Consider the following 83954-nt stretch of genomic DNA (forward strand, 5'->3'; position numbering starts at 1 on the left):
TTTCAAAAACTTAAAATGATCCACAAAGGGATGCGTAGAGAAATCGACCTTACCTACAACTCGAATTCCGCCCTTGCGAGTCTGCATGTTATGGAATTGAGGTCCATCAATTTCCTCATACAGCTCTACACCGTCCAAACCACCCAGAAAATCAAAGTGCCACCAGCTTCTGCGAAACTCACCATCCGTAATAGCGAGTACGCCATTTTCTTTTTGTTTTTCAATCAATCGGATAATCTCTTGATCTTCCACATCTCTTAGTTCTTCATATGTAATCGTGCCAGCTTTATATTGTTCACGCGCCTGACTTAAGTTCGCAGGACGTAGGAAGCTTCCAACATGGTCGTTACGGAATGGTATCATAGAAAAATCTCCTTCTAACTTTTAGTTTCCTGAGTATAGCATGATCAAAATGATTACCTGTAATATGAAAAAAGCATGACTGGTCATAGCTTTTAGCAATACCAAAAAGCCCTCAACAAGCAAAAAATCCACAACCTCATCGGGTAGTGGATTTATAGAGTGGAGTGCCAGCATGGATGATTATAGCTGCTTAATGATGCCTTCCAGCTCATCGACCAAGCCTTTTGCACGTTCAAAATCGGTATCTTTCAAAGCCAATTCAATCTGCATTTCAACGGCCTTTTTATTTTGTTCATTTTGCAAATAATCTTTATTGAAATGGCTAGCGTATATCATCTGTCTAAACTTGCGCATGCTCATTTTTCTGATCGTCTTGTTCTCAATGATGAGTACATAATCCATACCGTTAACGACCGAATAGAAATCATGCGAAACCATGAGGATCGCGCCTTGATATTCTTCGATGGCTTTCTCCAGTGCGATCTGCGAATAGATATCCAGATGGCTTGTCGGTTCGTCAAGAAGCAACAGGTCAGCTTGCACCCCGGCAGCTTTAGCCAGTTGAAGCATGTTTTTTTCGCCGCCGGACAGTGATCCGATCTTTTGATCCAGGATTTCACCTTCAAAGCCATAGTTTACAAGATAGGTCCTGATCTCATCATACGTCTCAAACCCGGCATCAATAAATTCATGGAGGATCGTATTCGAATCTTTGAGCGTTTCGCCTTGAAGCTGTGATAAATACGCCAATTTGAGATCCTCATTGATTTCGATGGATGGCTGATTGTTTTTGAAAATATCCCGAAGCAACGTTGTTTTTCCGGTACCATTGGGCCCGATAATAGCCACTTTATCTGTCGATTTGATCTCAAAGCTCACATCTTGCAGAACTAGCTCATCAAAGGAAACGCTATAGTTATCGACCTTGATCGCGATGCTGTCTTCGACTTGATGATCCAGGCCAAACTGAATATTCGGCTGCTTGATGTCGACAAACGGTGCTTTGATTCTACGCGCTTCCAACCGTTCTTGAAATTTCACTCTCGCCTTTAACGCTCTTCCTCTGGAAGCTTCCGAATTAATCGTTGCGATGGCCCTGAGATTTTCGATGACACCATCGTATCTTTCGATCTCTTCCGCTTCAGCAACTGCGATTTCCTGCAGTTCAATCTTCGTCTGAAGCAGGGAGAAATTGTACTCGATATATCGTCCGTCGAACTCCTGAAGCTCCATGTTCTCAAGGTGGATGATTTTGTTGAAACAATGATTCAACAGATAGCGGTTATGCGTAACGACCAGTAACATGCCTTTATGGGAATTAATCAATTTTTTAAGCGCATTGAGGTTTTCGAAGTCTAGAAATACATCCGGCTCATCCATAATCATCAGATCCGGACTGCCGAGCATTTCCTTCATGACTTGAATGAGCTTGAACTCCCCACCGCTTAAGGACGATAGGCTTGCATCCCTTAGCTTCATAAGGTTAGCCAGATTCAACTGTTTATCAATGGTGTTTTCGTAGTCATCTCCGCCCATGGCCTCCAGTGCGTCCAAAGCCGATTGCACTTTTTCCATCAGTGAATCCATATCCGATGTGTTGGCCATTTCCGCATAAATCGCTGTGATCTCATCCTGAAGCTTGATAAATTCTTCTGCGATATATTCAAAAACCGTCATTTCTGTCATTGGGTCTACCTGCGAGAACTGACTCATATACCCGATGGTGCAATCCGGATCGATCTCCAGCTTCCCCTCGAACAAATGTCTTTCCGGGTCCATCAAGATTTCAATCAACGTACTTTTGCCACTACCGCTTGTGCCGATAAAAGCGCAGTGTTGGCCCTCTTCGAGGGTAAATGAAATGTCTTTATAAAGTTCTTTCTGTGGAAAAGAAAAAGATAAGTTTTGGGCTTTGATCATGGTGTTACCTTTCTTGGTATCTAAAATAGTGTAATTATTGTGTGGGGTTGTTGCAAAACGTAAGAATAAGCCTGCAGTTGTCGATTCTCAGCGTAACACCGATTGAGGGCAAGTACAATTGATTTGTATTTATAGGCTCGAACCAAAGTTTGGCTGTGTCGATTAGGTATTTGATCAAAGAAACAATATCTTAAAGAAAATGGTCCTTCCGATTGCTTTATTTCAAAAAAATGTTACTTTTACAGGGACCCAAAGCTCTAACATCGGGCCCCTCAGAGTAATTCATAAAGAACCTTACTAACTTTTTTTAAGTAATTTCGCATAACTTAATTGATTGTATCCAGGTTTCCGATCTTAGCTATGCATTCATCATGTATTTTTAGACTTTTAATTATCTCAAAAATAAAGTGAACTCTAGTTATGCATTCTTTCATTGAATGCGAATTTTTACGTTCTGTGCATCCCTTATGGACTGGTAAATGGCTCTTTTAAACTTGTTCATTGGATTGAACTGATCCTCTTCTGAAGGTAGTACTCCAAAAATCCGTTCCATTAGTTCCTCTCTTTCGAACCCTACATTCCTCATCACTGAAGGATTCGCTTCATCCGCAGAAAAGAGATTTTCTACACTATCGATAAATGTTTGATTATATTTTTGTGCCTTTTCTATCATATCTTCAATGATAGGATAATGCTCTCTATATATATCTTGGAGCCGGAAGACTTCAATAGACTCCTTTGTGTACTTACAACCATTTTCGTCCAATTCAACATCCCATTCGTCCCGTTCATTAAACACATTGTTAACTTCAACATATTTAATTCCATTTAGACGGAAATCCAGTTTTGTTTCATCGAAATAGGGGTGATGATGCATTTGTATATGGTTTGTCCCACTCCCCTTTAGTTTATTACAAATACTGCAACTAGGAATTAGATTGTTGAAAGAGAGTCCGAATAAGGGATATTTGGACTTTGGAAAATAATGATCCAGTTCAGGTCTAGTCACATAGTTAATAAAATTTTTATTTTTCACAGCTTGGCAGATCACAGTTAGCGTATACATTCTGTTACAATATGGGCATGAAGTGATTCTTAGATTTTGATTCAGTGTATATGCGCTGTACTTAGACTCGGCTTTTTTCGAGAATTTATTGTAATTGAATATTTTTTCAAATATTCTTTCGAGGTCCTGTTTAGTAATGTTTTGAATCTGATATTTATGTTTGTTGATAAGTGTAATTAATGTTTCCCGATCAGCTCCCAATATTTGATCTACATCTGCCTCAATTTCATTCAGCATATCCAATAATTCTCTAGCCCTGCGCCGATAACAGAGCTTAATACATTTGAGTGCAGGGTCAATACCTTGTCTATTCTTTACATTTGAGATGCTTAGGATCACTCTTATTTCGTTACTCTTGTTCACATCATACAATTGTGTGTTACCCGCTTGATTTTTTAGCAAAAATTTAAAAATTTTTTGGTATTTTCGAAGTTGCTGTAATACTTCTTTTTTAATCTCTCTAACATGGTGCGCCTTGGCAGTCATAATATGGTGGCTTTTTATTCCTATCATCTTTGGATGTCCTCTTTTTTCTTTAGTCTCTCCAACTCCTCCTCCAACTGTTTGATTCTTTCTTCAGTTTGAATCAAATTGGAAAATTTCTTTTTGTACATTGACTCTAGCTTAAATCGAATCATCGGCTCACCTATCATGTTAATTGATTTTCTAATATAATGCCTTTCTTCTTCTGAAGCATCTTCCTTCTGTAAACGCACTATCAATTCCTTAATATGATTTTGGGCTATTTCTCCTAACGTTCCATTATGCATAAAGAAAGATGATTTCAGGATATCGTGTATATTTTGAGCGTATGTCTGCTCGATTCTATATTCGTTACCTAGTACGATTGTGTGCTCTATTGGAATATCTGACATAATGAATGGTGAATTGGATGTAATCAGCAATTGGATGGTCTTGACGATTTCGTGACCAGCAAATGCGTAATTCATTAGACTCTTTACATTACTGATGAAACTCTTCTGCCATTCTGGATGGAAATACATATCTCCCTCATCTAATAAGATCATAAGGTTTTCATTCTGATTGGGATTCACATATAAAGACGATATTTCTTGGTGTTTATAGTTTTTTACATATGAACGAGCACGTGCTACAACTGCTCGTATATCTCTTACCTTTTTATGATCGCTTTCAAAAAACAATCTGGAAAACAAAGTTAACTTCGCAGATTGACCTGAAGAAAGCCCTAAAAAGTCTAACATGCAGATCATTTTATAGCTATCTGACTCTATCTTTACAAAGTCATACAAAAAAGAAAAATCTTCAGTTTCTTTAATTGTAATTTTATATATTAGATCACATCGAGTCTCTTCATTTCCTTTTTTAACCATTTGTTCAAAATATCTGCCATTAAACTTACTCCTTATACGTTCTTGAATTTCAGCAACATGATGCATTTCTCCAGAATCCTCTACATTGTAAAACTCAATATGCAACAATACTTCATGAGGTAGAGGAATCTCTCCTGTGATTATAGTATTTAATACTTCACCTTCACTAAGAAAAGTCAACTTTTTGTAATTATCCTCAGCAACCAGTTGTCGTTTGACCCCTTCTCTTTCTAACACATCCTTAATTCTCTCGAGAATCCTAAAATCGTTATGTGTAGACAAATCTTCATGATTACCTTGCACTTCTCTGTCATGTTCATTCCCAACGAAGGATGATAATTCTAAAAAACTTGTATAGCTTAGTATTCTTGTATTAGACAAAATACCTGCATTCTTCTCACTCAACGGCATTATTCTAAGTGGCTCACCATTTGCTCTTATAAAAGAAACCTCATTTGGATCAAAATTATGTGTAAGAGTGAGATGATCACCATCTTCATAAAGAATAAAAAATTCACCAAATATGTTCTCATCGCTCTGATTATTAAAATAATATTTAAGTGAATCTAACAACGTTGTTTTTCCTGCGCCATTCTTCCCCACTATTGCATTGATCATCTTGACCTTATCTTGCTTCTCTACATAGAGCACAGAGTCCAGTTCGTTAGGATTTTGCTCGATTCTCCATTGCTTATTTTGATATACCACATGATATTTATCACTGAATCTAAGAGCCATATTCTCTAACATTTTATGTTTCCCAAACCAGAAATAGATAAGCTTTAACCCACTTTCTCCCCCTATCCAAAGATCTTCAAACTCTCTTTTGAGGTTTTCTTGGAAAAACTCCCCTAGATTATTTAAGTTATTGTAACTAAATGTCTTAACATCATGCTCCCATCGAATTTGGAATTGTCGTTCATTAATCTCCCTGATTGAAAACAATTTTTTTTTATGATCTGGTTTGTTCTTTTGAATAAAGTTTACATCTTTCTCATCAAGCCCTTCTTCATAACCACTTACTTCAAATGAATATTCATCGTTATTAAGAGAAAGTAACTTTGGAAGATTTACAATGCTCATGAATTCAATATCATCGTCGTTGTCAATCTCGAAATTTTTGGGTAGCAGTTTATAAACTGCTCTTTTGAAAAAACCATCTATTATTTGAGCGGTAATATAGATAAATTCATATTTCTTCTTTAACCCTTTATCGATATTTGCAGTGCTAATTATAGCATTTATTTGTTCTACTGTTATTTCTCTGCGATATGTAAGCTTGCTTGCTATACGAGTCAAAATCTCCTCTATAAATTCCACATTTTGTACCAATCCAAAGACATTCTTAATCGTTCTAATTCCCATATAGTCATATCCTATATTTCCATATGTTCCTGCATATCCAATAGACATCACTAGATTCTCAATTCTAGCCTCTGTAAAATTTATATCACACAGGTATCCTATTATTAGGGTGTCTTTTATACAATCAGAGTAGTCACTAAAATTTTTAAATTCATGATTTTCATAGTATTGCTGAAACATCAAATATAATCTTTTCTTTGATTGTTCAGACAGGCATGATTTCAACGTGTCTAACTGTTTTTTTAGCTCTGAATTCCCTTCGTACTTATTTTCATCAATCTTCCAATAAATAGGCATCATTTGCGAATTTTTAAACCTGAGAAAATAATTTATATTTTCATTATCTCTGGCAATTCTATCGATAAGCTCATTAATATTTTTACTATAGGCTAATAAAAGACCTTGTTTTTCTTCCAACACATCTAAAAATGTATCTATTAATTTAAAATAGGAATCTTTAATTAATCCTATATTGGGCATATCCAATTGATCCATTATATAATTGTATTTCTCCATAATTTTTTTATTTGAAAATTTCTCATTATGCTCGGAGATCATAATGAGAAATTTATCAATTACTATTCTGAGTTTTCCAAGATCAACAAACTCTTCATTACTCATTGACTTCCCTTCCCTTCACTTCACTAAAATTTTGTACTAACTAATTTTACAACAAACTGTATCCAATTCAACGCCTTAAATACGGACACTGGTTATATCATTGAATAGCTATTGTTGTAATATGCACTCAAAACTATATTTTTTACAGTCAACGGTTTTCGTATTCACCTGTACGAATCCCTTATATATTCAGCTATCATTTTAGAGCATAGTTTTAGGAATGTTTTTAGTTAGTTTCCTAAGTATCATATAAGTTATTGTATCGTGCTGAACCCTTGTTAAACAAAAACCAAAACTCTCCACCGTGTGAGATTACTGTTTGTTTGGAAAGATTCCTTAGAGCACACTTCTCACTCTACGTTAAAGTCCTGACAATTATTATAGGTCTGGGTTTCATTTCTACCTGCAACGTTTCATTCACTAGGCCATATTTTGAAAATGAAATGTGTTAAACTTAAATGAGCATTGCCCATCTATTCTAATGAATGCTACATACCCGAATGTAGGCCGTTTATCCAACAAATATAGTTAGAAAGGAACTGCCATGAAGCGTGCTCTGAAGCAACCAATGAAGTCATTATTATTGCCTGTGATTCCCGGTGGAATCATGACGATTCTTATATTTTATTTGAATTACTTCCAATTCCAGCTTGTTGAGAAATTCATACTGTTTGCGGCTTTCGTCATTGTTCCTCTTGTCATTTTACTTTTGAGATATGATGCACAGAATAAACAGCAACGAATGATGTATGTCCTTATGCAATGGCTTCAATATCCGGCCGCGCTTCTTACCCTATTTTCCGTCATGAGCAATAAGATGTGGGGTTTCGAAGGCACGGCAATACCAGGCATGCTCTCCCTGGGTTGGCTACTGTTCACACTACTGCTGGGCATCTATGGCTTGACCACGATTATGATGGCTAAAGGAAGAGCAGCGGAAATCGCGATTGGCGCGGGACTTGTTTACTTTTTTATTGGGGGAATATGGTTTACGTTATATCAATATCAAGTGGAGCTCTTCAATGCCAATGTTACTACGCATGCCTTAAGCTCGGTTCACTTTCATTTCTCATCTGCGATCGTTCCGATTTTCATTGGTGCACTGGGACGGATTATGACGAAAAAAAGCTGGTATCCCTGGGTGGTTGCCATCGATATCATCGGACCGCTATTGATTGCTTTTGGGATGATTTTCTCCAAGCCGATCGAATACATCGGTGTTGCTTTATTCGCCTGTAATATTGTCGTTTATACCGCTTATCTCCTGGCTTACTTGAGGAAAAACGCTTTGAATATGCAGGCATCCTTCTTCCTAGGCCTTTCTTGTCTAGCCTTTTACACAGTTGTTGTCATCTCCATCTTCTATCCGTTACTGAAAAATAGGTACTCCTTAACCATTCTCGACTTTATTCCTATTTACGGAGCTCTACACGCATTTGGTTTTGTCTTATGTGGACTGATTGGTTGGGTGTATATGGTAAACGCTACGACTAACCAATCGGCTTCATAGGAGTAGTTTAGTCAGGTTCGTGCTATAATAGGGATCACGTAAATAACATTCATCATTTGCCGAGACGGCGATGATTAAGGAGATTGAATTTTGACGAACAACCATGATATTGAAGCAGTTAACGGACTACCAGAGAACTTTGAAGAGCTCAAACGAGCGGCTAATCGGACTTCAAGCTGGAGAGACAGACTGAACGCGGTGAACGAATTGGGGAACTGGGACACAGAACCTACCATTAAGTTACTGCAGAATGTTTTGAAAAATGATCAAGTGTTTCAAGTGCGCGAAGCTGCATACCTCAAGCTCAAACAGTTGGGTGAAGATGTACAAATGCCTGCCAAAAACAAAGGCGAGCTGTTTAAAGGTACGAACAAAATTTTGCTACGGATCAAAAAAAGCCTTCCCGAAGGTCACACATTCGAGGAATTCAAGGAAAAACTGCAAAAGACACGTCTGGATCTCTATGATACTTACGAGGGGGACAAGGATGCTGAGTTCGACTCCTGGCTCCATGGTATTTGGGAGACACTAGGTAGAAGATAAGATGGCCGCCGTTCACCATATGAATCGCCAAGTGCAACATAACAGCCAAGTAAGAAGCCACTTCAAAAAATGGAGTGGCTTCTTTATTTCTTCTGGGTCATCTCCATGAGGTCAATGTCACCAGAGTACCTGTTCATAAAACATCCATCTTCCTGTATATCCCATTACATTTATTTACTAGTATAATAGTGGAAACCAACAAACATTTTGAAATAGAAGGAGAGCTGTTATGGAATATCATGTATCCATACATGGGAATGATCAAGGAAAAGGAACCGCAGATCAACCCCTTCGAACCATATCACGCGCTGCGGCTCATGCCATGGCTGGTGATACCGTTATTGTTCATGCGGGAGTATACAGGGAATGGGTTAACCCGGCGAATGGAGGAACAGCCGAGCATCGAATCGTGTATCGTTCCGCAGGAGACGGCGAAGTCGTGATTACAGGAGCTGAGCGGGTTACCGACTGGAAATCCGAAGGAGAGAACGTTTGGAGCACCGAAGTGCTGAATTCCATCTTTTCCGTTCGTAATCCCTTTGAAGTGGAGCTTAGTGGAGATTGGTTGTTCGACGGGCCCTTCCCGGTTCATCTTGGCGATGTATATTTGGATGGAAAATCATTGTATGAATGCCCAAGTGTTGAAAGCGTTCACAATCCAGAGGTTTGGCCCGAAGCGAAATATCCCGAGGATTCACTATTAAAATGGTATGCCGCAGTCGGTTCTACCACGACGAAGATCTGGGCTAATTTTGGCGGAAAAGATCCTCGTAATGAAAATGTAGAAATCAATGTGCGTCCTTATTGCTTCTGGCCTGAGAAGCCAGGATTGAACTATATCACCGTGAGTGGGTTCACATTGTGTCAAGCTTCGCCTCAATGGGCACCGCCTACGGACTACCAGGAAGGTTTGATCGGACCCCACTGGAGCAAGGGCTGGATTATTGAAAACAATATAATCAGTGAATCCAAATGTGTTGGTATTAGTCTGGGTACCGAAATGGGTACAGGTCACACCAACGCTTTGGAAAAGCGTAGTAAAGGCGGGACTCAACGGGAGCAGGAGGTTATTTTACGCGCATTACGTTCCGGCTGGCATAAGGATCGAGTCGGCAGTCACATCGTGCGAGGTAATGTAATTCATGATTGTGAGCAGGCAGGTGTTGTCGGTCATATGGGAGTAGCTTTCAGCCACATTTACCAGAACCGGATTTACAACATTCATCACAAACGGCTCAGACACGGTGCTGAAGTCGCGGGGATTAAACTGCATGCTGCACTAGATACTCAAATTAACGAAAATATCATCTATAGCTGTTACCGTGCGCTTTGGCTTGACTGGCAGGCACAGGGCACCCGGATTAGTCGTAATGTATTTTTTGACAACATTTCAGAAGACCTCTTCGTTGAGGTGTGCCACGGTCCATATATGGTCGATCACAATCTATTTCTCTCACCCATGAATTTCAGAAATATGGCCCAGGGCGGAGCGTTTGCCCATAATTTATTCGCAGGTCGATTTGTCGTTCGTTCCGAAATTACCCGGATTACGCCATATCACTTCCCTCACGAGACGGCCATGGCGGGATACTCCAATATCACGGGGGGCGACGACAGGTACTACAACAATATCTTTTTAGGTGATAACGACGCCGATGCCAATAAGGAACCTGTTCCCATCACCTTTTTTGAACATCTTCCCCTCAAACCAAGGGATGCAGTTGGAGAGAACGGAAAGACGGTCATGGACGGTGTGCCGGACGATTCCATCTGTTATCTGCATGCTGTCGGACTTGGTGGCTACGACAAACACCCGAATGTCAAAGATAAGAAATGGTGGGAATACACCAAAGAGGAGCTTATGGAGCTTGGAGATGCCGCGAAGGATTTCTTTATAGGCAACGCCGTTCTTCCGGTAGCTATGGGTGGCAATGTATATCTCAATCATGCGGTTCCAAGTACTCACGAATCCGATACGAAAATACATTCACAGAAGGGCATAAGTATTGAAATTGATCCTGCGCAAGGTAAGGTGCTGGTGCAGATCAATGAACCCGAATTGCTTCGGGGCACCTCTGCGATGGTGATTACCACCGACCTGCTCGGAAAAACGTATCACGCCGATATGAAGTACGAGGAACCCGACAGCACTCCCTATCGCTTGGACTCCGACTTTCTCGGCACAAAGAGACCCGATGCAGATGTCACGCCAGGTCCGTTTGAGTTAAGCGAGAAGGGTAATGTTGAGTTTGAGATTTAGTTTGTTATTGAAGGTCCAGTCACTTTAGGTGACTGGATCTTTTTTATGCGAAGAGCCTCTATTCCGCTGATTGGAATAGAGGCTTTGGTTCGTAGGCGATGTTCTGTTTTCTTTGGGTAGGCTTTTTCATCAAAAAACTTTCGATGTTACTTGTGGTACGGTTCACCGTATCCTCTGTAGAGCGAAACTTAAAGATTTTGATATAAACATAAAGTGTTTTTTTAAGAAGCTAATAACCATTCACGCTACAACCCACAAGGCGACAGCTATTAGGGGATCAATCTGACATCTGATATTCAATTCGCTACCTTGATCGAGACCAACGCCCTCCCTAAAGACTGAATTACATTCATTCAGAATTACAGCAACAGTTCGATAACGCTCACGAAGATAAGCCTTCTCCTCCTCCCGGCCAATGATTCTCCATCCTGGAAACCAATAATGATCTTACTACTATTAAACATAATGAAACTGCATCCTCATGCTAGATAACGAGTTCAGCATGAAAATGATGGAACACTAGTATATATTTTAAATTTAAATGTTTATATTTACATCAGCATCCTTTTAGTGTAATATGACACAAATATACAAAATGCAACAAGAGAGGGTGTTATTGTGTTGAAAAATGTAAAAAAAGTAACTGCCATTGCTACGGCAGTAGTTTTAGCCACAATAAGTATTAGTAGCATTGTGAGTGCTGACTATTGGCCTAAAGGTCGTTCATCAGCAAAATTTAATGCTTATTATGATTCATCCGTTTCTAGTTATGGGTATACCTCGGCTTTCGATGCTGGTCGGGAAGGATGGAATGGCATTTCTTCTAATGTTGCGATTGGAAAAACTAGTTCTACGAGCGGACTAAATGATAAGTATTATGTTGGAACAACTACCAATAGCAGATTAGTTGGTCAAGCCAGTTACTATAGTCCTTCAGGGACTCCAGTAGATAGAGAGGCTTTAAGAGCCTATTCTACTGTAGCGCTATACCATAATACTCTTGACGATAAATTTCCGGGAGTGGAATATAGAACAAGCGCAGCTACACACGAGATAGGCCACACCCTATCTTTAGGAGAAACTACTCCAAATGTGAATTCAGTTATGCAACCCCTATTACAAAAAATTGGGGTACAAACGTATGATAAAAATGAATTAAAAGCTAAATGGGGAAATTAATACTCTGCTAAGGAGGAAGATATAATGATTAATAGAAAATTTAAACTTTGGAGCATGATAGTTATAGGCGGGGCACTGATTACTTCTCTCAGTTGGTTGGCTTTGTCTGATTCTAATGTCGAAGCAGAGATTGTACACACCACTCAAAAGAATGGTTATGAAACTGCTCCAAAAGAGAAAATCATCCACACAGATGCCCTCTACCTGGGTTTCGATAATGTAGAAGAGTTGGATCGTAATGCAGACTTGATTATCATTGGTTCTACTGCAGAAGAATTTCAAGACAGAAAGCACATAACGACCACCTTTGATGACGGTGTTATTCAGGATTTTTATACTTTAACCAATCTAAATATAGACTCTGTTATTAAAAAACCAGATGATTCTGATATTTCCACAGGTCAAACGTTGGAAGCCATTGAACCAATAGGATATACAGACCCAGCAATTAAAGATACCAAAATCACACTTAACGATTATACTGAACTTGAAAAGGATATCACCTATATCATGTTCTTAGAAAAGAATGATCAGGGCAACTATGTGTTGATCAATTTAAATCTAGGGAAATTTAATCTTGAGGAACCTGAAATTACTACTAATGCTATGAGATCTCTGAATAATTCGTCAGAAAATACTGATCAAAAGTATAATGAGTTTTGGGAATCGGTAAAAGAAAAATATAACTTGAATATCGAAGATACTCAGTTGTAATTAAGGTTATATTCATCATAAATTTTTCGCATTAACGAGCATATTTGAAGAAAGACACTTATCGTTGTTCTTAACTTTACTAGAGCATTCTCCATTACAGAGAATGCTCTTTTTAATTGGTTAGGATATTTCTTCTTCTGTTTTCTCAATAATTTGTAATAGACCAAGTTTCATTTTTATATCATACCTTTGAATAATAATATGGAGGTAACTATAGATGAAAACATTACACAGAAAACTCTTATCAGTCTTGGATTCAACTCTCAACCCTAAAGTGCGATACTCTTAAATCAAATGGTATCTCAAGTAAATCGTGGAATTGCGTCCGTGTTGACATAAATAACCTGCATTTATTGCGAATAACTTACTAGTTATGGTGTTCTATCCTTGCATTCTTCTACTCTTTCGGAGCTCATACGTAATCGTTATTATTGGAGGACTTAGAAAAATTCCAGAAGAATATGTCCCAGACATTTTTGTAAAAAACAGGTATATAGTTATACTCCAAGCTAAATTGGTAATTAGTTGACCCCTGAATTTATTAGGGATCATTATTTTTAGTATCCACTGGCAACACTTCGCCCTACTTGTGATACGGTTCACCCCGATTTATCTTCACTGCACGATAAATCTGCTCCACCAGCACCAGCCGCATAAGCTGATGCGGCAAGGTCATGCGCCCGAAGCTTAAGCGCTGCTTCGCGCGGCGCAACACCTCATCGGAGAGCCCATGGCTTCCTCCGATGACAAACACGACATGGCTCGTCCCATACGTGCCGAGCTTGTCGATCTCTACAGCCAGCTCCTCTGAACTCCAGAGCTGGCCATCCAGTGCGAGCGCGACGACGTGCGCCTCGCTCTTCACATGCGCGAGGATGCGTTCGCCCTCGCGCTCTTTTACCGCCCGCACCTCGGCTTCGCTCAGGGTATCGGGCGCTTTCTCGTCTGCGACCTCGATCATCTGAAACTTGATGTACGGGGCGAGCCGCTTGGCATATTCCTGAATGCCCAGCGTTAAATATTTTTCCTTCAATTTGCCTACGCCAATAATTTGAATCAACATATGATCATTCCTCCTGAATCGTCGTCTTGCCATCCATCTATATGTTAGATGCTTCAATCGCATTGTTCATGCACACCAAGTTCATTCCAAAACTCTAACGATCACCACAAACCTTATTCAGCCCGAATCGCCCACTTTTGAAATCTCCCACGCCACAGCCGCTCTCTCCCACAAATGCAAAAAGAGCGCTCAACACGCTCCCTCTGCACCTTGCTGTGATGTTCATACCGGATCGAACCAAGTCTAACGCTAGAAGCACTACCGCTACGCTGCTACGCCATGCACAACGACATCTCATAGCAACATCCAATAGCACCCCTGGCGGCCTGCTCTACAGTACGCTAAACGACAAGAAATTCCGCGTGCTGATCGCACTCAGCGCATTTGGCAGGCGGGTCCCAGTCGGCAAATTCCGTCTCCTTCAGATCCACGATATCCGGAGCGTCCTCATATTCATCCACAAACATGTCGATGGCAATGTCCACGTGTTCTTTGCATACAACGTACATCCGTCAAGCATCCTTTCTGTCACCAGCTATGTTCCCGATTCACAACCGCTTATCCCATTACAGGATAGCCACTTCTCAGTTCTATCACACCTGCCGCGGAAAAGAAACCCCCACCTCGCTGATCCATGCAAAAACTTGCCACTCTTGCACCGAAAAAGCCTTCCGCTTTGCATGAGCAGGTATATCTTTCCCTTTCCTGTCTTATCAAACACAAAAACCTGGAGTTTAACCTACTAGCACCCAATATACCAAAGCACATGAACACACTTAAGAATGTTACTCCGGGGGCTTCTCCGATCCTTGCTATTCTTGCTCTACTTCACTCACGTTCTCCCGTTGCCTTCAGCCTAGCCTTTAATCAAATCCTGCTCGCCCACTTTACCAAGGCAAACCATCGCATATCAAAAAGCACTCCCTCAACGATCCCCCACCTCAGTCAGGTATCCTTGCTGGAATGCTTCAAATATAATTTTAAAATTAAGCTATTTTTTACACTTTTACTCTATCCTAGCCTTGTCCCTGATCCTTACACTAAGTGTTTTACCCACCACTCTTCGTACGTGTCCATCCTTATCTGCTTTGCCTAGCGCGCGGTGTAATGAGTGTGATGCATCAAGATGCTCAGCCCGCCATGTGACCATGCCTATCCTTAACTTGCTTCTTACCCTCAGCTCACAACCTACTCCAATCCCGACTGCGCCTTCGTGAGCAATTTCCCGCCTTGAAAAGCAATTACCGCGTTGCCGCCGTTGCCAGCTGTGCCTTTATAGTTGTACACGACCATGTTCTCGGCTTCACTTAGTGCTTCACCTTCACCGCCTAGAATGCTGATGACCTCTTCCACGGTCATGCCAACCTCCAGCTTCTCATACTGGGCAAACGTAATCAGTACCCCGTCTCCTTTTCCAGCAGACCCGTTGTTTCCTCCAGCCGTCGGTGTTTTGCCACCCGTCCCTTGTCCAGCAACGCCAGCTGTACCAAATTCATTCAGCTTTTTCTCAAGTGCCGCAATTTTCTGCGCCTGCTCATCGCTTTTGATTCCCTGCTCGGTCAGCTTTTTCTCCAGGCCAGCGATCTTCTCCTGCAACGCGCTCGTATCTACTGATGCAGCTGGTGTGCTCTCCGATCCACATGCAGATAACAACAGCATCGATAGTACCAATCCTGTTCCGCCAAGTACCTTTTTCTTCAATAGATTCATCTCCGAATCCCTCCATTTTCAGATTAGCTAGCCAGATCACACGTTATCCAGCTGTTATTTGCAACAACGATCTATGTAAACACATTAAGAACAGTTTACCATACAGGCGAACAAATGTATCTGCGCCTTTCGCTCCAAGTCTTTCTGTCTATATAAATTGAACTAAAGATTTTACACAGTCCACTCCGATGACAGAATAACCTGGAGAGTAGTGGTTATCCCCAGATTTTTTTTAATTCCCTTTTTCAAAGGGAAAAACCGGTGATAAGCGTATGCTTCCGATGTAGCTTTCTTGCAGAAAGCTTTCAGGCGAGCGCTTCGCTTTTCCAGGTTTTTTCTGTCCTCTTCGTTAACGTGTAAAGAATAGTTCAACTTACTATAGTTGTGTCCTGCCCTACCCTTAGGTTCTACCTCATACCTCACACCCCATGAACATAAAAAGAGTGGTCAGATATTCTGATCACTCTCTCTACTCTCATCTTGACCCATGATCACCTTATCAGTATGACCATGTTCCATGACATATGATCATTTCAGTGAAACAACCTGCACATCATGCTCCACTGTCACAGCCCCACAAACTTCATAAACTCCACAAGCCTTACTCCGGCTTATCCGTCAGCTTCACGGACACTTTCTCCGCTTTGCCGTCCCGATAGAACGAAACCTCTAGCGTATCGCCGATCTTTTTCTTATCGTACAGAAATTTGCGCAGATCCAGCGTGGAGGTAATTTTTTGCCCATCGAATTCCGTAATCACATCGTTCAGCTTCATGCCTGCCTCCGATGCCGGGCCGGAAGCCTCAAGTACAACCACACCGCTATCCACATGCGATGGCAGCTTGAGGTCTTTGCGCTGATCATCATCCAGTGGAGCATACGGATTGCTCAGATCAACGGTGTACACGCCCAGATAAGGACGGGATACTTTGCCGTTCAGCAAAAGGGAATCCACTGTTTTCATCACTTCGTTCATCGGAATCGCAAAGCCAAGCCCCTCAACGCCGGTATCCGAGATTTTCATCGTATTAATGCCCACGACTTTGCCGTTCAGATCAACCAGTGCTCCGCCGCTGTTGCCTTCGTTAATGGCTGCATCCGTCTGAATGACGTTTTGCTCCCAGTCGTACACCCCGTCCTGATTAATCGATACAGGCAAAATCCGATCCGTGTAACTAACGATCCCCGATGTCAGCGTACCGCCAAGACCCAGAGGATTACCGATCGCCAGTACCGTCTGGCCGCGTTGCAACTTGCTGGAATCACCGATTTCTGCCGCTGCTCCGAGTCCTTTATCGTCCGTTGACAATACCGCGATGTCGCTCACCCGGTCCTTGCCCACCAGTTTAGCTTTATGTGTTTCCCCGTCCACGGTCACGATCTCCAGATCACTGGCACCTTCCACGACGTGGTGATTGGTCATAATGTAGGCTTTGCCATCTTCTTTTTTGAAAATAACCCCGGACCCCAGCGCGGAATCTTCCATCGACACGCTACTGCCTGTTTTATGATTCACGATGCTGACAACAGAAGGACGTACTTCTGCCGCTGCATTGATGATGCGGTCATACGGATCAGCGACCTGTGCGGTCTGTGCAGTTCCACCACCTTGACCAGCCGCATTCGCCAGAGGCAACTGCGTTGCAGGCTGGCTGATGAAGCTGAACAGCGTAACCGTCACGATGGAGCTGATCACCGAACTGATCACAGCTACCTTGACGGTAGAACTGAATTCCGAGCGTGATCTACGCGGATTGCTCCAGCGATCACGTGCGCGTTTTCCGCCTCCCGGGCGGATGATCTGAAGTTTGCCTTTCTGTTCAGGTTCGGCGCGTCTTGATACCTTGGTTGAATAAAAATCGTCTCCAAACAATCCCATCGTGATCCTCTCCCCTTCGTTGTCACGCATCAAGACCCTGACTGCCGCCCAAGTTATTACATGGTAAAACGAGAGTAGTCCACGTTTCCCCATGCCTTTTTTGCATTTTCACAAAATGGTCTTGCACATCGCCGCATCCCGGAACCAGACCGGGAACAACGTATATATACAACAGGATGGCACTGCATCCGTGTGCTCTATCAATTATGCTCTCGCCTATTGCGAGATTCGAGATTCCATTTCATACGCAAAAACAGCCAAAATCATAATACTCCTTATATACTAAACACTTTATATCCCAAAAAGTTGCATAATTACGTAAATAAACGTAAATTTTCGTGATAACTCCCTTAACAATAGAGGTTCATACTATCTATCACCACAAAATGGGATACGCTAAGCGCTATTCTTTCGAATTTATTAAACTTTTTCAATCACATTTCATTCCAAATTCAAAGCGGTACAGCTACAGTTTCAGCATACACATCCCGCCCGGAGAATGTTAGCGGCAAAAAGAGGAATGTTTTCCACCCAGCCTGACTACAATAATAGTAAAAGAACAATTCAAAGCTTCATAGAATGAAGGAGGATTCCACAATGGAACGCACGCGAACACTCACAGCTATGGACGAAGTTCATATGGCGGCCAAGCTGGCTGATCTCAAAGAAGAACATTATCGTAACACACTCGCGCTCAGCACCATCATTGAACTGCTTATTGATAAAGGCATCCTCACACGCGAGGAAGTGGAGCGCAAAGCCGCCGAACTGGACAGCTTTATGGCTCACCCACCCTATCCCATGGTGTAGGACGATCATAATACGTATCACAGAGCTTGAACTCATGGTCCCGATAAAAACAGCCACGGCTTTCCATCGCATCACGCACCGACATTTTAGCCAAATCCATCATATTATGATCCCGGCTGAGATGTGCCAGATACGTACGTTTGATGCGTCCGTTCATCAGTTCACTAAGCGCCGCACCTGCGGCTTCGTTCGACAAATGCCCGATGTCACTAAGAATCCGGCGCTTGGTGTTCCACGGATACCGCCCCATGCGCAGCAATTCGACATCATGATTCGCCTCCAGCACGAGCACATCCGAGTCCGAGATCGCATCGCGAACCTTGTCGCTCATATAGCCGAGGTCTGTCGCCACGGACAATTTCTCGCTGCCATCGTCGAATGTATAACCTACCGGTTCAGCCGCATCATGCGAAATGCCGAAAGATTCTACGCGCAGCGAGCCAAAATCATGCTTTTCACCCGTTTCAAAAATCCGCCGGTTCTCCTCCGGAATCGCTCCGACCGACTTCTCCAAAGCCGCCCACGTATTCGTATTTGCATAGATCGGTAAATTATATTTCCGAGACATCGCGCCTAGTCCTTTAATATGATCCGAATGTTCATGTGTCACCAGAATGCCATCCAGTTCCGTGCCTGAAATCTCCCGTTCCAGAAACAATGCCTCCAGCCGCTTCGCGCTAAGACCTGCATCAATCATGAGTGAAGTGCCCCCATGCTGAATGACTGTGGCATTACCTGTCGAACCACTGGATAACACCGTAAAATATATCCCCATAACGCATTACTCCCCTGGTTTATCTGACTTGGGACTGAATACATCCCCGCTGATGCCCTGCACGTACAACACTTCGCCACTTTCCAGCACGAACCGCCATGCCGGCATCGCTACCTGTATATCTGAATTGAACAACTGGCCGTAGTAGCCCAGCTGTATGTCTTTCACAATTGCATTGTTTGGCAAAAAGTTTTCGATCAGCGTTCCTAGCGCCTTAGGCGCCGGAAGTACCTGCTGATCGCTCTCCTCGGCGGTGGTAATCCGCACGGGAGTCTGATGATAACCCGTGATTTTCTGATCGCTGTAGAACAGCTCCAGACTCACGTTAAAGAGCGGCCATTTGCCGTCCACCAGCGGGTGGAGCACAAAAGCCCCATCTTCCGCCATCAGCTGATCCAGCCGGTACGTGCCGATTTGCGGAATCTCCGCCTGCAGCGCGTCCGCTAGCTCGCTTGGCGAGAAAATCAGTTTGCTGTCCACCGGCTCCTCCAGCTCCACTTCAATCCCCGACTTGTCCTCTTCGGTAAACTCATAGGACAACTTCGGCAGCTTCGGCGTCTCATTCGGAATCGGCGCCAGCACCTGAATGCCCTTCTCTTCCATCGCCTGCTGTGTATTATCTGCGAGCGAGGTGAAGTCCAGATTGGCTCCGGCCGTCTCGCGCGCATCCATCCAGATCTGATAACCCAATACCAGATTCAGCAGCAGAAATGCATAGATTAATACATTTTTCGCCCGTCCCCAATCCAGACCATTCACCTCCTTATTTACGTAATCATCTAATATAACCTTGCTTTCACAGTCCCAACACAGCCTCGTATCTTAATCTTAATAACCCGTGGACAGTCACAAGTTTTGCCTTCTTGTTCAGGTGCTTAGCGCATGTTTCCCACACCTAGTCTTGTTTCAGCTTGTTTAACTTGTGTTTGGCCTTGTTCACTGCTATGCCGCTCGTGGCCTCTTCAGGCTAACGATCACCACGGAGCTTATTCGCCCCATTTCAGGCTCATTTTAATTCTAACGATCATGAGAAACCTTATTTCGTGTAAATTCAGGCTTTTCAGCCAGGATTAGCCCAATTCCACTAAAATAGCGTCTGTGGTGATCGTTAGATTTTGAAAACGTCATAAATCTAGCATTTAACGTCTCTGGTGATCGTTAGAATTTTATCCGCACCACTAGCTCTGGTTATCCCAGTTAGCATTACACTGAACTTCGCAAATCCTGTTGAGAGAAGGTTACTCAAATTCGAGAAAGCTTGCGACACCAGATTGGACGCTCCCGACATTTCCAGCCGAGGATATCAATCCACCGTTAACCACAAGCTTTAATGATACCAATGCTGCTTTCAGATATTGCTATCACCTAGACATTGCTTCAGCATTTAACGTCAATGATAATCGTTAGAGTTTCACTCGCTCCTTTAGCGTCTCCACTACTACGTAAACGTCCCTACTATTAAGACACCGTCGTTTCCTCACCGTTGCCAAAGCGAATCACCCAAACCGGGATCAGCCGCAACCCATCCTCCATCGCAGACGGACGATATGCCGGGTATACATCCACGACTTTGCGGTTTTCACCCGCCACTTTGCGGATCAGATTTTTCAGTTTATCCCCGCCGGGCAGCTTGATGGGCTTCTTCGTCTCCGCACCTTCGTTCAGATATTCTAAAGATCGTTCATAACTAGATACCGTCTCCTGCTGCATTTCCATGTTGATCGTGCCGAAACGGAATTGCATCGAATCCAAGATTGGGTAACTGCCGTAATACTGCTGGAACTGCAACTTCGTTTTGTTGTCAGCTGATTTGAGCATCATGCGTGAGCGCCCTTTCCAGCCACCATGCTGATTGACAAAGTCAACCGCAAACAGTGCGTCCTTGGACGCATCACTCTGTCCAGCTGGCGGTGCCGCCGGGTCTGTATAGCTGATCCAGCGTTGCTCCTGCTTCACTTGCAGACTACGTTTGCTATCCGTATAAATCTCTGATCCATCTTTTTCCCGAATATTCCGGGTCATGCTTGGATCAGTGAACAGACTGCGCTGCATCTGCTCTACCGTGAACTGCCCTGTCGGCACATCTGCCTCAATCGTATCCAGTGCCTGCGTCGGAATATAATATCCGCCTTCCATTAGCGTGTACGGTGTCCAGCTCGTCCCAAAATCGACATGCTGCTGCACATCCTGCACCGTCAAGTCGGCCTGTGTGGCCTCATAGACCACATCCCCCTTGGCACTGAAAAAAAGCGCATGAGCCTTTGTCTCATCTGGAGTTGTATATATAGCAATACGGTTGATTGTCTCTCCTTGAAAAAGAGAATCTGTTCCTAAGCGCATCACTCGCTGTAACAAGGCCACTGGCATGCCTTCCTTAAACGACAACTCAAAGCCGGGACTCTGCTTACGAATCTGATCCCAATTCACCGACTGCACATTGCGACGCTGGAAATCCTCGAACGTCCGGCCTTTCAGCCTGGAATAGATCAATTGATAGAACGTGTTGCCAGGGTAAAACACCGTATGTTTATCCTGACCCAGATGAATAATCATCTGATTCGGGAAAATTAACTCCTCAATATTACGCTCTTGACCCATATTTTCGGTCTTCACGTAGTTTGTCTCCGAGGTCACCACAGAGTCACCGCCCCCAGGAAGACGATAGATCAGGAAATAACTCTGGATCAGACTGGCTGCAACCAGTGAAGCGAGCACCAGAGATTTAATCCGTTCCTTCAAGGTGCTCACCTCCCTTATCACGCATTGGCAATGTGAACGTTACCGTTGTGCCAACGTCTACCTCAGACTCAAGAGAGATGCTTCCATCGTGAGCTTTTACAATTTCCCGGGCAATGGACAATCCAAGCCCTGTGCCCCCCATACTGCGAGAGCGAGCTTTATCAACGCGGTAAAAACGCTCAAATATCCGATCCAGATCACGCTGCGGAATACCCATACCTGTGTCAGATACGGAGATAGCTAACGTATGCTCATCGCTGCGTCGGGCGGCGATCGTAATGGTGCCGCCCTCCAATGTATATTTCAATGCATTGGACACTACATTATCCAGAACCTGATCAATCTGATCCCGATCGAGTGGAACTGCTGGAATATCATTTTCCACAGACAGGACAGACTGAATGTCCTTCTGGTGCATCTGGAAGGAGAATCGATCCGTGACTTCCTCCAGCATCTCCAAAATATCGATAGGTTGCTTGCGTAGCAATGCTTCCTTGGAATCCAGTCTGGACAGGTGCAATAGGTCCGTCACCAAACGGATCATGCGCTCGGTCTCATTCTGAATTACACCGACAAAACGTCCCGCCAGCTGCGGGTCTTCCAATGCTCCATCATCCAGCGCTTCGGCGTAACTTTTAATCGTGGTGAGCGGTGTACGCAGCTCATGCGATACATTCGCTACAAACTCACGCCGGGAGTTTTCCAGTTCTTCCTGCTCCGTTACATCCTGAAGTACAGCAATTGTGCCGGTGATTCCCAGCTCACGCCGGTGTACAGGAGTGAACGTCATGCGAATCACGACCGGCTCTTCCTGACCTGCCGGAGCAATCTGAAGCAATGTTGAGCCGGTGAAACCACTTGCCAGTGCTTCCGCGTCCTCCGGATCAATACCCAGCAGGACAGCAAAGTGCCTGCCTTCAATATCCGATGGGCGCATGCCGAGAATGTTGCTGGCACGGCGGTTGACGAGAATGACTTTGCCATGCTCATCCGTCGCAACAACACCATCACTCATATTGGTCAGGATCGAGGTCAGTTTCTCTTTCTCCTCTTCGTTCTGGGAAAGAGCATCTCGCAGCCTGCTGGTCATATAGTTAAATGCCTGGCTAAGCTGACCAATCTCATCTGTGCCAAATACCGGTGTCTGCTGATCGAAGTTCCCTTCTGCAACCGCGGTTGCCCGCCTTGTCACTTCCTTAATCGGCTGGGTGATCGTATGTGACAGAATGACACCGAGTACCGCTGTTAATACCAAGGCGATCAGAATACCGGATATGAAAATCTTGTTAATGCCTTCCATCGTCGCGTACAGCTCGTTCATCGAAGCGGCGATGTAGACCGCACCAATAATTTTGCCGCCGGTTAAAACCGGCTTAGCCACGACTTTTTTGCGGACATTATCCTCGTCTACGATATATTCCTCATTATCCCGAATGCCTTGCAATGCACGGCTGACAACGGTCTGGGTATTTTTTCGCCCAATATAATCGGAATGTGAACTTAGCGAAGTCGTAAGCACCTTGCCGCTGGCATCCAGCACCTGAATCTCGGCACCGTTGATGTTGAACAGATTGTTTACCAGCACACGCAGGTTCTCCGTTTTGTCCTCTCCACCCTCCGCTTCTCCACCAGCCATCGTCTGACCGACTAACACCGACAGCATCTCTGCCCGTGCCTGCAAATCTTCTGTAAAGTTGCTAGTGAGCGAGTTCTTCATCGCACTTACAAAATAAACGCCGATCAACTGCATCGCAATTAGAATCAGCAGCACATATATAATAATTAATTTCGCCTGAATCGTTCGGAAGAACGAAAATTGCGAGAATCGGCCCATTATATCCCCACGCTTTTGGCACTACGCACGAGATAACCAAGCCCCCGGCGAGTCAGAATCGTTTCCGGCTTGCTCGGATTTTCTTCAATCTTCTCCCGTAACCTGCGAATCGTCACATCCACTGTACGCACATCCCCAAAATACTCGTATCCCCATACAGCTTGCAACAGATGCTCTCGTGTCATGACTTTGCCCGAATGCTTAGCCATATAATAGAGTAGCTCATATTCCCGATGCGTCAGATCAAGCGGTTCTCCGCCCTTGTACGCCGTATACATGTCCATATCAAAAGCCAGATCAAACAGCCGCAGGATCTGCTTCCCTTCTTCCTCTGGCGCTTCTACAATCGCTGTAGGTTTCTGTTGTCTGCGCATCTGAGCCTTGACCCGTGCGAGCAACTCCCGTGTGCTAAAAGGTTTGGTTACATAATCATCTGCGCCTAGTTCCAGACCGAGTACTTTGTCGATCTCTCCGTCTTTGGCTGTCAGCATAATAATCGGGACCTCCAGATGAGCACGCACCTCGCGGCACACATCCATCCCGTCCTTGCCCGGAAGCATCAGATCCAGAAGCATCAGATCCGGTTTCTCGGATAACGCCAGTTCGACCGCACGAATACCATCAAACGCACAGATGACCTCGTATCCCTCTTTTTCCAAATTAAACTTCAGAATATCTGCGATGGGCTGCTCGTCGTCCACCACCAAAATCTTTCCCTGCATCGGCTGAATTCACCCCTATATCCTGCTTAATCCGCCACTGGCGCTGTCTCTCTAATCTATTGTATTGCTTATAGTCCATATCATGTTGTGTGTTGAATATAGTCAACGACTTATACTCTCTAGTTTAACATACCTGAGGCACCGTCACATCCCGAACCCCCTCTTGGAAGCCGTTTCCTGTGAAAATATTTCACAACAAAAAAACAAGGCCAGCTATAGAGCGGGCCTTGTCCTCATCTCAGCATCGTGAAGCGATGCCTTGTGTACTATACTCAATATCGTGATATATCCTTAATTCAGATAAGTCATCGGATTTTCTGCTGTACCATTTTTCAAAATCTCAAAATGCAGATGTGTTCCTGTGGAACGTCCGGTATTTCCCATCACGCCGATACTGTCGCCCTTTTCTACCACTTGGCCAACATCAACATTGATGCTATTCAAGTGACCGTAAAGTGTTTCATATCCGTTGCGATGGTTAATAATGATAACATTCCCATAACCGCTTTTTTGTCCTGCAAAAGTAACTACACCTTCATCTGCAGATTTCACATCACGATTACCGACCAGATCGACACCTTTGTGCTGACGTCCCCAACGTTGACCGAAGCTGCTGCTCATCGTCGCATTGGATACAGGCCATGCAAACTGTCCTGTGCCTTCGCCAACCACTTTGGTTCCGCTCAGTACTACCTCAGTCACCGCAGTTTTGAGAACTTCCTGACCCAGCCATTCTTCACGAACGACTTCGCCGTTTTCTTTGGTGATACGATACTGCATATTTTTCAGCCCGCTTTGGCCTGGACGAACCACTTTCGTCGTACCTGCCTTCAGCTCAGCACTTTTGCGCACCTCAACCTGTGGTTTCACTTCAATCTGTTCTACCACTTGCTCCACCGATTTAACCGTGATTGCCGGCTTTGGTACGGTCAGAGTCAACTCCTGTCCAATCTGGAGGGATGTCTCCTTGATGCCCGGGTTATGTTTGCGAATCTCGCTTTGTGTAATCTCATATTTAGCTGCGATCGAAGAGATCGTATCCCCTTCTCGCACTACATAGGTTACAGGCGCGTCTTTACCAACGGTTAAAGCTTTAACCGCCTCGGACTCATCCCATATTTTATTCGGGTCCGCCTTCACCGTATCCGTTGTCACTTCTTCTTTGATGTCTACGGATTTTAACGTTGTACTTGGCCCGTTATCTTTTTTAGAAGAATTCGCCGATACCGACTTGGTTTTCAGTGAGCTTCGCACAGCCGATGCCGGTATGTATTTGCTCTGTACTTGTTGCAGGATCTTGTCTGCCGTTTCCTGATCCTTCACAATGCCGACGACTTCACCGTTCACTTTAAGCTCTACGCCTTTGGCATATGCCGTCAACATATTCCCCAGCTTGTCCAGCGTTTGCTCGCTGTTCACTTCCGGTTTATATGCCCTTACCGTTTCCGTTGTAATTCCGTCTGTGTTCAGCACCATCTCTGCATCCGGATACTTCTCTCGGTATTCTTCGGTTTTTTTCGCAAACAATTGCTGCAGTTGTGCCTCGTTGGCAATGGTTCCAACTTCAGTGCCTTTGACTATAACCTTATAATAAGGAACCGTATTGGAAGCCACATATTGCTTAACTCCGAATCCAACCGATGCTGCAATCAGAATGCCACAAGTTGCGGTAATGATCCATTTGCGCGATGACAAAATTCTTTTCTTATTTGAACTGAAGTTGGACATGCTCATGCTGTTTTTGTCTTCGGCCGTCCGGTGTTCTCCGGATTGTTCGTGTACCCGGTGTTGATCCGGTTGGCGTTTGCCTCTGAAACCTTTCATGATTCTCTCCTTTTCAGTACTTCTTAATCCGCATTTGAATCGGACTTCACCTCATGGTGAGTCTTATGCAAGTAAGTTCATTGTTATGATTATTTAAAAAAGCAGGACTTTAGCTGTGCTCTTAAAAGTGTCAAAATTTTAACCTTTTATCACACCCGTATACTTTAACACAGGTTTTACAGTCATTTCAACTCTTATCCTCACAAGAAAAATCCGCGTCCTATCTGGTTTCCCTGATATATCCATTGGTTAGAGCGTCTGTTCCATCACCCATTATGCCTCAACTCCAGTTATACTATGTACTTTTTATCTCAATCTAGGACTAGGTTCTAAGACCTACTAAATTGCATTCAATTTTTCATGTAAATACAAAAAAATCCCCCATCAGAGTAACTCTGATGAAGGATTATGATTATTGCTTATACTGTTTATATACTCTGGCAGGCTCATCACGCCCAACTCGAGATTCATTGTCACTTATTCTTGGTTGCACCTATAATAAACCGCTTTTGTTGCACTTCCCAGAATCCATGCCGCTCCATCTCCAGATGAATCTCCCATAATGGTTCACGGAATCGTTCTACTGTAAAATCTGGTACTTGCCACGGGATGGTGTTTAGATAATAAACCAGAGCCCCGATATCATAGAAACGCTGTACAGGCGTAGCTTCACGCTGATCCCAGATGTGAAAACCGTTTCTCACCAACTGATCTACGGCGAAATCGAGCTCCCATCCAGCATAATCAGATGGCATTGGGATGCCTAATCGATCATTGATCTCACGGCAATCCGACCAACCTACCTGCTGAGTCAGAAACACTCCACCTTCTGAAAGCACGCGCCAGACTTCCCGTGGATTATACGATTCATGCCGATTGAGAATTAGATCAAATTCCCCATCTGCAAAAGGAAGCTGAGAATCATCCGTTACAGGATACACATTTACGCCTAACGGGCTAAGACGATCCTTCGCAATCGCTATATTTGGGGCGTATCCTTCCGTTGCACAAGTGTATGGCGGTAACGGATGCAGACTCGACAGCAGCTCACCACCGCCTGTGCCCATATCCAGCATTCGCTTCGCATCCTTCATACAACTCCGTGCCATCTCGTCGTAAGACCAGCACAACACACCACTCTGCATCCGCCCACTATCCGTAATATATCCAAAATCCCAACCATGGAAGGGCTGTTCTGCTTCCTTTAATCCTTGCTCAAATCGTTCCTTCATTGCAGCAAGTTGTTCAGCCGGCATCATTGATGATGTATTTATCGTATTTTTAACACCTGTATTATTCGATGTATTCATAGTTATTAGGCCTCCAATAGTCCATTTTCATGCTTTTCTCCGGTATCGGTACAACGTACCTCTGGTACAAAGGCATGAACGGAGGGCCACGACTCCTCGGCCTGAGAGCAGGTGTTAAGGAGAAGTCCTGTTGTTATATATCGTGTTCTTTACGGTTCATTCTCATATACTCTTCCTCCTGGGTAGGTACGTTTCTCTACTAATTCATTCAATTATATGGGAAAAGCGTCGTGAATTTCAATATGGATGTAACATTTATCCAGTTTAACTGGTCGTTCTAGTTGGAGGATGCGGGGCTAAGAAGTTGCAGCATGCCTACTTATTCCGCTTGCAATACTTGCATCAAATCATCGTATTCTTCACTCGTGAGATACTTCGAGATCACCTGTTCAATCTCTCGCAGCTCCTGCTCGGTCAGTCCACCCTCCATCGCTCCTGAGATCTGTTGCATTTCCTTCTGGGGTAGCTTGTTCATCAGCAACGTGAAAATGCGTTCTTTTTCCTCCGTCGGCAGTTTGTTTTTGGCGCCTGTAATGTCATCTGGTGTAATAACGATTTCATCATTGCCCGTTGCCTGGTTACTGTTCGCTCCTTGACCACTTGATGTGTCACTTCCAGCCGCTGTTCCGTTGCCGTCTACTGTTCCATTTCCAGAATTCCCGCTTGCCCCTGCTCCGCCCGTTTCATCGTTGCCCGGGGTTCCGAGGTTCGTCGTTCCGTTGCCCATCACCGAAATTGAATTCTCCGGAGCTTTTTCCTCTTTCGTTCCCGCTCGCTGATCCGTAGACGTATCCTCTGACTTTTCCCCCTCACTGGACTGCTTGCCGCCCAAGGCCCCTTGGAACATGCCCATCAGACCCATAGGCTGACCTTCCCACTGTATATTAAAACTGGCTAGCAATGACTTGGCATACGATTGCACGATTAAACCTGTCGTAAGCAACGTCAGTGAACTGACCAGCAGCACGATAAGTACCATTTTGACAAACCACATCAGCAACTTCATCTCTGTTTCTCTCCCTCCATATACATATCATTCGTTCAACGTATCCTGTTAGCCAGTATTGACGGAAATCTCGGGATTATATCCGAAACAGACACAAAAAACCTCCAGTCGCCGCTAAGTAGCAACAACTGGAGGTTTATCTATCATTCAAATATCATGTTATACGTAGATTGGCAGAACTTGATTTGTTTGCTCACGGTTACGACCTACAGAGAAGATCGCGATCGGAATGCCTGTCAGTTCAGATACACGCTTCACGTAGTTCTGTGTGTTTACAGGCAGATCTTCCAGCTTCTTCGCTCCTGTGATATCCTCGCTCCAACCTGGCATTTCTTCGTATACGGCTTCACATTCAGCCAGCATTTTGAGGCTTGCCGGATAGTGAGTGATTACTTCACCACGGAATTTGTAACCTGTGCAGATTTTTACGGTATCCAGACCTGTCATAACGTCCAATGAGTTCAAGGACAGCCCTGTAATGCCGCTTACACGACGGGCGTGACGAACAACCACACTGTCAAACCAGCCCACACGGCGCGGACGCCCGGTTACTGTTCCGTACTCATGACCTGTCTCACGGATCTGGTCGCCAATCGCATCATGCAATTCGGTCGGGAATGGGCCATCGCCTACACGAGTTGTGTATGCTTTCGCTACACCAATAACTTGCTGAATGCGTGCTGGACCAACACCGGAACCGATACACACACCGCCTGCAGACGGATTGGAAGAAGTCACATATGGATACGTACCTTGATCCAGATCCAGCATCACACCTTGCGCGCCTTCAAACAGTACTTTTTTATTCTCATCAATGAAATCATTCAGCACAACCGATGTATCCTTCACATAAGGACGGAGAATTTCCGCATAACCGAGGTAATCCCTCAGAATCTCTTCCACATCAACCGGCGTACCGTTGTATACTTGCTCGATAACACGATTTTTCTCTTTAACCAGATGACGCAGCTTCAATTCAAAATCTTCTGCATCCAGCAGATCCACCATGCGGATACCGATCCGGGCAGATTTGTCCATGTAACAAGGGCCGATCCCTTTACCTGTTGTACCGATTTTGTTCGGGCCTTTGCTCTCTTCCTCCAGTGCATCCAGAACCATATGATAAGGCAGGATGATATGTGCACGCTCACTGATGGACAGGTTTTTCGTTGTAAATCCGTTATCATGAATATAATTAATTTCTTCGATAAGTGCCTTCGGGTTGATAACCATACCGTTACCAATCACACAAGCTTTGTCTGTGTAAAAGATACCCGATGGAATCATCGTCAATTTATATTTTTTGTTGTCGATCAGGATCGTATGGCCAGCATTGTTACCTCCTTGGTAACGAGCCACCACATCAGCGCTCTCCGCCAAATAATCCGTGATTTTACCTTTTCCTTCGTCTCCCCATTGCGTTCCCACTACAACTACCGTTGACATAGTTAACATACCTCCGTGGGTGCCTTGCGCACCTTTGTATTGGTCTGTCCGTCCTCTATCCCGGCAGGCATGTTACGCAATAAACCGACTGAGAAGCGTGCTAACGGACAGTAAAAATGTCCTCCCGTTACATTCAAGGGAAGGTTTTCGCCGCTTTAACGCAGCAATATTAGTGTACCAGTCCCCTTTTTCAAAGTCAAATGAAATGGCGAACAATTATATATGGCACTTGGTTAATGTTCGGAATTATGACCGAATTTCACCGTAAAAAACCGGTGATCTCAGTCTTGTTTACCTTGACTGCATTCTCACCGGTACTTTTACATTTGCGATGGATCGACGCTATATATGGTATATACTGATATTCAACCAGACATTCTCCTGTTACTGGTTGTACGGATAGCCTGTGCACCCCTGTTCAGAGTAGTCGCAGTCTATCCGCTACATCGCGAAGGCATCACTATGTGCCCTCTCGTAATTGACGAATTTATTAAAGTTTTTCAAGAAGACTAATTCTACGGTTCCTACCGGACCGTTACGCTGTTTAGCAATAATGATCTCGATAATATTTTTCTTCTCGGTTTCCTGGTTGTAGTAGTCATCCCGGTACAGGAAGGCTACGATATCAGCATCTTGCTCGATCGAACCCGATTCCCGCAAGTCACTCATCATCGGACGTTTATCCTGACGTTGCTCTACACCCCGGCTAAGCTGAGACAAGGCAATAACCGGAACTTCCAGTTCCCGGCCAATCTGTTTCAGCGTACGTGAAATCTCGGATACCTCTTGTTGACGGTTCTCCCCGGCTTTACCACGTCCACTAATCAATTGAAGGTAGTCGATCAGAATCATACCGAGACCCTTCTCTTTTTTCAGACGACGGCATTTCGCACGAATATCAGCTACCGTGATCCCTGGCGTATCGTCGATATAGATGTTGGCTTCGTTGAGAGCGGCAATCCCCATGGTTAGCTTCTGCCAGTCTTCATCGCCTTTGAACTCCCCTGTACGAAGAACTCCCGCGTCCAGATTGGCCTCGGCGCAGATCATCCGTTGTACAAGCTGTGCCGCGGACATCTCCAGACTGAAGATGGCTACCGTTTCTTGTGCCCTGATGCCTACATTCTGAGCGATGTTCAAGGCAAAGGCGGTCTTACCTACGGATGGACGCGCCGCTACAATGATCAAGTCACTACGCTGGAATCCAGCGGTCATCTTGTCCAAATCGATGAAGCCGGAAGGGATCCCTGTTGTCGTTCCCCGGTTCTGATGCAACGTTTCGACCTTGTCGAACACTTCCATGAGTACATCCTGGATGGCGATAAAACCACTGCTGGAGCGTCTGTTGGAAATCTCCAAGATGCGTCGCTCTGCTTCCCCGAGCATACCTGCAACATCTTCTCCGCCTGTGTAGCCTTCGCTTACGATCTGCGTAGCTGTACGAATCAGACGACGAAGCATCGATTTCTCTTCGATAATCTGCGCATAATAATCCACGTTGGCCGCTGTCGGCACACCGTGAGCAAGCTTGGCAAGGTAGCTAACGCCACCGATGTCCTCCAGCTCACCTTTATCCTTCAGGCGCGAAGTCAGCGTAACAAGGTCAATCGGTTGATTTTCCTCACCCAGCTGAATCATCGCTTCATAGATCAATTGATGGGGCTTATCGTAGAAATCCTCGGTTTGCACCCGTTCCATCGCTGTAATCAGTGCTTCGCCCTGCAACAGGATCGCACCCAGCACAGCCTGTTCGGCCTCCAGGTTCTGCGGGGGGACCCGGTCGAATAACATTTCGCCGCCCATCTTACTCCTCCGTTACCTGTACCTTCAAGGTTGCTTTCACTTCAGGGTGAACCTTAACGATCACTTGCGTTACACCGAGCGTACGGATCGGATCATCCAGCTCGATTTTGCGCTTATCTATTTTCAGGCCCTTTTTGGACAAGGCTTCCGCGATCTGTTTGCTCGTAATGGCACCGAACAGACGGCCACCCTCACCCGCTTTTGCCTTGAGTTCCGTAACTTCTGCCTCCAGCTTCTTCGCAAGTGCTTCTGCTTCAGCTTTCTCTTCCTGTTTAAGTCTTTCTTCTGCCGCCTTCTGATTGTCCAGTGTCTTCATGTTACCCTCCGTTGCCGGACGCACAATTCCACGCGGCAACAGGAAATTCTGTGCATAACCCTCAGATACTTCCTTCACTTGTCCCTTCTTGCCTTGACCCTTCATATCTTTTATAAAAATGACTTTCATTCGAATACCCCCTCTTCCTTTTCGATTTCAGCCAGGACGTTCATCAGCCGTTTCTCCGCTTCTCCCAGCGTTCCTTCAAGCTGCACCGCAGCGTTAGTTAAGTGACCGCCGCCACCTAATCGTTCCATAACGACCTGAACATTCATACGACCCAGTGATCTTGCACTGATGCCAATTAATCCATCCGTACGCTCACTGATGACAAATGAAGCGACCACGTCGGTCATGTTCAGCAATGTGTCCGCCACCTGGGCGATCATCATCTGTGAGATCTTGTTGCCAGGGCCAGTGACCGCCAGCGCAATGTTCCCATATACCATTTTAGCATGCTTTATGATTTCTGCCTTAGCAATATATTCTGACAGATCCTCTTTCATCAGCTTCTGGACCATAATGGTATCCGCACCACTGCGACGAAGGAAGCCCGCAGCTTCAAATGTCCTCGAACCCGTATGCAATGCAAAATGTTTCGTATCCAGCGTGATGCCGGCGAGAAGTGACGTTGCTTCAAGTGGGGTAAACTGCACCTTTTCATGAATATATTGCAGAAGCTCCGTGACAAGCTCAGCGGCAGATGAAGCGTACGGTTCCAGATAGATCAGTACTGCATCATTAATAAATTCCTCACCGCGGCGATGATGATCCACTACCACTACACGCGTTGCAGATTGCACCAGTTTAGGTTCCATCGTCATCGAAGCCTTATGGGTATCCACAACAACCAGCAGCGTATGCTCTGTCATCATCTGTGTAGCTTGCTCCGGCGATACCAGAGCTTTGGACAACTTCTCGTCCTTGTTTACCTGTTCCATCAGCCGTTCAATCGAAGGATTTACCCCGTCCAGCACAATCCGAGCCTCAACATTGTACAGACTCGCTGCCTTCCATACCCCAATCGAAGCACCGATGGCATCCATATCCGGCATTTTATGCCCCATAACGATTACCCGGTCACTTTCTTGCATCAAGTCCCGCAGGGCATGAGCAATAACCCGCGCTCTGACGCGTGTGCGTTTCTCCACTGCATTGGACTTACCACCGTAAAACGATAAACGCTGACCCGACTTCACAGCCGCTTGATCCCCGCCTCGTCCAAGTGCCATATCCAGACTGGACTGTGCCAATTCTCCCATCTCGCTGATGCTGTCTGAACCCGATGCAAGGCCAACGCTTAGCGTCATCGGTACTTTCAGATCGGCTGTCATCTCCCGGACTTCATCGAGAATAACAAACCGGCTCTGTTCAAGCTCCTGCAGAGACTTATGATTCAGCATCATCAAGTAACGATCCGATGAAAGACGACGGAGATAGACGCCATATTGCTTCGCCCAGGCTGTAATCTCACTGGCTACTCGTGCGATCAGCGCTGTACGTTGTTGGTCATCCATGCCTTGAGCAGCCTCGTCCAGATTGTCCAGAACGAGAATGCCCAGTGCAATACGTTCATTCTCATATTTATCCCGCAGTATAGCTAACTCGGTGATCTCGTACACATATACGTACCGCTCCTGCGGGTTGTGAATTACACCGTAATACCGGTCATCCAGTTGGAACTCATCATGGAATTCCTTGGGGGAAGATTCTTTCGATCCATCCTTATCCTTCTTCTCCTTCGGTTGGGGAAGATGTGGGAACAAGTTAAGCAGTGAACTGCCGACGACCGTCTTCTCATGGAACATCTCTGCAACGAAGCGGTTATGCCATTCTATTGTACGATCCTCGCTATACAGCACAATTCCGAAGGGAAGCATGCTAACCGCCTCACCCTCCATACGTTTAATACGAATGGTAAGGCCATTAATATAGTCATTAAGCTCCCGACGGAATGCAAGTTCAGCCTTGATCATGACGATTCCCAGCGCCGAAGCCAGTATCAGACTAATCAAACCAAGCGTCCAGTTATAGATAGTAACTAACATCACTAGTAGCAACAGCAGTATGAACGCCCATACGGTATAATAGCCGTGCCAGCGTTTCTTTAGAAATTTAGGCATGACTCATCACCCTATCGTTTTGATTTCGATATTGCCTCACGGATCGGGAACGCCAAGTCGATAATTCCGACAATGCGGAGCGGACCAATAAAGAACACTGCCGCACCCAATAAAAATGGAATAACCGGATTCCATCTTCTAGTATGTGAGAGGAAGAAGAAGAAACCGATGGCCTGAATCATGAAACCAAGGTTAATTAATGGCGACAAGTTCATTGCAATCATCTTCCAATACGATCCGTCATTTTGTCTGGATACGACCTCAATAATCAATGCGAGGAAATAATACCAGATCAATGCACGTGGCATACGCCATTCTCTTGCAGGTGGTAGTTTGGATACGTTCAAGCCCATAACACTCAGAATCGGACGAGCAATGATATGTGTAATGAATGCCATGACCATGGATGTAACGACCAGTGCAAAAGGAATCATTAACTGCGTTTGTTTAGCAACATCTTCGGTCATTTCCGGCGTCCAAACGAAGCCATTGATCATCTGACTCGAAGAATTCGTGAGTGGTTCAATCGTCAGTTGCACCACATCCCTGATATAACTGGACAGATCGAATTGGAAAATGAGACTGCCCACTAAAAGTAACAAAAGGTATTCCGCAAGCATGGTTCCGGCACCTGTCATTAGAGCAAATAACGCCGATTTTTGATTTTTATAGGCGTGACCCATAGCGATGGCCGGCAAAATTAAGATCACCATGAACAACAGATATATCGGATGGACCATGACCAAAATAATAGCAACCGGAACAAGATGCAAAATAAAGGATTTTATAGATAGCGAGGCATACAAAATAACTCCCGGAATCATCATAAAAAATATAGAGAGCACCGATAAAGGAGTTAATAGCGAAAGCAGCAAAAGTAAAAGCACTGCACTCCAGACAGCTGATTTAAAGCTAAATTTCAACAAATTCACCTCTTACGCATATGATCTTCTAGCGCGGAAATATCCTGGTACCAGTCTTCCAGCTGGTGACCTTCCTGTTTATGCTTTTTTAATTTCTCCACAAGCAGAGCATCGAGATCCTTAAACGGAATACCGAGCCGACGGCCCAATATGTAACTGCTCATCATTAAACTGGCAAGACTATCTCCGATTCGAATCGTGCTGCCTTCCCACAATGCTTTGAATAATCGGGATACTTGATCAAGTACTTCGGTTTTCAGCCATTCAATCACTTTAGCCCGCTTGGCTACATCCAGTTCTTTAGGCATTTGGCGAAAGTCACTCTCCCCCGAAAAAGCTTTATTCTCGATTATAGCATAAAACAGGGGCCTGCAAAATTACCCCAAAAAACGAAGAAAGTCTTCGAAACTCCATGTCAGGTGCGATGCCAGGCCCCGTATGTCTTATTCATATATATATATTCGTAATAATCACTGTGATTATCCCTGCAAGTGCCATCATCTTAAAAAGAATTCATTTCTTTAGCCTTCATGGACTCCTTGGCAACAATTCCTTCGCAGTATTCGATGATCTGACTGCGTCTCACAATGCCGATAAAACGTTCCATATCATCCACGACCGGGACAAAGTTCTGCACCTTGGCTAGATTAATTAAATCCTCCATATTGGCATCGATGGATACCGGCTTGATATCAAGCCTTAATGGAACGTCCTTGAGAAGGAATTTTGAAGCGTTTTCAAATGATATCTTCCCCTCTGCATTTTTCATATACCACAACAGATCGCCTTCCGTAACCGTACCAATATATTTGCCTTCCTTATTCAAAATAGGCACTGCTGTAAACCGATGATATTCCATCCGTTCCAGCGTTTGCCGCAGTGTAGAGTCCGACGTCACACATGTAACCTCTTGTTTGGGTAGCAAAAAAAACGCGATGTTCATACCCTCATATATCCTCCTTGTCTATTTCTCGTTCAACTAGATCGCTCAACTTATATTATACGTTATAGAACGAAGGATGTTCCAAAAGGATGAAGTTCTTACACGATGAAAAGCCTCACACAAAGAAAAAAAACAGCAGCCCGCTTAAACGTACTGCTGATTGTTGTGTAAGACAAACCATCTGTATGGAGTTAACTATTCAATCTTCTGCCGGTCAGGAATCATGACTTCACCGGCTGGGGTCGATTGATCCATCCAGTTTTTAATCAGCTCTTTAGCATATTGAACATCTTTCTCATCGGCACGCCCATAATAAATGCCGTTTTTACGCATACCTTCGCTCAAAATCGTAAAGCTGGAAACCTGTGGTTTTTCCTGTGTCAGCACTTGTTTCGCCAGATCAATGATAAAGTTAGGCTGCATGTCGGTCTGAAAATTATCACCCATGATCTGAAATAACTCAGGGATCTTCGCGATCTGATTCAGATTCAACATCTTGTTTGCAAAAGCATTCAGGAAAATTTGTTGCCGATTCGTGCGGTTAAAGTCACTATCTTCCCGATATCTCACGTAATAGAGTGCTTCCTGCCCGTCATAAATCGGTTTACCGCCCTTAATCGTGAACTGCTCATGATTTGGATCTTTGTTCACGATATCCTTATCAATCGGTAGCGATATGCCCCCGAGGGCGTCAACTACCTTTTTGATCCCCTGAAAGTTAATCGTTGCGTAATAACCTACGTCCGCATTAAGGAACTTTTCCACCGTATTGATGGACATATTCTCCCCGCCGAAGGCGTAAGCATGCGCGATTTTGTCATAATCATCCGTCCCGTCCTTGTCCGCGTCTCTTCCTACGATCTGCACATACGTGTCACGCGGAATAGATACCAGAAGCACCCGAGATTCCTTTGGACGTACCACAGCATAGATGACTGCATCCGAACGTCCGCGGGACTTCTCGTAATCTCGTTTATCGGAGCCCAGGAGCAACACAGAAAATGGTTCCTTGCGGTATACCGTTGGATCAGGCGTTTTATTGCCTTCCTGCGGCACGTAAGAATGTGTTAGCTGTGCTTCTACCGTATCCGCCAGAAACAGGTCAAAAGCGGCCACAGCCAATTGCTGACGGAAAATATAACCGCCAATGAGCAAAACGACGAGGGATATAAGTGTTATATAGAGGCCTTTGCGACTTTTTTTCTTCTTTTCTTTAGTTCTGCTTTTCATCCGTCGATTCCTTCTTCACTCTCAAAATTGAAATTCATTACTACCCATTAAACGTGAGCAACGTCTGATGACACGCCGTTCTCCAAACTTTTATTTCTCTTTGAGCCGGAATACCGCTAATGCTCGTTCTATTGTAATCATTCCTGCATCATGAAAAGTTACAATCGGGTTAAATTGAAAAGAACAGCGACCCCTTTTCGGTTACAAAAGGTTCACTGTTCCTCCGTATCTTCTCATTTTACTTCTACATATTATGTGGAACCCAGCGATCTATCTGGTTGCTGCCCCTGTTTCTCTCTTTGACGAAGACGCCCCGTTATTAGAGCCACAATCAAGGTTAACACGCTAAAAATAACTGCTGACCAGAAAAGTCCATTGTACCCCTGGCCTGTCGTTTGATGTACAGCCTGAAGCAACGTCTCCCGTATATTGGCATCCGGAATCTTGGACAACCCCGCCATGAGACTGGAGACGTCATTGCCGGATGCTCCACCAGAAGCATATTGCTCCAGTGTAGCTGGTGGTATTTCGATTCCACGACTCGCTAAACCTGACTGGATGTTCGAACCCAGGTTAGAAAAGGAACGTGCCAGGAATCCGGCGAAGATCGTCGGTGCAATAGCCATCGCCATTTGACGGAACAAAGAGCTGGTTGCTACCGCAATACCTTTATTGTTCTCGCCTGCCTGTTCCGTCACCAGAACGTTGACTGGCGCACCCAGCATCATGCCAAAACCAATGCCGACAAGGGTACTCGCAATAACAAACTGCCAGATATGCTCTACCCACAGCGGAAATAATAGGAAACCAATGGCGGAGAGCAAGCCAGCTACCGATAATGTCCAGATTGGTCCTTTGCGGTCAACGAGGTATCCTCCTCCTCCTGCTCCAATCCCTGAGGCCAGAGCGAGCGGTGTAAACCAGTAACCCGAAGCTGTGCTCGATACGCCTAGATATTGCTCTACAAAGCCCGGAATGAAGATAACAGAGGCCAGAATGGCTCCTGAGAAAAAGGCAATGAGCAACGTCCAGCGGAAGGACGCGATGCCAAGCAGTTTTATGGAAACGACCGGTTCACGGTCGGACCCTTCCAACCTTTTTTCCATAAAATAAAAGATCACCAGCACAGCTACACCCACTAGAAAGAAGCTATAAAACATGGGAGAGGCCAGGCTTTGAAGCATGTTCACACCGTCGAGATTACTGAAGCTGTACATCAGACTCAGTACGCCTAATGTTAGGACCGCTATGCCGCTCCAATCGACAGCTGCTCGGCTTAACTCCTGTTCTTCCTGGATATAACGAATTCCGGCAATGAACAGCAGGATTGCAATCGGTACGTTGATGAGAAACAACCAGTGCCAGTTGCCTGTAATATCAAGGATGAAAGCGCCGATGTTAGGGCCAAGAATAGCTGCGATGCCGTTCATGCCTCCCAGAAGTCCCAGAGCTGTACCCTGCCGCTGAGCAGGAAACTTGCTAAGCACATAAGAGCTTGCAATGATAAATATCCCGCCTCCACCAAGCGCCTGAATGACCCGGGCGATCAGGAAAAATGTAAACGAAGTACTTAAGGCAACAAGGAGCGATCCGATTCCGAATAAAGCAACCTCAATGAGGAACAGTTTTTTGCGTCCAAATCGATCTGACAGCTTACCCGCAATGGGTACACTGATTGCAAGCCCAAGCGTATATAGCGTAATCGTCCAAGCACCCCATGTTGGCGAAACACCAAACGAGGCATTTAATGTGGTCAGCGACGATGTAATTATTCCGTTATCGAGTGCGGCCATAAATACACCCACGGCAAAGAGAATCAATGGCCATTTCATTTCTTTTTGCATCCCCGGATTCCTCCTTCATCTGAACTTGTACGTTCTTGTAACAACTCTTAATACGATCTATATAAACCTGAATGAATAATAATGACTCACTGGTCATTTTAAAATAAAGCGAGGATATATGTCAATTTATGAATATGGATTAGCTAAATTATGTAATACCTCCATTCTACTTCAATGATGTGTTTCTCTATCCCACGATTCAAAAAAAGAGGCTGTTCCCTAATCCCTTATCGGATCAGAGAACAACCTTAGCTCTTGTTTTTGTTACTGCATCAGATGACGGTTCAGGAATTTCTCTATAGCGCGGTAGAGATCCAGTTGATTCTCTACATTGGCGAAGCCATGCCCTTCATTCATTTTCAACATATAAGGCACATCAACTCCACGTTTACGCAGTGCTTCGACAATCTGATCAGACTCTGCCTGTTTGACACGCGGATCATTGGCACCCTGAACAACAAATAACGGTGCTTTCATCTGATCGACATGGAAGAGCGGTGAGATTGCGGTAAGAAGCTCTTTATCCTTCACAGGATCACCTACACGCTCATAAAACAGATTGCGCCCTGATTCCCAATATGGCGGTAGCGAGTTAAGCAACGTAAAGATATTGGATGGACCGACATAGCTAACACCAGCAGCATATACATCCGGCGTGAAGGCCAGGCCAGCGAGAGCTGCATAACCCCCGTATGATCCACCATAAATTGCGACTCGCTTCGGATCAACTGTACCTTCTTTTACCAGCCAGTTCACACCGTCGGTGAGATCATCCTGCATGGCTTTACCCCACTGTTTATTGCCTGCCTCTAGAAACTTCTTACCATAACCTGTTGATCCACGGAAGTTCACTTGCAGCACTGCATATCCGCGGCTCGCCAAGAACTGAACATCCGGACTATATCCCCATGAATCCCGGGCCCAAGGTCCACCATGGGGAAGAACAACCAACGGAAGATTCGATGTCGTCGCACCCTGTGGCAGTGTCAGGTATCCATGAAGATCCAGGCCATCCCGGGACTTGAACGTGATTGGTTCCATATCTGCCATTTTGGTCTCATCAATCCATGGAGCCGTATCCGCCAGCTTGTCTAACTTTCCTGTTTTGGAATTATAGAAATAATACGTGCCCATCGATTTGTCGCTGTAAGATATAAAGAGTACCTGCCCATCATCACTTGTGCTTATAATACCAACCTCTTTGCCAGGCACCTTGGCTTTGATGTCCTGCATGAGTGTCTTGAACTCATTGTCAAAATACTCATAGTTGACCTTATCTGTCTCATAGACTGCTGCAAGGATCTTTCCTTTTTCTTTGGAAGGAATAACATTGCTGACATCCACATCTTTGTTTTCAAAGAGAGTTCTGGTTACCTTCTTTGTTGCCAGGCTGTACTCCACCACAGCCATCTTGTCCTGCTCCAGATTGGATACTGCGTACAGGTTTTTGTTGTCGCTTGTGAACATGACAGGAACAAACGTATCTCCCAGATCTGTTGTGAGCAGTGGCTGGAACGGTTGATTTTCCGCATCACGATACAATAAGGAAGATACATTACCATCACTGGATATGGCCACACGAATTTTTCCTTCATGGTCTGTCATCCAGCCTGTAATGTTACCCGGATTCTCCGCAGCAATAACTGCCTCTCCTGTCTTGATATTAATACGGTATACGTCAAAAACTCTAGCGTCACGCTTGTTCATACTTACCAAAATTTCATCTGGAATATTCTCCAAAGGATCGACAAGCATAGCTCTTGTATTTGGATAAGGCGTCAGATCTTTGCTATTTTTGCCATCGATATCTGTAATATACAGGTGGTAGTTCTCATCTCCAGCCGCATCCTTTGCATATAACAGCTTGTCATTCGTTGCCCATGCAAAACTAGCAATACTGCGATCTGTTTCACTTGTAACACGTACAGGCTTATCTTGACCATTTGCCGTAACTACGATGTTCATTCGATTGTTCCACGGCTCCATGTATGCCAGATGTTTGCCGTCCGGGGACATTTGGAAACCTGCCTGAGCAGGCTGTTTGAAGAAGTCCTCGAGTGGTGTGACCCCTGCTTTCTTCACATCAAGCCCTAGGGCAAGGTACAGTGCACTCGCAAATTCCCCATGCGTTACTGCTTGTTTTGCATGAAATGCATTACCTTCGATAATGAAATGTTGTTTAACTCGGACAGCATCATTCGCATGTACGGCCGGGATTTGGTCAGCATCACTGTAGATCACCTGTATCCCGTTATCCTTCAATTCGAAAGCTCGTGTGAACAAAGAGGCCATCTGAGCACGTGTGAGCGGAGCATCCGGTGCATACCCTTTGGTATTACCTTGAATGAGATCACCTTGTTTCAGCGCATAAATGGCTGGTGCTGCTGCATGATCGGACAAAACGTCTGCAAAGCCTGTAAGGGTTGCCGGAGCATCCAGTTCAAGCACACGCTGCAGAATAATCGCAGCTTCTGCACGTGTAATAGGTGTTGCCGTTTCTTTCATTCCATCTGTGGTGCCATCTATGTATCCCAGTTGTTGCAGTGTCTGTGTTGCCTTGGAAACGATAGATTCCGAGACTGCCGCCGTAGGTTTGACTGCTTCGGCCGCCTGTACGGCAGGCTGAATCAAGGCAATCGACATGGCCATGGACAGCGTGAGTGCATACACTTTTTTGCTAATCGAGTTCAAATGTTTTCCCCCTTATAAGTGAATTACAGGATAATATGGAACTATACGTATCCTATTTTACTATGATTATCCATTTTGGAACAGCGGCAACTCTCCTTGACACGGGTGGTATGTTTAGTTTATTTTTGTGTTCGAAAAACCGTAATTCAACAGCTTGCGCGTCTCAACGAACCGCCCTTCCCTCGTATCTGATCCAAATACAACCGAAATTAGCCGTTTGCCATCTCGCTCAGCCGTTCCAACGAAATGATACCCCGTATCCTCATCATATCCAGTCTTTAATCCATCATTACCTTCATAAGCGTATGGGCCTCCGATTGAAGATAACATCCAGTTTGTATTACTCATATAGATCCCCTTTTGGTGCAAGGAGACTTGCATTTGATTGGAAACTTTAAGGATCTCGGGGTGATGGTTAAGCAAGTAACGGGCAAGCTTGCAGGCATCCATCGCAGTCATTAACGTTTGACCCTGGATATCCTTAGGACGATAAGGGCCAAGCAAGGTCTCACCTAGACCTGTAGAGTTGGTAAAGTGAGTATCCCCTGACAGACCAATCTCAGCAGCCTTTTGATTCATCCTTTGTACAAATTGATGTTCTGAACCACTGATATGTTCCGCCAAAGCAACAGCAGCATCATTGGCAGAATATACTGCCACCACTTGGAACAGCTCCTGAACAGTGAATCGATCCCCCTGTTTGAGTGCAAGCTGATTCCCGCCAACAGAACTGGCATAACGGCTTACATTAACAGGATCATCCCAACGAATATCTCCTCTCATGGCAGCTTCCATTACAAGTAGCTCGGTCATTAGCTTGCTGATACCTGCAGGAGCAATCTCTTCGGAGCCATTGTAATCCATCAGCACCTGTTCCGAATTCATATCCATCAAAACAGCCGACTCTGCCTTGATGCCTGGTTTACCAACCAGCATGTCCGGTTTTACGCCCAAATATATAATAACTAGTAAAGTGAACAGCATCCCTGCGCGTTTCCACCATATTTTCATCGATTCATCACCTCTTACCTATATAGACGTAGCAAAGAGGCATTTTGTCTGCATTTTTTTGAGAAAAAATTAATTTTTTTTTATTTTTTGGTTACAAAAAAAACATGGATTCCTTCCACCCCATGCCAGAGTGTTGGAATCCATGTTTATTAATAATTACTGAGCAACAACCGGTTTATCTGCATTTACAGCCAAATCGCTCAAGTATATGCCAGTTCCATCACCAATCGCATAGTTCATTACACGTTTGTTAACAGGAGCTACCACAGCACGGTACAATGTTGGGAATACTGGAACTTCATCTACCATGTATTGTTGCCATTCATTGTAGATCTCTTTACGTTTCTCTACGTCAAATGCTTCAGCAGAGATACCACGTGCCAGCAATTTGTCGTTCTCTTCACTGGAGAAACGAGGGAAGTTATAGAGTGCATCGCGTCCATACAGACCTGATGGGTCAACGTCAATACCAACGCCCCATGCCGCTTGGTACACATCGACATTAGGATCATCTTTACCTGTGTTACCTACACGGTCGTAGAAGTTGTTAAACTCGATCATTTCCAAGTTTACTTTCAGACCGATCGCTGCCCAAGATTGAACATAGTAACGTGCGAGTGGCTCAGCAGTGTCGCCACCAGTCATGGAGATAAAATTGATCTCAAGTGGTGAACCATCTGGCTTCGTACGGAATTCTCCATCCAGTTTGTAGCCAGCCTCGTCAAGCAATTTCTTTGCAGCTTCCGGATCATATTTCACACCCGGATTGTTGGAATCATGGAATTCAGGGTGAGAAGGTGGAATCAGTGTTGTTGCATTCCAGCGAAGACCGTTGTAGAAACGTTTACCTACTTGGTCATTATCTACAGCCATCCACATCGCTTTACGCAGGTTTTTATCTGCCATTTTTGCGTCAGGATTCGATTTAACTTTATTGTTCTCAGCATCCCACGTTCCCAGTTTGAAACCGATGTACGTATACGCACGGTCGATTGCACCCAGGAATTCAACGTTGGATAGATTAGCATTATCTTTATACTGATCTGTCGGGAAAGCATCTACCAAATCTACACCGCCAGATTTCAGCTCTTGAACAACCGTTGTCGGGTTGATTACTTTCAATGTTACTTTGTCCAGTTTTGGAGCTCCACGCCAGTAGTCATCGTTTTTAACAAACGTTACAGACTCACCTGGTGTGATCGTTTCTACTTTAAACGGACCAAAACCGATTGGCTTCTCACGTACTTCTTTGGAAGAAGACATTTTCGCTATGTCCATACCACCAAAAATATGTTTCGCCAATGGATATGTCCACACGCCACCTGTCAGCAGGGATGGTGTTGCTTCTTTATACGTAATGCTGATTTGTTTGTCGCTCAGCACTTTAATACCAGAAATTGTTTTTGCTTTTCCGGCATGGTATTCTTCCATACCTACAACACTCGTGAAGTTGGAATCATAACGAGGGCCATCATAACCTTTGCCACCGATAACTTCATAAGCGAATTGCAAATCTTCTGCCGTTACCGGCTTGCCATCATGCCAGTTTACATTGTCACGAATCGTGAGCGTAAACGTTTTGCCGTCTTCGGAAGTTTCATATGTCGCAGCACCATCGTTGGTGTACACATAGTCTTTATCCCAAGTCAGCAAACCTTCGTCAAACCACTGCAACACTTGCGAATCCGGGTTACCGGAGTAGAAGTTATAGTTCAATGTGCCTTCAAAAGCAGTATCGGATACGAGACCAAAAGTAAGTGATCCACCCTCGATGGCTGTACCTTCATTCTTTTTAACATTACTGAAATCTTCAATGGAGTAAACACCCTCTTCTTTCGCAGGCTTCTCCTCCGTCTTTCCTTCTTCTGTTTTGGCTCCCGGTGCAGGAGTTGCTGCTTCTTTCTCGGAGCACGCCGCAAGCGCCAATACAAAGACCAGCATCATCGTGAAAAATAGTCCTCGTGAAAATAATCCCTTTTTCATGAACCTTTCCTCCCTTTTTTTAACCTCTTCTTTGTCTTGCATCCGTCGCACGTTTCAAGGCCTGTCCGACATTATTTATACTCAACATCAATACCAGGATCAGCAGTGATGCAGGTAGCCAAATCCACCATCTGTATTCCAAGGTTTGCGGATTACGTGCATAACTTACGAGTGTTCCAAGACTTGGTGTGCTTTCCGGGAATCCAAATCCTAGGAAAGACAACCCGGATTCAAGACCAATATTAGCTGCCAGGTTCAATGTCATCGTTACAATGATAATTGAACTTAGGTTAGGAAGAAGCTGCGATACAATAATTTTAAAGTGAGAAGATCCAAGTGTTTTGGATGCTTTAATATACTCAAGTTCACCCTCCTGAAGAGCCTTGGATCGAATCAATCTGGCGATTCCCATCCATAGGAAGGCGGTCATAATGAGTGAGAATGAAACAATATTATATTTCGGTACAGCCGTTACAAAGGCGATAACCATCATCAGGAATGGCAAGATCATGAAAAAGTCCACCACACGCATGAACATATTATCAATCATTCCGCCAAAGTATCCCGAGAGCACACCAACCAGAATGCCAATAAATCCAGTCATTAAGGTTACCAGAATACCGATAGTTAGAGAGTTTCTTGTCCCAATAACAAGCTGACCGAATACATCTCGTCCACCATAGTCTGTTCCCAGCCAGTATTGTGCGGAAGGCGGCTCATACAGTGCAAACAAATCAACTTTAACAATATCGTCCTGATTCAGAATCATAGAGGTTCCATATACAAGAAGGATGACAAGCCCCAGGAATATGAGCGAAACGAGAGCCACTTTGTCCCTGACCAACTCTCGCCACACAATGCTTAAGCCGGAAGGGCTTTTATCAACCTTCTGTGAAGTTACAACAACATCATTGGTCTTGCTCATCTGTTTTCACCCCGAAATCTTCAAGTTCTTACTTAATGCGAATACGCGGATCGACCAATCCCAAAATAATATCAGACAGCAGTGAGCCTAGAATCGTAGCAATCCCATATAATAATACGAGTGCTGTGACTACACTGAAATCCCGTAATGAGATGGAATTCAGGAACAACTGTCCCATACCCGGGTAGCTGAATATACTTTCAATAAAGATGGTTCCGCCGATCAGCCCCGTAATCTCATACCCGAAGAATGCAGCAATCGGCAACAGGGAGTTTCGCAAAATATGTCTGTTGTAGATTCGGGATTCCGAAGCACCTTTGGCTCGCGCCGTGAGTACGAATTCTTTGTGTTTGATATCAATAATCTCACTGCGTAAATACTGTACCGTGGATACAGTGGAGATTAGTGCCATTGATAACGCTGGTAAAAGCAAATGCTGAATCTTGCTTATAATGTATTCGAATGTTCCTGGTGTAAGCCCTGGTGCTACACTTCCCCCGGTCGGGAACCAGCCAAAACGGAAACCAAAAATCCAGACCATGACCAGAGCGAATATAAAGAGCGGTGCTGCAAAACCCAGGTACGTATATCCTGTAATCAAACGGTCAGACCAGGTGTCATTATAACGACCACTGATGATACCGAGTGGGATAGCGATAAGATATGTGAGAATCAGTGTTGCCAAAGCAAGCCAGAATGTGTTGGCAATCCGTTGACCAATAAGATCTGTTACTGGCATTTTAAAACGGAAGGATTGTCCAAAATCACCCATAGCCGCATGTCTGATCCAGTCCCAATACTGTATATACCATGGATTGTTCAATCCTAGCCGTTCACGCTGTTCTTCTAGCGCTTTGGGATCGATACTCGGATCAAGCAGTCCCGTCAACGCGTCACCTGGCATGGCTTTGGCCATCAGGAAGACCAGAATACTGAGCAAAATTATTTGAGGAATCATAATAAATATTCGGCGTACAATAGTTTTCCACATATGGCTTTCAACCTTTCTGAGGTAAAGCTACCCGGTGAGTATCGGAAATGGATTGGAGCGAATAAGCAAGCCCTTCCTCATCGAAGAAATTGCGGTATGAATTTTCATACTCGGATTTGATCTGCTGTCGGAAAGCTATCATTTCCTCACGTTTGGTTGGGTCCATATCCGGAATCGCTGCAATAAGACGTTTGGTATAGATATGTTGGGGATTTTCAAAAATATCATCTGTTGTCCCTTGTTCCACATATCGACCTTTATACATAATTCCAATCTGGTCGCACATATGACGAATAATGCCCAGATCGTGGCTGATAAACAAATAGGTCAGATTCAGTTCCTTCTGGATCTCCTGCATGAAGTTAAGCACCTGGGCTTGTACGGATACATCCAGTGCAGATACGGGTTCATCAGCGATAATCAGTTTGGGCTTGAGTGCAATCGCACGAGCAATCCCGATCCGTTGACGTTGTCCCCCTGAGAATTCATGCGGATACTTGTAGATAGACTCCGGACTTAACCCTACCTTCTCTAACAAGCTACCGACCTGCCTCTTCTCTTCCGTTGCCGTCAATCGTTCATAGTTTCTTAGAGGCTCAGCAATGATGTCCATAACGCGCTTCTTCGGGTTAAGAGACGAGTAAGGATCTTGAAAAATCATCTGTACGTCCCGCTGAAGCTGGCGATCTTTGCGTCGTTCTTTGGTCAAGTCCCTGCCATTAAATAAAATTTTGCCTCCAGTTACATGGTTCAGACCAATTACAGCTCTGCCTGTTGTTGTCTTGCCTGAACCGGATTCACCAACAAGGCCGTAAGTCTGACCTTCTTCAATGGAAAAGCTTACATCGTCAACCGCTTTGACACTGCCAATCTCCCGTTTCAGTAATCCTCCGCGAATCGGAAAGTGTATTTTGAGTCCTTCTACTTCAAGTAGTGCCATTATGTTATGCCTCCTCCGCTTGATCAGGGAAATGAAAGTGCTGATAGCAGGTACACCTTACGAAGTGTCCTGGCGCAATTTCATGCATCTGCGGGTTATCTTCATGAGCAGAGTCGCTAATCCATGGAATTCGGGCCTTGAATCTGCACCCCTGCCTTGGAAGATTTTTGAGAGAAGGTACGATGCCTTGAATGACATGTAATTTGGATTTTTCTTCAGTAATCGTAGGGATCGAGTTTAATAATGAACGTGTATAGGGATGTTTTGCATTGGTCATCAATGTAACAATATCCGCTATTTCAACAATTTCTCCTGCATACATGACGGCTACACGATCAGCCATCTCGGCCACTACACCAAGGTCATGCGTAATAAGGATAATGCCTGCGTTAATCTCATTCTTCAGATCTCGGATCAACTCGAGAATTTGCAACTGAATGGTAACGTCAAGTGCTGTTGTTGGTTCATCGGCAATGAGCAGTTCTGGCTTATTGGCAATTGCGATCGCGATAACGATACGTTGCCTCATGCCGCCAGATAATTCGTGGGGATATTGCTTATATATTTGTTCGGGACGTGGAATCCCTACCTGGTTCAATAAGTGAATAACCTTATCCCGCTTCTCTCTGGAAGACAGCTTCGGTTGATGAAGCGTGAGAATCTCTTCAATCTGTTCACCTATGATCATTAGAGGATTGAGTGCGGATAATGGATCCTGAAAGATCATGGCCATTTCTCTTCCGCGCAGTTTGTTTAATTGATTAGGGGATATGTTGGCGATATCTTTCCCTTTATAGAGAATCTGACCTTCGATTTTGGCTTTGTTATGCAATCCCATCAGAGAAAATGCAAATGCACTCTTACCTGAACCTGATTCTCCTACAATAGCCAACACTTCATTCTTCTTAACCTTAAGATTAACGTGATCGACTGCGGCATAATAGTTATCTTCAATTCTGAATGATGTCGTTAAGTCTCTGACTTCCAATAGCTCTTTATTCAAATCAATCACCCTAACCCTGTAATTTCATCAGACTGTATTCATAAGTAGAAGAGTGCATCCACTGTATATTTCCATGTTGTTCCTTAAATTGAACAAAAGTGTATACAAAATACCTTATCGCTAACAGAATCAAGATTATAGTCTTCAATTTAAACCATTGGTCAATTAATGTTGATAAATCCTAGCGGAATTATAAATACAAATAATTACTGTAATCATACGTGTAATTTAAGTTAACGTCAATCATTATTTTGGGATTTATGGAATAAATGTTTTGTATGCTACAGTTTTGGGTAATAGTTTTGGCTAAAAGGTATCTATAGCAGGATTTTAGTGTGAGAGTTAAGTGTGCTCGGGTGGAATTACAACAATATGAGGCGTGTGAACAAAGTTTTTTTGTGTTTATATATAACATGTCTATGACACAATGTGTAGAGTTAATAGCAAATGATTTGGTAGTAACTTAGTTAGTGTAAATTACATGTCACATTTAGGGGGATTTTGTCGTTTCATAGAATTTCTGCTTAGAAGTCATATGAAGCTTATATATATACATTTATTTAAGGTTTGTAAGATAAACGTAAAAATCTAGTTATTATAGTATAGTTTTAATTAATTGTTGCTGTAAAGAGTTAATTGTTACTTTTGAACATTTATTTTACAAAAGAAAGAAAAAAGTCCTGCAAAAAGCAGGACTTTACTAATAAATATTCATAATTACGCATATATACTATTATCTTTTTGGTGCTAATGGTGGCCTTTTACCACGTTTTAAATCACGAATACTCAAATCAAAGTCCATCTGTAGATGAGGATAGTCCGGAAAGTTAGTCCAGTCTCCACCCCAGGTGAAACCTAGCTCTTTAGCTAAATCAACAACCTCCATCCAATCTGCCTTGCCATTGCCATTATCATCTCGTTCCATATCCCAGACAATATCTCCATCAGGGGTTCTTAAGGCAAAATCAATGGCAAGTCCATAGTTATGATAAGATTCCCCGCCTTTTGCATTGGTGACAATATTCCCAGAAGATGAGCGTCCCTGTGCAAATAGAGCATCTTGTTCCTCCACACTCCGATATCCATGCGTAATCACAACTTCTATACCTCGTCTGGCAGCCATACGGACTAATACACCTTCGCTTTCGGCAACAGCTGGATGCAAACCGGTAATTGGTAAAGGCTCAGGGATTATTTCTTCTTGCCATATCTCTCCCAAGTCTCCTTTTTGTTGCAACCATACAAATATAATAGATAGAACAATCGTTGCGATGATCCAATTTCTCAGGCTTTTTTTCCTTCGCTGTCTTTGCTTACGTAGTGATGAATTCATATACTCTCCTACACTTTTTCTACTCATCAAGCTTCAATTCTTTTCAAAGGCTTCATTTCAGGTAAACTAACTTCTATTATAATTCATCTCAGCTTTGAAAGCTTCTTCTGCAAAAATTACATGATTATACGTTTTCATTTTCTTAAATTTTCATATGCGTATCCTAGGGATACGTAGATTATGAGAATACAAAAAAGCAGCCGACTATAAGCCGACTGCTCTTGTATGCATACTGAGTAAAGACTACTCAGTTGTGTATGGCAGCAATGCGATTTGACGGGAGCGTTTGATTGCAATCGTCAGCATGCGTTGATATTTAGCGCTAGTACCTGTTACACGGCGTGGCAAAATTTTTCCACGTTCGCTGATAAATTTACGAAGCAAGTCCGTATCTTTATAATCGATGTGAGTAATTTTGTTCGCTGTGAAGAAGCACACTTTACGACGTTTGTTGCGACCACCACGACGTGCCGGTCTTTTATCGTCTCCGCCTTCTCTTTGCTTGAAGCCCATGCTTTTCAGTCCTTTCCTATCATGTAACCGATATCTCGTAAGAGTAACGGCTCACGTTAAAATGGCAAATCATCATCCGATATATCAATCGGTTTTCCGTCATCGGAAAAAGGATCCTGATTGTTGCTACGCGCAGCATTATTATTGCTTGCACGTCCGCCGCCGCCTCCATAAGAAGGCTCTTCACGCATAGGTTGTCCCCCGCCGCCACCGCCTTCGCGGTTAGCTGACTCCAAGAAACGAACATTATCGGCAATGACTTCGGTCACGTATACACGCTTTCCTTCGTTATTCTCGTAGTTCCGTACTTGAATGCGTCCTTCGACTGCAGCCAGACGACCTTTACGCAAATAGTTTGCACAAGTCTCGGCAAGCTGTCTCCAGGTTACGACCGGAATAAAATCTGCTTCCCGCTCTCCTCCTTGGCTTGTAAACGGTCTGTCTACGGCCAAAGTAAATTGTGTCACGGCTACTCCTGCTGGAGTGTAACGCAACTCAGGATCCCGGGTTAACCGGCCGATCAGAATGACACGGTTCAACAATGTAATCCCCTCCTTCTGAGCGTATTGGTGCGATAATCACGAGTTAATGTCTTAGGCAGACTTAACGTCGTTGGTAATGAGATAACGAATTACTTCGTCAGAAATCTTCATGAGACGCTCAAGCTCAGTAACTACTGCTGGTTCAGCAGTGAAGTGTACCAAAACATAAACACCATCACGGAATTTCTTGATCTCATACGCAAGACGGCGTTTACCCATAACGTCGTGAGCTGTAACCTCACCACCGCCGTTGGAGATGATGCCTTGGAATTTATCGACTGTAGCTTGAACAACTTCTTGCTCAACGTCAGGACGAATAATGTACATCACTTCATATTTGCGCATAATTTTCACCTCCTTATGGACTCTGGCCCTCAATCCAGGTTGAGAGCAAGGAACGAGCACAAACTCGAACTATATTAATATAACAAATACGCAAACGAAATGCAAGCAAACGTTCCCTGTTCATATTGGTACATAATCCCCATCATGTTTAGACTTCAGATGGAACACACTACAGAAGTAACACTGATCTCATTCTGTGGAGGAGGCTACTTATTATGGGTGAAAGAACCGAGTTCGAACCTGGGGACAAAGCGCCGAATGATGGAGAGTACACTGAAGTCGGAGAGAAGAGCTTTCACACGGAGATTAATGATCCCAAGCGAATCACGCTAAAAAAAGGCGAAGCCTTTCCGGAAACGAGCAATCACAATCGCAAGTGGAAAAAGCTGACTAAAGCACGCGTCCACTAATTATTTTTTCAGTACCGCGTATATAAAACGTCAGTTAGCACATAATACAATCAGGCGGTACACGAGAGAGGTGTGGTTCCGTTGGACAACGAAGCCTATTTTTCGATGTTGGAGATGCATCACGTAATATAAGAAGCTTGTGGGTGTGTAAGACCTTAGTCCGAAGCACAAGTATTGCTACAAGCAGTACAGCCAGCGTTTCTGTCGTTACGACCGATTGTGATCTAACTAAACATGTACCGCCGGATAAAGAGCCCGTCAGGGCTCTTTATTTTTTATAGGTAACCATTATAAAATCAGCATTAAAAATAATTATAAGAAACAAAATAAAAAGACTATCCATAGGATAGTCCCTTCCAGTACTTTATGATGACTCCAGTCCATGGAGTTATGTAAGCATTATATCTTCACCAAATCTAAATAAGTTAAGTGGCGGAAAGGGTGGGATTCGAACCCACGCACGCTGTGACACGCCTAGCTGATTTCGAGTCAGCCCCCTTGGGCCTCTTGGGTACCTTTCCGCAGCAAAATTGATTATATCACGCCTGTGGGAGGAAAGCAATACCTATACCCTGTGTGCATGTAAACGCTATTTCACCATTACGTTTCATCACCGCGCGATATAGCTAAATCATGCAACTAAAACACCGGGTATATGTTTTCCTCTTCCAGCCTACCCTCAGAATTACGCATCCTCTTCTACCGAGCGTAACACTTTTTTCATATTCTTTTCAAACTTGGCCCGAGGAATCAGTACGCTATGTTTGCAACCAACACACTTGATCCGAATATCCATCCCCATCCGAATGATCTCCATCTCATTGCTTCCACAGGGATGCTGCTTTTTCATCTGTACGATATCTCCAAGCTGGAAACTTTTACGCTCCACCTGCACCATCTCCCTCATCATTATCCATCGCAGCTGCCTGCTCTAATGCAGCCAACTTGCTTCTCTCATGGTACTCGAGTATTTTCTTCACATCTCCCTGAATTTGGCGTTCGACCGAAGACCGGGAGTTCGGCATACATTCTGCTACCACACGAATGACATAATCAGAAGTGGACATCGACTGAATCCCTAGCACATCCGGTACCTTCACAATATTCAGATCTCGTTCTTCAATACCTGCGAGCGATTGCTTCACCAAATGTACGGACTCATCCAGTGTCAGATCAGCCTTCATCGGGATATCCACTACAGCCAGCGAATTAGACATCGAATAGTTAGTCACACTTGCAATTGTACCATTCGGAATGATGTGTACTTCTCCCTGCCAGCTTACCAGTTTGGTTGTTCTTAAGCCAATGACTTCAACAGTTCCTTTGAACGTTCCTGTCTGAATCACATCTCCTACAGCAAACTGATCCTCTAAAATAATAAAGAATCCGGTTATGACATCCTTCACCAAGCCCTGAGCACCAAAACCAATGGCAAGCCCCAGAACACCGGCGCTAGCTAGCAATGGTCCAACTTGTACATTGATTTCCGATAACAGTAACAAAATCATAATGAAATTACATGTTATCGAGGTCGCATTTTTCAATAACTCACCAATTGTTACGAATCTGCGCGGGTTGACACGAATTTTGCCTTCCTGCTTCCGTGCCATCGATCGATCAATAACCCTGGACACCACTTTAATGACAATACGGGTGATAATAAAAATAATAAGGATGCGAATCGAACTGAACATGATGTTAAGCCACATATCCGTATCGGAAATTTTAGCCCATACCTGATCCGTCCAACGAATGGCATTGGTCACTACCTGTTCAGCAGTTTTATTATCAGGATCATTTCCCTGTGCAAAATAAAATGACATCAAAGTCTGATTCCTCCTCTACATCGGTATGTTATCATAGCTGTCTTCGGTTTTGAAATAGAGGCCGCGAATCTCTACAAACTCATCACGAATAATTTTCTGTACTCGCATCAGATCCTCTTTCGGAAACTGAATACACAGTGCACAGCCCGCTGTAATCTCCTTAGGTGTCGGAAACAAGTCAATCTCGATCTCAGCAAACTCTAGGAGCATCTCTGCTCGCAGTGCCTGCTGCGTTGAATCAAACGCAATCAGCATCCAATCGTCCAGCCATTCGTCCATGTCCTGCTCCTTTCAAGCTACAACCACTCTCAGGTAAAAAGCCTGTCCTTCCGAAGTATAAAACACTCTACCTTTCCATATACTGATACTACTATTCCAAGGGAAAGGATAGATCCTATGAATCCTACTTCGCGTTCCTTTTCATCACAAGATCTGACCAGCCTGAAAGTTCCTCATACTGATCCAGGTGTGCATTCTGCCATTGTACATCGTTTAATGTTCCATCTCTACAAAGCTCATTCTTTGCAAAATGTAGTGATTGTCTGCATCGGTACAGACCGTTCCACAGGTGACTGTCTCGGACCGCTGGTTGGTACGTCACTGGCAAAATGGGACAGCCCTCTGTTCCATCTATATGGCACATTGGATGAGCCGGTTCATGCTGTAAATCTGCAAGACACACTACACAAAATCTACAGCACCCATCACAATCCGTATGTGATTGGCATTGACGCCTGTCTTGGCCAATCCTCTAGTGTCGGTTGTATCCAGGTCGTAAACGGCCCGCTCAAGCCTGGCGCAGGCGTAAATAAAGAATTACCGCCGGTCGGCGATATCCATCTGACAGGTATCGTTAACGTCGGCGGTTTTATGGAATACTTTGTGCTTCAGAACACTCGGCTTAGTCTCGTTATGCGAATGTCTGAAATTATAGCGAGTAGTCTGTATTCGGCCATTCGGGAATGGCATACTCGCTCTACTCTGCTTGCTGTGCCAGAGTAATAGCTTCCTTCTCCTCTGGGGAAAGTGTATACGTCGACTCTCCCCCTTTTAGAGGTTTTGCATATACATATGAACCGTCACGATTAAATAATCCCGTAAGGATCATACCGTCCTGACTTTCATTAATCATGGCTATCGAAAAGCTCAGGTCGCTACCACGCTCTCCATAAGCGTTGTATCTTTTCACACCGACCTTGCCCTGAATACGAGCCAGCTTCTGCAATGCTGTTTGCAACTGATTCGTTTGCAGTTTGTGTTCGTCCTCAATACTGTCCATCTGAATTTTCAGATTAATCAGTAGGGACTCCAAATCCTCCACACCACTGCCAGCCATCATGGCTTCGTATTTACGTTTAAACTTCCGTAACTTTGCCCCTTGAGCAATACTCACGATCAGCAAAATCACCGTAAGCAATGTCAATCCGCCAATAATCCACAACAGCTGTTCCAGAATCAGCTCATTTAATTCAGCCATGTAAGTGCAACTACCCCTCTATGTTTTTGATCAGATTCACGTCTGTCCGTAGTTCTTAGCTTTTATTATAAATCAACCCGTTATTCAAGGAATTAATCATATATTTCCATTTCGAATAACAAAACGTTGAACACTTTTGTTACTCCTTTATCTCCCTGTTGTCAGCTCAGTAATGGCCCGAATAAGTTCATCGACCTCTTCATGGGAAGAACTGTATCCAACGCTTGCTCTAACAGCCCCGGTAGCTGTTGTACCTGCTGACTCATGCGCAAGTGGAGTACAGTGAAATCCTGAACGAACCGCAATCCCATAATTCCGATCCAGCCGGAATGCAAGCTGAGCTGAATCATATCCCTCAATTATAAAGGATACTAATCCTGAACGAGGTTGTCCAATGTCCGGGCCCAACAGTTGAATACCTTTAATCGAAGAAAGTCCTTCCATTATAAGTTGTGTCAGCTCCCACTCATGCTGATAGATTGAAGCAGGTGTCATGGCAAGTACATGCTTCACCCCCGCTCCTAACCCAGCAATCCCAACTGTATTAGGGGTTCCAGCTTCATAACGATCTGGGCGAACTTTAGGTTGTTCTACCGCCTCGGATTGACTACCCGTACCACCATGAAGCAAAGGTTGCACATCAAGCTCAGGAGCGATGTACAAGCCACCTGTACCTTGGGGTCCCAGCAACCCCTTATGTCCTGGAAAAGCCAGCATATCAATACCTAGTTTTCCTACATCCACCGGCATTACCCCAACGCTCTGAGCTGCATCCACCAGTAAAAGAGCCTGATGTTGACGGCATAGTTCTGAGATTTCTCCAATTGGCAAAATACTGCCTAGCAGATTAGAACTATGTGTGCATACGACCAAACGGGTGTTTTTCCGAAACATCCGCTCCATCTGTTTTAAGTCTATGGCTCCAGAGGCTGTGACGGGTACATAATTAACCTCAATCTTACCTTGTCTGCGAAGGAACTCCAGGGGGCGCCGGACTGAATTATGTTCCGCCATGGTGGCTATTACATGATCCCCCTCTTGAAGTACACCCTGAATTGCAAGATTAAGAGCTTCTGTTGTGTTTGAACCAAATGCAATATCATTAGGGTTTTTGATACCCAACAGAGTCGCCAAGCCTTTTCTCGTTTCAAACAAAACCCTGCTCGCCTGCACAGCCATCCGATGACTCCCCCTGCCCGGGTTAGCCCCTGCAAATTCGAGGGCACTCATCATTGCCTTACCGACAGCAGGTGGTTTAGGCCAAGATGTTGCTGCATGATCCAGATAGATTGTGTTCTCCATCCTCCTACCACCTCAGCTCATAAGAAATAATTACAGGATTTGTTACAAACAAAGAATGACATATCGTTTCTCCAGAACACAGAGTCGATATGTCATGACATGAGTAGCTCTGCATGTTGTTAATGATGCATCCGAGTTGTTATTGCAACAGTTCTAATAACCGTTCGAGATCTTGTTTGCTATAGTAGTTGAGCTCTATTTTACCTTTATCTTTCTGACCATGTTTAATTTTCACTGTCGTTTTGAATCGTTCCCGCAGTGACTCTTCCAAGGTATCGATAAAAGGATCTTTCTTCTTTAGCTTGGCCTTAGCCTTCAATTCACCTGTTTTGGAACGATCAAGTTGTTGCACTGCTTCTTCCAGCTCACGTACACTCCATTGCTGATCAATGGATTGCTTAGCTAGCTGTTTGACCAGATTCTCGTCCTTCACACCAACAATGGCACGTGCATGTCCCATTGACAATGTTCCACGTGAAACATGATCCTTTACTTCCTCTGGCAAAGCCAGCAATCGCAAAAAGTTAGCGATGTGAGAGCGTGATTTACCGACCTTCACGGACAACTCTTCTTGAGTCAAAGAGAACTGATCCATTAATCCCTGATAGGCTACTGCCAGTTCCATTGCATTCAGATTCTCCCGTTGCAGGTTCTCAATCAGGGCTATTTCCATCACCTGCTGATCATTAAACGTACGAACAACAGCTGGAATAGTCGCATTACCACAATACTGTGATGCCCTAAACCTGCGCTCGCCTGCAATAATCTCATATCCTCGAAGTACAGGACGAACGATAATGGGTTGGATTACGCCGTGTTGCCGGATCGATTCCGCAAGTTCATGTATTGCTTCCTCATCAAATGCTTTACGTGGCTGATAAGGGTTAGCCCGCAGTTGACTAATCGGGATTTCTACGACTTTATCATCGTCATTAATTGAAAGCGAAGGAATTAGGGCATCTAGTCCTTTTCCAAGCCGCTTACTCATAAGAAATCACTTCCTTTGCGAGCTCTAGATACACTTCCGCTCCTCGGGAACGGGGATCATACGTAATAATGGATTGCCCGTGAGATGGTGCCTCACTCAGCCGTACATTACGCGGAATAATCGTTTGATATACCTTTTGCTGAAAATACTTCTTCACTTCTTCTATAACTTGAATGCCAAGATTCGTCCGAGCATCAAACATCGTCAGTAATACGCCTTCAATCTGAAGAGAAGTGTTTAAATGTTTTTGCACCAGCCGAACCGTATTCAGTAATTGGCTTAACCCTTCCAATGCATAGTACTCACACTGAATCGGAATAATCACGGAATCGGAGGCAGTTAGTGAGTTAATTGTCAACATTCCGAGCGATGGCGGGCAGTCAATAAGAATATAATCATAATTATTTCTCACTTGTGCGAGCGCCTTTTTCAGACGAACTTCTCGCGATATGGTGGATACCAATTCGATCTCGGCTCCGGCAAGTTGAATCGTTGCAGGTATGATATGAAGTCCCTCAATTTGTGTCTCCGCGATTGCATCTTGGGGAGGCACATCATTAATCAGAACATCATATATACAATTTGCCACATCTGCTTTATTAATTCCGACTCCACTCGTTGTATTTCCTTGGGGGTCAATATCGACAAGCAGTACCTTTTTTCCAAGTGAAGCAAGTCCTGCTCCCAAGTTAACCGATGTCGTTGTTTTCCCCACACCGCCCTTTTGATTTGCTACGGCCATAATCTTAGACAATACCTTCACCTCAAATAAAATAGGAGTCTTTTCTTGTAGGTTGTGAGTTACAGTTAACAATAAGCAGGCGGCCACCGTCCACAAGAACAACAACTACCGTTTCCTTAACAGAACGATTTGTTCCCTTCATGTCGCATGAAAAACGGACTATATAGACAGAAAAAGCGGCCATTGCCGCCTTAAGCTTCAATTATTTGCGTTTTGGAATATGAATAACAATTTCGTAGTGATCCTCATGATCCGCTTCTTTTGTTTTGATATCCATGCCTGAGCCTGTTACCATATCGATAGATTGACGAATCGTGTTAAGTGCCAGTCTTACATCCTTAGTAAAGGATATCCGCTTGGACTTTTTAATCTTGGAAGCTTCCTTATAAAAAGCAACACGTACCTCTGTCTGCTTCACGTTCAATTCCTTGTCGATAATCTCGCCTAACAATTTCAATTGTAGTTCTTCCGTATCCAGCGACAACAAGGCTCTTGCATGACGTTCAGATATTTTGCGTTCCATCAAGGCTGTTTTCACACCTTCTGGAAGATTCAACAACCTAATCTTGTTAGCAATGGTAGATTGGCTTTTACCAAGTCGTTGAGCAAGGCTCTCCTGTGTCAACTGATGCAAATCAATCAACTTTTGGTAGGCAACCGCTTCCTCAATCGAGGTTAAACCTTCACGCTGCAAGTTCTCAATTAACGCAATGGATGCGGCTTGAGAATCGTTGAATTCACGCACAATAGCCGGTATGTGTTCAAGACCCAGTTTGCGAACGGCACGCCAGCGGCGTTCCCCAGCGATAATTTCATATGATCCATTACGAACCCGAACAACAATAGGTTGAATAACGCCATGTGTTCTGATCGTTTGCAGTAACTCATCAATTTTATCATCATCAAAAATAGTACGGGGTTGATATGGGCTACTCACAATTTCGTTAACCGGAACCTGTTTAATCTCATCTCCGTTATTGCGCTCCGCCAAACCAAACAACTTCGAAAATTGTTCTTTCATTCCGTAGATTACCACCTAGTTTCGTAATAGCTCCCACATTAGCAGGTGCTTCTTATTCCATAAGCGAGACTTCATACTCATCGTTCCTGAAATAAGTTATGCCATTCATATTGCCCTGCTGCGAAACAGCATCAAATGCTTAACCATCTATTGATATGAACTAATCTAAGATCACTGTTTACGCAGGAACTGATACTTCTATTCTATCATCTTTTTCACCATAATCCTATGTTTACCTATTCTTTAAAAGAATCAAATTTTCCTGCTTTTTTATTCGGTTTATTAGGAAAATAAATTGAATGACTCCCTATATAAGTTGAACTAAATATGTTTACACGGAGCACTCCGACGACAGAATAACCGTCCCATCGCTGTTATCCCCGGATTTTTTTGATTCCCTTTTCTAAGGGGAAAAATCCGATGATAAGCTTATGCTTCCGATGTAGCTTTCTTGCAGAAAGCTTTTAGCCGACCGCTTCGCTTTTTCAGTTTTTTTCTGTCCTCTCCGTTTCTGTGTAAATAAAAATAGTTCAACTTATATAGATCCTGATGAACTAAAATTATTTCTTGTCTTGATTATGTATATTAAAATCTCATCCCACGGTATAAATTTAATTTAACGCGGTTCTATTTTAGAAAACAAAAAAAAATAGAGAATGTTTCACGTGAAACATCCTCTATTTCCATCTGGTCATTCAACACGTTATTATGTTTTTATCCTTATGTCACAATACTACACGAGTGGAGTTTTAAGTGGTGTCCCCGGTTTACGAGGATACTTATGTGGTGTCTTATCGAACTTCTGAATCAAAATGATATGACGTTCTGATTCCTCCACCGGTAACTGGAATGGATGAACAGCCTTCACCCGTCCTTTTAGCTGATTAAAGCTGAACTCTGCTTCTTTCATTTCCTCCCGCGGGTCTCCACCCTTCATCGCAGCGAACATACCGCTTTTACGTACAAAAGGAAGACAGAATTCATTCAGCACTGCGAGCTTGGCTACCGCACGTGCAGTAACCAGATCATAGCTATCCCGGTATCCTTCTTTGCGGCCCAGCTCCTCAGCACGACCATGGATTAATTCGACCTGCTCCAGACCAAGTGTATCCACTACATGCTGTAAGAAACCAATGCGTTTATTCAATGAGTCAATAATTGTAAGCTGGATATGTGGAAAACAAATCTTAAGCGGGATTCCCGGGAAGCCTGCTCCTGATCCGATGTCAGCCAGCTTGTTTACCTTGGTCATATCCGTATAAAACGCTAACGATACCGAATCATAAAAATGTTTGGTATATACCTGCTCACGGTCTGTAATGCCGGTAAGATTCATTTTTTCATTCCAGGAGACAAGCTCTTTATAATACAATTCGAACTGCTCCAGCTGGAGTTCTCCCACTTCCAGGCCATGCTCCTTCAAGCGTTGTTGCAACTGCTGTTGAATATCGTCCATTATTGTCCCCTTGCTGCGGTAACGCGGTTATAATGCTCCAGGTAGACAAGCAAAATGGAAATATCCGCAGGTGTAACACCCGCAATACGAGATGCCTGACCAATAGAGATTGGACGGATCTTTGCAAGCTTCTGCTTGGCTTCCATTGCAAGACCATGAATCTCATCGTATACGATCGTATCTGGAATTTTCTTTTTCTCCATTTTCAGCAAACGTTCTACATGGATCAATTGTTTCTCTATATATCCTGCATATTTGATCTGAATTTCAACTTGTTCCTTCATATCAGCTGTCAGTTCCACTTCGGATGGAGAAATCTGTTCTATCCAGTCATAGCCAATCTCAGGACGGCGCATTAGATTCAGCAATGTACTTCCATCTTGGATCGGTGTAGAACCAATCTCTTCAAGTTTGGCATTAACCTCAACCGGACGCACTTTTGCCTCTTTCAGACGCGCAATCTCCTGCTCGACTTTTGCTTTTTTGTCCAAGAAAGCCTCATAACGTTCATTAGTGATCAGCCCAATGTCATGACCAATCTCGGTAAGGCGCATATCTGCATTGTCATGACGGAGCAGCAAACGATACTCGGCACGAGAGGTCAACAAACGGTAGGGCTCATTCGTGCCTTTGGTAACAAGATCATCAATGAGTACACCGATATAACCTTGGGAACGATCAAGCACAATAGCCTCTTTGCCCTGCACTTTACGTGCTGCATTGATACCAGCCATGACCCCTTGTCCTGCAGCTTCCTCATATCCGGATGTACCATTGATCTGACCCGCTGTGAACAGTCCAGGCAGACGTTTTGTTTCCAGAGATGGCCATAATTGCGTTGGCACCATCGCATCGTATTCTATGGCATAACCGTTACGCATCATTTCGACTTTTTCCATTCCCGGAATGGAACGAAGAACAGCCAGCTGTACATCCTCTGGCAAACTTGTAGATAAACCCTGTACGTAATACTCAGATGTATTTTTGCCCTCCGGCTCCAGGAAAATCTGATGCTTCGGCTTATCGCTGAAACGTACAATTTTATCCTCAATGGATGGGCAGTAACGCGGCCCTGTTCCTTCAATTACACCAGAGAACATCGGTGCACGATGCAGATTATCATTAATAATCTGATGTGTTTCCACAGATGTATACGTCAGCCAGCATGGTAGTTGCTCATTTGTAGAGGATTTTGTCTCATAGGAAAAGAACTTCGGCTCATCATCACCGGGCTGAATTTCAGTTTTGCTAAAATCAATCGTATCCTTATGCACACGTGGTGGTGTGCCCGTTTTGAAACGTACAAGCTCAAAGCCCAGCTCACGCAAATGCTCTGACAATTTAAGGGATGGCTGTTGATTGTTTGGTCCACTTTCATACATCAGCTCTCCCATAATGACTTTACCGCGCAGATATGTGCCTGTTGTCAGCACTACAGCTTTGGCACGATATTCTGTACCTGTTTGGGTGACAACTCCGACACACTGACCGTCCTCAACAATTAGACGATCCACCATCCCCTGACGCATGGTCAGGTTAGGTTCTTTCTCCATCGTTTCTTTCATTGTATGCTGATAAGAGAACTTATCCGCTTGTGCACGTAGCGCATGAACGGCAGGTCCTTTACCCGTATTTAACATCCGCATCTGGATAAAGGTTTTGTCAATATTCCGGCCCATTTCCCCGCCCAGTGCATCGATTTCCCGTACAACGTGTCCTTTTGCCGGCCCACCAATGGATGGGTTACAAGGCATGAACGCCACCATGTCGAGGTTAATCGTAATCATCAGCGTTTTTGAACCCATTCGGGCTGCTGCAAGAGCTGACTCTACCCCGGCATGTCCTGCTCCAACGACAATAACATCATAACTGCCGCCATCAAAAGCCATGTGTATTACCTCCTTATTTTGCTGTTATCTATATGAAACCAACACTTCCTGGCAACAACATCATTCCATCCTTTGACAACGGGCAGAAATTGTACCTTCCATCATACACAACCATTTCATTGAAAGAAACGGGTTAATGATTTACTTTCCTAGGCAGAACTGGGAGAAAATCTGATCTATTAATGCATCATGTGCTGTATCCCCCACGATCTCTCCAAGCTGCTCCCATGCCAAACGAACATCGATCTGGATCATATCGATCGGAACAAACTGATCCGCAGCCTCATACGCATCGATTAGAGATTGCTTCGCCTTTTTCAATAAGGCAATGTGACGGACGTTACTTACATACGTCAAGTCAGCAGACTCCAGCTTTCCACTGAAAAACAGCGTCGAGATGGCATCTTCCAATCGATCAACGCCCAGATCATCCTTCACCGACATCGGAACAAGCCGCTCCTCCGGAATGTAACGGAGCAGGACGTCACGGTCAATCTGTGGCGCTAAGTCCATTTTATTCATAATGATAATTGATTGTCTACCGCGGATTTGTTCCAGTAACTCAATCTCATCCTGATGAAGCGGCTCAGCCGCATTCACAACCATCAGAATCAGATCCGCATCATTGACAGCTGAACGTGAGCGCTCGACCCCAATCTTCTCAACGACGTCCATAGTCTCCCGAATCCCTGCTGTATCGAGCAATTTCAAAGGAATATTGTTTATTGTAATAAATTCCTCAATGACATCCCGGGTCGTGCCCGGAATATCAGTTACAATGGCCCGGTTATCTTGCGCAAGTGTATTCATTAAAGAGGATTTACCTACATTAGGTCTTCCAACGATTGCTGTCGTGATACCTTCTCGTAATATTTTTCCTTGTTCTGCTGTCGTGAGCAACTTATCGATCTCAGCCATAACCTCGCTGGATTTTTCTTTTATAAATTCGGACGTTAATGATTCCACATCATGCTCAGGATAATCGATATTTACTTCGATATGAGCCAGTGTCTCTACCAATGTATATCTCAAATCACGCAACTTGGAGGAGAGTTTACCTTCTACCTGCTTCAGTGCTACTGAGAAAGCACGATCCGACTTTGAACGAATCAGATCCATGACCCCTTCTGCTTGGGACAAGTCAATTCGTCCATTGAGGAAAGCGCGTTTCGTGAATTCACCCGGTTCAGCCAAACGGATGTTCAGCTGCAGTAGCAGATCCAACACCCGCTTAACAGATACGACACCACCATGTGCACTAATCTCAACAACATCCTCTGTGGTGAAGGAACGAGGCGCACGCATCACCGTGACCAGTACCTCTTCGACCTTTTCCCCATGGCCAGGATCTATAATGTGACCGTAATGAACCGTATGGGAAGGTGCCTGAGTCAAAGGTGTTTTGCTACGGAAAATCTTCTCTGTCTCGGTCACCGCATCCGGCCCGCTGACGCGAATAACGGCTATGCCGGCTTCACCAACCGCCGTAGATATGGCTGTAATCGTATCGCTAATCATTGTGATCTCTCCCTACTCTCTATAATGAAGTTGTCATCCATCCCATTCCGGAGAACGCCAACACATATTCAACTCTATGGGTACACTACCTATTGCATATGCTTCGGTACGAAAAAAGCAATGGCTTCTGCACCGGGCAGGCAGCCATTGCGTCATCAATTGCGTGTTATTTCAACGTAATAACCACACGCCGATTGGGCTCTTCGCCCTTACTTAAGGTCTTAATCTGCGGGTGATTTTGCAGTTTGGCATGAATCACTTTACGTTCAAGCGGAGGCATCGGCTCTAGCACAACTTCCTTACCTGTACGAATGGCTTGTCCAGCCAACCGTTCAGCCAGATCCTCAAGCGTTTTCCGCCGGCGCTGACGGAAGTTCTCCGCATCAAGTACGATGCGAACGAAGCTTTCCGAGTACCGATTAGCTACGATATTGGTCAAATACTGAAGAGCATCCAGCGTCTGTCCACGTCTGCCAATAATCATGCCGAGGTCTTCCCCGGAAATATTGAAGATATGACCATCCCGCTGTTTCTTGATATGCACTTCCACATCCAACCCCATACCTGCCGCAACCTCTTTCAAAAACGCAGCTGCTTCTTCATAGGGATTATGGACTGCTACACCCTCAAGTAATGCTTCAATCTCAGGTTCAGGTGTGGCTGGTTTGATCGGCTGAGGTGCAACTTCGGGTGCGGGCAACAAGCTCAATTCAACTTTAGCAGCCTTCACCCCGAACAAACCCAGGAATCCTTTTGACGGCTGCTCTAAAACTTGTATCTCGACCTTGTCCCGGCTCACGCCAAGCTCAGCCAATCCTTGGTTTACAGCATCTTCAACGGTTTTTCCTGACGTAATGACTGTGGTCATTTCGATTTTTTGGCCCCTTTCGACCCTTTCCCAGAGACGGTTGCCTTGCCACCGTTTTTGCGTTTAGCTCCATTTTTGGAAGAGCTGCTTTGCTTCACGTTGACCTCGGCCACAACTTTATCATTATTCCGGTAAAGGAAATAGTTTTGCACGATCGTGTAGATATTACTGTAGAACCAGTAAAGCGGCAACGCTGAAGGGAACTGATACGACATAACGAAAATCAAAATCGGATATACCCACAGCATGAACTGCATTGGGCCAATCTGCTGTGCAGGATTCATACGCATCATCATCCACGTTTGGATGAATGTCGTGATGGCAGCCAGCACTGGCAAAATAAACAGGTGATCCGGTGAACCCAGTTGGAGCCACAAGAAATCATGCGTTCTCAGACTGGAGTTTCCGTAAATGGAGTTATAAAGTGCGATGTAAATCGGCATCTGAATGATAAGAGGCAGACAGCCGGCCATCGGGTTAACCTTGTTCTCCTGAAACAATTTCATCGTTTCTTGCTGTACTTTCTCAGGTGTATCTTTATACTTGGCTTGAATCTCCTTCAGCTGCGGCTGAATAGCCTGCATCGCTTTGGAGCTGCGGACCTGTTTCATCGTCAATGGTAAAATCAATGTCCGTACAATAAGCACCATCACCAGGACAGCCAGTCCATATTCACCATTAAACCAATTGGCGAATGTATCGAGCGCCAGTGAGAACCAGTACACGACATTAGCTTGCCAGAATGATTCACTATTCTTCAGATCTTCCGTTGTAACCCCTGCACCTTGTGGAGTACATCCGGCGAGTACAGTGACCATTGCAATGACTGCAATGAGGAGAATCCACTTCCCCTTAGATGTCTTCAATCGCGACACTTCATAACCCCTCTCTTAACCATTCCATTCCACCGTAAATCATACCATAATTAGGAGGACAAATAAACCGAAGCTTACCGCTTACACGACTTCAATAGAGATGCCTTACGCATGACATGCAACAGACTTTTCTCCATTTCCTTATAGGGCATGCCTAATGCACCTTTGCGGACGATGAAAATCAAATCCATCTGCGTAACAATCTCTTGTTCATGATGACGTACAATTTCCTTGATCATGCGTCTCATCCGGTTACGCACGACAGCGTTTCCTATTTTTTTGCTGCAGGATACGCCCACCCGGAATTGTTCGGTATCTTTACGGCGGCAGCCATACACCACGAATTGATGATTGGCAAACGATTTCCCAAACCGATATACACGGCTAAAGTCCGCACGGTTTCGCAGACGCAGTCTTTTATACACGGCGCTTCTCCTTGCTGTCCTTCATCAACGTTATTGACGGAGGTATCATTACTAATTTAGTATAGGCTTTCTTGATCGACGGTAAACCGTCTTGGCGGCAACTTGTATATAAGGAAAGTTTCTGAAAAAGAGAAACTTATCCAACAATTATGATTAGCTAACTGGTAAGCTTCCTCACAGCCTGTAAAGCATGAATTACACTATATAACCAGCCTGAATAATCCCGTTTTAAGAAAAAAAAGACCACCTCGGTGGTCTTCAGATGCATTAAGCACTCAGGACTTTACGGCCTTTCAGGCGACGTGCAGCCAAAACTTTACGGCCGTTTTTTGTGCTCATTCTTTTACGGAAACCATGAACTTTTTTACGCTTGCTAACGTTCGGTTTGAATGTAGGTCTCAATGTATTGCACCTCCTTACAAGGAAATACTTATGTGATGAATCCTTTTCATCTTCACAGAAAACACCTTTATATATTTAACCACGTCCAATTGGAAAAGTCAACTGAAAAGCGACGCCTCTCTCCCTCTTTTTCATATGCTTTCCAGTGCTCAAAAAACATGCCACCGAATCATGGACTTTTCTCCCCCGGTATATAGCCACATAATCATCAAGAAAAAGTTATCCCCAATCTCCGAAAAAGTGCTGATTTTTCCTCATCTCCCGTTATCCACACCTCTGACAATCTGCCCATAAAAATCTACGTCCCTGTTTTAAGTTATTCACATGTGGATAAAGAATAATAGGTTAAAGTTTGAAAAACAACGCGTAATGTATCCGCTTCACTGTATAGGTTTACAACGTTTTGAGAAAGGTGTAGGATGGAAATCAGCATCTTGTATACAAGTATACCTTTTGTTTTTTACCGTTTTATTTCGCATGCAATCGACAACCTAAGAATGTGCTATTAGAACAGCGCACGTTACTTCTAACGTATACATTCCGTAATTTGGGCTTTACGACAATAGTTCGAGTTCTGAGGTGTAGCATACTGTGTTATGATTCTAACGTACGGATTACTTAATTTAGGAGCGTTAGCCATATGCAATTTCCATCTTCCTGGCTTCAAGGAGCATCTCGCGGTGAGGCCATAGCTTGCGAATTAAGGCTGAGAATCATCAACGGAACCCTTAGGCCTGGGGAAATTTTGTCGGAAAATCGAATTGCTGCTGATTTTGACAGTAGCCGATCGCCTGTTCGCGAAGCATTGAGAACGTTGTCAAACGAAGGACTAATTCGGCTTGAACGGATGGGCGTTGTCATCCTGGGCCTCAATATGAAGGATGTCGAAGAACTGTATGATGTACGTTTTCTCATTGAAAGCTTCGTACAGCAACGACTAGCGGCAGATGTGCCTCCAGCTCTAATCAAGCAGCTGAGCAATATCATCGACAAAATGCAGCTCGCTGGCAAACATCAAGATGCTGTCGAATTTGCTTATCAGGATCTTACGTTTCACGAAACCATTGTCGAAGCAGCTACCCATTCCCGTATCTCACACCTGTGGAAGAGCATCAGATATGTCGTGATGACGGTCATGCTGCTTACTACGCGTAGAGTGTTTGCCCAAGGTGAGTCTAAAGTAAGCGCTGTAATTGAAAAACACCGCTCCCTTGCAACTGCTCTGGAATCAGGGGACAAAGCTCTGATCCAGCACGGGGTACGCACATATTTTAAAGACTCTGGCCAAACGTTACACGAAAGCTTTGAATTTTGAACTTGAGTTCTTTACAGCATACCGATGTCAGAAATCTTGGTATTTGTTAGAACCGAAAGCGTCGTGTACAGATTTCTTATGAGTGACGGTAGAGTTGGCAATCAATCCAGCGTCAAGGACGTGAATGATTGCCACACAACTTGTCTACAAGTATACAAAATGCGGTTTTGTTCATTTTTAGGACATGATAAGGGTAGTTTGCTTCCTTACATTGTTATCAGATCATCAAGATGCTAATTTTTACTGATTATATTGTAAGCGTTTATCACCAAGAAAAAGGAGTAATCACATCATGAGCACGATTTTCGGATTATCCCATAATGCTACATTGCTGATCTGGACGTTGATCGCCATCATCTTCCTGATCCTCTTAATCTCCAAATATAAATGGAACCCCTTTATCACCCTTTTATTATCTGCGTTAATGCTGGGCTTGCTTGCAGGTATGAAGCCAGCTGATGTCATTTCCTCCATTACGGGCGGACTTGGCGGTACTTTAGGCACGATCGCTATCGTTATCGGACTTGGCACCATGCTTGGTAAAATGATGGCTGAATCTGGCGGTGCCGAGCAGATTGCGACGACCCTTGTTGACCGATTCGGTGTGAAACGTGTGCACTGGGCCATGATGATTGTTGGATTCATTGTAGGTATTCCTGTTTTCTTTGAAGTCGGCGTCATTCTAATGATTCCGATCATCTTCACGGTAGCCCGCAAAACCAATATGTCCCTGCTTCAGATCGGTATTCCTATTTTAGCCGGTCTCTCCACAGTTCATGGGCTTGTTCCGCCACACCCGGCACCAATGATTGCCATTGAAGCCTTTAATGCGGATCTGGGAAAAACGATTCTATACTCTTTGATTGTGGGCATCCCTACTGCGATTATTGCTGGACCGGTATTCGGTAAATTTATCGGCAAAAGAATTCACACCGAAGCACCAGCTGAACTCGCTGAACAGTTCTCGGCTAAGAAAACAAGCAATTTGCCCGGATTTGGCATTACATTGTTTACGATCCTGCTGCCCGTCATTCTGATGCTGATCGGCTCCATTGCGAACATCGTTGATCCTGATGCAACAAGTGCATTTACCGTTTTTAGCGAGTTTATCGGCAATGAGATTATTGCATTGTTGATCTCTGTGGTCTTTGCCCTCTTTTCACTCGGCTTTGCCCGCGGATTTACCAAACATGAACTTTCTCGCTTCACCAGTGAATGTCTGGCCCCTACAGCTACCATTATTCTCATTATTGGAGGCGGCGGTGCTTTCAAACAGGTGTTGATTAACAGCGGCGTGGGTAATGCCATAGCAGAATTCGCCACCAATGCACACATTAACGTGATCCTGTTTGCCTGGCTTGTAGCTGCACTGATTCGTGTCGCTACCGGTTCAGCTACGGTTGCGATGACCACAGCTGCTGGTATTGTTGCTCCAGTGCTCGCTCTTACGCCAGGAGCTAACATTGAGCTGGTTGTACTTGCTACGGGTGCAGGCTCCCTTGTACTTTCCCATGTTAATGATGCAGGCTTCTGGATGATCAAGGAGTTCTTCAATATGAGTGTTGCTCAGACACTCAAGACGTGGACTGTTATGGAAACACTACTTTCTGTGGTTGGACTGATCTTTATTTTGCTACTAAGTACAGTGGTGTGATTGGACGCTAACATCATTTTTCTCATATAAAAAATGAAAGAAGGACGAACGAATGACCAACTATATGATTGGAATCGATATTGGAACAACCAGCACTAAATCCGTGTTATTCACAGAGCAAGGCGAGGTGGTCACAACCTCTACTCAGGAATATCCGCTCTATACTCCCGCTCCGGATGTTGCAGAACAAGACCCGGATGAAATTGTGCAAGCAGCCATTAGCTCGGTACGCGGCGTGATGACCCAGAGCGGAGTTTCCGCTAACCAGGTTCTCTTCGTATCCTGCAGTTCAGCCATGCACAGTGTCATCGCCATGGATCAAAACGATCATCCGCTGACGCGCTGCATCACCTGGGCTGACAATCGAAGCGCAGCTTGGTCCGACAAGCTGCAAGAAAATGGTGTCGGTCATCAGATCTATCTACGTACAGGCACCCCCATTCATCCGATGTCGCCCCTGACCAAATTGATGTGGCTGCGTCATGAGGAGCCAGAACTGTTCGAACGTGCGGTAAAGTTTATTTCGATTAAAGAGTACCTTTTCTTACGTCTATTTGGGCAATATGTCGTCGATCATTCCATCGCTTCCTGTACGGGGCTGCTGAATCTCGAACAACTGGACTGGGATGAGGAAGCACTGGACATCGCAGGGATTACCCCGAATCATCTATCAAAGCTTGTACCAACGACTTATACAATAGAGGGATTGCATGTTGAATGGGCTGAAAAAATGTCTCTTTCCCCCTCCACGCCTTTTGTAATCGGCGCAAGTGACGGGGTACTATCCAACCTTGGCGTTAACGCCATCAAACCGGGCATCGTCGCCGCAACTATCGGCACGAGTGGAGCCATTCGTACTGTCGTTGATCGCCCTGTGACCGATCCGAAAGGCCGTACCTTCTGTTATGCCCTGACGGAAAAACTATGGGTTGTAGGTGGGCCCGTGAATAACGGTGGAATGCTTTTCCGCTGGGTAAGGGATGAGTTTGCCGCGTCGGAAGTTGAAACAGCGAAACGCCTCGGCATCAACTCTTATGATGTACTAACCAAAATTGCAGAACGTGTTCCGCCCGGCTCCGAAGGGCTGTTATTTCATCCGTACCTCTCAGGCGAACGTGCTCCACTCTGGAATCCAGATGCCCGTGGCTCCTTTTTTGGTCTGACCCTCCATCATAAGAAGGAGCACATGATTCGCGCAGTACTTGAGGGAGTTATTTTCAACCTCTATACCGTTCTGCTTGCCATGGAGGAACAGATCGGGCAACCTACCTCTATTCAGGCTACGGGTGGATTTGCACGTTCGCCGTTGTGGCGGCAGATGATGTCCGACATCTTTAATCAGGAAGTCGTTGTGCCTGAGAGCTTTGAAAGTTCATGTCTCGGTGCTGTTGTTCTCGGTCTATATGCTACAGGACGAACCAAGTCCCTTGATGCCGTTTCTTCTATGGTAGGCACAACTCATCGGCATACACCCATCAAAGAACATGCCTCCCTCTATAAAGAATTACTACCGATCTACATTCGAATTTCGCGCAAACTGGAAGATGAATACGCGGACATTGCTGCATTCCAACGCAAAATGTCTATGCTTCATATATAAGTAGAGGAAGACCCGTAGCCAATATGGTTGCGGGTCTTCCTCTTTTTGATATTATTTTGTCTCTATTAATGAGCATTCAGCAATCCAAAACCTCACCTTTCACGACATAACACCTCATGAGGTTGAAGCGTACTCACTACTTATCTTCTCATGTTTCCCCTTAATCAATCAATTCACTTTCACTTTATCCACAACCAAGTTATTCACATTGCAAGTCCACTTTTGCACATCATTTAGCATCTTTCGACGGATATCCTGTGTATAAAAGTTTTTTGTACTTTAGGTCATGCTGTCGAAAATTAAACAATTTATAAACAATATATTGTGTTGTGACTAAAAATTATACACAAGTTATTGAATTTGTGGATAAAATCTCGCCATACGTTGAAATGCGGGGCTTCTTTTGCTATGATTGTATTACTTTTGGATGTGAATATGTGATCTGACCTATAATATTATCAACAGCCTGTGGATAAAGTTGTGAACAATTTTCCGTTGTTCCTTCTTTTTTTGTTTTTGAACTGCGGGGGTTTGGGGATAAATTCGGCAATATATCTCGTATTTCGACACTGCATCATGGCTTAAGCCACACTTGGAACATGTAAAAGGAGTGACAGTCTGTGGACAGCCATACTTCTGATTTATGGCAGCAAATTTTATCAATCATACAAAATAAACTCAGCAAACCCAGCTTCGACACCTGGTTCAAAGCAACCAAGGCCACCAAGCTGAACGATCAGACCATCGTCATCTCCGCCCCAACTACGTTTGCCGTCGAATGGCTGGAGAGCCGTTACACCAAACTGGTTGGCTCGACGGTCTATGAACTGCTTGGCAAACAGGTCGATGTGAAATTTGTCATCGAGGAGAACAAACCTGTAGAGCCAGATCCGCAGTTGCCGGCACCGACGCCGACAGTCGTTCAAGAAGAAGCCGTGATCAGCATGCTGAATCCTAAATATACGTTCGATACCTTTGTCATCGGGCCGGGTAACCGTTTTGCCCATGCCGCATCGCTGGCGGTCGCCGAAGCGCCCGCCAAAGCCTACAATCCTCTTTTTCTATATGGAGGCGTAGGACTTGGTAAAACCCACTTGATGCATGCCATCGGACATTATATTTTGGAGCATAATCCGAGTAGCAAGGTGGTTTATTTGTCATCTGAGAAATTCACGAATGAGTTCATCAACTCCATCCGTGATAATCGCGGGGAAAGCTTCCGGAACAAATACCGGAGCGTAGATATTCTGCTTATTGATGATATTCAGTTCCTGGCCGGGAAAGAATCAACACAAGAGGAATTTTTCCATACGTTTAATGCACTGCATGAGGAACGGAAGCAGATCATCATCTCCAGTGACAGACCGCCAAAGGAAATTCCGACCCTGGAAGAGCGTCTGCGCTCCCGGTTTGAATGGGGATTAATAACGGATATTCAGCCTCCGGATCTGGAGACGCGGATTGCGATTTTGCGTAAAAAAGCGCGTGCGGAGAATCTGGATATTCCAAATGAAGCGATGATGTACATCGCAAACCAGATCGATACGAACATTCGGGAGCTTGAAGGAGCCCTGATTCGTGTCGTTGCTTACTCTTCACTGACCAATCAGGACGTCAGTTCTCATCTGGCCGCTGAAGCACTGAAGGATATTATTCCTTCCAGCCGTCCCAAAATGATCACAATTCAAGACATCCAACAAAAGGTCGGCGAATACTACAGCCTCAAGCTTGAAGACTTCAAAGCACGGAAACGGACAAAAGCTGTTGCTTTTCCACGGCAGATCGCTATGTATCTCTCTCGTGAACTGACAGACTTTTCTCTGCCCAAAATCGGGGAAGCTTTTGGAGGACGAGATCATACTACGGTCATTCATGCCCATGAAAAAATCTCTCAAGCGATCAAGAACGATCAAGATCTCTATAAAGTTATCAACAACTTAACCGAAAAAATTAAGAATCCAACCTGAACAAGTCCCAAGCCTATGCACAACGTGTACACATGTGGATAGGCTTAATTTTATGGGTTTAACCCTACTTATCCACATATTCAGTGCCCCTATTACTATTATTACTATAAAGATCTAAAGATATCTTCTCCAAAAAGCCGTTGCAAAGCATGGCCTTCGGCCTTTCAATAAACACCTTTTTAAGACCACAACAAAACCCAAAAAACATCTAACAAAATCCGCTAGGAGTGAAACCATGAAAATCAGCATAATGAAAAGTTATCTTAACGAATCCATTCAACAAGTGTCCAAAGCAATCTCAAGCCGTACGACGATCCCTATTCTGAGCGGTATCAAATTCGACGTGAATCACCAAGGTGTAACGTTGACAGCAAGTGACACGGATATCTCCATTCAGTCATTTATCCCGCTTGAAGAGGGAGACAAAAGTGTTGTTCAAGTAGATCAACCGGGCAGCGTCGTTCTGCCAGCCAAATTTTTCGTAGAGATCATCAAAAAGTTGCCTTCGCAGGAAGTGCATATGGAAGTCAAAGAAAACTTCAACACGTTTATTTCTGCAGGTGCAACGGAGATTCAGCTGGTAGGTCTGGACCCGGAAGAGTTCCCGGTACTGCCAAGCATTGAAGAGAACCAAACGGTCTCCATTCCTGGAGATTTGCTGAAAAATATGATTAAACAAACGGTGTTCTCCATTTCCACCCATGAAACGACACCTATTCTGACAGGTGTATTGTGGAGTCTTGGTGATAACGAGTTGAAATTTGTGGCAACGGACCGTCACCGTCTTGCTACACGTGCGGCAATGCTGGATAATGCAGAGGGTATCCGTTTCAACAACGTCGTCATTTCTGGTAAAACACTAAACGAGCTGAGTAAAATCGTTCCCGACCAGAACACGCTTGTGGATATCGTTGTCGCAGATAATCAGGTGTTATTTAAAATTGACCGTGTACTTTTCTACTCCCGCATTTTGGACGGAACATATCCGGATACTTCTAGAATTATTCCAACGTCATACAAAACAGAACTTGTTTTGGACACAAAAAAATTAAGTGAATCGATTGACCGGGCTTATTTGCTGTCGCGTGAGGAAAAAACAAACATTGTGCGCATGCAGACAATGGACTCCGGCACGATTGAAATATCCTCCAGCTCCTCCGAGCTTGGTAAAGTAAGAGAAGAGATTGAGCCGGCTGAATTTACGGGTGAACCGCTTAAAATCTCGTTTAACTCCAAATACATGCTGGATGTGCTGAAAGTGGTGGAGAGCGAGCAACTGATGATTGCCTTTACGGGTGTCATGAGTCCGATCATCTTGAAACCGCTCGACGACAGCCAGAGCCTATATGTCATCCTGCCTTACCGGACGACCAATTAACGAAGGGAAGATCACACGATGAAGCAAGTATCGATTCGTACGGAATATATTAAGCTTGACCAATTTTTGAAACTCGCAGACTGCATCCCTACTGGAGGTATGGCAAAAGCCCTCCTCCAAGAAGGGCTTGTTCGTGTGAATAAAGAGGCTGAGGAACGCCGTGGACGGAAGTTATACCCTGGGGATATCGTAGAGGTAGACGGAGAAGGCACGTTCGAAGTGGTTGCGGAGTAGAAGACCAAGGTGCAATCCTGCTGCCTCCTGACGGACGGGATAAAAGGGAGGTTAACGTGTGTTTGTAAACAGCATAGAATTGCAGCAATTCCGCAATTATGAGCATCTGAAGCTGGATTCGTTTGGACCCGTCAATCTGTTGATTGGACAAAACGCCCAGGGCAAGACCAATTTGGCCGAGGCTATTTTTGTGCTGGCACTCACCAAGAGCCACCGTACTTCCCGAGATAAGGAATTGATCCGATTTGGGGAAGAACGGTCAAGGCTCACTGCCGAGGTCGATAAAAAATACGGAGCAGTTAAGCTTGAGCTATCCTTATCACAGCAAGGGAAAAAGGCAAAGATTAACGGTCTGGAACAGCGTAAATTAAGCGATTTTGTCGGATCACTCAATGTGGTAATGTTTGCCCCTGAGGATCTGGAGATTGTCAAAGGCACACCGGGGGTACGCCGCCGGTTCCTTGACATGGAGATCGGGCAGGTGGCTCCAGGTTATCTCTATCATCTGCAGCAATATCAGAAGGTGCTGGTGCAGCGGAATAATCTACTCAAGCAACTGTGGGGAAAAGGGGATTCAGCTCAAGCGATGCTGGAGATCTGGAACGAACAGCTTGCAGAGCACGGTGTTAAAATCGTCAAAAAAAGGAAACAATTCATAAAGAAACTTCAAAAGTGGGCAGAAACGATCCATCAGGGGATTACTGGAGGTGGAGAAGTTCTGCGTCTGGCCTACCTTCCCTCCTTCAGCGAAGCCGCTGAGGAAGATGAAGCTGTCTTAATGGAGCAATTTATGATAAAATTATCACAAATGAAAGAGCAGGAGATTCGCCGGGGCACAACGCTGAGTGGGCCACATCGGGATGACCTGTCCTTTTTCATTAACGAACGGGAAGTACAAACGTACGGCTCTCAGGGGCAGCAGCGCACAACAGCGTTGTCTCTTAAGCTTGCGGAGATTGAACTGATTCATGAAGAGATCGGGGAATATCCGGTTCTGTTGCTGGATGACGTATTATCCGAACTTGATCCTTTTCGTCAGACCCAGCTGATCGAAACATTCCAAAGCAAGGTACAGACTTTTATTACCGCTACGGGAATTGAGAGCCTGAACGTTGACAAGCTTAAAGACGCTAGTATCTATCACGTTCATGCCGGACAGGTGGAACGCTAAGGAGTGAGGGCTTATGTACATTCATCTGGGCGGTGAAAAAATCATCCGTTCTTCTGAGTTGGTTGCTATTTTTGATATATCGATTGAGAAATCCTCAAAAATATCCAAGCAGTATGTTACACATGCCGAACAGGAAAAAACGGTCGAACATATCGGCGAAGAGGAAGCAAAGTCTATTGTGGTGACGAAAAACATTGTGTATTACTCACCGATTTCCTCCGCAACGCTCAAGAAGCGTGCGCACCATTTTCCTGATCTATAGCGGATATTCAAGAGAGAACTTCTGTGTCTGCTAATATTCTTAAGTTAACGCATATTCAAGATATTGAATCTATAGAAGTAGGTGAAAGGCATGTCTATGAATCAACCGTCATATGATGCGAATGAAATTCAGGTCCTTGAAGGACTGGAAGCCGTACGTAAACGTCCGGGGATGTACATCGGTTCCACCAGTGCCAAAGGTCTGCATCATCTGGTCTGGGAAGTAGTGGACAACAGTATCGATGAAGCGCTGGCGGGTTACTGTGATCATATCGAGATCAACATCCATGAAGACAACAGTGTAACCGTTGTGGATAATGGACGGGGTATTCCAGTTGGCGAACATGCCAAAATGAAACGTCCAGCCCTGGAAGTCGTTATGACTGTTCTCCATGCAGGTGGTAAATTCGGCGGAGGCGGATATAAGGTATCCGGTGGTTTGCACGGTGTAGGTGTATCCGTTGTTAACGCTCTTTCTGAAAAAGTAGTGGTCACTGTAAAACGGGATGGTCATATCCATCAGCAGGAATACCGCCGCGGTGCTCCGCAATATGACCTCAAAGTGATCGGCACAACAGACGAGACAGGAACTACGGTAACGTTCCATCCCGATCCTGAAATTTTTACAGAAACGACTGTATATGACTACGAAACATTGCTTACACGTGTCCGTGAGCTGGCCTTTTTGAACAAAGGCATTGGTCTGACGTTAACGGACGAGCGGACAGGTGCAACCAATTCCTTCATGTACGAAGGCGGGATCATTGAGTATGTATCCTTCTTGAATCAAAAGCGTGAAGTGTTGCACGAGAATCCGATCTATGTTGAAGGTGCTCGGGATAACATTCAGGTAGAGGTTGCTTTGCAATACAATGACAACTATACCGAAAATATTTATTCTTTTGCGAATAACATCAACACCCATGAGGGCGGAACGCACGAGTCAGGCTTTAAGAGTGCACTCACCCGGATTATTAATGACTACGCCCGTAAGGCTGGTGTAATCAAGGATAGTACCGGCAATCTGTCTGGTGACGATGTGCGTGAAGGTCTGACGGCCATTATTTCGGTCAAAATTCCGGAACCGCAATTCGAAGGACAAACGAAAACAAAGCTCGGAAACAGTGAAGTACGTGGTATTGTGGAGTCTTTGTTTGCAGAGAAGTTGCAGGAGTTCTTGGAAGAGAATCCTTCCGTATCCCGTCGTATTTTGGAGAAAGGATTGCAGGCTGCCCGTGCCCGTGAAGCGGCTCGTAAAGCTCGTGAACTGACACGCCGTAAAGGTGCGCTTGAAGTCAGCTCCCTGCCGGGTAAGCTAGCGGACTGTTCATCCAAAGATGCGTCCATCAGTGAACTGTACATCGTCGAAGGAGACTCCGCCGGTGGTTCGGCCAAACAGGGGCGTGACCGTCACTTCCAGGCTATTTTGCCGCTTCGTGGTAAGATTCTGAACGTGGAAAAGGCGCGCCTTGACCGCATCCTTGGTAATGCCGAGATCCGTGCAATTATCACAGCGATGGGAACAGGGATCGGCGACGATTTTGACATCTCCAAAGCACGTTATCACAAAATCATTCTGATGACCGATGCCGATGTCGATGGTGCCCATATCCGTACACTGTTGCTGACATTCTTGTATCGGTATATGCGCAAAATCATTGAGGCAGGTTATGTATACATTGCTCAGCCTCCGCTCTTCAAGATTGAGCGTAACAAAGTCATCCGTTATGCAGGCTCCGAGAAAGAGCGTGACGAGATTATTGCTTCTTTGGGTGAGAACGCCAAGTTCAACATTCAACGGTACAAAGGTCTTGGCGAGATGAATGCCGGGCAGCTGTGGGAAACCACGATGGACCCGGAAAGCCGTACGATGCTACAAGTATCGATCAGCGATGCGATGCTGGCGGATGCCATGTTTGATACACTGATGGGGGATAATGTTGAACCTCGTCGTGATTTCATCCAGGAAAATGCAAAATACGTGAAAAACCTCGATATTTAACGAGTTGCGAAGAGGCGCCTGTGAGGGCGCCTTTTTTATATTATGAGGATAGGCGCTTATTTATCTGGCACTTCGTCGTTTGATGGCGGAAGCCTGCGCTTTGGAAGCCTTTGGGGTTGTTTTTTTCGCTTTGCCTTTTTTGGAGGGTAAGCGTCCGTAAGCAATGGCATAACGTTTGATTTTGCGATAAGCCTCTTTATCGGGAAGCAGACCAAAGGCATAGATACCAGGCAGTGTGTTTACCTCCAGAATCCAGGGACGTCCATGATCATCCAAAGCAATATCAATCCCGATCTCTTTGAGTCTGGGAAACGAGCTTTGCAATTGGACAGCAGTATGGATACCCAGGCGGTGCAATTCATGCTCAAGCTTTTGATATCCTTCCCTTTTGAGTTGCGGGAGTACAAGTTCTTCAAAGGTGGCCAGACGTCCGCCTCCGTGGATATTGGTAATGATTTTGCCTGGTGCAGCAACACGTCCGAGAATACCTGTCGTTTCCCAGCTGTGCTGTGGGTTCTTCTGGGTTAATACACGCAGGTCAAAAGGCAATCCCTCATGTGTCATCAGCGGAATACCCTGTTGGATGATGTAGTCACGTTTCTGGATACGTTCGTTCAATGCGTTCTCAAGTTCTGTGAGCGAATGAAAGACTCGTTCTTCTGTTCCATGTTGCAGATGGTAGGTCGTTAGATCGGACAGGATAGGAGGAGTAGGCTCTAATTCTACCGAGTCGGGTGAGGCGGATTCGCCAGATGCTTCATCACTTGTGGATTCGTTTGTTGAATCTGTAGAACGAGGGACTGCGATTGAGGTGCGAACTGTCCTTACTCGCATCACCCCATTACCGTAAGTTCCCCGGTCGGGCTTAATAAAATTGGCTGGGAATAACTCGGTCATTCGTTCTAGCGTTTGCGAGCTATATTTTCGGGTCACCGGTAAATATTCGTTGACATGACGGCTGCGTTGCAAAATGGCTGTTTTGGTCCATTTGCTGGAGACACGCTGGATACTCATATGCATCAGTCCTTTCTTGTTTTGATCAGTTGCGCTGAGGGACATTATGCAGAAAATCAAAGGACAAGAGATGATTTCAGTGGTATAATAGAGGAATATGGCGATTTGTGCTGTCAGCCGATAAAATTGCAGTTTGATTGCCACGTGGGAACGGCTCTAGCCTTGATTGGACAGTACATATGCCGCTTTTCTAGCATTGTATGTGCAATTGCAGAGGAAGGCAGGGCGAACCCCCAGACACGCTCAAGTTCCCGGAAGAAAGGCTATTGCCTAGTGGACGTTTAATTGTGTAACTTTTGTGAAAGTAATATAATAAAGAGTAGCGTTCTTGCGCGGTTTTAGCCTTGTTAGGCTTTTCACATATATTAATTTTCTGGAAATGATTGATTTGGAACGTTTGTTGAAGGACAAGAAGGAGGTCCAGCATGGCGGAAGAAATGAACTCGCAGATTAAAGATCGGGATATTGGCGTCGAGATGCGTGAATCGTTTATGGATTATGCGATGAGCATCATTGTGAGCCGTGCCCTGCCAGATGTGCGTGATGGATTAAAGCCGGTTCACCGGCGCATCCTGTATGCAATGTCGGAGCTTGGCATGACACCTGATAAACCACATAAAAAATCAGCCAGAATCGTCGGCGAAGTTATCGGTAAGTATCACCCGCACGGTGACTCTGCCGTTTACGAGACGATGGTACGGATGGCACAGGACTTCTCCCTGCGTTACATGCATGTCGATGGACACGGTAACTTCGGATCAGTCGATGGTGATATGGCTGCAGCGATGCGTTATACCGAGGCACGTTTGTCCAAAATTGCGATGGAAATGCTCAGAGATATCAACAAGGATACCATTGACTTCCAACCGAACTATGATGGTGAGGAAAATGAACCCGTTGTTCTGCCGTCTCGTTTTCCTAACTTGCTCGTTAACGGGGTCGGCGGTATTGCCGTAGGTATGGCTACCAACATTCCTCCTCATAATCTCGGAGAGGTTATTGACGGCGTACAGGCAATGATCAAAAATCCGGATATTACATCCATGGAACTGATGGATTATATCCAAGGCCCAGACTTCCCTACATCGGGTTATATTCTGGGACGCTCCGGCATTCGTCAGGCTTACCAGACTGGGCGCGGATCCGTAACGATGCGTGCCAAAACGAATATCGAAGAGAACAACAACAAAGCACGGATCGTCGTTACAGAGCTCCCGTACCAAGTGAACAAAGCAAGGCTCGTAGAGAAGATTGCTGAGCTGGTACGCGACAAAAAGATCGATGGTATTACCGACCTGCGTGATGAATCTGACCGTAACGGTATGCGAATTGTCATTGAGCTTCGCCGTGATGTTAACCCAGGCGTTGTGCTGAACAATTTGTACAAGCACACATCGATGCAGTCCACGTTCGGCATTAACATGCTGGCAATTGTGAATAAAGAACCGAAAATTCTAAATCTGCGTGAAGTGCTGTATCACTATTTGCAGCATCAGATCGAGGTTATTCGCAGACGTACACAGTTCGAATTGAGAAAAGCGGAAGCGCGTGCTCATATTCTGGAAGGTTTGCGTATTGCACTCGATCACATCGACGAGATCATTACGTTGATTCGTTCATCCAGCAATACAGATGCCGCTAGAGAAGGTTTGATTGAGCGCTTCTCACTCAGCCATGACCAGGCACAGGCGATTCTGGATATGCGTCTGCAACGTCTGACAGGTTTGGAACGCGAACGGATCGAGAATGAGTACAACGAATTGATGGTCAAAATCCGCGAGTATCGCGAAATTTTGGCTAACGAGCATCTTGTACTTGAGATTATCAGCACAGAGCTTCAGGAAATTCGTGAGCGTTTTGGTGACGATCGCCGCACCGAGATCACGGTTGGAGAAGAAAGTATTCTGGATGAGGATCTGATTCCACGTGAAGAAGTAATCATCACGATTACCCACACAGGTTACGTTAAACGTCTGCCTGTATCTACCTACCGTAGCCAAAAACGCGGAGGACGCGGTGTTGTAGGGATGGATACAAAGGATACTGACTTTGTCGAGCATCTTTTTGTTACCAACTCTCACAATTACCTGATGTTCTTCACGGATAAAGGTAAAGTATATCGCTTGAAAGCTTACGAGATTCCAGAGCTTGGACGTACAGCGCGTGGGACACCAATTATCAACCTGATTCAGATTGAGCAAGGGGAGTCTGTCAATGCGGTTATTCCAGTACAGGAATTCGAGAGCGATAAGTATCTATTCTTTGCAACACGTCAGGGTGTAGTGAAGAAAACCCCGCTTGAAGATTACACGAACATCCGCAAAGGCGGACTTATCGGGATCTCCTTGCGTGATGATGACAGCCTGATTGATGTGAAGCTGACGGATGGGCAACAAGAGATCATTATGGGTACAGCTCATGGAATGTCTATTCGTTTCTCGGAGGGTAATGTACGTTCTATGGGACGTAGTGCTACCGGGGTTAAGGGTATCACGCTGGATGATCAGGATGCAGTTATCGGTATGGACGTCGTAGATGCTGATCTGGATGTTTTGATTGTTACAGCCAAAGGGTACGGTAAACGGACCCCAGTTAGTGATTACCGGATGCAAACTCGTGGTGGTAAAGGGATCAAGACGATCAATGTTACCGAGAAGAATGGTGCTGTTGTAAGCCTCAAAATGGTTAAAACGGAAGAGGATCTGATGATCATCACATCCAGTGGTACATTAATTCGAATGAGCATGGATGGCATCTCAACCATGGGTCGCTATACTCAGGGTGTGAAGCTAATCCATATTCGTGAGGAAGACGCTGTAGCTACCGTAAGCCGAATTGATAAAAATGAAGAAGAACCCGACGAAGATAACATTGAAGCAATGGAAGCTGGGGTGTCTTCTCTTACAGAGGAATCCAATCTGGAAGAGAACATGACATCTGAGTCAGAAGCTGATGTTCAAGATGATGATTCAGGTTCGGAAGAATAACATAGGTATCTTGTTTATTGAATCGTTGAAACAGGATACGTAAGGCTCCCTTATGGGAGCCTTTTTGATATGTACATAAAAAATGATGGAAGCTTCAAAATCTAGGATGTACAGCCTGTTTTCTGAGTAATATAATGGGAAATAACATGAGAAACCGGGACTATGGTCTTGTATTGTCATCATCTTAAGAAGAACGATGAGTGAGGGGAGTCAGTATGGGATTAATTACCCTGTCAGAAGTCAAACCAGGACTGAAATTGGGAAGTGATGTGAAGACGTCGCGTGGCAATGTTTTGCTTCAAAAGGGTAAAATCATTTTACCCAAAGATATGGAAGTCCTCAGGGCGTTTTTGATTCATCAGGTGGATATTGAACAAGAGAGAGCAGGAACCGGCAGTGGAGGTTCCAAAGGATTAACTGGACCCAGCGGAGCATTAGGAACAGCCGTCGCAGAGAAGAATGGGGATCGGATAAGTACAATAGTTTCAGCACCAGTTATTACGCTTCAGGACGAATACGAGAAAATGGTTACGTTGACCAAAAACGCGTTTCTCTCCTCATTAGCTGCCGAATTACCCGTTTATGAGTTACGGACACAGCTAGAGGCTTTGTTCATGCATCTCAAACAATATAATGTGCTCACCTTCAGTCCACGCAATATGAAAGAGCATGATTATGTATATCACCATGCTGTGCTAAGCGCGATCACATCCTATCAACTGGCTCAGTGGATTGATCTCCCCTCCAAGGACTGGATGCAGGTTGCTTTTGCGGGATTGTTCCATGATATCGGTAATAACAAGGTTGATCCGCAGATTCTCCATAAACCTTCTTCGCTGACAGCGGAGGAGCAGGAGGAGATCAGGCAACACACCAAGTATGGTTATCAGATTCTTAAACAAGCTAAGGCCATCAATGAGGGTGCAAGACTTGCAGCACTGCAGCATCACGAAAAAGTGGATGGCTCGGGTTATCCCTTGCAACTTACCGGTACACAGATTCATATCTATGCCAAAATCGTAGCTATTGCAGATATTTTCCATGCAATGACCCTGGAGAAGATTTATCGTAAGGCTCAATCTCCATATCTGGTTCTGGAACAAATTCAAAGTGAGGCGTTTGGTAAACTGGAACCTTCTATTGTGAATATGTTTGTGCAACGCTCCACTCAAATTCATAACGGAATAAGGGTGAAACTCAGTAATAATCAGATTGGGGAAATTATTTTCTCGGATCGAGATCATCCTACTCGGCCAATGGTATCTGTTGAAGGTTCGATTATCAATCTGATGCATCAAAGACAGTTATATATTCAAGAAGTATTAGGTTAAATCATATTTAGATTTGTAGTGTGAGGACCTTCTCCTAGAGAGTGGGTCTTTTTTAGTATGGTAGTTTAAAGAACATCGTTTATGAGTATATAAGTGATTACATGAGCCCAACTATAGTTTAGCGTTAAGTAATATAAAAAAAACACTTGCATTCAAATTCTATACATGGTATATTCTAATTCCGGCCAAGAAAACACAGTTTACACGGTGCGGCAAGCGAATAAAACAAGCTTCGAAAGAAACTTTTAAAAAAAGCTTGCAAAGTTGGTTCGGAAATGATATGATATAAAAGTTACTGAAGCGAATGAGTGACGGTGACTGAACAAGTTTGATCTTTGAAAACTGAACAACGAGTGAGTAAACATTCTGCT

At 44.6% G+C, this 83954-nt stretch carries 71 protein-coding genes and 1 tRNA gene (1 of these 72 running past the window's edge); 19 read left to right on the forward strand and 53 right to left on the reverse strand.

Going from position 1 to position 83954, the window contains the following annotated elements:
• The 4 genes from Q9R46_RS19685 to Q9R46_RS19700 all read right to left on the reverse strand — a co-directional run.
• Positions 1–363 carry the start of a 5-methyltetrahydropteroyltriglutamate--homocysteine S-methyltransferase gene (locus tag Q9R46_RS19685; RefSeq protein WP_311281446.1) on the reverse strand. Its footprint begins 723 nt before the window's first position, so 363 of the gene's 1086 nt are visible here — the first part of the coding sequence; its start codon is at positions 361–363; its stop codon lies beyond the left edge, outside the window.
• Positions 364–543: 180 nt separating this feature from the next.
• Positions 544–2283, reverse strand: coding sequence for an ABC-F family ATP-binding cassette domain-containing protein (locus Q9R46_RS19690; RefSeq protein ID WP_311281447.1), 1740 nt, complete (start codon positions 2281–2283; stop codon positions 544–546).
• A gap of 430 nt (positions 2284–2713) precedes the next feature.
• A complete protein-coding gene (locus Q9R46_RS19695; protein ID WP_311281448.1) occupies positions 2714–3862 on the reverse strand; it encodes a hypothetical protein in 1149 nt (382 codons plus the stop codon).
• On the reverse strand, positions 3859–6687 hold the full coding sequence (locus Q9R46_RS19700; protein WP_311281449.1) for an AAA family ATPase: 2829 nt from the start codon (positions 6685–6687) through the stop codon (positions 3859–3861). Before Q9R46_RS19700 ends, Q9R46_RS19695 begins: the two co-directional genes overlap by 4 nt.
• A gap of 544 nt (positions 6688–7231) precedes the next feature.
• On the opposite strand from Q9R46_RS19700, the gene Q9R46_RS19705 reads away from it, so the two are divergent.
• The 5 genes from Q9R46_RS19705 to Q9R46_RS19725 all read left to right on the forward strand — a co-directional run bounded on the left by Q9R46_RS19705 (position 7232) and on the right by Q9R46_RS19725 (position 12893).
• Complete coding sequence (locus Q9R46_RS19705) at positions 7232–8197, forward strand: YndJ family transporter (RefSeq protein ID WP_311281450.1); 966 nt, start codon at positions 7232–7234, stop codon at positions 8195–8197.
• Positions 8198–8287: 90 nt separating this feature from the next.
• Complete coding sequence (locus Q9R46_RS19710) at positions 8288–8740, forward strand: HEAT repeat domain-containing protein (RefSeq protein WP_145414538.1); 453 nt, start codon at positions 8288–8290, stop codon at positions 8738–8740.
• A gap of 229 nt (positions 8741–8969) precedes the next feature.
• The gene (locus Q9R46_RS19715) at positions 8970–11000 is read left to right on the forward strand and encodes a right-handed parallel beta-helix repeat-containing protein (RefSeq protein ID WP_311281451.1); all 2031 of its coding nucleotides are present in this window, start codon (positions 8970–8972) and stop codon (positions 10998–11000) included.
• Between the two features lie 621 nt (positions 11001–11621).
• Positions 11622–12179, forward strand: coding sequence for a M10 family metallopeptidase domain-containing protein (locus tag Q9R46_RS19720; protein WP_311281453.1), 558 nt, complete (start codon positions 11622–11624; stop codon positions 12177–12179).
• Between the two features lie 24 nt (positions 12180–12203).
• Positions 12204–12893 (forward strand): hypothetical protein, encoded by a 690-nt coding sequence (locus Q9R46_RS19725; protein ID WP_311281454.1) that lies wholly within the window; start codon positions 12204–12206, stop codon positions 12891–12893.
• A 583-nt stretch (positions 12894–13476) separates the two neighbouring features.
• Here Q9R46_RS19725 and rlmH read toward each other — a convergent pair.
• The 4 genes from rlmH to Q9R46_RS19745 form a co-directional block, all read right to left on the reverse strand.
• Positions 13477–13956 carry a 23S rRNA (pseudouridine(1915)-N(3))-methyltransferase RlmH gene (gene rlmH / locus Q9R46_RS19730; RefSeq protein WP_123067026.1) on the reverse strand — a complete coding sequence of 160 codons (480 nt, stop codon included), beginning with the start codon at positions 13954–13956 and terminating at the stop codon, positions 13477–13479.
• 341 nt (positions 13957–14297) lie between these two features.
• Positions 14298–14465 (reverse strand): CxxH/CxxC protein, encoded by a 168-nt coding sequence (locus Q9R46_RS19735; RefSeq protein ID WP_090923561.1) that lies wholly within the window; start codon positions 14463–14465, stop codon positions 14298–14300.
• Between the two features lie 679 nt (positions 14466–15144).
• On the reverse strand, positions 15145–15666 hold the full coding sequence (locus Q9R46_RS19740) for a hypothetical protein (protein WP_311281455.1): 522 nt from the start codon (positions 15664–15666) through the stop codon (positions 15145–15147).
• A 601-nt stretch (positions 15667–16267) separates the two neighbouring features.
• Positions 16268–17545 (reverse strand): S1C family serine protease, encoded by a 1278-nt coding sequence (locus Q9R46_RS19745; RefSeq protein WP_311281456.1) that lies wholly within the window; start codon positions 17543–17545, stop codon positions 16268–16270.
• A gap of 597 nt (positions 17546–18142) precedes the next feature.
• Between Q9R46_RS19745 and Q9R46_RS19750 the strand changes: the two genes are divergently transcribed.
• The gene (locus tag Q9R46_RS19750) at positions 18143–18355 is read left to right on the forward strand and encodes a hypothetical protein (protein ID WP_090923564.1); all 213 of its coding nucleotides are present in this window, start codon (positions 18143–18145) and stop codon (positions 18353–18355) included.
• Here the strand turns inward: Q9R46_RS19750 and Q9R46_RS19755 are convergent.
• The 28 genes from Q9R46_RS19755 to rpsF form a co-directional block, all read right to left on the reverse strand.
• Positions 18324–19130 (reverse strand): MBL fold metallo-hydrolase, encoded by an 807-nt coding sequence (locus Q9R46_RS19755; protein ID WP_090923565.1) that lies wholly within the window; start codon positions 19128–19130, stop codon positions 18324–18326. The genes Q9R46_RS19750 and Q9R46_RS19755 overlap by 32 nt on opposite strands.
• 6 nt (positions 19131–19136) lie before the next feature.
• Positions 19137–19880, reverse strand: a complete 744-nt coding sequence (gene yycI / locus Q9R46_RS19760; RefSeq protein WP_145335257.1) for a two-component system regulatory protein YycI — start codon at positions 19878–19880, stop codon at positions 19137–19139.
• Positions 19881–20588: 708 nt separating this feature from the next.
• Positions 20589–21869: a YycH family regulatory protein gene (locus Q9R46_RS19765; RefSeq protein WP_311281457.1), complete on the reverse strand. Its 1281-nt coding sequence runs from the start codon at positions 21867–21869 to the stop codon at positions 20589–20591.
• Complete coding sequence (gene walK / locus Q9R46_RS19770; protein ID WP_154985163.1) at positions 21853–23703, reverse strand: cell wall metabolism sensor histidine kinase WalK; 1851 nt, start codon at positions 23701–23703, stop codon at positions 21853–21855. The genes Q9R46_RS19765 and walK overlap by 17 nt, the downstream gene beginning before the upstream one ends.
• Positions 23703–24425, reverse strand: a complete 723-nt coding sequence (gene yycF, locus Q9R46_RS19775) for a response regulator YycF (protein WP_154889677.1) — start codon at positions 24423–24425, stop codon at positions 23703–23705. Before yycF ends, walK begins: the two co-directional genes overlap by 1 nt.
• Before the next feature lie 291 nt (positions 24426–24716).
• On the reverse strand, positions 24717–26249 hold the full coding sequence (locus Q9R46_RS19780; protein ID WP_311281458.1) for a peptidoglycan DD-metalloendopeptidase family protein: 1533 nt from the start codon (positions 26247–26249) through the stop codon (positions 24717–24719).
• 473 nt (positions 26250–26722) lie between these two features.
• The gene (locus Q9R46_RS19785; RefSeq protein WP_311281491.1) at positions 26723–27481 is read right to left on the reverse strand and encodes a class I SAM-dependent methyltransferase; all 759 of its coding nucleotides are present in this window, start codon (positions 27479–27481) and stop codon (positions 26723–26725) included.
• A gap of 397 nt (positions 27482–27878) precedes the next feature.
• Positions 27879–28565 carry a hypothetical protein gene (locus tag Q9R46_RS19790; protein ID WP_311281459.1) on the reverse strand — a complete coding sequence of 229 codons (687 nt, stop codon included), beginning with the start codon at positions 28563–28565 and terminating at the stop codon, positions 27879–27881.
• 159 nt (positions 28566–28724) lie between these two features.
• Complete coding sequence (locus tag Q9R46_RS19795; protein ID WP_311281460.1) at positions 28725–30011, reverse strand: adenylosuccinate synthase; 1287 nt, start codon at positions 30009–30011, stop codon at positions 28725–28727.
• A gap of 441 nt (positions 30012–30452) precedes the next feature.
• Positions 30453–31814: a replicative DNA helicase gene (dnaB, locus tag Q9R46_RS19800; RefSeq protein ID WP_311281461.1), complete on the reverse strand. Its 1362-nt coding sequence runs from the start codon at positions 31812–31814 to the stop codon at positions 30453–30455.
• Position 31815: 1 nt separating this feature from the next.
• Complete coding sequence (gene rplI, locus Q9R46_RS19805) at positions 31816–32259, reverse strand: 50S ribosomal protein L9 (protein ID WP_090923573.1); 444 nt, start codon at positions 32257–32259, stop codon at positions 31816–31818.
• On the reverse strand, positions 32256–34253 hold the full coding sequence (locus Q9R46_RS19810; RefSeq protein ID WP_311281462.1) for a DHH family phosphoesterase: 1998 nt from the start codon (positions 34251–34253) through the stop codon (positions 32256–32258). Before Q9R46_RS19810 ends, rplI begins: the two co-directional genes overlap by 4 nt.
• An 11-nt stretch (positions 34254–34264) precedes the next feature.
• Positions 34265–35176, reverse strand: a complete 912-nt coding sequence (locus Q9R46_RS19815) for a DUF2232 domain-containing protein (RefSeq protein WP_311281463.1) — start codon at positions 35174–35176, stop codon at positions 34265–34267.
• A 5-nt stretch (positions 35177–35181) separates the two neighbouring features.
• Positions 35182–35484 (reverse strand): MazG-like family protein, encoded by a 303-nt coding sequence (locus Q9R46_RS19820; protein ID WP_090923575.1) that lies wholly within the window; start codon positions 35482–35484, stop codon positions 35182–35184.
• A gap of 194 nt (positions 35485–35678) precedes the next feature.
• Positions 35679–36119 carry a CBS domain-containing protein gene (locus Q9R46_RS19825; RefSeq protein ID WP_311281464.1) on the reverse strand — a complete coding sequence of 147 codons (441 nt, stop codon included), beginning with the start codon at positions 36117–36119 and terminating at the stop codon, positions 35679–35681.
• 195 nt (positions 36120–36314) lie between these two features.
• Complete coding sequence (locus Q9R46_RS19830; RefSeq protein ID WP_145335015.1) at positions 36315–37349, reverse strand: LCP family protein; 1035 nt, start codon at positions 37347–37349, stop codon at positions 36315–36317.
• A gap of 251 nt (positions 37350–37600) precedes the next feature.
• Positions 37601–39193 (reverse strand): MFS transporter, encoded by a 1593-nt coding sequence (locus tag Q9R46_RS19835; protein WP_311281465.1) that lies wholly within the window; start codon positions 39191–39193, stop codon positions 37601–37603.
• Positions 39194–39457: 264 nt separating this feature from the next.
• Entirely contained in the window at positions 39458–41884 is a 2427-nt protein-coding gene (locus tag Q9R46_RS19840) for a S9 family peptidase (protein WP_311281466.1), read from the reverse strand.
• Positions 41885–41998: 114 nt separating this feature from the next.
• Positions 41999–42895 (reverse strand): D-alanyl-D-alanine carboxypeptidase family protein, encoded by an 897-nt coding sequence (locus tag Q9R46_RS19845; protein WP_145335009.1) that lies wholly within the window; start codon positions 42893–42895, stop codon positions 41999–42001.
• A gap of 156 nt (positions 42896–43051) precedes the next feature.
• Positions 43052–44878, reverse strand: a complete 1827-nt coding sequence (locus Q9R46_RS19850) for an oligopeptide ABC transporter substrate-binding protein (protein WP_145335007.1) — start codon at positions 44876–44878, stop codon at positions 43052–43054.
• 19 nt (positions 44879–44897) lie between these two features.
• The gene (locus tag Q9R46_RS19855; protein WP_145335005.1) at positions 44898–45803 is read right to left on the reverse strand and encodes an ABC transporter permease; all 906 of its coding nucleotides are present in this window, start codon (positions 45801–45803) and stop codon (positions 44898–44900) included.
• 28 nt (positions 45804–45831) lie between these two features.
• A complete protein-coding gene (opp4B, locus tag Q9R46_RS19860; RefSeq protein ID WP_311281467.1) occupies positions 45832–46794 on the reverse strand; it encodes an oligopeptide ABC transporter permease in 963 nt (320 codons plus the stop codon).
• A gap of 7 nt (positions 46795–46801) precedes the next feature.
• Complete coding sequence (locus Q9R46_RS19865; RefSeq protein WP_145335003.1) at positions 46802–47734, reverse strand: ABC transporter ATP-binding protein; 933 nt, start codon at positions 47732–47734, stop codon at positions 46802–46804.
• A 4-nt stretch (positions 47735–47738) separates the two neighbouring features.
• Positions 47739–48737 (reverse strand): ABC transporter ATP-binding protein, encoded by a 999-nt coding sequence (locus Q9R46_RS19870; protein ID WP_311281468.1) that lies wholly within the window; start codon positions 48735–48737, stop codon positions 47739–47741.
• A gap of 733 nt (positions 48738–49470) precedes the next feature.
• Positions 49471–50070 (reverse strand): M15 family metallopeptidase, encoded by a 600-nt coding sequence (locus Q9R46_RS19875; protein ID WP_311281469.1) that lies wholly within the window; start codon positions 50068–50070, stop codon positions 49471–49473.
• 243 nt (positions 50071–50313) lie between these two features.
• Positions 50314–50583 (reverse strand): 30S ribosomal protein S18, encoded by a 270-nt coding sequence (gene rpsR / locus Q9R46_RS19880; protein ID WP_090923587.1) that lies wholly within the window; start codon positions 50581–50583, stop codon positions 50314–50316.
• A 56-nt stretch (positions 50584–50639) separates the two neighbouring features.
• Positions 50640–51125, reverse strand: coding sequence for a single-stranded DNA-binding protein (ssb, locus tag Q9R46_RS19885; RefSeq protein ID WP_090923588.1), 486 nt, complete (start codon positions 51123–51125; stop codon positions 50640–50642).
• A 51-nt stretch (positions 51126–51176) separates the two neighbouring features.
• A complete protein-coding gene (rpsF, locus tag Q9R46_RS19890) occupies positions 51177–51470 on the reverse strand; it encodes a 30S ribosomal protein S6 (RefSeq protein ID WP_024629534.1) in 294 nt (97 codons plus the stop codon).
• 215 nt (positions 51471–51685) lie between these two features.
• Here rpsF and Q9R46_RS19895 point away from each other — a divergent pair, with 215 nt between their 5' ends.
• A complete protein-coding gene (locus tag Q9R46_RS19895; protein WP_311281470.1) occupies positions 51686–51880 on the forward strand; it encodes a YjzC family protein in 195 nt (64 codons plus the stop codon).
• Between the two features lie 430 nt (positions 51881–52310).
• Here Q9R46_RS19895 and Q9R46_RS19900 read toward each other — a convergent pair.
• From Q9R46_RS19900 to Q9R46_RS19915, 4 genes are all read right to left on the reverse strand, one after another.
• Positions 52311–52401, reverse strand: a tRNA-Ser gene (locus tag Q9R46_RS19900).
• A 164-nt stretch (positions 52402–52565) separates the two neighbouring features.
• Entirely contained in the window at positions 52566–52769 is a 204-nt protein-coding gene (locus tag Q9R46_RS19905) for a DUF951 domain-containing protein (RefSeq protein ID WP_145334999.1), read from the reverse strand.
• Positions 52759–53703, reverse strand: a complete 945-nt coding sequence (locus tag Q9R46_RS19910) for a mechanosensitive ion channel family protein (protein ID WP_145334997.1) — start codon at positions 53701–53703, stop codon at positions 52759–52761. Before Q9R46_RS19910 ends, Q9R46_RS19905 begins: the two co-directional genes overlap by 11 nt.
• A gap of 18 nt (positions 53704–53721) precedes the next feature.
• On the reverse strand, positions 53722–53985 hold the full coding sequence (locus Q9R46_RS19915; RefSeq protein WP_186331827.1) for a putative Se/S carrier protein: 264 nt from the start codon (positions 53983–53985) through the stop codon (positions 53722–53724).
• Positions 53986–54102: 117 nt separating this feature from the next.
• On the opposite strand from Q9R46_RS19915, the gene yyaC reads away from it, so the two are divergent.
• Entirely contained in the window at positions 54103–54708 is a 606-nt protein-coding gene (gene yyaC, locus Q9R46_RS19920; protein WP_251508556.1) for a spore protease YyaC, read from the forward strand.
• Here yyaC and Q9R46_RS19925 read toward each other — a convergent pair.
• The 12 genes from Q9R46_RS19925 to rpmH form a co-directional block, all read right to left on the reverse strand.
• On the reverse strand, positions 54683–55183 hold the full coding sequence (locus tag Q9R46_RS19925) for a DUF4446 family protein (protein WP_145334993.1): 501 nt from the start codon (positions 55181–55183) through the stop codon (positions 54683–54685). The two genes, yyaC and Q9R46_RS19925, sit on opposite strands and share 26 nt — an antisense overlap.
• 147 nt (positions 55184–55330) lie before the next feature.
• Positions 55331–56485 carry an aminotransferase class V-fold PLP-dependent enzyme gene (locus Q9R46_RS19930; protein ID WP_311281471.1) on the reverse strand — a complete coding sequence of 385 codons (1155 nt, stop codon included), beginning with the start codon at positions 56483–56485 and terminating at the stop codon, positions 55331–55333.
• A gap of 139 nt (positions 56486–56624) precedes the next feature.
• Positions 56625–57473, reverse strand: coding sequence for a ParB/RepB/Spo0J family partition protein (locus tag Q9R46_RS19935; RefSeq protein ID WP_145334989.1), 849 nt, complete (start codon positions 57471–57473; stop codon positions 56625–56627).
• On the reverse strand, positions 57466–58227 hold the full coding sequence (locus Q9R46_RS19940) for a ParA family protein (RefSeq protein WP_311281472.1): 762 nt from the start codon (positions 58225–58227) through the stop codon (positions 57466–57468). The genes Q9R46_RS19935 and Q9R46_RS19940 overlap by 8 nt, the downstream gene beginning before the upstream one ends.
• A gap of 190 nt (positions 58228–58417) precedes the next feature.
• On the reverse strand, positions 58418–59236 hold the full coding sequence (gene noc / locus Q9R46_RS19945; protein WP_090923596.1) for a nucleoid occlusion protein: 819 nt from the start codon (positions 59234–59236) through the stop codon (positions 58418–58420).
• Between the two features lie 733 nt (positions 59237–59969).
• The gene (rsmG, locus tag Q9R46_RS19950) at positions 59970–60692 is read right to left on the reverse strand and encodes a 16S rRNA (guanine(527)-N(7))-methyltransferase RsmG (RefSeq protein ID WP_311281473.1); all 723 of its coding nucleotides are present in this window, start codon (positions 60690–60692) and stop codon (positions 59970–59972) included.
• The gene (gene mnmG / locus Q9R46_RS19955) at positions 60692–62581 is read right to left on the reverse strand and encodes a tRNA uridine-5-carboxymethylaminomethyl(34) synthesis enzyme MnmG (RefSeq protein ID WP_145334985.1); all 1890 of its coding nucleotides are present in this window, start codon (positions 62579–62581) and stop codon (positions 60692–60694) included. Before mnmG ends, rsmG begins: the two co-directional genes overlap by 1 nt.
• 141 nt (positions 62582–62722) lie before the next feature.
• Positions 62723–64099 (reverse strand): tRNA uridine-5-carboxymethylaminomethyl(34) synthesis GTPase MnmE, encoded by a 1377-nt coding sequence (gene mnmE, locus Q9R46_RS19960; RefSeq protein ID WP_311281474.1) that lies wholly within the window; start codon positions 64097–64099, stop codon positions 62723–62725.
• A gap of 166 nt (positions 64100–64265) precedes the next feature.
• Positions 64266–64967 (reverse strand): RNA-binding cell elongation regulator Jag/EloR, encoded by a 702-nt coding sequence (gene jag, locus Q9R46_RS19965; RefSeq protein ID WP_311281475.1) that lies wholly within the window; start codon positions 64965–64967, stop codon positions 64266–64268.
• Positions 64964–65842, reverse strand: a complete 879-nt coding sequence (locus tag Q9R46_RS19970; RefSeq protein ID WP_123066993.1) for a YidC/Oxa1 family membrane protein insertase — start codon at positions 65840–65842, stop codon at positions 64964–64966. Before Q9R46_RS19970 ends, jag begins: the two co-directional genes overlap by 4 nt.
• Before the next feature lie 74 nt (positions 65843–65916).
• Positions 65917–66267, reverse strand: coding sequence for a ribonuclease P protein component (gene rnpA, locus Q9R46_RS19975; protein ID WP_145334979.1), 351 nt, complete (start codon positions 66265–66267; stop codon positions 65917–65919).
• Positions 66268–66534: 267 nt separating this feature from the next.
• Positions 66535–66669, reverse strand: a complete 135-nt coding sequence (rpmH, locus tag Q9R46_RS19980) for a 50S ribosomal protein L34 (RefSeq protein ID WP_019914530.1) — start codon at positions 66667–66669, stop codon at positions 66535–66537.
• A gap of 640 nt (positions 66670–67309) precedes the next feature.
• Between rpmH and Q9R46_RS19985 the strand changes: the two genes are divergently transcribed.
• The 9 genes from Q9R46_RS19985 to gyrB all read left to right on the forward strand — a co-directional run bounded on the left by Q9R46_RS19985 (position 67310) and on the right by gyrB (position 78251).
• Positions 67310–67984 carry a GntR family transcriptional regulator gene (locus Q9R46_RS19985; protein ID WP_311281476.1) on the forward strand — a complete coding sequence of 225 codons (675 nt, stop codon included), beginning with the start codon at positions 67310–67312 and terminating at the stop codon, positions 67982–67984.
• A 292-nt stretch (positions 67985–68276) separates the two neighbouring features.
• Entirely contained in the window at positions 68277–69638 is a 1362-nt protein-coding gene (locus Q9R46_RS19990) for a GntT/GntP/DsdX family permease (RefSeq protein ID WP_145414528.1), read from the forward strand.
• A 52-nt stretch (positions 69639–69690) separates the two neighbouring features.
• On the forward strand, positions 69691–71238 hold the full coding sequence (gene gntK / locus Q9R46_RS19995) for a gluconokinase (protein WP_311281477.1): 1548 nt from the start codon (positions 69691–69693) through the stop codon (positions 71236–71238).
• Positions 71239–71858: 620 nt separating this feature from the next.
• Positions 71859–73205 (forward strand): chromosomal replication initiator protein DnaA, encoded by a 1347-nt coding sequence (dnaA, locus tag Q9R46_RS20000; protein WP_311281478.1) that lies wholly within the window; start codon positions 71859–71861, stop codon positions 73203–73205.
• Positions 73206–73440: 235 nt separating this feature from the next.
• Positions 73441–74583 (forward strand): DNA polymerase III subunit beta, encoded by a 1143-nt coding sequence (gene dnaN / locus Q9R46_RS20005; protein WP_311281479.1) that lies wholly within the window; start codon positions 73441–73443, stop codon positions 74581–74583.
• 18 nt (positions 74584–74601) lie between these two features.
• A complete protein-coding gene (gene yaaA, locus Q9R46_RS20010; protein ID WP_090923608.1) occupies positions 74602–74817 on the forward strand; it encodes a S4 domain-containing protein YaaA in 216 nt (71 codons plus the stop codon).
• A 58-nt stretch (positions 74818–74875) separates the two neighbouring features.
• Entirely contained in the window at positions 74876–75988 is a 1113-nt protein-coding gene (recF, locus tag Q9R46_RS20015; protein ID WP_145334969.1) for a DNA replication/repair protein RecF, read from the forward strand.
• Positions 75989–76001: 13 nt separating this feature from the next.
• Complete coding sequence (gene remB, locus Q9R46_RS20020; RefSeq protein ID WP_090923610.1) at positions 76002–76250, forward strand: extracellular matrix regulator RemB; 249 nt, start codon at positions 76002–76004, stop codon at positions 76248–76250.
• Between the two features lie 90 nt (positions 76251–76340).
• Positions 76341–78251, forward strand: coding sequence for a DNA topoisomerase (ATP-hydrolyzing) subunit B (gene gyrB, locus Q9R46_RS20025; RefSeq protein ID WP_145334967.1), 1911 nt, complete (start codon positions 76341–76343; stop codon positions 78249–78251).
• 60 nt (positions 78252–78311) lie between these two features.
• On the opposite strand, the gene Q9R46_RS20030 is transcribed toward gyrB, so the two are convergent.
• Complete coding sequence (locus Q9R46_RS20030; RefSeq protein WP_311281480.1) at positions 78312–79265, reverse strand: YheC/YheD family protein; 954 nt, start codon at positions 79263–79265, stop codon at positions 78312–78314.
• Positions 79266–79690: 425 nt separating this feature from the next.
• Between Q9R46_RS20030 and gyrA the strand changes: the two genes are divergently transcribed.
• Together gyrA and Q9R46_RS20040 are read left to right on the forward strand one after the other, a co-directional pair.
• Positions 79691–82252, forward strand: coding sequence for a DNA gyrase subunit A (gene gyrA / locus Q9R46_RS20035; RefSeq protein ID WP_311281481.1), 2562 nt, complete (start codon positions 79691–79693; stop codon positions 82250–82252).
• A 215-nt stretch (positions 82253–82467) separates the two neighbouring features.
• Positions 82468–83583 (forward strand): HD-GYP domain-containing protein, encoded by a 1116-nt coding sequence (locus Q9R46_RS20040; protein ID WP_311281482.1) that lies wholly within the window; start codon positions 82468–82470, stop codon positions 83581–83583.
• Positions 83584–83954 lie beyond the last annotated feature (371 nt).

Source organism: Paenibacillus sp. RRE4 (genome assembly GCF_031844205.1).
Lineage (GTDB): Bacteria > Bacillota > Bacilli > Paenibacillales > Paenibacillaceae > Paenibacillus > Paenibacillus xylanexedens_B.

Excerpts from the sequence above, each read along its gene's own strand:
- Q9R46_RS19750 (WP_090923564.1), top strand. The coding sequence starts at position 18,143 with ATGGAACGCACGCGAACACTCACAGCTATGGACGAAGTTCATATGGCG.
- Q9R46_RS19925 (WP_145334993.1), bottom strand. The coding sequence starts at position 55,183 with ATGGCTGAATTAAATGAGCTGATTCTGGAACAGCTGTTGTGGATTATT.
- Q9R46_RS19895 (WP_311281470.1), top strand. The coding sequence starts at position 51,686 with ATGGGTGAAAGAACCGAGTTCGAACCTGGGGACAAAGCGCCGAATGAT.
- Q9R46_RS19690 (WP_311281447.1), bottom strand. The coding sequence starts at position 2,283 with ATGATCAAAGCCCAAAACTTATCTTTTTCTTTTCCACAGAAAGAACTT.
- Q9R46_RS19990 (WP_145414528.1), top strand. The coding sequence starts at position 68,277 with ATGAGCACGATTTTCGGATTATCCCATAATGCTACATTGCTGATCTGG.
- Q9R46_RS19915 (WP_186331827.1), bottom strand. The coding sequence starts at position 53,985 with ATGGACGAATGGCTGGACGATTGGATGCTGATTGCGTTTGATTCAACG.
- noc (WP_090923596.1), bottom strand. The coding sequence starts at position 59,236 with ATGAAAGAACAATTTTCGAAGTTGTTTGGTTTGGCGGAGCGCAATAAC.
- jag (WP_311281475.1), bottom strand. The coding sequence starts at position 64,967 with ATGACCACAGTCATTACGTCAGGAAAAACCGTTGAAGATGCTGTAAAC.
- rplI (WP_090923573.1), bottom strand. The coding sequence starts at position 32,259 with ATGAAAGTCATTTTTATAAAAGATATGAAGGGTCAAGGCAAGAAGGGA.
- Q9R46_RS19865 (WP_145335003.1), bottom strand. The coding sequence starts at position 47,734 with ATGGCACTACTTGAAGTAGAAGGACTCAAAATACACTTTCCGATTCGC.
- Q9R46_RS19795 (WP_311281460.1), bottom strand. The coding sequence starts at position 30,011 with ATGTCAACGGTAGTTGTAGTGGGAACGCAATGGGGAGACGAAGGAAAA.
- Q9R46_RS19845 (WP_145335009.1), bottom strand. The coding sequence starts at position 42,895 with ATGAAAATATGGTGGAAACGCGCAGGGATGCTGTTCACTTTACTAGTT.
- gyrB (WP_145334967.1), top strand. The coding sequence starts at position 76,341 with ATGTCTATGAATCAACCGTCATATGATGCGAATGAAATTCAGGTCCTT.
- Q9R46_RS20030 (WP_311281480.1), bottom strand. The coding sequence starts at position 79,265 with ATGAGTATCCAGCGTGTCTCCAGCAAATGGACCAAAACAGCCATTTTG.
- gntK (WP_311281477.1), top strand. The coding sequence starts at position 69,691 with ATGACCAACTATATGATTGGAATCGATATTGGAACAACCAGCACTAAA.
- yyaC (WP_251508556.1), top strand. The coding sequence starts at position 54,103 with ATGAATCCTACTTCGCGTTCCTTTTCATCACAAGATCTGACCAGCCTG.
- Q9R46_RS19835 (WP_311281465.1), bottom strand. The coding sequence starts at position 39,193 with ATGCAAAAAGAAATGAAATGGCCATTGATTCTCTTTGCCGTGGGTGTA.
- mnmG (WP_145334985.1), bottom strand. The coding sequence starts at position 62,581 with ATGGCTTTTGATGGCGGCAGTTATGATGTTATTGTCGTTGGAGCAGGA.
- rsmG (WP_311281473.1), bottom strand. The coding sequence starts at position 60,692 with ATGGACGATATTCAACAGCAGTTGCAACAACGCTTGAAGGAGCATGGC.
- Q9R46_RS19790 (WP_311281459.1), bottom strand. The coding sequence starts at position 28,565 with ATGAAGTTGCTGATGTGGTTTGTCAAAATGGTACTTATCGTGCTGCTG.
- yaaA (WP_090923608.1), top strand. The coding sequence starts at position 74,602 with ATGAAGCAAGTATCGATTCGTACGGAATATATTAAGCTTGACCAATTT.
- Q9R46_RS19715 (WP_311281451.1), top strand. The coding sequence starts at position 8,970 with ATGGAATATCATGTATCCATACATGGGAATGATCAAGGAAAAGGAACC.
- Q9R46_RS19855 (WP_145335005.1), bottom strand. The coding sequence starts at position 45,803 with ATGAGCAAGACCAATGATGTTGTTGTAACTTCACAGAAGGTTGATAAA.
- Q9R46_RS19780 (WP_311281458.1), bottom strand. The coding sequence starts at position 26,249 with ATGAAAGGTTTCAGAGGCAAACGCCAACCGGATCAACACCGGGTACAC.
- Q9R46_RS19740 (WP_311281455.1), bottom strand. The coding sequence starts at position 15,666 with ATGAATCTATTGAAGAAAAAGGTACTTGGCGGAACAGGATTGGTACTA.
- Q9R46_RS19910 (WP_145334997.1), bottom strand. The coding sequence starts at position 53,703 with ATGTCATTTTATTTTGCACAGGGAAATGATCCTGATAATAAAACTGCT.
- yycF (WP_154889677.1), bottom strand. The coding sequence starts at position 24,425 with ATGCAGGGAAAGATTTTGGTGGTGGACGACGAGCAGCCCATCGCAGAT.
- rlmH (WP_123067026.1), bottom strand. The coding sequence starts at position 13,956 with ATGTTGATTCAAATTATTGGCGTAGGCAAATTGAAGGAAAAATATTTA.
- Q9R46_RS19830 (WP_145335015.1), bottom strand. The coding sequence starts at position 37,349 with ATGAAAAGCAGAACTAAAGAAAAGAAGAAAAAAAGTCGCAAAGGCCTC.
- Q9R46_RS19850 (WP_145335007.1), bottom strand. The coding sequence starts at position 44,878 with ATGAAAAAGGGATTATTTTCACGAGGACTATTTTTCACGATGATGCTG.
- Q9R46_RS19785 (WP_311281491.1), bottom strand. The coding sequence starts at position 27,481 with ATGAAGGAACGATTTGAGCAAGGATTAAAGGAAGCAGAACAGCCCTTC.
- walK (WP_154985163.1), bottom strand. The coding sequence starts at position 23,703 with ATGGGCCGATTCTCGCAATTTTCGTTCTTCCGAACGATTCAGGCGAAA.
- rpsF (WP_024629534.1), bottom strand. The coding sequence starts at position 51,470 with ATGCGCAAATATGAAGTGATGTACATTATTCGTCCTGACGTTGAGCAA.
- dnaN (WP_311281479.1), top strand. The coding sequence starts at position 73,441 with ATGAAAATCAGCATAATGAAAAGTTATCTTAACGAATCCATTCAACAA.
- Q9R46_RS19700 (WP_311281449.1), bottom strand. The coding sequence starts at position 6,687 with ATGAGTAATGAAGAGTTTGTTGATCTTGGAAAACTCAGAATAGTAATT.
- Q9R46_RS19745 (WP_311281456.1), bottom strand. The coding sequence starts at position 17,545 with ATGGGATTGTTTGGAGACGATTTTTATTCAACCAAGGTATCAAGACGC.
- dnaB (WP_311281461.1), bottom strand. The coding sequence starts at position 31,814 with ATGGGCGGCGAAATGTTATTCGACCGGGTCCCCCCGCAGAACCTGGAG.
- Q9R46_RS19825 (WP_311281464.1), bottom strand. The coding sequence starts at position 36,119 with ATGAACATCGCGTTTTTTTTGCTACCCAAACAAGAGGTTACATGTGTG.
- Q9R46_RS19810 (WP_311281462.1), bottom strand. The coding sequence starts at position 34,253 with ATGCCTAAATTTCTAAAGAAACGCTGGCACGGCTATTATACCGTATGG.
- Q9R46_RS19695 (WP_311281448.1), bottom strand. The coding sequence starts at position 3,862 with ATGATAGGAATAAAAAGCCACCATATTATGACTGCCAAGGCGCACCAT.
- Q9R46_RS19820 (WP_090923575.1), bottom strand. The coding sequence starts at position 35,484 with ATGCCTAAAGAACTGGATGTAGCCAAGCGGGCTAAAGTGATTGAATGG.
- Q9R46_RS19705 (WP_311281450.1), top strand. The coding sequence starts at position 7,232 with ATGAAGCGTGCTCTGAAGCAACCAATGAAGTCATTATTATTGCCTGTG.
- Q9R46_RS19930 (WP_311281471.1), bottom strand. The coding sequence starts at position 56,485 with ATGGAGAACACAATCTATCTGGATCATGCAGCAACATCTTGGCCTAAA.
- Q9R46_RS19875 (WP_311281469.1), bottom strand. The coding sequence starts at position 50,070 with ATGAATTCATCACTACGTAAGCAAAGACAGCGAAGGAAAAAAAGCCTG.
- Q9R46_RS19735 (WP_090923561.1), bottom strand. The coding sequence starts at position 14,465 with ATGTACGTTGTATGCAAAGAACACGTGGACATTGCCATCGACATGTTT.
- rpsR (WP_090923587.1), bottom strand. The coding sequence starts at position 50,583 with ATGGGCTTCAAGCAAAGAGAAGGCGGAGACGATAAAAGACCGGCACGT.
- Q9R46_RS19985 (WP_311281476.1), top strand. The coding sequence starts at position 67,310 with ATGCAATTTCCATCTTCCTGGCTTCAAGGAGCATCTCGCGGTGAGGCC.
- opp4B (WP_311281467.1), bottom strand. The coding sequence starts at position 46,794 with ATGTGGAAAACTATTGTACGCCGAATATTTATTATGATTCCTCAAATA.
- mnmE (WP_311281474.1), bottom strand. The coding sequence starts at position 64,099 with ATGATTAGCGATACGATTACAGCCATATCTACGGCGGTTGGTGAAGCC.
- Q9R46_RS19935 (WP_145334989.1), bottom strand. The coding sequence starts at position 57,473 with ATGAGTAAGCGGCTTGGAAAAGGACTAGATGCCCTAATTCCTTCGCTT.
- remB (WP_090923610.1), top strand. The coding sequence starts at position 76,002 with ATGTACATTCATCTGGGCGGTGAAAAAATCATCCGTTCTTCTGAGTTG.
- Q9R46_RS19755 (WP_090923565.1), bottom strand. The coding sequence starts at position 19,130 with ATGGGGATATATTTTACGGTGTTATCCAGTGGTTCGACAGGTAATGCC.
- gyrA (WP_311281481.1), top strand. The coding sequence starts at position 79,691 with ATGGCGGAAGAAATGAACTCGCAGATTAAAGATCGGGATATTGGCGTC.
- Q9R46_RS20040 (WP_311281482.1), top strand. The coding sequence starts at position 82,468 with ATGGGATTAATTACCCTGTCAGAAGTCAAACCAGGACTGAAATTGGGA.
- Q9R46_RS19725 (WP_311281454.1), top strand. The coding sequence starts at position 12,204 with ATGATTAATAGAAAATTTAAACTTTGGAGCATGATAGTTATAGGCGGG.